Raw genomic sequence first — 107,414 nt, forward strand, 5'->3', positions numbered from 1 at the left:
GCAAGGAAAGCTGATCGCGGACCTCGCTCCGTATGCCCATACCAAGTCAACGAGTTCAAGATCGAAAAGCAACACCTTGTTTCTTTACGGCTCCAATGGGTGCGGCAGCGCTGCCAGGCCGTGCCTGGCAGGGCGGCGCCGATCGCCTCGACCAGGCCGCGGTGGGCGTCGGAGACGACCAGCTGCACCCCGGACAGCCCGCGCGCCACGAGGCCGCGCAGGAAGGCCAGCCAGCCGGCGCCGTCCTCGGCGCTGGTGACGTCCAGGCCGAGCACCTCGCGCTGGCCGTTGGCGTTGACACCGGTGGCGAGCAAGGCGTGCACGTTGATCGTGCGGCCGCCCTCGCGCACCTTTTGTGTCAGCGCGTCGATCCAAACGAAGGTGTACGGGCCGGCATCGAGCGCGCGGGTGCGGAAGGCTTCGACCTGCTCATCCAGCGCCTTGGCCATCTGGGACACCTGGCTTTTGGAGATGTGTTTGATGCCGAGCTGCTCGACCAGCTTGTCCACGCGCCGGGTGGAGACGCCGAGCAGGTAGCTGGTGGCGACCACACTGATCAGCGCCTGCTCGGCCCGGCGGCGTCGCTCCAGCAGCCAGTCCGGGTAGTAGGAGCCCTGCCGGAGCTTGGGAATGGCGAGGTCGATCGTCCCGGCGCGGGTGTCCCACTCCCGGCTGCGGTAGCCGTTGCGGGAGTTGGTCCGCTCGTCGCTGCGCTGGCCGTAGGCGGCCCCGCACAGGCTGTCGGCCTCGGCCGACATCAACGCTTCGGCCATGGTCTTCACCATGGATCGCAACATGTCAGGGTCATCGGTCTCGATCTGCTTCGCCAGCCACTGCGCGGGCGTCACACTGGGGTCTGCGGCCATCGTCTGGTTCCCTTCGATCTTGATCTAGCTACTCGAAGGATCACTCGATGGCCGTCTTCATTGCACGACGCCACGCCTGTGACCAGGCCGAACTCGTACACCACTCCCGTGGACGCAACCTGGGTGACTGCTGAAAGCCGCACACCTAAGGCCTCAGAGATCTCGATGGGACTGTGCACATCGCTCATGATCCGCAATGTTGCGCTGTGTTCGACTCTCACGGCGCACAGGCTAGGGCTCTGTGCTCAGGTCACGCCAGGTCGAAGGCTGGTCGTCGGGCCATTAGCGGGCCATTAAGAGGGGTGACGAGGGGACAATCACGGTCACTCAGGATCAACTTGCCGCCCAGCTCAGTGTCCCAGTGGGCCGTGATCGATGCAGTTCCCAAGCTGACAGCGCGGGTTCGATTCCTGTCACCCGCTCTCAGTATGAGAGCCCAGGTGAACCGGTGATCCGGTACCTGGGCTTCGTTGCTTCCTCGGGCTGTTGGTCTCTGCGCGCCATTACGCGGTTGGAGTCAGCGGGGTCCAGGGCATGGCTCAAACCTTGATGACAGTGAGGCGTGCACCGCACAGTGCGGCGAGGTCCTCGGGATCGGAAGTGAGAATCGTGACGGGGCCTGGGGCTGCGAGAGCGGTGGCGCCGAGCATGGCATCGATGGCGTGCTTATGCCCGTGCAGACCGGTGTTGGACAAGAGCATGGCGGCGTGGCGGGCGATTGCTTCGGTGACCGGTTCGATGACGAGGCGGGACAGCGTCCATTCCAGGGCTGGCCGGTTGACGCGGGGGTGGACCACCTCGACAAGAGTGGCGGCAGAGGTGATGACGCGGAGGTCGTCAGCACGGGCGAGAGTGAGCCATGCGGTGATCGTACGGTCGCGCTGGACGGCCTTGGCCAGTCCCTCGCTGTCGAGGACAAGGGTGCCGCCAGGAGCGGCGGGAGAACGGGTCACGCAGCCGCCCCACCATCGGCCTGTCCTCGTCGGGTCTGGTGGAGTTGGTCACGCAGTGCCTGGACCTCATCGTCGGTGATGGGGCCGTGCTCGGCCTCGGCGACCTGGATGAGTTCGTTGAGGTTGTCGCGCTCGATCTGGCGAGCGACGGCGGCGGCGACGTAGGCGGACAGGCCGGAAGGGCCACTCCGAGATCGGGCGGCCTCGGCGATGTCACGCGGCATGGTGATCGAATACTTGCCAGTAGGCTCGCTCATACCCTCTATCCTACCTCCCATCCTCCCGTAGTCGCTGAGGGAGTTGTGTATCGGCGAGAGCTGATCGGTTTCTTGCGTCCTTTGGTAGCGCCGCCAGCCGTGCCCGTCGCGTGCCCGTTCGGACAGCGATCAACGGAGAGTCGCGGGAACTCACGGTCACCCGACCGCCATTGGCCCAGGTGAGCGCTTCCCCTGGTCAGATGCTTTGATCTTGGAAGACTTCCCAAGCTGACAGCGCGGGTTCGATTCCCGTCACCCGCTCCATTCATACTGTGGCAGGAAGGCACCGGCGACCAACACGATTCCAAGCCAGCCCGCAAGTAGGGCGCTCATCAGCCTCGTATATATCCTCACCGGTGTAGTTCACCACCGACCACCCGGCGCGCGTGTTGCACGAGTAACACCAGGCGGCAGGCTGATCAACGGGCCATTAGAGGGCCATCAAGAGGGGTGACGAGGGGCCAACCACGGTCACTCAGGACCAGCCTTTTGGCCAGCTCAGTGCCCCAGCGAGCCGTGATCGATGCGGTTTCCAGGCTGACGGCGCGGGTTCGTTCCTGTCACCCGCTCTCACAGTGAAGGCCCAGGTGGGTCGGTGGACTCGGTACCTGGGCTTTGGTCTTCGATCGTTCGCGGGCATGAAACCGGCCACCGGCCCCTGGACCAGCCCGATTGCGGCTTAATGCAGGTGCATGAGCGTATCCGTTGTGGTTAGCCTTGGCGTACATGACTGAGCAGACGACAGACGAGACGGCCCCCGACCAGCTTGCCTCACATCGGAGCAGGCTGACGTTCCACGGGCCGTTGGGCGAGGAGCGGGCCGCGGGGTTCGTCGCGCGTCTGGCTGCGACGGAACCGAAGAGCGTGCTGGACATCGGCTGCGGCTGGGGCGAGTTGAGTCTCCGGCTGCTCGCCGCCGCGCCTGGCGCTACGGGCATCGGCATCGACCTGCTCGATCGCGATCTGGAACGTGGCCGGGCCCTCGCGGTCCGTCGCGGTCTGGCGGATCGGATGGAGTACCTGAAGGAGTCGGCCACCGGCACGCAGCGCGGTCCCGCCGACGTGGTGCTGTGCGTGGGCTCCGGGCAGGCGCTCAGCGACGCCCCGGCACCCGACCAGTACGGTGAGGCGCTGAAGGAGCTGCGCAGGCTGGTCAACCCCGGCGGCCGCGTGCTGTACGGCGAGGGGTTCTGGGAACGCCGGCCGCAGCCGGATGAGCTGGCCAGGATGTGGCCAGGCGCCAAGCCCGACGACCACCTTCCGCTGGACGGCATGGTCGAGGCGGCGGTGCAGGCCGGGTTCCGGGTGGAGTGGCTGGAAGTCGCCTCCCAGGAGGAGTGGGACCAGTTCGAGGCGGGCTATCTTGCCGATGTCGAGGTATGGCTGGCCGCCAACGCCGACCATCCCAAGGCCGCGAAGTTGCGCGCCGACGCCGACCGGCAGCGCGTCTCGTACCTGACCGGCTATCGCGGAATTCTCGGGCTTGTCTATCTGACGCTGGTCCCGGTGGAATGACGGGGACTCCCTGCCGGTTGTGTCATCCCACGATGCCGGCGACGGGCCGTGATCCAGTTATCTGTCCGCATTCTGCACGCCCAGAACCCTTCGTGACGGCAGAGTGATCAGCTTCCGCTCGCCGCTCCAGACCACCGCGCAGCTACAGCCTGACGATCGCAACTGCCCGGCCTCACATGCGCCTCCATCCGTGACGTAACACGGTTCTGCCTATTCACCGGACAGGATCAGCGCCTCGGATGCGGGCGTGCAGGTGCATGTCGTGTCTGCCGTCATCGTGGACCGCGGCGCTCCGCTTGGTGCCTTCCAAGAGATAGCCGCACCTCGTGGCGACTTTGCAGGAGGCTGCGTTGCGCGTCGAGTGGTCCAACTCCAGGCGCTGGAAGCCGATCTCGGCAAGGGCCCAATCGGTGAGCGCTGTCAGGGCGCGAGCGGCGACGCCGGCGCCGCGAGCGGCAGGGAGCACCCAATAGGCGACCTCGGCGGTGCCGTCGTCGAAATCCAGGCCGCGTAGTGCGATCCGGCCGAGCACCTCGCCGCCGTCGCGGGTGATCGCCCAGTGGCCGCCCTTCTCTCGTTTCCAGTCCTGGTGATAGGTGTCGAACCACTCCAGGATCTGGGCCTCGTTCGAGGGACGACGCGTGTGCCAGCGCCTGATTTCGTCGTCCTGGTACGCGGCCAGGAACGCCGGTGTGTCGGCCCGTTCCCAAGGACGGAGCAACAGGACTCCGGGGGCGGTTAGCACGGGTTGGCGGGAGCCAGCTAGGGAGCCGGAGAGAATGACGGGCGGTGTCGACAGGTCGCGAGTCACGCGCAATGATCGCGCAAGAGTGGCCACTCGATCAACGATGGCGAATGCGCCGCCTACCGTCACCCTTGGCCGGCGGAGCGAGCAGAGCGCGGGTTCGATCCCGCCACCCGCTCCATACGCAAAAGCCCAGGTCATCCGGGATACTCGGGTGACCTGGGCTGCGGCGTCGATCGGTCGTCAAATCTGCTTGAGGAACCCGCTGTCGACGGCGAAATCCGCGCCGGTCGTGCTGGCTGAGCGAGGTGAGGCGAGCAAGGCGACCACGTCGGCGATCTCCTGGGGCTCGGCCAGACGGCCCGTCGTCAGCTTCATCATCTCGGGTGCCACCTTGTTGATGACGCTGTCGCGGTCGGTTCCCGCTTGGGCGGCGATGATGTCGGCCGCGCCACCGCTTTTCGTCCACCAGGCCGTACGCACCGGGCCCGGGGAGACGGTGTTCACCCGGATGCCCTGGGGCGCGAATTCCTCCGACAGCGCCTTGGTCAGGTTGTTGAGGCCCGCCTTGGCGGCGTTGTAATCGACGTTCATGGGCGCGGGCGAGTGGGCGTTGGCCGAGGAAATGTTGACGATCGACCCTTCGCCGCGGGCGAGCATCGGCGTGATGGCCGCCCGAACGGTGCGTACGACCGAAAACAGGTTGAACTCGAACATCGCCCGCCAGTCCTCATCAGTGGCGGCCAGGAACCCGAAGCGCGGCAGAGTCACGCCGGGCGGTGGGCCGCCGGCGTTGTTCACCAGGATGTCCAGCCCACCGAACTCCGTCACGGCCTTTTCGACGATCTGGGCGGGGGCCTCAGGGTCCATCAGGTCGGTCGGAACATGCAGCAGGTCGCCACTGAGCGCCTCCAACTCGGGGGTGCTCGTCCGCGAAGCGGCCACGACACGAACCCCTTCGTCGAGGAGGGTACGGGTGACGGCCAGGCCGATGCCCTTGGAAGCACCGGTGATAACTGCAACCCGGCCGGAAAGCTGGAGATCCATGTCTTATTCCCTCGTCCTGATTTCCACTCGAAAGACGGATGACGTTTTCGCTGAGTACGTTACGAGCGATTTCGTGATGAGGGCTGGCGTGAATCAGACTAGCAATTTCAGCTGATATCGGACGTCGCATTCCACGCGACCTCGAATAGCGGCAGAGGGGCCAGTGCACGTGATCGACACCTCGGGCAACTCATCGCCGAGGCGCGTCGGGCTACGGTGTTCGATCGGAACATCGCCGAGTAGCTCTCGTATGGAGCAAGGTGCGGCCGTGATGCGCAGCAGCAGGGGCTCTGGCCCTGCGCCCGTCCGCCGGTCCGGGCGTGTGGCCCGAGGGGCCGCCCCCGGCCGTCGGCAGGACACCGGCCGGGCGCCGCACGCTCGCCCTTCGTCAGCGCACACACCGGGGTTGATGCAGATGCAGTTTCCCGGTCGCCACTGCTGGGCTGATGTCGTACATGGCCGACCGGACAGCTTGCGCGCCGGAGTGTTCAGCGGGTGTCGGCCTTCGAGCTTCGAGGGCGTCAGCTCCGAACGGATTTCCAGGACTCCACTGTCGCTTCGGCGATGGCTTTGATGCGATCCCCGTACGCGGAATGCCCGTCGAACACGAAGCTGTCGTCCTTGACCGGCAGGCCGCTGAACGAAGCCGAGAAGCCGGGAGGTTCGCCCTTCGGGAGCGGTGCGTATGCCGTCAACGGTGCCGTGTCGTAGCTCGGCCGTGCCCGGTGGTTGTTGCGTGACACCCGATGGGCCGCCAGGCGGAGCAGCGCGTCAAGGCCCTGATCCACGTAGAACTGCAACTGGCGATACTGGTCGTCGAGGTATTTCTCGTGGGCTCTGGAAGGATGCTGCAGGAGATATGTCACGACCACGCACGCGTGCCACCTGAACATCTGCGGATCCGACTGCTCCTCGGCCAGAATCCCGTGGTAATAGTCCACGCACATGCCCAGTGGGCCGGCCGTCGCACCGCAGTCGCACCTGTCCGTCATGGAGATATCTGCCATGCCCGCAACATAGGTGGCCGGACCCGACCTTGGCGACGTCTTATCGGCGCCGGCTGATGCCCTACCCGGTTGTGGTCCTGCGGCCATGAGGTCTCTGCATCGAGCGAGGGTCAGCCGTGCTCGACCTTCGTGGGGCGACAGGGCGACAGGGCGACAGGGCGACAGGGCGGCAAACGCAGAGACGCCCTCCCAATCGCGATCTCATTCGCCCCAGGCCACTCCACGCACGAAGAACGGAGTATTGGATTGCTGATGGGCACCACGGCTCCCTAGTTCGGCTCCTTCGCTTCCGAGGGAGGCGCTTCAGTCCCCGGATGATCGCGACGTGTCGCGCGGCGCGCCGCCGTACTCCCTGCCATCCAGACACCAGGCCCCATCTTCCTCGCCGTAAGGCTGCAGGACCCCTGATCGCCCGCTCCGAGCTTCACCCCATCGCATGGAATCGGGTGTAGTACGCGGTCGGCTACGTTGCGTGAGCTTTTATCGGATAGGCGGATGCTGTTCGGACATGGTGGAATGCGATCTACAAGAACGGCGGGGGTGACTGCCCACGCTGTTCCGATCTGGCTGACAGCATGATGAGGTCCGCTTGGTGTCGCAGCTGTTGGGCTACGCTCTCCGCCACAGCAGGGCGACGCCGCTCCTGCTGCTCGCCGTAATCGTGCATGTCGCAGCCGGTCTGGGGCTCACCCTGCTCATCGGTGAATTGGTCGGCGCGGCTGCCACGGTTGGAGACGGGCCGTCCGGACACTTCCTCGTTCTGTGCGGGGCACTCATCGCCGTCTTCGCCCTTGAGCGGGCTCTGCCGCTGGTCACAGAGCTCACCACCCGGCGGATCGTCTATGACCTGGAACCCCTCACGCACGAACGCATCGTCGATGCCCTTCTCCGTCCCGTACTGATCACTCATCTCGAAACAGCCGCATTTCGCGACACCGTCGAACGTGCGCGCGGGGTGGGGAGTTTCGGGGTCCGAACGGGGATCGAGGCGCTTGGGCCGTTGTTGGCCGCGCGGCTCACCGCGGGTGGGGCGACGGTTCTTGTCGGTTTCGTCTTCTCCTGGTGGGCCGCCCTCGCCGTCCTCACCGCCACGTGGCTGGCGGAGTGGCATTCGGCCAGGTTGCTGATCGCCGAATCCGATCAGTGGGCCGACCAGACAGAGGAACAACGACGTGCCGCCTACATCCTCGAAGCCGGAATGGACCAGGCCGCCAAGGAGATACGGATATTCGGTCTCGCCGGCTGGTTCTCCGGTAAGTATCACGACGTCTGGAGCACCTCCCTGCTCCCGCTGCTGCGCGAGCGGCGGCGCACTGCGCTGCTCACGTTCGGCGTTCACGGGCTGCATCTGCTGTGTCTCTTGGGAACCGTGGCGGTGATCGGCATCACGACGGCGGAGGGCGGTCTGACCGTGGCGGAGGTCACCATCGCCATTACGGCTCTCCTGCAGCTGAGCGGTTCGACCAATGCTCATCACGCATCGCGACTGATCAGGGGAGTAGAGGCTTATAAGGCCATGCAGGCTCTCCGGACGGAGGCCGGTCCCACTGCCGCTGACATCCCCGTCGGTGACGAGTTGCCCGCCGTCGAGTTTCATGACGTGTGGTTCCGGTATCCGGGCGCGGAAGAGGATGCGCTGAAGGGGCTGGACCTGCGAATCAGGCCCGGTGAACGACTTGCGCTGGTCGGCGTGAACGGGGCCGGCAAGTCGACACTGGTCAAGCTCATAGCGGGAATCCTGCGGCCCACCGCTGGAAAGGTCATCGTCAATGGCGTGGATCTGGCGGCCATGAGCGACGTAGAGCTCGCCGGTTGGCAGCGGAGGCTGGCTCCCATTCCCCAGGATTTCCTCCGCCTGCCCGGTACGGCGATCGACAACGTGATTCTCGCCTCGCCGCACGATGAGCAGCTCGTCGCCGAGACGGCTGCGCAAAGCGGCGCTGACCGGACCGTCGCCCGCCTTTCTCACGGGTGGAACACGACGTTGCACAAGTCCTTCGACGAGGGCGTCGACCTGTCGGGCGGGGAATGGCAGCGGATGGCACTGGCACGCGCTCTTTACGCCCTGCGATCAGGGGCGTCCTTCCTGATCCTGGACGAGCCGGCCGCTGCCCTGGACGTGCGGGCGGAGGCGGATCTGGTGGAGCGCTATCTCCAGCTGACGTCCTCGGCGACGTCCCTTGTCATCTCGCATCGTTTCTCGGTGGTACGGCCGGCGGATCGCATCTGCGTTCTCCAGGACGGCAGCATCATCGAGGCCGGCACGCACGAGGACCTCATGGCCTTGGGCGGCCGATACAGCGTCATGTTCAACCAGCAGGCGGACCGCTATGGGCAGGGGGCCGCGGATGCGTGAAGTGCTCGGCTCCGTGTCGGCGCTGATCCGGCTCACCCTGCGCGCTGTGCCGTTGCTGGCGACGATCGAGTTCGTGTCGGTCATCGGCATGGCCGTCGCGGCTCCGCTGCCGGCGTACGGGCTCGGCCTCACCGCCGGCGGTCTGACCACCGGCGGCGATTGGCGGACTGGACTGATCTGGCTGGGCGGTGGCCTCGCCGGCACCCTCGTCGCCCGCATCGCCTCCAGCGCGGTCCAGGCCACCATGGAAGACCGGCTCGAAGGGCACCTCGACCGCGAACTCCTCGATCTCACCAGCGGCATTCCCGGCATCGCCCACCATGAACGGCCCGACATCGCCGATCGGCTGGCCCACATCCGCGAGGAGTCCAGGGAGTTGAAGTACGGCGCCACGGTGCTGGGCTCCTCCTTCGCCGTTCTCGCCGGATCAGCGACGATCACGGTGTTGTTGGTGACGATCCATCCGGTCCTGATCGCCTTGGTGATCGTGGCCGGCGTGCGGATCTGGACAGCCGGCCGTACCGGCCGGGACCTGCAACGGATCCAACGCGCGACCGTCGCACCCCATCGCAAGATCCGGTTACTGACCGACCTGGCGGCATCCCCCCGGCATGGTCTGGAGATCCGTGCCTACGGGTTGCGCGCCCGGCTCCTGGACGAGTTCGAGCGCCTGCACCGAGACCGGGATGTCCCCCGATGGGCGGCTTTCCGCCGTGCCATCTGGCGAGACCTCGTGATGACGATGCTCTTCACCATCGGCTATGGCTGCGCCATCGCCTTCGTCCTGTGGCAGACGCGCATGGGTGCCCTGCACGCGGGCGACGTGGCCATGGTGGTGCTGCTGATCCCGCAACTCGACCGGACCGCCTCCGGGCTTGCGACGTCGACGCGCCAGATGGCGCGCATGCTGGACACCGTCGCCGGCTTGCGATGACTGCGTCGTTACGCCGAGGAGCACTCATGGTCGTCGGGACGGACGCCGGCACCTACCCGTCTGCGTGACGGCATCAGGCTCCGCAGCGTGAGTTTCGGCTATCCAGGATCGTCCGGACAGGCTGTCAGCGACCTGAACCTGTTCCTGCCGGCGGGAAGCACGGTTGCGATCATCGGCGACAACGGCGCCGGGAAATCGACCCTCGCCAAACTGCTTCTGCGTCTGTACGACCCCACCCACGGCGTCGTCGAGATCGACGGAATCGATCTGCACGAGCTCGACCCGCGATCCTGGCATGAGCGAACTTCGGCGGGCTTTCAGGACTTCGTGAAGTACGAGTTCACGGCCCAGGAGACCATCGGGATCGGTGATCTCGCCCGGATGAACGACCCCGAATCCCTCCGGGCAGCGGCACGCCGAGGAGGCGCCACCGACGTTCTGGCGGAACTCCCGGCAGGTTCGGCCACGCAGCTCGGACGCCGTTTCGCCGGCGGCGTCGATCTGTCGGGCGGCCAGTGGCAACGGCTCGCCCTCGCACGCGCGTTCATGCGGCCGCGGCCCCTCCTCCTCGTACTGGACGAGCCGACGGCTGCTCTGGACCCGGAGGCGGAGCACGCTCTCTTCGAACGCTTCGCCGCCGCCTCATCGCGCACGACCCGCCACAACGGCGGGATCACCGTCCTGGTTTCCCATCGCTTCTCCACCGTGCGAATGGCTGATCTGATCGTGGTGATGGAAGCCGGTCGCGTCATCGAAGTCGGCACCCACGACGAACTCCTCGCTTCTGGCGGCCTGTACCGCGAACTTTTCAATTTGCAGGCCAGGGCATACATGTAAGGGAATCTCCGTGATGCTCGAAAACAGGACGCCAGCGTCAGGATGCAGGTTCGGGCTCAGGGGCAGAGGTGGTCGCTCATTGACCAGGCTGGGAGGTGGCGTGATCGACAGGCCACGGATGGTGTTGGCGGCGACGGTGCTCGGTGCGCCTGATGCTCGCGCGTTGGCGGCCTTTTATCAGCGGTTGCTCGGCTGGGACGTACGAGAAGAGGAATCTGATTGGGTGGTTCTTCGTGCGCCTGATGAAAGGGCGGGGTTGTCGTTCCAGACCGAGGCGGCTCATGTGCGGCCGACGTGGCCGGCCGGGCCCGGGGATCAGCAGATGATGATGCACCTGGACATCGAGGTGGACGATCTGGAGACCGCAGGAGCCCATGCCGTCGAGGCGGGGGCGACGCTTGCGGGCTACCAGCCCCAGGACGATGTGCGGGTCTATCTCGATCCCGCGGGGCATCCGTTCTGCTTGTTCACGCGGTAGAACGGGCGCAGCCGATCACCTCAAGGACGGGGTGCTGGGCAGCCGTGTCGGCGGTATCTGCCGGGGGCCATGGCGTACTGGCGTTTGAAGGCGTTGGCGAAGGCGAACTCCGAGCCGTAGCCGATCGCGCCGGCGATCTCGCTCAGCGCGGCGTCGGAGTCGCGCAGCATGCGCGCGGCCGTGCCCAGCCGCCACCAGGTCAGGTACGCCAGCGGTGGCTGCCCGACGTATTGGGTGAATCGGCGGGAGAACGCCGCGCGGGACAGCCCCGCGCGGCGGCCGAGCGACTCGACCGTCCACGGGTGGGCGGGGTCGCGGTGGATGGCGTCGAGCGCGGCGCTGATGGCCGGGTCGGCCAGCGCGGCGGTCCAGCCGCCGGCCTCGCAGTGCTCCATCGAGACGTCGAACCAGGCGCGCAGGATGTACAGCAGGAGCATGTCGAGCAGCGCCGACACCACAAGGTCGGCGCCCGGTCGCGGGCCGCCGATCTCTTTCCCGAGCAGCTCGACGGCGGCGCGCAGCTCGGTGTCGTGCCCCAGCTCGGCAGGCAGGTGGATCATCGCGGGCAGCTCTCTGAGCAGCGGATGCGCCTGGCTGGAGTCGAGCCGGTAGCCGCCGCAGAGCGTCACGGTGACGGGCCTGGCGCCCTCCAGGGAGGCCGAGGCGAACAGTTCGGCGGGGGTGTCGGGGTCGCAGTACGGCTCCGCGATGGGACTGGTGGGGGAGTCGGCGAGCGCGTAGCCGTGTCCGTGCGGGAAGAACAGCACGTCGCCCGTTCCGACCGCGATCGGCTCACCTTCCGGCGGGATCGCCCAGCACGAGCCCTGCAGCACCACGTGGAAACCCGCCGAGCCGGGTGCGGAAGGAAACCGCTGCCCCCAGCGCGCCGGCCACTCGACCCGCGCCGAGCGCGGCACGCCCGCGCGCATGGAGGCGACCACGTCGCTGAGCACATCCATGCAACGGAGTCTAAGGGGGAAGACGATCGCGTATGAATCGCGCACGAACAAGCATTGGGCGGCTCTCCTAACGCTTCTATGGTGGACGCCATGAGGAAAGTCCTGGTCAGCGGGGCGACCGGCACCATCGGCCGCTCGCTGGTGAAGCAAGTCGAGGACGCGGGCGCCGACGTCCGTACGATCACGAGGGAGCTGACCGACCCGGTCGCGCTGGAGGCGGCTCTCGACGGTGTCGACGCGATGTTCTTACTGTGGCCGTTCGCCACGGCCGAGGGCGCCCGCGAGCTGCTGGAGCTGGTCGGGGCGCGGCGGGTGGTCTATCTGTCCTCCGCCGCCGCGCGTCCGTCCGAGATCGGGATCGAGCGGCTGATCGCCGAGAACGCCCGGGAATGGACGGTCTTGCGGCCGCACGCGTTCGCGGCCAACACCCTGCGGTGGGCCGAGCAGGTCCGCGCGGGCGTCGTGCGGCAGCCGTACGGCGATGCGACCTTCTCCCCCATCCACGAGCGGGACGTCGCAGCCGTCGCCGTGCGTGCGCTGCTCGGCGAAGGGCACCACGGAGCGGTCTACACGCTGACCGGACCCCGGCCGATGACCCAGCGGGAACAGGCACGGGCGATCGGCGCGGCGATCGGCCGGCCGGTCCGCTGGGAGGAGGAGCCCCCGGAGGAGGCCAGGACGCGGCTGGTCGGGCTGGGGTGGCCCGAGCAGGCCGTGGACGAAATGCTGCGCGCTCTGGCCGAGCCAGGCCCGGCCACCGGGACCGTGGAGGAGGTCACCGGAGCGCCCGCGAGCACGTTCGAGACGTGGGCGAGCGAGCACGCCGCCGACTTCCTCGGCAGCATGCGGGCCGCCCGCATCCACGAGTACGGCGACGCGTCGGTGATCTCGCTGGACGAGGTGCCGGTGCCGAAGCCAGGGCCGGGCGAGGTGCTCATCAGGGTGGCCGCGACGTCGTTCAACCCGTCGGAGGTCGGGCTGCGGATGGGGCTGCTGCGGGAGGTGTTCGGCGGCACGCTGCCGCATACGCTCGGCTGGGACGTCGCGGGCACCGTGGTCACCGGGGCGGGTGACTTCGCTCCCGGCGATCGGGTGATCGGGCTCATCGACGGGGCGGCGGCCGGTTACGCGGTCGCGAAGGCGAGCCTGCTGACCAGGGCGCCGGAACGGATCCCGCTGGCGGACGCGGCCGCCGTGCCGGTGGCCGGGCTCACCGCCTGGCAGGCGGTCTTCGAGCACGCCCGCATCGGCCGTGGCAGCCGGGTGCTGATCAACGGGGCCGGCGGGGGCGTGGGGATGTTCGCCGTTCAGCTGGCCAAGCATGCGGGCGCGTACGTGGTGGCGACCGCGAGCCCGCGCAGCGCGGCGGCCGTACGGGGGCTGGGCGCCGACGAGATCGTGGACTACACCGCCGCTCCCTTGCCGGGCGGCAACGACGTGCTGATCAACCTGGTTCCCGACGTCCCCGCGTCGGTGACGCGGTTGGCCAGGGCATTCGTCTCCATCACTCAGCCGATCGCGCATCCGCACGCCGTCCAGTTCGTCGCCCGCAACGACGTGGGTCAGCTGTCGGAGCTCGTGGCGCTGATCGACTCGGGCGCTGTTCGCGTCGAAGCGGACGTTCGCCCGCTGGAAGCCCTGGCTGACCTGCACCGGGACGCCGAGCGCGGCCGGGTGCGCGGGAAGGTCGTCGTGACGATCGATGCTTGATCAGGACCGGCGGACGCCCTCACCCAGGCGGAGTTCTTCCGAACCTCGGCCTCCGGTGAGAACGGGATCTAGGAGAGGTAGGCCCAGCATGCCGAACGCGATATCGCCCAGATTTCCGGGGGTGTTCAAGGACTTCCGGCGCGCTCCAGGAATGTGCGTGTGGCCTTTGAGCTTCTCGACGGTGGTCGCCTTCCTCAACGGCTGTGACTTCGCGTTAGGGGGCCGCACGCTCGACGGCTTCCGCGAATGGCTTGTCGGTCGTATCGGGCGCGAGAGCGGTTACGCATGGCCAGAACTCGTCCTGTGGTTCATCGAGCCTGTCGGTTTCAAGCCGTACAGCGAGGTTCCTGCCGAGTTGGAGCCGGTCGCCATCGAGACGCTCTTCCGCCTGCTCGAGGAGTTCATCGATTCTCAGCCTGGCTCGTCCTGACCTGTCCGCTCGTTCCCATCCGGTCGGGAGGAATGCAGGCGTCCGAAGTAGCCCAAGCCTACGAAAGTGACGCTGAGGAAAACGGCGATGCCGAGGCAGAGGAGCAAGGCATCGAGTGCCAGGGCGTGTTCGGCGCCGAGCGCGTCACCGATCAGCGAGAAGAAGACCATCAGCGCGCCGGTGGAAGAGCCTGCGATCACGCCGAGGCGTACAGGATGAGCTGCGGCGAACCGGGCGATCCCTTTCGTTGGGCGTTCCACGGCTCATTCGGGCTGGCGTCGCGGTCGGGGACTACGCCGAGGGCCGGCGTCGCGCGGAGGCGGTGCCCATTGCTTCTCGTGTCGGATGGCGAGTCGGACCGCCCAGTAGATGAGGAAGAACAATGCCACTGCAGGAATGATCCACAGCACTATCAGAAACAGACCTTCGAACATTCCCATGCCCATAGCCGTCGCCATCCGATCGCCGACATAAGGAAGATAAGGATGCCCGATCCGGTGATCAGCGTCCACCTATGGTCTGGGCGCGAGAAAGGATCGTTTCTGCGGGCCTTCCGAGTACGCGTTCCAGGTCGGGGGTCTGGCGTTCCAGGGCGCCCGTGCGCACCTGGGCGGAGATCCAGCTCATGGGGCCGGAGTCGGGCGCCTCGCGGTAGGTGACGTTCAGGGCCTCGGCGACCTCGGGATAGCTCCACAGGGGCCCGGTGAAGTCGTACGCGTGGCCGTCGTGCCCCTCGCCCGTCAGTACGTTCGCCGCCGCCTCGGCCAGGTCCGACCTGAAGGCCGTGTTCAGGCCGCGGCCTGCGGTGTTGCTGGTGATCTCGCCATTGGAGACCCGCGGGACGAACGCGTCGCTGTAGAAGGGATGACGCAGCAGCGTGTACGGCAGGCCGCTGTCGAGGATGGCCTGTTCGGTGGCGTGATAGGCCTCGGTCAGGCCGGTGGCTACGGTGTCGGCCCCCAGGAAGCTGGTGAAGACGATCGCGCCGACGCCGGCCTCCTTGGCGGCGGTCACGGCATTCAGGTGCTGCCTGATCCTGCGGGCGGTGTCCAGCTCGGGGGAGGAGATCAGAAGGAGACGGTCGGCTCCCTGGAAGGCCTCGCGCAGGCTCGCGGGGTCGTCGTAGTCGCCGCGCCGCACGGGGACGCCTTCAGGAGCTCGCCCGGGATCGCGCACCACGGCCACCACCTCGGCCCGGGCGCGTACTGCCTGGATGACGAGACGGCCGAGCGCACCGGAAGCGGCTGAAATCGCGATCACAGAAGTGCTCCTCCTCAGGACGATCGCACCAGTGAACTCCCGCCCGGTGACGCTGCGCCACTCATTTGTCGGTGGCATGGTGCAACATCGGCACCCTGGACCAGGGCGAGGACAGGAGATCAGGGTGCCCCCCACCGACCCGCGGACAGCCGGCCACGCCTTTCTCAAGGGCATGTACGAGGACGGCTATTACCCCGACCACGTCGTCGACAAGGGCAGACAGATCCTGCTGCGGCTGTGCGAGCGCATCGAGGACGAGCGGCCGGCGGACCTGGCGGCGCTGTACGTCCTCACCCACGCGGCGACGGAGGAGTTCAACGAACTGGAGGCCGAGTTCGACGCCGCCGGCAGCGAGATCGAGACCGTGGCCCGCGAAGTGATCGCCGAGGACTTCTGGTTCGTGGCGTCGGCCTACGGGTTCGCGGACGCGGACGCGGAGGAGCTGATCGCGACCCGCGAGTGGTGACGTATCAGCCGGGGGTCTTCGGGATGATCCGCGCTATGTGAACGCGGGCTCATGAATCTCGTTGGGAGTCAAGCCAGTATCGGAAGGATGAGCTCGTTGATTTGAGCACGGTGGGGGCGCGTGGCGGTTCGGGCCAGACCTGCAGGAAATAGTGGTCGCCTACCTCCATCGCGACTTCTTCGTCCATGCCTCTCATGTGGTAGCGCACACGATATGTGTGAGGGCCGGCGGGTAAGGGAGGAAGAGGATGCGTGTTCGCGCCTCCCCATTCCAGCAGGGAAAGCCGACCGGTCGGGGACTCATAGCTGATCTCGACGATGTCTTCGTATCCGTCGAATTCGGTGCCCGGATCTCGGTCGGCGACGGCCACCGTGAAGTCCACCGGGCCCCACTGCGGTCCCACAGCGAGTAAGGCAATGCCTTTCTCCACGCGGATGACTCCCACAGGGGGATTCGGCGTGTCCTCGAAAGAGCCGGCGACGTATCCCTCGTCCGCGAGATAGACCTGGCTGTAATCCACCTCCACGACCAGCTGCTTGACGTGGATGACAGGGATCTCGTCCGTGGTCATGGGCTGGAAGCATAGACTCCGCCCCCGACGATCACCGTGGACGGCCTAATCGAGTGGCAGTACGGCGGGGTCCGCGCCCAGGGCCGCCCGGACTCGTTGCCGCGTACGGGGTGAGGGGCCCACGAGGACGGGGTGCTTCGCGGCGCGGAGGAGGGGCAGGTCAACGGCGCTGTCGCTGTACGCGTACTCGATCGGCGGGACGACACCCGCTTGTTCCAGACGGCGGACCTTGTCGGCGCCGAGGCAGCCTTCCGCGACCCGGTGCGCGCGCCGGGAGTGTTCGAGGCGGGCGGCGATCACCTCGACCCCGGCCAGGCCGAGTGCCCTGCACACGGCGCCGGCCAGCGGGTCTGCGCAGCCCGTGACGATGATGACGCGGTCGCCGGCGCGCTGGTGGGAGCGGAGGCGGTCGAGGGTGATGGCGATGCGGCGCGGCTCGGCGGCGTGCGCGAGCGCGAACTCCTCCGCCAGCGCTTCGAAACGATGAGGCGGTACGCCGATCGTGGCCAGCCAGAGGAACCCGGCCACTGCTCGGCGGCGCGTCCGCGAGATCAGGAACAGCGGGACCAGGATGATCGCCGACAGCAAGGAGATGACCGCGCGGATCGGCCGGCGCAGGAGGAGAAGCCGGAGGAAGCGGGCGAAGGAGTCCCCTCGTACGAGGGTGCCGTCGAGGTCGAAGACGGCCACCCGCTGGTACGGATCAGGCATCGCCGGCACCTCCGACGGCGGGCAGGTCGAAGGCCCGGAGAAGGACCTCCAGGACGGCATCGGGGGTCGCGGCGCCGGTCGCCGTGGGCAGGGCGTTCCAGATCCACAGCTGGGCGAAGCCGTGCAGCGCGCTCCACAGGGCGCCCGCCAACCGGCGGCTGTCCGTACGGTGCTGCCAGCCGGTGGCCTGGTGGGCTCGTACCAGCTCCACCAGAGTGTCGAAGACCTCCAGACTGACGCGCGCCAGCTCCGGTTCCCGCGGGTCGACCAGGTCGTGGCGGAACATCAGCGCGAACATCCCGGGCTCGTCGAAGGCGAACGCCACGTAGGTACGGCAGGCGGCCTGCAGCCGTTGCCCGCTGTCGTACGCGGGAGGCAGCCCGGCGAGGACGCCCCGGCCTCTTGCGGCGAGATCGCGGAACCCTTGAGCGGCGACGGCCGACAGCAGGGCTTCCCTTCCGGCGAAGTGGCGGAGCGGAGCGCCATGTGAGACCCCGGCGCTGCGGGCGATCGCGCGCAGGGTGACGTTCTCGGGGCCGCTCTCGGTGACCATGGCGGTCGCGCACGACACCAGACGGTCTTTCAGGCCCGCTTCTGCTTTCATGTAGACAGTGTCTACAGCCGAATGGCCGTCGGTGTCCATGTGATTTGCTCAGTGGTGGGCATGACGGATGGCGGCCGAGACGTCGGCCGGCGGTCCGCGGCCGGCGACCATGGCTCTCCCTCGTACCAGTCCTCTTCAGCACATGGGTGGCGAGTCCCAATGGAGATGTAGATGTCAGTGCCCACGGTCGCGACCTCGTTCAGCCAGGCAAGCCGCTCGTCAGGCTTTGGCGTGCGTACTGCTGATCGGGCTCTCCGAAGTCCATGCCGTTCTCATCAAGAGCGTTGTAGATGGTCACTCGGCCCTGCGGAAAAACGAATCCGACAGCCACCGTCCCGTACGCCAGGTCTTCCCCCATCCACGTCAGCAGCTCCACGGCCTGCAGGCTCTGCCCCTGCAGCCGCGCCAATTCAGCCGGTACGCCTTCTCGCCAGGCCAGCCGAAATCCCTGGCCGGCCCAATCCAGCGGCTGAGCCGGGTCGACCACGTTCCACGTAAGGGAGATGTCATGGAACTTGTGGTGGACGATCTCGACCTGCTCTCCCTCGAAATCCAGAAGGATCAGGCCATCGGAGAACCAGCTGTCCTCGTCGAGATCCCACACCAGGAGAGCGCGCGTCAGCTTCCGGCCTTCCAGCATGGCCAGTCTCGCGCCATGCGCGGCGGCCACGGCCGGGCCGCCGCTCAGCCATGTGGGGCGGTATCCACTGATGACGAAGTCGAACATCTGGCGATTATGCATCGTCAGGCTTGATGCCTCCCCGCGGCAGCACAGCTCCGGCAGGCGCCGCAGTGGGGCGATAGCATCGCGTTTGTGGGGGATTGGGCGCTTCGGCCTGCTGTGATGGGCGATGTTGCGGCTGTGGCTGAGTTGCGGGCCTTGGTGCTCAGGGAGGACCTTGAGCGGCTCGGGCGGTACGACGAGTGTCGGGTGCGGCAGCGGCTGCGGGATGGGTTCGTGCCGGCGCACACGTGGGTGATCGAGGTGGGTGGTGACTTCGCCGGGTGTGTGGCGCTGCGGGTGGCGGACGATTGCTACTGGCTGGAGCACTTCTATCTGGCGCCGGAGTTGCAGGGCAGGGGCATCGGCACTGCTGTGCTGCGCAGGCTGCTGGAGCGGTGTGATCGGGAAGGGGCCGTGGTCCGGCTGAACGTGCTGCAGGGCAGTTCGGCGCGGCGGTTGTACGACCGGCACGGGTTCACGCGAGAGGCCGAGGATGAGGTGGACGTCTTCATGGTGCGCCACCCCGACCTCATGGAGCGCCAACCCGACCTCATGGAGCGTCACCCCAACTGAGACAGGTCAAAGGAGGAAGGCTCGGGCGTGGTCGGCCACGAGCGGGGCTGTCTTTCCTTCCGGGCCGAAGTGGTTGAGGCCGGGCAGGATTTCGAGGGTGGCGTCGCTCAGGGTGTCGCGAAGGGCGGCGTACTCGGACCGGCCGGGGGTGCGGCTGCCGCATAAGAGCAGGACCGCGGCCTTCACGGCCGCGAAGCCGGCGAGCTTGCCCTGCTGGGCGGCGATCTGCTCGTGTTCGGCCACGTTGGCCGCCAGGAGGGGACGCATCCGCTGCCAGCTCGGCCCGCGGAAGCCGATGCGCAGCGCGAAGCGCAGATACCAGTACGGCAGCTTCGCCATCAAGGCCGGCGCGCCCGCCGACCCGCGGATGAAGTGCACGAACGCGCCGTAAGGATCGTCCGCGGCCAGCCGTTCCCGGTAAGGGGACATCCAGGCGGTCGGGACGGGGGCGACGGGCACTCCGGGCTCGTACGCCACGATGCGCTCGAAAACCGGAGATGTCCGGGCGGTCTCCAGGATGACGAGGCCGCCGTAGCTGTGGCCGAACGCCAGCCGGGCGCCGGTCTCCGCCTGGACGGCGAGCAGGTCGTCCACTTCACGTGCCAAGGCGTACCCGGGTCCTAAAGGGCCGCTGGCGCCGCGGCCTCGCCGCTCCACCAGGTGCACGGTGAAGGAGCGGGACAGGTCGGTGGCCAGCGGCAGGTAGTCATCCGAGGCGCGCAGGCTGCCGCCGAGCACGATGAGGCCGGGGCCGGCGCCGGACGTCCGGTAGCAGATCGGGGTGCCATCGGCGGAGGAGACGGTGCTCTGGCTCATAGGGTTCGCTCCTGTTCTGCGCGGTCGAGGGTGGCGAGCAGTTGCGCGGTGTGCCGGGCGTACTCGGCGTACGGCACCCCGCTGTGGGCGACGAGGGCGGTCATCCGTTCCTCGAAGCCCTGCTGGACCGACGCCACGAGCTGCCGTCCCTTGTCCGTGAGGCTCAGGTGGCGGCGGTGGCCGCCGCCCGGGTCGGGCCGGACGTCGAGCAGCCCGTCGGCGGCGAGGACGGACGTCATGCGGCTCACCGACGGCTCGGTCACCCCGAGGGCGTCGGCCAGGGCACGTTGCGTCGAGGCGCCGAGCTCCCCCACGAGGGTCAGGGCCAGGAAGCGGTTGTAGGAGATGTCGTGCTCGGCCCGCAGGAGCCGGTCGGCCGCGCGGTCCAGGCGGGCGGTGAGGACGTGCAGGGTGAAGCTGAGATTCCTGTTCACAACTTAACATGCTAACTTAGAAAAGCAAGCATTCGCCTCTGCCGAGGGAGTCGCCGTGCGCATCGCCATTCCGTTGTTCGATCGGTTCACGGCGCTCGACGCCGTCGGCCCGTACGAGGTGCTGAAGTTCCTGCCGGACGCCGAGATCGTCTTCGTGGCCGAGCAGGCCGGGCCCGTCCGCGACGTCCCCAAGTGGCTGGCCCTCACCGCCGACGCCGCCTTCGACGACATCGACGCCTGCGACGTGCTGCTGGTCCCGGGAGGGCCAGGGGCCAGGGCGCTGCTGGACGATCGCCCGCTGCTCGACTGGATCCGGCGGATGCACGAGACGAGCGCATGGACGACGTCGGTGTGCACCGGGTCCCTGCTGCTGGGTGCGGCGGGGCTGCTCAAGGGGCTGTCGGCGACCACGCACTGGGGCGCCGTGGACGTGCTGGAGTCGTTCGGCGCGACCTACACGCCGGAGCGGGTGGTCTTCCAGAGCGAGGTCGTGACCGCGGCGGGGGTGTCGTCGGGCATCGACATGGCGCTCGCGCTCGTGGCGCGGCTCAAGGACCGGACGACGGCGGAGGCGATCCAGCTCGCCATCGAGTACGACCCCCAGCCGCCCTTCGACGCCGGCTCACCCGCCAAGGCCCCTCAGGCCGCCAAAGACCTGCTCAAGAGGAAGTTCGCCTAGAGCGGCCGGCACCGGGACGCCGTTGGCGGTCAGCGCCCTGCGCAGGAGGGCGGCGTCGCAGCCGTGGGCCGCCAGGTGGCCGAGGATGGGCTCGTACCGGTCGGGGCGGTCGCGGGCGAGCTCGGTCGCCAGCCGCAGCTCAAGGCGCACCACGGGCACCCGATGGGCGCCGCAGGTGACCTGGACGCAGTGCTGCCAGGGGCCGCGGCCGATGCACTCCATGCCGTCGGAGTCGGTCTCCCGCTCGACCGTGCTGATCTCCACGACCACCCCGTTCACCTCGTGCCGGGTGAAGTATTGGGCGGTCTCGGGGAGCCAGGCGGCGGGATAGAGGCAGGGGAAGGGGGAGAGGGCGGCGGCGAAGGTGTCGACGTCGGCGCGCCGGGCCACCAGGACGTCGATGTCGCCGGCGGGCAAGTGCACGCCTTGGAGGAGGGCGGCGCTCGTGCCGCCGACGCGGTAGGGCGGGACGGTGGGCAGTGCGGTGAGGATCGTCTCCATGGTGGAGGTCACGTCCGTGAGTCGCATGGCGGGCACGCTACCGAGGCACACCCCCTCACCGTCAGCGGGAAAATGGGGGGATGCGCGCGTGGATGGTGCTCATCGGGCCGGCCGCTGCCGGGAAGAGCACGCTGGGAGAGGCGGTGGCCGCCGCCACCGGGCGGTGGTTCGTGGACGTCGACGCGCTCGGCGCCGGCTACTACGCCGAGGTGGGCTGGAGCATGGACCGGCTGCGCGAGCGCATCCGCGCCGTGGGCAGGGTCGCGGCCGAGCGAGGGGGAGTCGCCCGCCGAGAGCGCCGGCCGGCTGCTGGACGAGGTGATCAGGCCGTCACCTTGTCCAGGAACGCCTCCAGGTTGACCCGCACGCGGGCGATCTTGTCCTCCACGGTCAGCGACTCGTCCATGAGCGCGCCGTCGCCGGGCGCCTTCTTCCTGCCCCTGGTGTAGAGGGAGCAGGCGAGGTCGGCGCAGACGTACTGGCCGACGGTGTTGCCCTGGCGGCCGGCCTCGCCGGTGCGGCGGGCGGTCATCAGCGCGACGCCGCCGTTGGTGTGCGTGGTGAGGCAGAGCGAGCACATGCTGCGGGAGGTGAACGCGCGCGCCGCGCCGGACGTCACGCGCAGCGCGACGCCGGTGAGCGCGCCGCCGTGGTCGGCGACGAGGTACGCCCGCTCGGGGGCGCCCGGGTCGCGCCAGCCGAGGAAGTCGAGGTCGTCCCACGGGAAGTCCGCGAGATCCTTGGGGGTGCTGAGCCGCTTGGCCTCACCCTTGGAGCAGTTGATGAAAGATGTACGGATGTCGTGATCTGTGATGGGACGCATGGGCGGCGACGCTAGTCCTTCTTAAAGGTCGTAAGCAAGTGATTAAATAGCGTAGCAAGCGGAGGAAAGGCAGCGCATGGCACGTGCGGGAGTGACCGCGGAACGCCTCACCCAGGCGGCGGCGGAGCTGGCCGACGAGATCGGCTTCCAGAACGTCACCGTCTCGGCGCTCGCGCGCGCGTTCGGGGTCAAGCCGGCGGCCCTGTACTCACACGTCAAGGACCTCCAGGACCTTCGGATCAGGGTGGCCAAGCTGGCCCTGGCCGAGCTCGCCGAGCGCGCCGCCACCGCACTCGCCGGGCGGTCGGGCAAGGACGCGCTGGTGGCGTTCGCCAACGCGTACCGGGGCTACGCGAAGGAACATCCGGGCCGGTACGCCGCCGCGCAGCTGGAGATGGACTACGAGACCGCCGCCGACAGCGCGGCCCCGCGCCACTCCGCGATGACGCGGGCGATCCTGCGCGGCTACGACCTGCCGGATCCCGCCCAGACCGACGCCGTACGCATGCTGGGCGCCACCTTCCACGGATACGTGAGCCTGGAGATGGCCGGCGGGTTCCGGCACACCCCGCGCTCGGTCGAGGAGTCCTGGAACCGCACCCTGGACGCGCTCGACGCCGTCCTGCGCAACTGGCCTTCAGACGGAGGGTAGCTCGCCGACGGCGGCGACCAGGTGGGCGCCGCCGTACGTGCAGCGCCAGGCGACGGTATCGTCCAGGTGCGCGACCCACAGGCCGCGGTCGTGTTCGGGACAGACGGGCCAGGCCCGCCAGATCATCTCCATGATGACCTCCTGGGCGGCGTCGGCGACGGCGGCGAGCGCCCAGACCGGGTCGCTGCCGGTCGAGGGGGCCATGCCGTTGCCCTGGTAGGCGCCGCGGAACTCCACGCGCGCGTACCCGTGCGGGTCCCAGTCGGGGACGTCGAGCCGCAGCGTGCCGGTGACGCCGGTGGCGCGGGCGTCGCGCTCCACGACGGCGAGCGCCTCTTCCAGGGTGCGCCACCAGCCGGGTTCGACCGCGAACGGCGGCTCGAACGACGTCTCCCGCAGGACCGCCCGCGCCACCCGGGACAGGTCGGCAGGGTCGGACTCCAGGAACTCCCTGGTCGCGGGGGTGCTGACGCCGTGGTCGTCCAGCACGATCACCAGGTCGAGCAGCGTGTCATGGTCGAGGTCGCCGCCGCGCAGCTGCTCGTAGACGCGGCTGCTCGCCTCCGTGATCGTGTCGCCGGTCACCTGGGGTTGCGGAGCCGGTCCACCGTACGGAGGATGTGCTGCTCGGCCGGCTCCTTGGTGACGCCGAGGCCGGCGAGCACGCCCACCACCGGGGCGTCGTGGAGGGACAGGACGCCGAGCAGGAGGTGCTCGGTGCCGATCCAGTCGTGGCCGAGGCGCAGCGACTCGCGGGCGGCGAGTTCGAGCGCCTTCCTGCTCTGGGCCGCGAAAGGCAGGAACTGCTCCTCGCTCCCCGGGCCAGTGCCGAGCGCCGCCGCCAGCGCGTTGCGCACCGTCTCGACGGGCGCGCCGAGCGCGGCCATCGTGACGGCGCCCAGGGCGTCGGGCTGGTGCAGCTGGCCCAGCACCAGGTGGGCCGGCTCGATCTGCGCGTGCTTGGACGCGCGGGCCTCTTCCTGGGACTTGACCACGACGATGCGGGCGCGATCGGTGTAGCGGGTGAACGTCTGCAGGTCGTCGATCATGGGCTCAGCGCTGCTGCCTTCCTTGAGGGCGAACCGCTTCTGGGCGGCCGATCAGGTGACGCCCATGCTATGCCCGATCTCCGTCCACGATGCTCCGGAACGCTGACGCCCGGCGGAAGGATCACCTCGATCGGACGTCTGAGCCGAGCGCAGGCCGTCCAGCAGTAGGGTGATGACGCCGTCGGCCTCGGCACGCCAGCCGGGGCGGTCGTGGGCGGCGCCGATGCCGTGCAGCGCCATCATCACGGTGCCGGGGCCCACGTCGTCGCGGATGGCGCCCGCGTTCGCGGCGGCGGCGATCAGGCCCGTGACGGCCTCCTCCAGCGTGCGGCTGCCCTCGGCCACCGGCTCCGAGCCGCTCGTCATGAGTGTCGCCAGCGTGCGGGCGAGGCCCTGGTGGGCGTGCATGTGGTCGACCATGCCGCGCAGGAAGGCCGCCAGCGCCTCCGCGGCGGGGAGTGCCGACTGCAGATGGCGGGCGCGCTCGCACAGCGCGGCGATCTCCTCGTGGTAGACCGCCTCGGCCAGCGCCTCCCTGGTGGGGAAGTGGCGGTAGAGCGTGCCGACGCCCACTCCGGCGAGCTGGGCGAAGTCGTCGAAGCGCAGATCGAAGAAGTCTCCCGCGTCGAAGACCTCGCGGGCCTTGGCGATCAGGGCCGCGCGGTTGCGCTGGGCGTCGGCGCGCAGCGGCCTCCCGGCGGTCATACGGCACCTCGTGCCCGTTCAGTGCCGGCGCGCAGCGGCTTTCCGGCGATCATGTGACATCCCGTGTTGACAAAGCGGAATCCGTCTCCATATGTTCCAGAAGTGGAGATTATCTCCACTTCATCATAGCGAGGTGTGGCATCAGGATCCTCATGTTCGGCCGGGGCGTGATCGCCGGCATCTACGGCTGGGCTCTGCGGCAGGCGGGGCATGACATCGAGTTCTACGTACGGCCGGGGCGCGCCGCGACGTACGGGGAGACGATCGACCTCGACCTGACGGACACGCGGCGACGGGTGGGGCGGCGGCGCGTCGCCGGGACGTACCCGGCGCGCTACCGCGAGACACTCCCAGAAGACCACGACTTCGAGCTGATCGTGCTGAGCGTGCCGCATCACCGTCTCCCGGAGGCGGCCGCCTTCCTCGCGCCGCGCCTCGGCGAGGCCACCGTGCTGGTCTTCGGCAATCTCTGGGCCGAGCCGCTCGCCGCCATGGGCGACCTGCCGCCCGCCCGGGTCGCGTGGGGTTTCCCGCAGGCAGGGGGCGGGTTCGGCGATGACGGGGTGCTTCGGGGGACGCTGCTGTCGTCGGTCGTCTTCGGCACCCTCGGCCGGCCCCCGACCGTACGCGAGCGGGCCGCACGCCAGGCGTTCCGCACGGCCGGCTTCCGCGTCAAGGAGCGGCCCGACTTCCGCGGCTGGTTGTGGCTGCACTTCGTGGCCAATGCCGGGCTCCACTCACAGGGCGTGCGGCTGGGCTCGCTGGCCGACCTGGTGGGGAAGGCGGGCGACCTGCGCGAGGCGATGCGGGTCACGCGCGAGCTGCTCCCGCTCGTCGAGGCGCGCGGCGTCGATCTGCGCCGGCACCGGGCCACCGTGCGGTCGTTCCGTGCGCCCACCTGGCTGACGGGGCCCGCGCTCGCGTGGCTGACCGCTCATTTTCCTCTGGTACGCGGCAACTTCGCGGCCCACTCCGACCCCGAGGCCGAGGAGCCGCGGGAGATCTGCCGGGACACGCTGGCGGAGGCCCGCCGGCTGAACGTCCCCACGCCCCGCCTGGAGGCGGCCGAGCCGTACTTCACGCCAGGTCGAGCACACCGACCGTCTCGCCCTCGCTGACCTCGCCGGTCGTACGGAACCCCAGCTTGCGATAGAAGCCCTCGGGGCCGTCGTCGCCGGGATGCCAGGTGACGTACAGCCGCGTGCTGCCCCGGCGCCGCAGTTCGGCGGCCACCGACGCGACCGCGAACCGGCCGACGCCGCGGCCCTGCGCGTCCGCCGCCACGTTCAGCCGCCACAGGCCGGAACGGAAGTCGACGCCTTTGCCGTTCCAGTCGATGTCGATGAAGGCCATGAAGAAGCCCACCGCTTCGTCGCCGTCGAGGATGAGGCGAGGCCAGGCGTTCGCGGGGTATACGTACGCCTCGGCCAGCGACTTCATCACCGGGCCCACCAGCCGTTCCTGGTCAGGACGGACCCGCACGGCGCACGCGGTGCCGAAGTTGGCCGGGGTGACGGGGACGTGCCGCAGGGGTGTGGGGGCGCTCATGCGGCTCAGCCTACGGAGGGGTGCGCGGGGGGCGTGACAGGGTGGAGGCATGGGAGCTGACGAGCTGGCGCACGTACGGTGGATCGCGGGTGGGACGGGGGCCGGCAAGAGCACGGTGACCCGGATTCTGGCCGAGCGGTACGAGTTGCCCGTCTACGACGGTGATCGTGCCGAGGCGCGGTACGCCGGGCGGTGTACGCCGGAGCGGCAGCCGTACATGTGCGCTCTGCTGCGGACACCCAAGGAGGAGCGGTTCGCCGGGCGCGCGCCGGAAGAGGTGTTCCGCGCGATGCCGAGCCTGCACGGCGAGACGTTCGGGTTCGTGGTCGAGGAGCTGCTGGCGTCGCCCGCCGATCGGCCGGTGCTGGTGGACGACTTCCGGCCGCTGCCCCGCGAGCTCGCGCCGCTGCTGGAGCGCCCTGAGCAGGCGGTGTTCCTGCTGCCCGAGCCGGGGTTCCGGCGCAGGAACCTGGCGGCCCGTTACGCCGACCCCGCCGCGGCCCGCGCCACCTACGGCGACGTGGATCCGGCCGCGGCGCTGGCCGTGCGGGTGGCGCGGGACGAGCTGTGGGACGCCGAGGTGCGCCGCCAGGCCCGCGAGACCGGCCTGCCCGTCGTGGACGTGGACGGCTCGCGGACCCCGGACGACCTGGCCGCGGACCTCGCCGCCGCCTTCGGCCTCAGCTCACTTTCAGCAGCCAGGGCCGGCCGTCCTACTTCTTCGTCAGGTGGCGGTTGAGGAGGTCGAAGAAGGCGTCGCCGCGGACGATCTCGAAGGGGTCGCCCAGCAGCTCACCCAGCTCGGCGATGTCGGACGGCGTCCAGTTCCACGCGTTCACGGCCCCGGCGATGAACAGCGGGGTGGAGCCGTCCCAGCCCTCGATGTGCCTGAGCAGCCCGTCGCGGTATTCCTGCGCCTTGCCCTGCGGGTAGAGGTTGCCGATGATCGGCAGCCCGCCCACGTGGGTCTGCAGGTCGCCGGTCTCCCACGACTGGATGATGCCGCGGATCGGGGTGTTCCTGCGGTAGGAGGCGGCGATCCGCTCGTCGAAGGCGACCCAGCCGTCGTCGTCGGCGTTGCGGTGGTTGTAGGCGTAGACGAGGTCCATGCCGGTGCGCCGCAGGAACCGCCCGGTGAGCTTGGTGTAGGCGGCCAGGTCGGCCTCTGGCCACGAGCCCGGGTAGGTGTAACCGGCGCCGGACGGCCCGGCGATGAGCAGGTCGTTCTCGGTGGCGGTGCGCTGGTAGTGGGCGAGCAGCGCGGGCCCGATGTCGGCGAGCAGCGGGCTGACCGTCCAGTTGGTGGGGACGCGGCCGCGCGCGGGGTCGTCCCAGAGCTGCCGCATGCGCCGCTGGCAGTACTGGATGTTGTCGCCCTCGCCGACGGTGAGCGTGAGGTAGACGCGGTTGCGGAGGGTGGCGCGGGGACGCGGGCGTACGCGGTCGGAGACCTTGGCGGCGACGCCGGCGTGCACGGTGCCGTTCATGTAGTAGTCGGCGGGCACGACCTCCACGGCGTGCTGGGAGGCGCGGTCCACGCCGCCCCACTCACCGGCCACGTCGTTGGAGAACCAGCCGGCGTACGGGGTCGTCGGCTTGACCTTGCTCAAGATCTCGTCGAGCAGCTTGCCGGTCTCGCCGGACGGCGGCAGCCAGAAGACCATGGCCCGGCTGGCCACGGTGTAGTCGCGGAAGTAGGGGAACGGCTCGACCCGGGTGGGCGCGGTGGTGGTGGCGGTGACCAGGTACTGGTTCCACAGGTCCACCTCGACGAGCAGCTCGCGGGTGCCGGCCGGCGGGGTGAAGCGGTAGATGAAGTAGCCGCCGCCGTCGGCGAAGCGGTTGGACTCGGCGCCGACGGCCGAGTTGACGCCGTCGAAGAGGTACGGCGCCTCGGCGTCGGTGCCGGGCGTGAAGGCGGCGATCTGGTTGCCGTCGGCCTTGACGACCAAGGAGCCGACGGAGGCGCCCCAGCCGTCGTCGCCGAGTGAGTCCTGGAAGCGCAGGAAGACGCCTTCCTCGCCGGACAGCTCCTGGCTGAGGTCGAAGGTGCGCACCTCGCGGTTGGAGGTGTCCCTGATGCGCTCGGTCTCCCTGGCGACCTCGCGCCACTGGACGTTCTCGACGGACACGGTCCTGGTCGGCGGCAGGCCGCTGAGCAGGGTGTGGGTGCAGCGGGGCCAGAGGGTGTCGAGCTGCCAGCGGTAGGTGGCGAGCACGTCGTCGGGGTCGAAGCGGCCGCGCAGGTCCGTGATGACCTTGAGCCGGTGCTCCTGGGCCTGCTCGGCGGTGGCGGCGACGGCGTTCTCCAGGCCGGCCAGGGTGGTGGCGACGTTCACCGAGTCGGGGACGCCGGGGTCATGCAGGATCGCGCCGCGCACCTCGCCGCGGTAGCGGGCGACGAGGTCGAGCGGGCGGTCGTGGCGGGTGACGGCGGCGCCGGTGCTGGACAGCCAGCGCTCGTCGTAGCCCTCCTCGTTGTAGTTGAAGTACAGCCGGGGGCGGCGGCGGTTGACGACTCCCTGAAGGGTGGTCAGGAGGAGCTGGTCGTTGCCGTGCAGGGTGGCGATGTCGGCGTAGTCGAGCCGGGTGGGGCGGCCGAAGCCGGGCAATAAGGGGGCGGAGGCGGAGGCAGCCGCGCGGGCGGCGGGCAGGCTCAGGCCGAGCGCGCCGGCCGCGAGGACCGTGCCGTTCGCCAGGAGGAATTCACGTCGGGAGACCATGGCGTTCACTGCTCCTCGTCGGGGGGAGACCAGGAATGACAGCGTTGTCATCGCTTCGCTAGCGAACGTACCTATGTGACCGTTTGTTGTCCATGGTGTAAATGAGGCGAAATTTCCGGATAAGCCGTGCCGATCGCTCACGTGATCGTTTCGTGAGCCGCTGAAGCGTTTCAACAGAGCAACCGCAGGGTAAGGCCGACGTTGATTTGAGCTGCCTGTTCACCAGGAGCCACGGATGTCCCGTGTCACGCTCACCCCCGCCGCCCGTGACGCCCTGCGCGGCGACGAAGTGGTCTTCTTCGACTGGCACGTCACCGGTCTGTGCTGCGCGGACGCGGGCGAGTTCTCGGTCAGGCCGCTGCGGCGCAGCAGGTTGCCGCGCCGGGCGCGCGAGCTCGGCCCGACCGGTCTCGTGTACGCCCACCCGACGGCCTGGGTGCACCTCGCCGAGCTGCCCGTCACCATCGACTGCCGCCCGCTGTGGCGCTGGCGGCGCTTCACCACCGACCTGCTGCCGGACGCCGGGCTGCGCTGCTGCCTGGGACGTCCCGCACACAACCCGGCTCACGACTGATCCTGTCCGTCGCCAGACACATGGGAGGTAACCGGTGAAGCTGCGTTCCATCATCATCTGGACGGCGGTGGCCCTCGTCGGGGCCGTCGGCTGGGCGGTGCTCGCCCTGTCCAGAGGCGAGAACGTCAACGCGGTCTGGCTGCTGTGCGCCGCGCTCGGCTCGTACGCGATCGCCTACCGCTTCTACGCCCGCTTCATCGTCCGCAAGGTGCTGCGGGCCGACGACCGCAGGGCAACCCCCGCCGAGCGGCTCGACAACGGCATCGACTACCACCCGACCGACCGGCGCATCCTGTTCGGCCACCACTTCGCCGCCATCGCGGGGGCGGGGCCGCTGGTCGGTCCCGTGCTGGCCGCGCAGATGGGTTACCTGCCCGGCACGATCTGGATCATCGCGGGGGTGATCTTCGCCGGGGCCGTGCAGGACATGGTGGTGCTGTTCTTCTCCATGCGGCGCAACGGCAGGAGCCTCGGGCAGATGGCCCGCGAGGAGATCGGCCCGGTGGGCGGCGCGGCGGCGCTGATCGCGGTCTTCGCCATCATGATCATCCTGCTCGCGGTGCTGGCGCTGGTCGTGGTGAACGCGCTCGCCCAGTCGCCGTGGGGCGTCTTCTCCATCGCGATGACCATCCCGATCGCCCTGTTCATGGGCTTCTACCTGCGGGTGATCAGGCCGGGCCGGGTCGTCGAGACGACGGTCATCGGGGTCGTGCTGCTGATCCTCGCCATCATGGCGGGCGGCTGGGTCCAGGACTCGAGCTGGGCGCCGTTCTTCACGCTCAGCCCGTCGGCGCTGGCGCTGTGGCTCATCGCGTACGGATTCGTCGCCGCCGTCCTGCCCGTCTGGATGCTGCTCGCGCCGCGCGACTACCTGTCGACGTTCATGAAGATCGGCACGATCGTGCTGATCGCGGTCGGCATCGCGGTCACCATGCCGCCGCTGCGGACCACCGCGTTCACCGACTTCGCCTTCAACGGTGAGGGGCCGGTCTTCGCCGGGTCGTTGTTCCCGTTCGTGTTCATCATCATCGCCTGCGGCGCGCTGTCCGGCTTCCACGCGCTGATCTCGTCCGGCACGACGCCGAAGATGATCCAGAAGGAGACGCAGGTCAGGATGATCGGCTACGGCTCCATGCTCATGGAGTCGTTCGTGGCGGTCATGGCGATCACCGCGGCCTGTGTGCTGAGCCCCGGCCTCTACTTCGCGATGAACTCACCGGCCGGCGTCGTCGGCGCGACCGTGCAGAGCGCCGCCGAGGCCGTCACGAACATGGGCTTCGTCATCACTCCCGAGCAGTTGCAGGCCGCGGCGGCGGCCGTGCAGGAGGAGACGCTGATAGCGCGGACGGGCGGCGCGCCCACCCTGGCCGTGGGCATCTCGCAGATCTTCTCCGGCTTCCTCGGCGGCGCGGGGCTCCAGGCTTTCTGGTACCACTTCGCGATCATGTTCGAGGCGCTGTTCATCCTCACCACCGTGGACGCGGGCACGCGGGTGGGCCGGTTCATGCTCCAGGACACGATCGGCAACCTGTGGAAGCCGATCTCCCGGGTGAGCTGGTGGCCCGGGCTCGTCGCGACCAGCGCCGTCGTGGTGGCGGCCTGGGGCTACTTCCTCTACCAGGGCGTCAACGACCCGCTCGGCGGCATCAACCAGCTCTTCCCGCTGTTCGGCATCGCGAACCAGCTGCTCGCCGCCGTCGCGCTCACCGTGGCCACCACGCTGCTGATCAAGAGCGGCCGGCTCAAGTGGGCGTGGGTGACGGGCGTCCCGCTGGCCTGGGACGTCGCCGTCACGCTCACCGCGAGCTGGCAGAAGGTGTTCTCCGCCGACCCGAAGCTCGGCTTCTTCGCCCAGCGCGACCGCTACCAGGCCGCGCTCGACCAGGGCGAGCTGCTCGCGCCCGCCAGGACGGAGGACGCGATGCGGCAGATCGTCATCAACTCGACCGTGGACGGCGTGCTGGCCGCGCTCTTCGCCGTGCTGATCATCGTGGTCCTCATCGACGCCGCCCGCATCTGGATCAAGGCGATCCGGCTGCGCGAGCCGCTGCCCGACACGGAGGCGCCGTTCCAGGAGTCGACGATCGTGGCGCCGTCGGGGCTCATCGCCACCCGCGAGGAGAAGGAGCTGATGGCGAAGTCGCCGTGACGGTCAGGGGGCGAGCCAGGCGGCCGTGGGCCAGCCCTCGCGCCGCCACGCGCTGTCCCAGAACATCCACTCGTACGCCGCCGCCCGCCCGTACGCCTGCGCCATCGCCTCACGGGTGTCAGGGAGGGAGGCGGCGGCGAGCCGGTCGGTGATGGCCTTGGCCCGCTCGACGGAGGCGGCGAACCCGGGGTCGGAGTAGGTGGAGATCCACTTCGCGTACGGGTGCGCGGGGTCGTCGCCGGCCTTGGCGAGCAGCGCGGTGCCGACGTCCTGGTAGATCCAGAAGCACGGCAGCACCGCCGCCGCGATCACCGGGTAGGGCGCCGACAGGGCCGTGGCCTGCAGGAACGACGAGTACGCCAGGCACGTCGGCGAGGTCACGATGCCCTTGACGGCCGCGCCCAGCTCCTCGATGTAGCCGGAGTGCAGCTCGCGCTCGGCGACCAGCGCGGTGTGCGCGCTCATGGCCCAGAACGCCGCCTCGTCGGAGTCGTCGGCGCGGACCGAGGCGGCCGCCAGCGCCTTCGAGAACGCCTCGAGGTAGCGGGCGTCCTGCACCATGTAGAAGGCGAACGTCTCACGGTCGAGCGAGCCGTCGCCGAGTGCCGTCACGAAGGGGTGCTCGTGGATGGCGCGCATCAGCTCGGACGTGCGCTGCCAGATGTCATCGCAGAACATCGCGTCTCTTTCGCGAAGAAGGGGGCGGGGTTACCAGGCGTTGTGGAAGTGGTGGACGGGGCCGTGGCCGTGGCCGACCCCCAGCGAGTCGGCGGCGCGCAACGCCTGCGTCAGGTAGTCCTTCGCGGCGCGCACCGCACTCGGCCAGTCGTCGTGGCGGGGCCGCAGCGCCGCGATCGCCGAGGACAGCGTGCAGCCCGTGCCATGGGTGTTGCGTGTCGGCACCCGCGGCGCGGCCAGCTCGATCGTGCCCTCGGGGGTGGCCAGCACATCGACGCAGGTGTCGCCGTCGAGGTGGCCGCCCTTGAGCAGCACCTGCCGGGCGCCGAGCGCGCGCAGCCTGGCCGCCTGCGCGTGCATCTCGGGCAGCCCGCTCGCCTGCGGCTCGCCGAGCAGGTCGGCCGCCTCGGGCAGATTGGGGGTGATGAGGTCGGCGCGCGGCAGCAGCGTGCGGCGCAGCTCGCTCACCGCGTCGGCGGGCAGCAGCCGGTCGCCGCTCTTGGCGACCATGACGGGGTCGAGCACGACATGAGGCGGCCGGTACGTGTCGAGCGCCGCCGCCACCGCCTTGATCAGGTCGGCGTCGCCCAGCATGCCGATCTTCACGGCGTCGGCGGGCACGTCGGTGAGCAGGGTGTCGAGCTGCTGGGCCACGAACGCGGCCGGCACCTCGTGGATGCCGGTCACGCCCGTCGTGGTCTGCGCCACGAGCGCGGTGACGACCGTCATGCCGTACGCGCCGAGCGCGGAGAAGGTCTTGAGGTCGCCCTGGATGCCGGCCCCGCCACTCGGGTCGGTGCCCGCGATGGTCAGGACCTTGGGTACGGCGTTCGCTGCCATGACGTCCCTTCGCTAGTGCGAACTAGATCAGGTTCGACGGGTGTGATCTCAGCCCGGCTTTCCGGGCACCCCGCGTCAACGGCTCACTCTAACAGGCCGGGTTGTTGACCACACGTTCGAGTGTGGGCATCGTAGGGCGGGTGGCCGCTGACGAGACGCGCGACGGGGTCTCCCTGACCAACCTCGACCAGCCCCTCTTCGACGGCGCCGACGCCACGAAACGGGACCTGGTCGACTACCTCGACGCGGTCGCGGGCCGGATGGTGCCCGTGCTGCGCGACCGGCCGCTCTCGGTCATCCGGGTACGCCCAGGGCAGGAGCCGTTCATGCAGAAGAACCTGCCCAAATACGCTCCCGACTGGGTGCGGTCGGTGACCGTGTGGGCGGACTCCTCGCGGCGGCAGGTCACGTACGCGCTGTGCGACGACCGCAGGACGCTGCTCTGGTTCGCCAACCAGCGGGCCGTCGAATACCACCCGGCGCTCTACGCCGGTGAGCACCCCACGCACATGGTGCTCGACCTCGACCCGCCCGAGCATGACTCCTTCGCGCCGGCCGTCCGGGGCGCGCACCTCGTCAGGCAGGCGCTCGCCGACTGCGGGCTGGCCGGGGCCGTCAAGACCAGCGGGGCCAAGGGGGTGCACGTGTTCGTGCCCGTCGTGCCGGGCACCGCGATGGACGACCTGGCCGCCGCCACCCGGGCGCTGGCCGCCCGCGCCGAGCGGCTGGACCCTTCGCTGGCCACCACCGCGTTCATCAGGGAGGACCGCGAGGGCAAGGTGTTCCTCGACTCCACGCGGGCGGGCGGCGCGACGGTGGCGGCCGCCTACAGCCCGCGGATCCGGCCCGGCGTGCCCGTCTCGTTCCCCGTGGCGTGGGACGAGCTCGACGGCGTCCGGCCTGGCGAGTTCACCATCCGCACCGCTGTCGAGCGGCTGGGTGAGGGCGACCCGTGGGCCGAGCACATGCCGGCGCCGCAGGCGCTGCCCGCCGACCTCGTCGAGGAGGGGCACACGATCCCGGTGGCGCGCGTGCAGGCGATGCACGAGGGCAAGCGCCGCGCCCGCGCCCGCCGCGCCGATTAGCCGCCCGCCGCGCCGGGCCGCCCGCCCGCGGCTGGCGGCGCGGCCGGCATCCCGGCCGGCATCCCGGCCGGCGGCAGTCTTCACCGGCGCGGAGGGCGCTCGACGGCTCGCTTGGCCTTCGACGTGCGCGGCATCCCGCCACGCACCGCCACGCACTGCCCCGTAGCCCGCCCCGTAGCCCGCTTCGCCGGGGCGAGAGCAGTCTCGCCCCGGTCGCGGTCAGCGGGTGATGGTGACGTCGTCCACGCCGGCCTCCACGAGGGAGGCGCCTGAGGCGTCGGCGGCGTCGATGAGGATGCGGACGGTCTGGCCCGCGTAGGCGTTCAGGCTCGCCGTCGCGGTGGTCCAGGCGCCGTTGCGGTTGGTGGCGGCGCCGGGCTGGTCGAGCACGGTCGTCGTGGTGCTGCCGACGACGCGGACGCGCAGGTAGTCGGCGCTGGAGGAGTTCGAGCCGTGCGCCAGGTAGTACGACAAGGACAGGTTCAGGGGGCCTGCCGAGGGGAGCGTGATCGGCGGTGACTGGATCGAGGTGACGCCGCCGTCGATGTTGTGGTCGCCCGCCGACGAGCCCGCCAGGCGGCCGGTCACGAGGTCGTTCGTGCCGCTGACCGTGGTGCCGAGCTGCTTGGCGCCGCTTGAGGTGGTGGTCTGCGGGTCGCCGCGCTCCCAGAGCCCGGTGGCGGCGGTGTCGGTGCCGTTCGGGTTCGCCGTCCAGCCCGTGGCCGTCTCGAACGTGTCCTGCCAGACCACGACCGGCGGTACGGCGGTGGCGACGGTCCACACGGCGTAGGCGATGGCGTCGGCGTTCCTGTTCAGCGCGGTGTCGTTGATGTTGGCCGTGGTGTCGCAGGAGCGGTGGTAGCAGACGTCGAACGCCTGCCCCGCGGTGCCGCCCCACAGCGCGGCCTGGGCGCTGGTCTTGATGCCTTCGGCCCCGGTGAACGTGCCACCGGCCGGGATGCCCGCCGCGATGAACGGCCCGTAGTCGGAGCGGCCGTCGAAGTCGGTGCCGCGGGTTTGCACGCCGATGGAGGTGAAGTAGTCCTGGAGGGTGCGCTCCAGGGCCGCGGACCCGGCGGGGCCCGGCCCGGCGCCCGTCCCGTCCGAGTTGTCGCCGTCGTAGACGAAATAGCCGGCGTTGGGGGAGCCGACCATGTCGAAGTTCAGGTACCCCTTGATCCGCGCGCGTTCTGCGGCCGGCAGGTTGTTCACGTAGAACCGCGACCCGCGCAACCCCAGCTCCTCCGCGCCCCACCAGGCGAAGCGCAGGTGCTTGCCCGGCTGCAGCGACTGGCGGGAGACTTCGAGCGCGGTCTCCAGGACGGCCGCGCTGCCCGAGCCGTTGTCGTTGATGCCGGGCCCCGCGGTGACGCTGTCGAGGTGCGCGCCCACCATGAGCACGTCGTCCGGGTCGCCGCCCGGCCAGTCGGCGATGACGTTGTAGCCGGTCGCGCCGTTGTAGGTGAACGACTGCAGGGTGGTGGTGTAGCCGGCCGCGTCGAGCTGCGACCTGACGTAATTGGCCGAGGCGAGGTAGCCGGGCCTGCCATGCGCCCGGTTGCCGCCGTTGGCGGTGGCGATGGACTGGAGCTGCGACAGGTGGGCCTTGACGTTGGTGAGGGAGATGTCCGGCGGCGCGGCGGCCCGCGCCGGCCCGGCCGGCATCACCGTGATGAGGGACAGTGCCGCGATCGCCGCGATGAGGGGTGATCTCGTTTTCCAGGTCGTACGCCTAGATAAGAGCAAGGCGGCGCCTCCATCCGAGGTCGAGGGTGGAAGATCCCGAGATGGTGCTGAATGGACGGTAACGCCGCGAAGGTGGTTCGCCTAGCTGTTCGTACGAGTGGTGATGCCGGGTTTGAGCGCCGCCACCGCCATCTCGGGATCCTGGGCGAAGAACCGCACCGAGGTCACCTCGGCGCGGCGGCCCAGCGGGCGGACCACGGTGACCGGCTCGGCCAGCTCGACCGTCACGTTCGTCTGCGAGGAGACCGCCACGGTCAGCCGCCCGCCCTCGACCGTGATCATGCCGCCCTGGTGGTACGCCCGCCCGGTCCGTACGCCCGCCACCAGCTCACGGGGCACCCGCAGATCGAGGTAGACGCCGTACCTGACGCGCAGCTCATCGGCGGTGACGACGTGCGGCCTGGTCGCGCAGCCGGCGGCCAGCATGAGGACGTACAGCAGGCCGTACAGGTCGGCGATCAGCACCCCGTACCGCAGCCAGGCGGGCACGCCGAGCGCGGCCAGCAGCAGGTCCACGACCACGGTCTCGACTGCCATCGCGAAGCTCATCAGCCCCAGCATGAACGCCTGCTCCTTGCCGTACGCGAGCGCCGTCGCCCCGTCCGGCACCCCGTGCCGCCGCCGCACGATCCACGCCGCGATGGCGGCCAGGCCCTTGACCTCGAACCCCACGATCCGCAGCACCGCTCTGACCATGTGCTTCCTTCCTCCGGCGGTTTCCCCGCTCATGGGACACGTTGACGTCGCGTCAAGGTCAAGCCCCGCCAGACCCGCTCGGCATGGGTTGAACCCGCCATAAGGGGTGGGCGTACAACCTGTCGGACCTGCGGCACCCGCCGATGACCTGCCGGAACGCGATCACCGGCGGTGCCGCCCACGCTGACCGGCCACCACGGGGACGGCGATGGAATTTCAGGGATGGAGCGACGGCCTGGCTCTTCGGCCGCGCGATTACCTCGGCTTGGGCGAGCCTCTGACCGCCGTCCTCAGGACGGCGGGCCCGCTCACGGGCGAGCGGCTCTACCTGTTCGCCCTCGGCACCGCCACCACGATGGCGCGCCTGCACCTGGGCGGCATCGCGGGGCTGCGGCTCAGCCCGGCGAACGTGCTGATCTCACCCCAGGGGCAGGCGTTCTTCGCGCCGGGGCCCAGGGACAGCCTGTTCCCCGGGCACGACGTCGGCGACTGGGCGGACGTCGTGGTGTTCGCGGCCACGGGGCGGCTGCCGGACGACGGCGCCGACCTCGACCGGCTGCCGCCCGCCTTGCGCGCGGTGATCGACGAGTGCCGCCGCCCGGATCCGGGTGCCCGCCCGGCGGCGGTGGACCTGGTCCGCATCCTGCTCGGGCATCCAGGGCCGCATTCTGGGCCGCATTCTGGGCCGCATTCTGGGCGGCATCCTGGGCGGTGTCGTGGCGGCTCGGTGCACGAGCTGCTGCTGGCGGCCGAGCGGCGGACGATGCCGTACGAGCGGGTCCGGCATACTGAGCCCCCGCCGCCTGAGCCGTTGTGGCGGCGGCCCGCCTATCTCGCGGGGCTGGCGGTCGGCGTGCTCGCCGTGGCGGTGGCGGCCGGCGTGGTGATCCTGCTGTCCGGCGGCGAGCGGCGTGCCGCCACGGACGACCTGCTCGACGCGATGGGGGCGCGCACGGCCACGTTCCGGCACGTGAGCGGGGAGACCGTGGCCGAGGGGCGGCTGAGCTTCGACGGAGCGGCGTCCACGGCGTACGCGATGAAGCTGACCTGCGCGAACGCCCCCGCGTCCGTCACGGTCTCGCTGGTCGGGAGCAGGGGCGTGGCGGGCGGCGCGGCGTTCGACGCGGCCAGGCCGCCGAACGAGCCGTGCGCCCAGCAGCAGGCGCCCGGCGTGCGGGAGCTGAGCTCGCCGTACACGATCAAGGCACTGCTGGACGCGGCGGGAACCGCCGTGACCAGCAGAACCGCCGAGGGCGGCGGGCGCGTGCTCACCGGCTCGGCGCTCGCGCACCGGGTGCGGGGCGAGGAGGACGCCGCGTCGTTCGCGGGCGTCGGCGCCGAGGGCCCGGTGCGGTTCACCGTGCAGGTGGACGACGCGGGGCTGCCGGTACGCCTGCGGCTGCGCATGGAGAGCAGGACCGCCGGCGCCCGCGTCGCCGAGACCGTCTACCGCGACTGGCGCGCCTACGAGGACATCAAGGAGGGGCCGCATGGCTGAGGAGTTCAGCGCGAACCGCCAGAAGGACGCGAGCGTCGCCCGCGGCCTCAAGGCCATCCGCGCCGCCCTCGACGGCGGGCCCGCCCAGGCGCAGCCGACCGGCTCCCCGAAGGCGGACGCGGCTCTCCGGTGCTTCGTCGCCGAGTCGTCCGACAACCACGAACGCATGGACCAACTGCTCGAACGCGCGGCCGGCCTGCTCGACGCCCTGGTGGCGGGCAGGGACGAGCTGGACGGCGCGCTCGCGCTGGCCGATCGGCCCGCGCCGCAGGCCCCTGCCGGGGTGGTCGTGGAGCAGGCCCATGGCTGACCTGCCGTACGGCTTCACCGTCCGCGTCCCCGGCTCCTGATACGCCTTCGACGTCCGGCGCGCGGGACGTACCGGCGAACTGGCCCGGCTGGTGGACGCCAGGGCCGCGGCTGGCAGCTGGAACCCATCACCTGAGCTTCCCGCAGGTGGAGAACAGCGCCACGCGCCTCAACAAGGAGAAGGACATCGAGAGCCGCCTGACCCAGCTCAAGGCGACGATCGATCAGCTCGTGACCAGCGACCTCGTCACCGGGCGTGCCTCGGGCAGATTCCAGCAGGACCACGATCAGTGGAACGACGGCGCCCGCCAGATCATGCGGGGCCTGGAGGGCATGAGCCAGTTCCTCAAGACCGTCATCGCCAAGCACCGCGAACTCGACGCGTCACTGAGCGGCGGCGCATAGCCCGGCACCGCTTTCGGCATCGGCCAAGTGGCCGGGCGGCGGCCACGAGGCCGCTCGGCTGCGTTCCCGCCATGGCTGGACCGCGTGTCCCGGTTCGGCGCAGTGATTCGAAGGGGTTTCACCCAACCGCCACCATAAGATAGCGATCTTGCCACTGTTTGCCGTGATGAATTTCCCGTATCAGGAAAAGTAGGACTATCGGTAGTGGGACGGGCCAGCCATTTCCGGATTCGGGCGGTGTCACATGAGCATTTTTGGTCGGACACTTGAGTGTCCCTTCTGCGTCCTCGCGCTCGATGGGCGCTCGCCGGTATGGAGCCATTTGTTTCCTGCTGAAACCGGTAATGAGGTCATCTTCGAGAACGGCTCCTTTCTGGTCGTTCTCGATACCGCGCCGCTCGTGGAAGGACATCTGCTCATCATTCCGGATCGTCACATAACTGCGCTCGCGAGCCTGCCGGAAACCGAACGTGACGAGCTATATGCAGCGAAGCGGGAGGCCGAATTGAGGATGCGCGAGGCGTACGGACAGTTCACGTACTTCGAGCATGGGGCGGAAAGTCGCGGGCGGCATGCCGGTGCGTGCATCGATCACGCCCATCTGCATCTGGTGCCCGGCGACATCGACCTGCTGCCGCACGTCGCTCGCGATTATCCGGACATTCAGGGTTTCACGGGTTATGGGGATGCCCTTGATGGCTTGGCCGGCCGCGCTTATGTGATGTTCGGCCGGGAGCCCGGTCCGGTCCATGGAGCACACGCCCCCGTCTGTGCCACGCAATACCTCCGACGTCTCGTCGCACGGGAGACCGAGCACGAAGCCGTGTGGAACTGGCGAGACGCCGTTCGCTGGGCCGACACTCTGGCGGTGCGGGAGCGGCTACTCAGCGCGAGGGCCAAGCTCCTCGGTCAGCCTTCCTCGCGATGAGCGAGGCACTGGATGATGCTGGAGTGCTCGCTGTAGATGAGCTCATCGCGCCTACTCAGGTCGTTGATCGTGAATCGCGGGCCGGCGGACAGAACCTGTCGCGTATACCACTCACTGAAGAAATGCCTGACCTGCCCACCGCTTCGATAGAGCTGTGGACCCAGTTTTTCACCTTGGCCGTACAACGGATCATCGACCGACCTGCAGCTGAAAAGGATCAGGCCGCCAGGGCGCAGCACGCGATGTATCTCTCGGAAGACGTCGCGAGTGACACTGTCCGAAAAGTAGTGCAACGAGAGCCGTGCGTAGACGGCGTCGAAAGCACCTTCGGGGAAGGCCAGAGGTGTGCGCAGGTCCTGGGCGAGAAAGCGCACTCCGGACGTCCGCCACGCGTGCACATTCTCGCGGATGGCGAACTCCGAGAAGTCTGACGCTGTGACCGTGTGCCCGAGACTCTGCAGGTGTACGGCGTCTCTTCCACTGCCGCACCCCAGTTCGAGTATTCGTCGGCCAGGACTCAGCTGAGCGGCAAGAAGGTGGGCGAGCGGTGCCGGCGTAGAGCGCTCTTCGCTGTGCCAGTATTTTCGATGGTGCTCATTCCACAGGTGCCTCTGATCGACTTCGGCGGCCAAGGAGGATGACGCCCCGTTTGATGCGCCATTGGGGTTGGTGTCCTGGATGTCGGCCGCTGAGCCCCTGGTCAGCTGAGTCATAGCTGACCTTACCAAGACATGGTATGCGCAAGCGAGATACGCCGAGAATCTAAAGTCGCTTTACATGCGCTGATCTGCTGCTACACTTCAAAATGAAACACATTGTCCCAGGTTCCACTAGTATGGCCTTTAGCCATAAAGGCTCAGGACGTTGCATGTCCAGCGACCCCACGGCGACGTGGAGCCCAGTTGAACTGGAGTGGGTCCTCCGCGTGCCAGGCCGGCAGAACTTGGCACCTCAAGCCGATATCCGGGCCAACGGCGTCCCACATACTGCGTGTCCGTTTTGTCGTAACGCGGACGGAGCGCGGACTGAGGGTGGCGTTTGGCTGGTGCCGAGCAAGCATCCGATGATTGGCACGGCAGGGTCAGGCTCTCCCGAGCAAGAGCAGCGGCACTGGGTGATTGTCTACGGGGACTCTCATTCCCGGAGGCTGGCCGACCTGCCGCCCACAGTCACGCGAGAGTTCCTTGAGGCGATCTCGCAGGCGACCTCCTGCCTTCTCGAGCATCCCTCGGTGCAGGCCGTGTTCGCCTTCGAATCGGTGGGGGACCACTTCGGGCCGACGGTGGCGCATCCACACGGGCAACTCATCGGGTTGCCCTTCGTTCCGAGGCGTTTGACTCTGACGCAACCCGCCGCATCGTGTGCCGTTTGTGATTGCGTCTCCAGGCAAGAGCTCACAGTGGCGGCCACCGAACTCGCCTTCGTCCAGGTGCCTCCGTGGTCGAGGCTGCCGTTCGAGATGATCATAGCTCCGGTGGCCCATCGGCCGGACCTCGCGTCACTGAGCGCGGAGGAGCTCGCGGCCCTGGCCGGCTGCGTGCACACCGGCCTGCGATTATGCCGGTCGACCTATGGAGACCAGATGCCTCCCTACCTGCTCAACGTGATGCAGGCGCCGAAGGGAGACGGGTCCCACCACCTGCGCGTCGAGCTTGTCCCGCTGCACAAGGACGAGAGGACTCTCAAACGGCCAGGTGGCATGGAGTTGGGGCTGGGGATCTATCTCAACCCGCTGCTTCCCGAGGTGGCCGCCGACATCCTCCGTGGGGTCCTCGCGCAAGCGAGGAGGAACCCGTCATGAAGCGAGTTCAGATTGTCGGAACCCAGCGTTCGGGGTCCAACTTGCTCCGCCTGGTGCTGGGCTCTCTCCCGGGTGTCTTCGCGCCTCCGTCAGCGCACAAGTTACGGGACCTGCAAGGGCTGATGCCTCGGTACGGTTCGCCGTTGAACAGCAAGCTCCTGGTCGACGACATGGCCAGGCTGGTTGAGTTGAACGCTCTCGTGTGGCCGCATCTCGCGGACCGAAGTCGTATCGTCCTGGCGGAATTACAGGGATCGACGCTTGCGCATGCTGTGTTGGCATTCTATGACGCCCATGCCCGATCTCTGCACAAGGACATCTGGGTGAGCAAATGCTTGGAGAATGCGCACTTCTTTGATCAGATAGTCGCCACGGATCTACCGATGATCTGGGTGCATCTCGTACGGGATCCACGGGACGTGGCTCACTCGTTCGCCAAGGCGCCCATCGGCCCAAAAGATCCACGGGTGATCGCTTTACGGTGGTTACGTGACCAGAAAGCAGCCATCGCGGCACGCAGTGCAATCCGTGAGGACCGCTGGTTCACCGTGCGATATGAAGATCTCGTAGCCGACCCCAAGACTGCGCTGAGTCCGTTGTGCGGCAGTTTGGGGTTGCGGTGGTCGGCTGTTGCACTCGAATTCCATCGCAGGGAAGAAGCGCACAACGCTGCATCGCTCTCCGAGCTGTGGAACAATCTCAACCGACCGATCAGGCGCGACCGTGTTTCCGCATATAAGAGGTCGTCTGATATCGAGCTGTTGATGGCCGTCGAAGGCATCGATTACGAGATCATGTCCATGTTCGGCTATCTCCCCGAGCGTGTCACTGCGCCGACGGTCATCAGCGCTCACGAGGAAAACGACGCGCTCATTCGTGATCGCGAGATGCGTGCCGCGATGGCGGCGTCCCGTGATCCGGAGGCAGAGGCAGTGCACCTCAGAAGACTCCAGTTCCTGGAAGGTCTGAAAACCATGAGTTCGCAAGCGGTGCCGGGAGGATCGGATGTGCGTGCAGTTCGCGCAGAAAGCAGTGATCGAGTGGCAGGGAAGACTGCTCCTGATCAAAAAGAGCAGTGATGACCCTCATCAACCTGGGCGATGGGAGTTGCCAGGGGGACGGATGAAGACCAGCGATCAGTCCCCCGATGAGGCGCTCGTCCGCGAGATACGCGAGGAAGTAGGGCTGGAAGTGCGCCCCGGGCGCCCTCTGGCTCTCTGGTCATGGCAACTCGACGGGGAGCGGACCCCGACCGTCGTCGCCGTCGCACGGCTGTGCACAGCCAGCGACGACCGCGTGGACATGAGCGGGAACGACGAGCAGGACTTCATCGAGAAGTACGGCTGGTTCGAGCGAGAAGAGGTCCTCGGCCTCAATCTCATTCCCAGTGCCAGGGACGCCATCGAAACCGTCCTGGCGAGCCTGTGAAGACCCGTACCACTGAATGAGGCTTACAAGCGCGTGGACCAGGGATGATGTAGGTGCTGACGCGTCAGATCCTCAGGGCTGCTCAGTCGGAGATGAAGCGGCGCATCGAGTTGCGTTTACGACAGGAGGCCGGCCGGCTGCCGGACCGTGCCCTGGCATCGGGTCAGTATCTCGATCACCCTGACTACGATCAGCGCGGCCTCTACGGGACCGCGGCCACTATTCACATGCTGGCTCGTCGTGCCACCGCGGACCCCGTCACGCAGGAGCAGGTGGCCAAGTTGATCTATTACGTGGCCAACCGCAGTCAGGTGGAACGAGCCACTGTGAGCCCAGCCGTGTACCGCGATCTGGTCGGACGGCGTATCCGCTTGCAGAAGACCGATGTGTTCCGGATGGCTGACATCGGTTACGCGCTCTCGTATGTGAGCCCGGTGGTGGCCCTGCGGTTCGAGGCGTTGGATCTGGTGCGAGCGGCTCTCGACGGCGCGCGGGCCGACCCGGCAGGCTACGCGGTGGGCGACGAAGGAGGAGAGCCGGATCCGCTGGCCACAGCGCACGCGGTGCGCTGCATGGCGGCGAACAACCTGCCCATCAGACCTGAGGACTGGCGTTATCTTCGCGAATACCTGAAGAACGGGGACAACCCCTTCATCCGCTGTTTCGTTCTTCTGGTGCTCACGACTTACGATCTCGACGCGGATCGGAAGCAGTTGCAGGGCGCCTGGAAGGAGATATTCTCCGCGCTCGCCCCTGCCTTCAGCGGGCACTCGGAGGCGAACCACGAGTACACCCGGTACAGAGAACAGGACTATGTCCGGGTTCCCTGGCAGATCTACCTGGTCCAGTCGTGCGCCAAGCTGTTTCCCCTGACCAGGTTCAATGGATTCGTGATCCAGCGGAAGATGCTCGAGCTGGCTGAAGCGGTCTCATCTCCGGCCGGGTTCAAGTACGAGGCGTCGGGGAGGCATCTCTCCACTCGCACCTATGCGTGCATCTGGCAGGCGATCGACGAGATTCTGGACTTCAACTTCAGGCAACCCCTGCCACACGTCGTCGTCCGCACGGTGTCCGCGCTGTCCCGCGTGCTGTCGAGCCGGCTCATCGCGGTGCTCACGTACTTCCTGCTCGTGGCCATCGCGGTTGGATCGCTGGTCGAGTGGCTGAACAGCCCGAACCACTCCGTCGGTGAGCTCGCGCCCAATCTGCTGGCTGAAGTCCTGCTCGTTCTCGCCGCGAGATTCGAGTTCCAGGTGAGGCGGGCGAAGTACCACCGGCCGATGCCGCATCGATGATCAGGGTCACGGCATCGGTGTCCTGCCGCAATCGTGAGCAGGCTCTGCCGGGATCAGTTGGAGTTGCCGTGGCTGGGGTGGAGCACGCCCGGGGTCTCGGCCTTGGTCAGGCGGCGGATGGTGATCGTGGTGGGGGCCTTCCGCTCCTGCTGATTCTGCGGGGCAGGGGGGTTGCTCATGGCACTCCTTACCGGGCAAGTCAGGAAAACAGTGGGGTGACGGTATGATTCCCTTCGCATCCCCCTTAATAACAGAAATTACACCCGCTGCGCGTGGGATATCGCGCAAAAACATGCGCATCCGGGTCGAGCAATGACAGGCCGTGGAAATAGCCCGGCGGGGTGACCGACAGCCCGGTCAGCAGTTGCACCACGTCGTACGCCACGAGCTGGCCCGACAGCCCGGCCGACATGCCGGTGACGCCGGGCCAGGCGTAACCGTCGCCGGGCTGCGGCGGGATGCCGGCCCGTACGCACGCGAAACACGGCCCGCCGGGCCCGAAGACGCCCACGCTGACCAGCGGCCCGTTGTAGCCGCCCGTCACCCACGGGATGCCCGCCCGCGCGCAGGCCCGGTTGGCCCACGTCCTGATGCCGTCCGGCTCGCCGGGCCGGTCGGCGCAGAGGGCCAGCACGTCGAAGCCGTCGATCAGGCGGGCCAGTGCGTCGGGGCCGTCCACTGTGAGCGGTTCGCCGGTGACCGAGATGTCGGAGTTGACCCGGCGCAGCCGCTCCACCGCCGCCTCCACCTTCGGGCGGCCGACGTCCGGTTCGGTGTAGAGGACCTGCCGGTTGAGGTTCGACAGCTCGACGACGTCGGGGTCCACCAGGTGCAGCCGGCCCACGCCCGAGGCGGCCAGCGACCAGGCGGCGTGGGTGCCCGTACCGCCGAGGCCGATCAGCAGCACGCGCGCGGACTTGAGCCTGACCTGCGGCTCCCAGCCGTGGTCGCGCGGAGTGAGGTCCACCCAGCGGAAGTAGTCGCGGCTGCGGCTGTAGCGCTCCTTCTCCCGTTCGCCCAGCTCGTCGCAGGGGCCCGGCGCGGTCTCCTCCACGTGGCCCGAGGCCAGCAGCGCGGCCACCAGCTCGTCGGCCTCCTCCTGGGTGAGCATGGCGAAGCCGGCGAGCAGCTCGGCGGCGATCTCGGCGGGCGCGCGGGTGCCGTCCATGAGCGTCAGGGCCGACCAGGCGTGGCCGTCGGCGTCGTGGATCTCCGTGGCCAGGCCGAACATCGCCCCGCCGAGCCGGATGGTCCCGTCGCCGAGCCGCTGCGGGGCGTGCTCGGGCTTGACGCGGGGAAAGCGCATGCCCCCGATCGTGGTCAGCGGCCGGCTACAGGGTCAAGGTCGCGAACTGCACGAGGTCGAGGCGGCGGGCCTGCACCCGGTTCGTGGAGGTGAGCAGCAGCCGTACGCCGGAGCGCAGCGGCGCACGAGCGGGCTCTCGGCCACGGGGGCTCGGGGTCGAGCTTGTCGCTGCCGACGTGGCAGGGCTGGCCTTTGACGGGGAGGGGCAGGGCCCGCAGCAGCGAGCCGATGGGGGTCTCGGGCTCCGCCGTCACCTCGACGTCGGGGCGGTGCCTGCCGCCGGATCGCGGATCGTCAACCGAATGATCATAATCCCCTTTCCAGGGGACTGAAGCAGGATTTACCGGAATAATCTAGTTATGCGGTGAGGTTCGCGAAGTACCCCACCCGCGCGACGCGCCGTCGCTAGAGTGATATTTCCCAATATCAGCGTACCGAGTGCGGTATTTCATGATATCCGCAGCGCGAGGAGCCCGCCCGTGGTGAATCACCGCGTAACGGACGAGGCCATGGTCCGAGCCCTCTATCGCGAATACGGCGCCCCCCTGCTGGCCTTCGCCATCAGACTGACGGGCGGCGATCGCCGCTGGGCCGAGGACGTCGTCCAGGAGACGCTCGTACGAGCCTGGCGCAACCTCCACGACCTGCGCACGGAATCCGGCTCGCTGATGCCCTGGCTCGCGACCGTCGCGCGGCGCGTCGTCATCGACGACCGGCGCCGCAACAGCGCCCGCCCCCTCGACACCGTCGAAGACCTTTCCGACCGTGCCCAGCCCGTGGCCGCCGAGGACGAACAGCTGCTGCGCGAGATCGTCGTGACCGACGCGATGATGTCGCTCTCCCCGGCGCACCGGCAGGTGCTCACCGAGACGTTCCTCCTGGATCGCACACTCCAGGAGGCGGCGGAGACGATCGGCGTGCCCGTCGGCACGGTGAAGTCCCGCGTGTACTACGCCATGCGCGCCTTACGGGTCGCGCTGGAGGAAAGGGGGGTGACGCTGCCGTGACCAAGGTGCGTCACGATGACAGGGGGGTGGCGCCATGACCGAGGTACATCACGAGGATGTGGCCGCGTACGCGCTGGGCCTGCTCGACGGGGATGAGCGGGCGGCCTTCGAGCGCCATCTGCACGGGTGCGGGACGTGTTCCGCCGAGGTGGGATCGTTCGCCGCCATGGGGGAGCTGATCAAGGGGGTGCATCCGGACGACCTGCTGCCGCAGCCGCCGGATCCGCAGGTCGAATCGCTCCTCGTCCGCCGCGCCGCCACCGAGCGGCGCCGCCGCGGCCTGCACCGCGCGTTCATGACCGCGGCGGCCTGCGTGCTCGTCGCGGCCGGCGTCTATCTCGGCGTCAGCGCCACGACCGCAGGTCCCAATCCCGACAGCATCCACAGCCCGGCCCGCGCCCTGCTCATGACCGGCCGCACCTACTCGGTGACGGACCCGGCCACCGGCGTGACCGGGCTCGTCGGCGTGGAGGACAAGGGCTGGGGCACGCACGTCGCGCTGGAGCTCAAGGGCGTCAAGGGCCCGCTGCAGTGCCGGCTCATGGCGGTCGGCGACGACGGCCGCTCCGAGGTGGTGGCGAGCTGGGGCGTGCCGGACAAGGGGTACGGCGTGCCGGGCTCACCCGACCCGCTCCTCCTGCACGGCGGCACCAGCCTCCCGCAGGACGAGCTCAACCACTTCACCATCCAGACCTTCGACGGCAGAACCCTCGCCACGGTGGCGGTCTGAGAGGCGGGCGGGTCAGGGGGCTTGGAGCTGTTTGCGCAGCTCCTCGACCTGCTTCGGCTCGGCGATGCCGTCCCATGGGCGGAGGGCCCTCAAGCCCTTCCTGCGGTGGTCGGCGGCCCGGTCCGGGCGGAGCCTGCTCAGGTGCAGGTGGGCGAGCGCGGTGCTGATGCCGGCGGCGGGCAGGCGGGAGGTGGCCTGGTCGAGCAGGCCCGCCACCGTGTCCGCCCCTGTGCTCGCCCCTGTGCTCGCCACCGTGCCCGGCTCGTGCGCCGGGTCCGCCAGCAGGATCCCGGCCCGGTGCACGAGGCAGCGCCCGCGGCCGAACTCGTCGGCGGTCTCGGCGTAGAGGCGTTCGGCCTCGTCCAGGTGCAGGCCGGCGTCGTGGCTCTGACCCAGGTAGTGGTGGGCGAGCGCGAGCAGCTCGCGCGCGTGCGCCTCCGTCGCCTGGTCGCCGGCCTTCCGCGCCAGGTCGAGCGCCTCGAACAGCACCACCCGGGCGTTGGTGTGCAGGCCGCGGGCCTTGCCGGCGGCGCCCTCGTGGTCGTGCGCCTGGGCCTTGCGCATGAGCAGCGCGGCCACGTTCGCCAGCCTGATGGCCTGCCCGGCCACGTGCCCGCCGGTCAGCGCCTGCCCGTACCTGACCAGCGCGGACTCCACGGCCTCGTACTCGTCGCCGGCCGACAGCAGGATGGCCGCGTGCGCCAGGTGCAGGTCGGCGGGCCATGACTCGACCCTGACGCGCACCGCCGCCGCCCGGTCGAAGTGCCTGCGCGCCTCGCGGGGGTCGCCCGTGGTGAGCAGGATCGCGCACTGCCGCAGCTCGGCCGTGACCTGCACCTGCTCGTCCCCGAGCGATTCGGCGGCCCGCGCCAGCTCGGCCGCCGCGCGCAGCCGATCCTCGTGCCGCTGTTCGAGGCGGAACCAGGTCTCCAGCGCGTCGCCGATCTCGGCCAGCGCCCGGCCGGTACGCGGCGCGGGCTCCTCGCGGGCGAGCACCTGCAGCAGCACCCGGTCCTCCATGGCGAACCAGGTTCTCGCCTCCTCGGCGGGCAGCCGCCCGGCGTATCCGGTGGCTTGCTCGGCGAAGTGCTCGACCAGCCGCCGCCAGGCCGCGACCTCCCTCGGTGGGCGCGCGGCCGTGCCGGTGCCGGGGTCCGCCGCGCCGCTGCCGCGGAAGGTCCCCGACACCCGGACCCGCGTCATCCGTACGTTCTCCACCAGCCCCAGCCCGGCCAGCTCCGCGATCGCGTCGGCCGCGGACGGGACGCCGAGCAGCGCGGCGGCCGCCTGGTGGTCGACCTCGGCGATCGGCAGCCCGGCCAGCAGCACGAACAATCGCTTGGCGGTCGGCCGGAGCTGCCTGACGCTGCGTTCGAGCACGAAGTCGAGGGTGTCGGGGATGGACAGGCTGCGCAGGTCGTCCACCAGCGACTGGAGGGAGACGCCGGGGTTGCCGGCCAGCCAGCGGCCGACCCTGACCAGTTCGAGCGGGCTGCCCAGGCAGGCGTCGGCGAGCAGCTCCAGCGCCTTCGGCTCCCGGGTGACCCGGTCGTCGCCGATGTGCCGGGCGAGCAGCGTCCGCCGGGCGTCGGGGGCGAGCGGGCCGAGCTGGATGAGCTCGATGTGCTGCGGCGGCTGGTCGGCGAGCGTGCCCGCGATCACGATGTGCGCGCCGGGCACCCGGGTCGGCAGCCACTCGACCTGGCTCCACGAGCTGACGTTGTCCAGCAGCAGCACCTGGCCGGTGCCGTTGAGCGCCTCGATGACCTCCTCGGTGGCGTCCCCGGGCTCCTGGATGCCGCCGGGCGGGCGGTTGAGCGTGCGCAGCACCCTCTGGGCCACGCTCAGCGGTGTCTCGGGGCGGTCCCGGTCGGCGCCGCGCAGGTCGGCGTAGCGCTGCTTGCGCGCCTCGCCCGCCAGCTCCCACACCGCGTGGACGGCGACCGTGGACGTGCCCATGCCGATGGCGCCGTGCACGACGACGACGCCGCGTTCGAGCGCCTCCGCCTTGATCCGCCGCAGCTCGGCCTCGCGGCCGATCAGTTCGTCGATCCGGTCGGGGAACGGCATCGTGGCCGGCAGCGGCCGCGGCGGGCGGGCGCGGTGACGCCGGATCCGGTACGTGACCAGCCCGGCCACCACCGGCACCACCACCACGAACACCGCGAGCAGCCCGACCACCGCCCAGATCGGCAGCAGCTCGACGAGCTTCTTGGCCAGCTCCTCCTGGAGGATGAGGATCGCGCCGCCCACCGTCAGCGCCCCGCCGACCCCCAGCTCCGCCCAATGCGCCGCGGCCAGCCGGTAGAGCCGCGACAGCCGGAAGCCGAGCCGCTCCCTGCGCGAGATGTCCGTCACCGGCGCACCCCCCGCGTCAGGCCCCGGTACAGCAGGCGCGCGGTCACGGCCAGCACCAGCACGGGCACCGCCGTCGCGAGCACCGCCTGGGCCGCGAGCGGGCTCGCCGCGCTCATGAAGTGGCGGGCCTGCTCCAGCAGGATCAGCGGCAGGTGGTCGCCGGACGGCCAGTTGAGCAGCAGCCCGACGATCGCATCGTTCCAGACCAGGACGAACGTCAGCACTCCTGCCAGCACCACCGAGGGCCGGGCCTCGCGGACGAAGTGGACCAGCTCCCACCGGTCGCGCGCGAGCATGGGCGCGGGCACCCGGACGAACGCGTTGTGCAGCACCAGCACCGCCAGTGGCAGCACCAGCGCCGCGTGCACGATGGTCAGCGCGGGTGCCGTGCCGAGCGGGCTCAGCGTCTGCTGCAGCGGCACCGCGAACGCCTGCGGCGGCAGCACCGCCAGGGCCACCGAGACCAGCATGACCGGCCGCCAGGTGCGGCGCGGCAGCAGATGCTCGTGGGCCAGCACGTACGCGGCCGGCACCGCGGCCAGCAGCACCACGCACACCACGGTGACCGCCCGCAGGAACGTGGTGCCGAGCGCCCCGGTGAACGCGCTGTCGGACAGCGCCTCCGCGTACGAGCCGAGCGTCCACGGCTCGCCGTTCCACCACCCGCTTCGCGCGGCGGCGACCGGGTCGCGCAGCGAGGTGATGAGCAGTGCCGCGAACGGCAGCAGCCACAGCACCGACACCGCGCCGCCGAGCGGCCAGAGCCGCCGGCCACTCGTGGCGGGCGGCTGCGCGGACGGCGTGGAGCCGGCCCAGGTCACCCGGCCGCGCAGGCCGAGCAGGGCGGGCGCGGCCAGCCCCGCCACGAGCAGGGACATCAGGACGGCCAGCGCGGCGGCCCTGGCGTACCCCAGGTCGTCGTTGTGCCGCCACCAGTACAGCCCGCCGCCCTCGACCAGCGCCTGCATCGACCCCGGCACCCCCATGAGCACCAGGTCGAACACGCGGGCCGCCGCCACCAGCGCGAACAGGTACGCCAGCGCGGCCGGCCCGGCCAGCGCGGGCAGCACCACGGACCACAGCCGGCGCCCGCGGCCCGCGCCGAACGCCCTGGCCACGCGCAGCAGGTGCGCGGGCAGCCTGGCGAGTGCCTCGTGGAAGACGAGGAAGGCGACGCCCGCGTACTGCCAGACGAAGGCCAGGCCGAGCACCAGCCAGATCCAGCCGGGGCCGAGGAAGGCGGTGTCGTGGCCGAGCACGGCGGCGGCCATGCCGCGCTCGCTGCTGGTGTCGAACAGCAGCCGGAAGATCGCCCCCGTCGTCAGCGGCGACACCACGGCGGGCAGCACCAGGATGACCCGCATGACCAGGCCGAGCGCGGGGCCCGCGGTCCTGACCAGCCAGGCCAGGCCGAGCCCCACCGCGCACACCACGACGACCAGGACCCACCAGATGAGCGTGTTGCCGATCGCCTGCCACGCCTGCGGGTCGGTCAGCACCTCGGACCACGCGCCGGGCCGCGAGAAGCTGATCAGCACGGTCCCGAGCAGCGGCGCCAGGATCACGCCCGCCGACAGCACCACCGCGAGCAGCAGATAGAGCGCCGCCCGCCACCGGCTGATCCCGCGCGCACTGACCGGCCCCCCGGCATCGTGATGCGGCGCCACCTCGAACAAGAACGCGTCACGCCCGCTCATGGCCCGCTCACCCCGGACAGAAGGACGTGAGGTCCGCTCGTTCGCCCGCTCATCGGCCGCTGCCCTTCGCGAGGCTGGTGACGATCTTCTCCCGGGCGGCCTGGGCGGCGCCGGCGGGGGCGGTGGTGCCGGCGGCGACGTCGCCGAACAGCTCCGTGAGGACGCGCCACAGGCCGCGGCCGTCGCCGCCCTCCAGACGGCCGATCAGGCGGTCGGACAGGTCGTAGCGGCGGCCCTCGCGCCCGCGCAGCGCCAGCGCGGGCTCGCGCAGCAGCGGGTGAGACGGCTCGCGGTCGAGGGTGAGGAAGCCGCCCTCGTCGACCCACTCGGTCAGCGCGTCGTGCTCGTCGCTCCCGCGCGGCCTGGTCAGCCACTCCACGAAGTCGAGCGCGTCCTGCCCGCCGCCCCGCATCGCCACCGCCACGTCGCCGCCGGCCACCAGGGGCGGGGGCCCGCCCGCGTGGCCGGGGAAGGAGAAGTGGCGGGCGACGTCCTTGCCGGCGTAGCGCTCGATGACGGGCAGCGCGAAGTCGGGCGCGGCCACCACGTCGGCGCCGCGGTAGCGGAAGACGTCGAGTATCGAGTCGTGGAACTGCAGGGTCAGCGCCCGCCTGCCCTGGTCGGGGGTGAACGCCTCGCGCCAGATGAGCGCCAGCACCGTGAGCGCCTCGGCCACCTCGTTCCTGGCCCACCACTCCGGGTCACCGCGCGTGGCCGCGGTGAAGAGGCCGTCGTAGACCTCGGGCGCGTAGGCGAGCAGCACGTTCTCGAACCAGTCGCTGAGCACCCACCCGTCGGCCGCGCCGATGGCCACCGTGCCGGGGCGGGGCATCCATGAGGTCAGGTTCGGGGGCGCGTGCCGCTCGCCCTTGCGGTGCCAGACGAGCGACTTGTTGGCGAGCTTGAACCAGGCGCCGAGCTCGGGCCCGCCCTCGTACGGCGTCACGAGCCCCCGCCAGAACGCGTCCTGCACGTGCCCGCCCACCCTGGGCTGGATGCGCGGGCTCACCAGCGGGTCGAACAGCAGCCCGAGCCTGGGGATGACGGCCACGTCGGGGATGACGTTCTCGGCGGGGCCGCGCAGCAGCGCGCTGATGTTGTCGCCCGCCGAGTAGACGCTGACCGGCCGCCGGGAGCCGGCCGTGTACGCGTCCACCACCCGCAGGAAGCGCTGTAACTCCGCGCCGCTCCACACCACCGCGACCCGCAGCGGCGGCTGACCCGCGCAGGCCGTGGCGGCCAGTGCGGGCACCCCCAGCAGGAACGCCCTACGGCTGATCGGCATCGGTGATCTCCCAGACGCGCGCGGAGGAGGCGAGGCTGGTCACCCTGGTGCCGTCGTCGGTGACGATGAGCACGGCCAGCTTGCTGTGCAGCGCCCGGCTCACCGCCGCGTGGCACGGCTCGCAGCCCGTACGGTCCTCGACCACCACCATCTTCGGCGGCATCGGCCGGCACATGACCCGCGCGAGCGCGACGGTCAGCCGCTCGTCGTGGGCCAGCTCGTGCGGTTTGGCGCGCATGAAGCCCTGGATGTCCATCCACCCCGACATGTACGCGACCTGCCCGTGCGACACCAGGGCCAGGTCCTTGCGGGCGGCCAGTTCGAGGTTGCGTTTGACGGTCAGGTGCGGCAGCAGCCCGCCGCCCGCGGGCACCAGCCCGATCGCGCGGTCCGCGGTGGACAGCGCGGTGACGTCGCGGCCGTCCAGGCGGAGCCGGCCTTCGTGCGGCGCCTCCAGGCCGAGCAGGACGTCGGCGAACGCCTCGCCCGCCGCCGGGTCGCCGGCCACCACGACCGCGGCCTGCTCGGCGTCGAGGGTGAGCGGGCCGGGTGACAGTCGCTGCCGGACGCCGTGCGTGAGCCAGGTGAGACCGTCGATCTCCAGCAAGGGCACGTGTGCAACCATCCGTCACGTCGGGATGCCGTCCGCCACCTGACGTTCGCACAAACGACGATCTACTTCAACGTGGCCGGGCGACTCCCGCGCGTGTTCACGAAGTGGGTGACGAACCAGCCGCGGGCATGCTCGGCCACGGCGTCCAGCGCGCCCGGCTCCTCGAACAGGTGCGTGGCCCCCGGCACCACCGTGATCCTGGTCTCGGCGCGCAGCCGCCGCGCGGCCTCCTCGTTCAGCTCCATCACCACCGGGTCCCTGCCGCCCACGATGAGCAGGGTGGGGGCGCGTACCGCGGCGAGCCGGTCGCCGGCCAGGTCGGGCCGCCCGCCGCGCGAGACGATCGCGGCGACCGGGTTGTCCGGCTCGGCCGCCGCCCACAGCGCCGCCGCCGCTCCCGTGCTCGCGCCGAAGTAGCCGACCGGCAGCCCGGCCGCGCCGGGATGCTCGCGCACCTGCGCCGTACGCTCCAGCAGCCGCCCGGCCAGCAGCTCGATGTCGAACACGTTCGCCCGGTCGGCCTCCTCCTCCGGCGTCAGCAGGTCGAACAGCAGCGTGCCGAGACCCGCCTCGTTGAGCGCGCCGGCCACGTACCGGTTGCGCGGGCTGAACCGGCTGCTGCCGCTGCCGTGCACGAACACCACCACGCCCAGCGCGCCGTCAGGAACGACCAGATCTCCCGGCATGTCCACCCACTCCCCTCACCGCAGGCTGCCGCTACCCGGTCACGCCCGGCTCTATCCGCCCCTGAGCTGGGCAGTGGCCTGGGAAGGGGGACGGGGACATGAAGACGGAACCGGGGCGCAGGTTCGAGCCGGCCGGTGACCCGCTCGAACGCATCTTCGCGGGCGGGGCGTCGGCGCTCACGCTCGTCCGCACCATGGGGATCGGCCGCTGGCTGCGCATGGAACGCGAGGCGCTGGCCCAGACGGTCAAGGTGACGGCGGCGTGCGCGCTGGCCTGGTGGCTGGCCGCGTACGTGCTCAAGGTCGACCTGCCCGTGCTCGCGCCCATCGGGGTGCTGCTGACCGTGTCGGCGACCGCGTACAGCACGGTCGTGCGCGGCGCCCAGCAGATCCTGGCGGTGATCGTGGGCGTGGCGGCGGCCACCGCGTTCATCTGGCTCATCGGCCCGAACCTGGGCACGCTCGCCGTCCTCGTCGTGGCCGGGCTGGTGCTGACCAGGCTGCTCAACCTGCCGGCCCAGAACGTGCAGATTCCCATCACCGCGCTGCTCGTGTTCGCGCTCGGCAGCACGTACGGCTTCGCCCGCCTCGCCGACGTGCTGCTCGGCGCCGCCATCGGCATCGCGGCGAACCTGCTCGTGCTGCCGCCCCGCTTCGTCGACCACGCGGGCAAGGAGCTGTGCGGCCTGTCGGGGGAGCTGTCGAACCTGGCCGAGGACATGGCCGAGGGGCTGCGCGGCGAGTGGGACCACGAGCAGGCCGCCGAGTGGCTGGACCGGGCGCGTACGCTGTCGCAGCGCCTTGAGGACACCGAGGAGGCCGCCGAGCAGGCCGCCGAGTCCGTACGCCTGTCGCTGCGCCGCCGCCGCTACGACCGCCGCCTGCGCCAGGTCGCCGAGGCGGCCACCTGCCTCGACCATGCCTGCCACCAGCTCAGGGGCGTCGCCAGGGGATTGGTGGACCTGGTCGCGGGGGTGCGCGGGCTGCCCGGCGAGCGTGGCGCCGACCTGCCGGAACCGCTCGCCGACGAGCTGTCGGCGCTGTCGCGCATCTTCCGCCACTTCGGCATGCTCCAGGTGAGCCCGGGCAGCCGCGAGGACATGGAGGACCTGCGCGCCGCACTCGACGACGGCGAGCGCCAGCACCGGCGCATGGCGGGCACCATCCACCGCACGAGCCACCCCGAGCTGCGCTTCCTCCAGGGCGCGCTGCTGGACGACTGCGCCAGGATCCGCCACGAGTTCGACCCCGACGACGGCCCACACCGCGCCGCCTTCCCGACACCCGACCGCCCGGCGCATCCCGCCGCGACCACCTCAGACTGACCGCCCGGCGCATCCCGCCGCGACCACCTCTGACTGGCCGCCCGGCGCATCCCGGGGCGACCACCTCCGACTGGCCCGCCGAAACCGGCCGCGCGGCCCCCGGCTGATTCCCGCGATCACCCCGCCGACCTCGGAAGAGGTTTGGCATACTGCTCGGATGTCCGATTTCTCCGAGTTCCGCGAGCGAGGGCGGGCGGCCCTGCTGGCCGGCGAGGCCACCCACGACGTGCCCATGGTGGAGGGCGGCGCCCGCTGGGGCGCGGCGGTGGTGCTGCGGCCGGCCGGGGAGGTCGCCGGGCGGCTGACGGACCTGGCGGCCACCGTGCACGCCCCCGGTCACTGGGTGCACGGCGGCCCGGCCCTGCACGTCACGCTCAGGTCGCTGGAGCCGTACCGGAGCGTGATCCCCGAGGACGACCCGCTGCGCCGCGCGTACGCCGCGGCGCTGGCCGAGGCCGCGGACGGCCTGCCGCCCGCCTGGGTCTACCTGGCGGGCGTCGCCCCGCACCAAGGCGGCGTCCTGGTGGGGGCGCATCCCATGGACGAGACGCTGGAGACGCTGCGCAAGCGCTTCGCCAGGGGCCTGGAGTCGAGGGGCGTGCGCGACCTGGAGTACGGCAGGGTCCGCGACCGCTGGTACGTCAGCCTGGTCCACTTCGCCGCGCCCCTGACGAACGCCGAGGAGATCGTGGCCTGGTGCGACGCCCACGCGGACACCGACTTCGGCCTGGCCGAGCTGCCGGTGGCGGAGCTCGTCCAGTTCGTCCACACCGGCGCGGCGATCAGGGTGGACGAACTGGACCGCGTCCCGCTCAGCTCATCACCAGCGCGGTGAGGAACTGCAGCAGGTGCCAGGCCACGTACGCGCTGAGCGAGCAGAACGCCCACTCCTTGCCCAGCCCGATCCGCGCGACCCAGCGCAGCTCCTCGGCCGGCTCGCGGCGCACCCGCAGGCTCCTGCTGACGAAGAACGCCGAGACGAGCCACGCGGCCCCCGACACCAGGACGAGCGCGGCCGAGAGCGCGAGCAGCACCGGCGACGGGTTCCCGCCCTGCACGTCGGAGAGCTGGCGGGCCCAGGCCGCGAGCAGCCCGCCGAGCACGGCGAGCGTGATCCGCCGGTCCTTGCGCGCCTGTCGCTTGAGCCATTGAAGGTCTTGCCGCAGATGGTTCTTGAGCATCCGGATCACCTCCGCTTGTGAATCGGCCGGTGAGTCCAGGAAACGAGAAGCAGCGCGAAAGATCTGCGACCTCAGAACCGAGATTTCACGACTTTTATCGGTGTTTCACGCGAAAACCCGGAGTTCCTCCGCGGCCCGCCGCGCCTCCACCAGATCGCCCACCTCTTCGAGCGTCCGCACGGCCTCCCGCAGATGCGTGACCGCCGCCTCCTGCCGCCCCAGCCGGGCCGAGACGAGGCCGAGCGCCCGCGAGGCGCAGCCGAGGTCGCGCCGCGTCCCGCACTCCTGGTGCACGTCCCTGGCCTGCCGGGCGTACGGCAGCGCCTCCTCGGCCCTGTCGAGGTCGAGCAGGATCATGGCGAGCGTGGTCAGCGCCGCCGCCCAGCGGTCGCGCGTACCGCTCTCGTGCTGCAGCTCGACCGTCTCCCTCGCCGGCTCCAGCGCCGCCGCGGGCCGCCCTGCCGCGTGCAGCGCCTGCGCCACCGACAGCAGCGCGCTCGCCCGGTTGTCGCGCAGCTCCTCCCTGATCGCCAGCGCCGCCTTGGCGGCGCGCAGTGCGGGCCGGTGCTGCCCCAGCGACAGGTACGTGTACGCGAGCGTCTCCTGCACGTCCGCCTCGGCCCGCCTGATGCCCTTGCCCTGCACGATGTCCAGGGCCTCCAGCGCGTACGTGAACGCCACCTGCGGCCTGCCCTGCCGCCGCCGCACCCGCGCCAGCCGGTTGAGCATGCGCGCCTCGACCGGCTCGTCGTTGATCACCCGGCTGATGGCGAGGGCCTGGTTGAGATAGTCGTCGGCGCGCCGGTAGTCGGCCAGCCGCCAGTAGACGAGCCCGATGTCGCCGAGCGTCTCCGCCCTGCCCTGCTCGTGGTGCAGCTCCACCTGGACGGCCAGGGCCTGCTCGTAGCAGGACAGCGCCTCGTCGTAGCGGGAGCCGTTGCGGGCGATGCGGCCGAGCGCGCACAGGGCCCGGCCGCAGCCGTACTGGTCGCCGGTCGCCGTGTAGCCCGCGAGTGCCCGTTCCGCGTCGCGTCGCGCGTCGTGCGGCAGCCGCAGCAGGTCGTAGATCTCGGCCAGGCAGAGCAGCGTCTCCGCCTCGGCGTGCTCGTCGCCCAGCTCGTGGCAGATCGACAGCGCCTCCAGGCCCTCCGACAGCGCGGCGTTCGGCTCGCCCAGGTTGCGCTGCACGGTCGCCAGGATGATCAGGCTCTGGGCGGTGCCGCGCCGGTCGCCGAGCTGCTCGCGTACGTCGAGTGCCTGGCCGGCGTACCGCAAGGCCGGCTCGTGGCGCTCCTGCGACAGGTGCAGCCGGGAGAGCGTGTGCAGGCAGCTCGCCACGCCTGCCTGGTCGCCGATCTCCTCGTACAGGGCGAGCGCCTCGGTGGCGTGGCGCAGCGCCTGCTCGCTGTTGCCGGCGATGCCGTGCACCTCGGCCAGGTCGTTGAGCGCCCGCGCCTGGCCCTCGCGGTCGCCCAGCGAGACGTGGTCGGCCAGCGCCTCCCCGATGAACCTGGCCGCCAGCGTGGACGGCCCGATGTCGCGGTGGATCGAGCCCAGGTTGCCGCGCATGAGCGCGATGGCCCTGCGGTTGCTCACCTGCATGGCCGAGGCCAGCCCGCCCTGCTGCACCTCCAGGTCGTTCTCGTAGTAGCGCAGCCGCCTGAACGGCTCGAACACCGCCGCCGCCAGCCGCCACGCCATGCCGTGCGCGCCGCTCTCCCCGGCCATCCGCACGGCCGAGACCAGCGAGCGCCGCTCCGCCTCGAACCACTCGCCGGGCGTCGCCGGGTCGGCGGCCACCGCCAGGTAGTGGTCGAGCAGCCGCGCCCTGGCCTCGCGCACGCCGGCCTCCGCGTGCCTGCCCAGCTCCCTGGCCAGCCGCTTGACCAGGTCGTGCACCCGGTAACGCGACCCCGGCAGCGGCTCGACCAGGTACGCCCTGTGCAGCCCCGCCAGCGCGGCCACCGCGTCCTCGACCGGCGCGCCGAGCGCCGCCGCCAGCACCTCGGGCGTGAAGTCCCGTCCTGGCAGCAGCCCCACGTGACGGAACGCCCGCCGCTGCGCCGGGCTCAGCGACTCGTACGCGAGGTCGAGCGCCGACCTGAACGCCTCCTCCGGGTCGCCCACCAGCAGCCGATCGGGCTTGCGCAGCTCGCCCACCCGCCCCTGCACGCTGAGCCCGGGGTCCTCGGCGAGCTTGGCGGCCGAGATCCGCAGCGCGAACGGATGGTACGAGCACACCCGCGCCAGCTCGGCCAGCGCGTCCCTGTCGGCCGCCCTGGGCGAGTCCTTGCCCAGCACCGCGATGAGCAGCGCCACCGCGTTGCCCGGGTCGAGCACGCCCAGGTCCATGAGGTCGGCGTGCCCGGTGGCGCGCAGCGGGCCCATCCGCGTCCTGCTGGTCACCAGCGCCACGCAGTCCTTGCCGCCGGGCAGCAGGGCGCGTACCTGGGTGGCGTCCGCGGCGTTGTCGAGGACGAGCAGCAGCCGCCGCCCGGCGATCCTGCTGCGGTAGAGCAGCATCAGCTCGGCCTCGTCCGAGGCCGGCATGTGCTCGCCGACGCCGAGCGAGCGCAGGATCTGCCCGAGCGCCTCCGCCACCGTCATCGGCGGCTGGCTGGGCGACTGCCCGCGCAGGTCGATGACGATCTGCCCGTCGGGGAACCGGTCGGCGTGCTGGTGCGCCCAGCGGGTGACCAGCGCGGTCTTGCCGACGCCGGGCAGGCCCTGCACGACCATGGTGTTGGTGCGCCGCGGCCGGTCGAGCCAGTCGGTCAGCAGGTCGAGGCTCTGCTGCCGGCCGGTGAAGTCGGAGACGTCGGCGGGCAGCTGGCGCGGCTTGGGCATCTCGCGTACGGGCACCGCGCTGTTCGGAGCGGGCCCGCCCGGCCGGGTCAGGAACGGCGTCACCCGTCCCTTCCAGGGTGCCGACAGGTGCTCCCAGCTCCCCGCGGCGGCTCGCAGCGCGACCGGGTCGGCGATGCGCAGCCGCCGGTAGCCCGGCCTGACCAGCCAGCCCCGCTGTGTCCACTGGGTGAGCTGGCGCTGGACCACGTCGGGCGAGCTGCCCACGAGGTCGGCCAGCGTCTCCATGGACAGCGGCGGCGCCGACTCAGAGGCCAGCCCGTAGCGCTCGTCGAGATGCAGCAGCCAGACGGCCAGCCGGGCCGCGACCGGCGCGCGGGCCAGCGCCTCGTGCCTGCGGGCGGCGAGGTTGCGCGCGAACAGCTCCTGCACCAGCGCGGTCGCCACGGCCGGCGCCGCCGCGGCCTGCTCGCGCAGCCGCCGCAGGTCGATGGGCCAGGCGCGGACCTCGGTGAGCGCGTCGACCTTGACGCGGTCGGCGGGGCTCCAGAAGGCCAGCTCGCCGACGATGTCGCCGTCGCCCCGCAGGTCGTGGACGGCCTCGCGGTCGCCGGCCGGGGTGTACTCGCGGGCGTAGCCGTAGTCGATCAGATAAACGCTGTGGGCCGGCCGCAACGGCGAGCACATCGTCTCGTTACGGTGGAACACGTGCGGGCGGGCGCCCTCGTCGACCAGCGCTTCGAACAGACCCACCGTGCACACCACCCCCGGGTGGGACGGCGGTGTCCCTGACATGACAGGCATCAACGGCCTGTGCGACGACCTGTCACATCAGTTGACGACAGCGGGCTGCCGCTGTCAATCGGGGATCAGACGCTCGCGGTGTCGGCCTTGTCGGTGTCGGCGCGGTCGGGGACGAAGCGGTAGCCGACGTTGCGGACCGTTCCGATCAGCGACTCGTACTCGGTGCCGAGCTTGGCGCGCAGCCGCCGGACGTGCACGTCGACCGTCCTGGTGCCGCCGAAGTAGTCGTAGCCCCAGACCTCCTGCAGCAGCTGGGCCCTGGTGAAGACCCTGCCGGGGTGCTGGGCGAGGTATTTGAGCAGCTCGAACTCCTTGAACGTGAGGTCGAGCACGCGCCCGCGCAGCCGCGCGGTGTAGGTCGCCTCGTCGATCGACAGGTCACCGCTGCGGATCTCGTCGGGCACCTCCTCGGCCGCCGCCTGCGAGATGCGGCCGGTGGCCATGCGCAGCCGCGCCTCCACCTCGGCCGGGCCCGCGCTGTCGAGCAGGACGTCGTCGACGCCCCACTCGGCGGTCATGGCGGCGAGCCCGCCCTCGGTGACGATGACGAGGAGCGGGCAGTCGATGCCGGTGGTCCTGATGAGCCGGCACAGGCTCTTGGCCTGCACGAGCTCCTTGCGCGCGTCGACGAGGACCGCGTCGGCGGGCGGGGTGTCGATGAGCGCGGACGCCTCCGCGGGCGAGACCCGGACCGAGTGGAGCAGCAACCCCAGCGCAGGCAGCACCTCGGAGGACGGCTCGAGGGCGTTGGTCAGCAGCAGCAGGTTGCTCATTACGGCCTCCTCAAACACGCAAGGACCCGGGGGCTACGTCGCCCGAGTCCATGTGAGTGAGGATATCCCACGAGTTAGTCGCGTCCATTGCGCGTCCAGCAGGTGAACAGCGCGTCTCCTGAAACAAGCTCGTTAAGGAGAACGCACAATAGAGCTGAAACGATTGTGAGGCAGGCATGGCCACAGGAAAAATACGTTATTGGGCGGCGGCGAAGGATGCCGCCGGAGTCGCGGAAGAGTCGTTCGACGCGGTCACTCTTGGTGAACTCATGACCAAAATCACACGAGATCGTGACGAACTGGCCAGGGTGGTCCTGCGCTGCTCGTTCCTGGTGGACGGCTCACCTGTGGGAAAGCGCGCGCACGATCAGGTCGTGCTCGCCGACGGCTCGGTCGTCGAGGTGCTGCCGCCCTTCGCCGGCGGCTGATCCGCTGGTGAGCAACCGCTTTCCGGGGGAATGAGTCATGCCGGATCGATAGGCTCTTGACCCCCGCCCAAGACAGGGAGCCCCATGCGCAAGCTGATCGTTTCGCTGATCGTGCTCGTCATTCTCCTTGTCGCCGCCGACCGGGTCGCCGTCGCGGGCGTCGAGCGCGATCTCGCCAATCGCATCGCCGCCTCCGCCGACCTGTCCGGCACCCCGACCGTCACCATTACGGGCATCCCCTTTCTGACCCAGGCCATCTCCGGCCACTACCCGGAGGTGCGGTTCGACCTCGGCACGTTCACCTACGGCGGCGTGCCCGTGCGCAACCTGCACGGCGCCGCCCACGACGTGACCGCGCCGCTCGACGGCATCCTGCAGAACCGCCCCGACGTCAGGGCCCGCCGCGTCACCGTCACCGGCACGCTCAGCAGGGCCACCATCGACAAATACGCGCCCCAGGGAGTCAAGATCGGCGGCAACGGCGACAGGCTCACCGCGTCGGGCGAGGTGACGGTGGGCGCCCAGAAGGTGAAGTTCGACGCCGAGATGCGGGTCGAGCTCATCGACGGCGGCATCAGGGTCCAGGCAGAGAAGATCGAGGGCGTGCCCGACCAGGTCGCCAGGCTGGTCTCCTACACCATCCCGTTCAAGGGCGAGCTGCCCTTCGACGTGAAGGTGACCGGGGTCAGGAGCGTGCCGGGCGGGCTGGAGTTCTCGGCAGAAGCGTCTGACGTGCCGATCCGTGGATGAGCGTGAACCGACGCGTCGCCGCGTACGTGATGAGGACGTGACAGCAGCGGACACCGCCGACGAGGAACTCGTGAGGACCCTCTTCGACGAGCACGCTGGGCCACTCTACGGTTACGTGCTTCGCATGACCGGCGACTCGGGCCGGGCCGAGGACGTCGTCCAGGAGACCCTGTTGCGGGCCTGGCGGCATCCCGAGGCCATGTCCGGACGGCCGATCCGCGCGTGGTTGTTCACAGTGGCCCGTAATCTCGTCGTGGACCAGCATCGCGCCAGGAAGGCCAGGCCGCCGGAGACCGGCGACGAGGCGCTGGCGGTCCTGCCGGCCGACGACGAGCTCGAGCGCGCGGTCGAGTCGTGGGCGGTGGCCGAGGCGCTCGCCGCGCTGCGGCCCGAGCACCGCGACGTGCTGCTGGAGGTCTACTACCGGGGGCGATCGGTGAAGGAGGCGTCGGCGACGCTGGGCATACCGCCGGGAACGGTCAAGTCCCGTACGTACTACGCGTTGCGCGCCCTGAAGCTGGCGCTCGAAGAACGGGGGCTGGCGCCGTGATGACGTGTGAGGAGGTCCGGATCGCGCTCGGCGCGCACGCCCTGGGCGCACTCGACCCGGAAGAAGCACTGGAGATCAACCACCACCTGGCCACCTGCGAGGCGTGCGGCGCCGAGCTGGAGGAGCTGGCCGGCCTCACGTCGTTCCTCGGGAAGGTGTCCGAGCGCGACGTCGAGGTGGTGACCAGCCCGCCGCGGCAGGTGCTCGACCGGCTGCTCAACGACCGCGCCAGACGGTCGCGACGCGGCCGGATCCTGACCGCGGTCGCGGCGTGCGCGGCGGTGCTGGTGGTGGGCGGCACGGTCTGGACGTCCATCCAGGTCACGTCGAGCCACGAGGCGACGACCGCCCAGGCGCCCGCGGCCGCGCGGTCCCAGGAGTCGGGCCCGCGGGTCCTGGCCGACCAGGGCGCGTCGGAGGAGAGCGCCGGCGACCGTCCCATGGTCGAGCCCCGCCGCTCCGACCAGCCCGACCAGTCTGACCAGTCCGACCAGTCCGACGCCGCCAAGCAGGCCCCCACCGAGCAGCCGTACGGCGCGGCCGCCACGCCGAGCCCCAGCCGAGCTCTGAAGACCCCGGCCCCGTCCGATGCGGAACCCCGCGCTTCTCCCGCGCCCCGCAAGGCTCAGGAAGGACGCGAGTTCACCGGCGAGAACCGCGCGGACGGTTACCGCGCCACAGTCCAGGCCCTCCCCGCCGAAACCGGCACCGAACTGGGCGTCCGCGTCACGGGCATCCCCGTCGGCACCACGTGCGGCCTGGTCGTGGTCGCCGCCGACGGCCGCCGCGAAACTACGCAGACCTGGCAGATCGCCCCCGACACCTACCGCGAAAGAACGGTCTTCTCCCGCCGCACCTCACTGGCGCTGTCGGAGATCACCCACTTCGAAGTGGTGGACGACTCAGGCAACTCCCTGCTCAAAATCCCCGCCGGCAAGTGACCCGCGGCCCCGGCCCGCCCGCGTTTCTCGCTCAGCCGCGCGGGCCTCGCGGCTGAGCGTGCCTTCCGGCGGGGCTCGCCGCGCCGACACCCCTTCCCCCACCTCAGCCACCGACGGTGGGAAGGAAACGCGGGGGTGGGAGGTTGCACCGGGGGATGACCGGAGGGCGTCGGCGGCGGCGCTCGGCTTGTTGATCGGGGTGAGTCACCTGCGTCGGGACGATCGCGCACACGAGGCCGCCCCCGAGCGTCTTTCCGCGGAGGAACTCGGGGAAGGGCTGGGGGAGCGGGCGACGCTCGTGCAGTTCTCGACGGCGTTCTGTCAGCCGTGCCGGGCGACCCGCAGGATTCTGGCCGATGTGAGCGCGCTGGTTCCGGGGGTGCGGCACGTCGAGGTCGACGCCGAGTCGCGGCTGGAGCTCGTCCGCAGGCTGGGGATCACCGGCACGCCGACCGTGCTGGTGCTCGATCCGGCGGGGACGGTGGTGAAGAGGGCTTCTGGGCTGCCCAGAAAGACCGAGGTGCTGGCGGCGCTGGCGCTGGCCGTACCGGAAGTGTGACCGGAAGTGTGACCGAATGTGTGAGAGGCGATGCGTCTCACATGTCGTCTCACCAACCGGACGAGATGTGACAGATGACGAGACGCCGAGTACTGTCATGTTCATGAACCCATCGACAGAGCTGCTGACGAAGCGGCGCGCGGTTGATTTCTGCCGCGTCGCCACCGCGCTCTGTCGCGCTGCCTGAGGACGATCTCGCGCGGATTCGCCATCCGCCTCAAATCGACCCTTCAGGAGCATCCTGCGATGCGTGCCGATCCCAGAATGCTGCGCTTCGGCGCGGCCGTCATCACCCAGATCCTCGCCTCCGCCCTGATCTCCGAGAGCCTCCGGCTGCTCGCCGTCAGGGCGCTGAGTCGCGCACTGGGTGCGTTCCGTCGCTCACCGCAAACGATGCTCCGCCCGGCGCCCGGCGCCGGGAAGGACCCCGGACTCGTCCGGCCGGTCCTCGCGGTCGTGGGGCCGGCCGGATTCGCCGCCGTAATCACGCCGCAGGCCCTTTCGGCCTCGGCCGCGGCCACCCTCGCCGCCTTCCTCATCGCAGCCTGCGGATTCTGCCTTGGCTGCGCGATGTACCTGCTCATTCGCCGACTACTGCCCGCCGCCAACATGGAGGTATCCCAATGAGCCGCTCCGCCGCCCTGGTGGACGCCGACTGGGTCGAGGCCAACCTCGACACGCCCGGAGTCGTCCTCGTCGAGGTCGACGAGGACGTCAGCGCCTACGACAAGGGCCACATCCGTGGCGCCGTGAAGGTCGACTGGCGTCAGGACCTGCAGGACCCGGTGCGACGCGACTTCGTCGACAAGACCGGTTTCGAGGCCCTGCTGTCCGACCGTGGCATTTCCAACGACGACACCGTCGTGCTCTACGGCGGCAACAACAACTGGTTCGCCGCCTACGCCTACTGGTACTTCAAGCTCTACGGCCACGCGAACGTCAAGCTGCTCGACGGCGGCCGCAAGAAGTGGGAGCTCGACTCCCGCGAGCTGGTGCGCGACGTGCCCCAGCGGCCCAAGACGCAGTACGTCGCCAAGGACCAGGACACCGCGATCCGCGCCTTCCGCGACGACGTGGTGTCGGCGATCGGCAAGCTCAACCTGGTCGACGTGCGCTCGCCCGACGAGTTCACCGGCAAGCTGCTGGCCCCCGCCCACCTGCCGCAGGAGCAGGCGCAGCGCGGCGGCCACGTGCCGACGGCCCGCAACATCCCGTGGTCCAAGGCGGCCAACGACGACGGCACCTTCAAGTCCGACGACGACCTGCGCGCCCTCTACCAGGAGGCCGGGGTCGACTTCGGCAAGGACACCATCGCCTACTGCCGCATCGGCGAGCGGTCGGCGCACACCTGGTTCGTGCTCCACGAGATCCTGGAGCAGTCCAACGTGAAGAACTACGACGGTTCGTGGACCGAATACGGCTCGCTCGTGGGCGTGCCGATCGAGCTGGGGGAGGCCCGCTGATGAGTGCACAAGGGTGCGGGGCGCCGGAGCAGACCGTGGCGCTGCCCGCCGGCATCGATCTGTCCAACCAGGCCGTCATCCAGGGCGTCGTGACCGGCGCCGGCACCGCCTACGCGCGGCTGCTCGACCACTCGGGTGAGTTCACCGGCGAGGTCGTGGTCTCCGACGACGGTGTCTTCCGTTTCTTCGCCGCCCCTGGCGACTGGACCGTCCGCATCATCGCGGGCGGCGGCGTCACCCGTGACGTCCAGGTCCAGGCCAAGCTGGGTGAGGTCGCCCAGCTCGCGGTGGCCGTCTGACCCATGACGAAGGGCCCGCGTCCGGCTGACGGACGCGGGCCCTTCGCGTGTCTCACGCTGGTGGGGTGGGGTAACGCATGAGGAGCGTGGCGCGTACGACGTCGGGACCGTGCGCGCGGTAGCCGTGCGGCACGTCGGACCGCCACGAGATGTGGTCGCCCGGGCCGGCCGTGAGCGGCGCGTCGACGGGGCCGGCGCTCAGGGTGCCGGTGAAGACCGTGACGTGCTCGCTCACCCCCTCGTGATGGGCGGGTGAGGTCTGGGTGAGGCCGGGCGGGACGCGTACGCGGTAGAGCTCGTACGTGACCCGGTCGTCCTCGAAGACCTCGAGCAGCTCGGCCTCGATGGCCGTGCCCCGCATGACCTGCGGCTCCGGCGGCGCGTCGAGGATGGCCCCGATGGGCACGCCCAGCTGCGCGGTGATCGCCCACAGGGTTTCGAGCGTGGGGTTGCGGGTGCCGGTCTCCACGCCCGACAGCGTGGCCTTGCCGATGCCCGCCCGCTTGGCCAGCTCGGAGAGCGAGACGCCGCGCGCCTGTCGCAGCCGCCGCAATCGATCGCCCACCACGCGGGGATCGGTGTCGATCGCGGGTTGCGGTTTCATACCGCAATGGTGCCGCACGGGAGGCGGGTCGTGACCCCGTTCGCCGAGGGGAAACCTTTGTCACCGCCGGGGTAAGGCGCCGCTCACCTGGCTCTTGATCGCGCAGCGTCTTCAAGGGTTGCGGCTGCGTCACATGGGACAGAACGCTACGATTCCACAGATGTCCGGTTCGACAGGTGTGACGGCGCCGCCGCAACCAGGGCCCCCGCCGGCTCAGCAGATGCCGTCGCCGTACTCACTGCCCCTGCACGCCCTCCGCCTGGCGGGCAAGTGCGCCGCGCCGCTGATCCTCTGGTACGCCGCGGGCCAGCTCGTCCGCTTCGTGCTGCTCTACGCCGCATCCGAGGTCGCGTACGGGGACTACCGGCAGGTCCGCCTCGTCGCCGTCATGACCCTGCTGACGCTCATCGTGCTCGCCGCGATGACCGTCACCGCCGGCATGCTGCACAGCCTGCGCGGCGCGCTGTGGGAGGTGCGCGCACGAGCCGGGGACGGCGTCAGGGAGGAGAAGTTCTTCCGCACCCTCGACCGGATCGCGCCCGCGTTCGCGGTGCTCTATCTGGCCTGGGGCTTCCAGAAGGAGGACGCCAGGGACGTCTTCCAGATGGACATCTTCCACCACCTCTACGACCAGCAGGACGCGTCCTTCTTCGGTGAGCAGAGCGACGTCGGCCGCGGCCTGGTCGACCTGGACTGGCGGGTCTCGCTCGGCGCCATGGCCGTCACCTTCGGGCTCAAGTGGCTGTTCTCCAAGTTCGTCGAGCAGAACAAGGGCAGGTTCTTCGGCTTCCTCGCCGCCTTCTCCGAGTTCGCCTTCGTCTTCTACGGCCTGAACGCCACCGTCGCCTTCAGCGACGCCCGCTCGGAGTGGGTGCAGCACCGCAAGGCCATCGCCGGCACCGAGGAACTGCTCACCCAGGCCAAGGAGAACGTGCCGCTCTGGGACACCGTCACGAGCTGGTGGGGCGAGGTGTGGCCGCTGTTCCTCGACGGCGTGGCCGTGCCGCTCGCCTGGCTCACCGTGGCCATGCTGGTCTTCGGCGCGTTCTCCGACGAGGCCCGCACCCTGCTCAGGGGCACCCGCCTGGAGCGCGGCATCGACCGGCTGGAGAGCAGCCACGACATCACGCAGAAGTCGTTCGACCAGCTCACCGGCGGGTTCAGGGACCGCTGGGTGCCGCTCGCCAACTCGCTGCGGATGATCTTCAACGGCGGGATGCCGCTGTTCGGCATGATGTGCCTGTGCTACGCCGCCCTCGAGATCGGCGGCCAGTACGCGCAGCGCGGCGTCATGATGCTCATCGGCGTCCGGGACGAGTGGGTCGGCGTCTACCAGGCGGTGCCCGTGTCGTTCGTCCGGGACATGGTGGTGACCGTGCTCACCATGGCGCTGCTGGCGGCCACGTACGATCTCGCGGCCACCCGCGCCCGCCTGGCCGGCCGCCCGCTCGAGGACGGGTGACCGGCCGGCTCAGCGGCGCCTGAACCGCAGCACCTCCACGTCCGGCACCAGCTTCTCCGCGCCCTCGCGGGTGAACAGCTCATCGGTCGGGGTGTCGGAACGGTAGTTGCTGGGCCGGAACGACAGCTCCACCTCGTTCGCCACCGGCGTCGGCACGATCGCCAGCCCCTGGATCCTGTACTCCCTGCCCACCACGAGCCGGTCCGTCGGCCGGTCGCCCACCGCCTCGATGGGCGCCGTCCAGATCCGTCCCGCGCGGTCCTGCACCTGGACGTCGGTGGGCTCCGCCACCATCGTGGCGCTGCCCTTGTCGACGACCTTCCTGGAGATGTCCACCTTGAGCCAGGTCACCTCGGGGCCGTGCGCGCTGCCCGGGGGCGCGTCGGTGCGGGACAGGGCGGCCTTCCACTCGACGCCGTTCACCTTGCCCGCCTGGCCCGCCGCGACGACGATCTCCTTCGTCTCCTTCTCGGTGGTCTTCTCGTAGAAGACGTGGCCGTCGTAGGTCTGTGCGGCGGTCGTCAGCAGGCACGCCAGCACGGCCGCCGCGGCCACCAGCGCCGTACGCCGCTTCGACCTGCCCCCGCCTTGGGCCCCGGTGCTTTCCGCGGGCCCCTGCCCGCTCGCTTCGGGGCCGGGGAACGGCTCGGCGCCTGGGGCCGGGGCGCCCTGCGCGAAGGACTGCCCCTCTCCGGCCGCGAGACCCGGCGCTCCCGCCGCGATGGGCGGGGCAATGGGTGGGGCGATGGGCGGTTGAGCCGGGGCGCCCGGCCGGTACTGCGGCGGCGGCCCGGCCGTCCTGACGGCGGGAATGGGTTGCGTCGCACCGCTGACCGGCTCGCGAGGAGCGGGCGGCCACACCTGCTGATCACTGGTGGCCCGCCGCCCCCGCACATCACCGACCTGCGGCCCGCCCCCCGGCCCGAACCGCCGCCCCCGCCCGGACCCTTGACCGGCCCCCCGCCGGTCACCGGGCCCCTGGCCGGGCCCCCGCTGGTCGCCGGGCCCTTGACCGGGCCCCCGCTGGTCGCCGGGCCCTTGACCGGGACTCCACTGGTCACCGGACCCCTGATCAGGGCCACGCTGGTCGCCGGGCCCTTGGCCGAAGCCGCGCCCGTCGCTCTGTCCGAACGCCGCCTCAGGGCCTTGCTCGCCGTAAGCGGGCCCACCGGAGTGCCTGCCGCCGCGCTGCCCGCCCCCGCCATCACCCGGCACCGCCGGCGCGCTGCCGGGCCCGAACACGGGATCACCCGCCGGCGCCTGGGCATGCCTGGGCGCTCCGGCCGGAGTGCCGCCCCAGCCCTGCTCAGGGGCGTAGGCGGGGGTGTCGGCCCGGCCCTGGTGAGGGGCGTGGGGAGGGGTGTCGGTCGGTGGGCCGGCCCAGGCTTGCTGAGGGGCGTCGGGGTGTGCGGCGCTCCAGGCTTGGTCTGAGCCGTAGGAGGGGCCGCTTGGCTGCGGGGCACGGGGGGCTGGCGCGGGCGCTTGTGCGGGGTCGTAGGCGCCTCTGGGAGCCCAGCCGGCGGGTTCGGCCGGGTGGCCGTGGGGCGCAGAGGGGTCAGGGGCGGCGTGGCGGCGGCGGGGCTGAGGGGCGGGCGCGTTCCCGGGGGTCCAGTCGTGTTCGGACGGGGACCAGTCATAGGCGGACGGGGCGCCCTGACCGGACGCGCGGCCGGGGAGCCCGCCCCGCATGCCGGGCCCCGGCGGAAGGCCCTTGCCAGGGGCCTGCTCGTGGGCCGACCGCGGCGGGACGTCGGACCCGGGCCCGACGGCGGGTTCTGCGGCGTGTCTTGCGGTGGGCCCGACGGTGGGCCCGGGGGTGCGCCCGACGGTGGGGCCGACGGTGGGGCCTTTGTCGGGGGTTGCGGTGGGTTCTGTGTCGGGGTCGGGCTTGGGGTCTCTGCGGGGCGAGAACCAGTCGTTCGTGCTCATCCTGAGCTCACTTCTCAACGATCGAGTAGACGTCCTGCGGCGAGTCGGCGAGCTTGCGCGCCGCCGCCTCGTCCAGGCCGAGATCGATCTCGACCTCAGGCCGGTACGGCTCCTGGGCCCCCGCCTGCGGCGGCAGCTTGAACACCACGCGCGCCCCCGGCAGCGCACCGGCGGGGACTTCGAAGAAGAACGGCCCGCTGACCCAGATGTCCGGCTGCACCCACACGTTGGCCAGCGTCTTCTGGCTGTCCACCCGGTCGGTGGCGGCGAACCGCACGCCGTCGGGGGTGAGCAGGTCGGGCTGCCCCAGGTGGTACGGCTTCATGCTGGACCTGGCCGACGCCCGGACGATGAGGAAGACGTTCCCCGTCTCGATGGTCTCGGTGTCGGAGAGCTGGATCTTCCTGGCGGTGGTGAACGAGTCGAGCCGTACGGAGAACCGCTGGGCGTCCACGACCTCGCCCTTGCCGCCCGTGTAGCTGAGCGGGTCGCTGACGGTGCCTCCGAGCGCCTTGGTCTGCAGCCCGACGGCGGCGAGCAGCATCACGAGCCCGGCGGCCACGCCAGCGATCCCGGAGCCGCGGCCACGACGCCGGCCGCCCCGCCTGGACTGGGGGCCGGGGACGGCCTCCGAGCGTTGGTCCGTGAGGGTCATGCCGTGCCGCCCTTCTTCACCGGCAGGGTCACGCGGGCCTTGACGACGGGCCGCAGGGACCGCTCGCCGGCCTCCTCGGTGACCATGGTCCACTCGAGCCGGGCGTTGTTGAAGCTCTCGCGCTCCTCGAAGGAGGCCACGTCGAGGGTGACCTTGTCGGGCACCTGCACGCCGTCCTGCAGCCGGTACCTGACGACGACCTCGCTGGTCACGCCGGGGTGCAGCTGCCGGGTCTCGCCGCCCTTGCTGAGCGCGAACACGGCCGGTCCCCACTCCTCCTTGATCGTCGGCGTGATCTTCACGAGCGACCCGGCGAAGGTCGTGGACGTGAACGCCTGCTCGGGCTTGGCGGGCGGCGTGCCCACGGGGAGGGTCTCGTCGCCCTTGTTGGTGACGTCGAAGACGAGCTCGAGGAAGCGCTTGTCCTCGTCCCACGTGTTCTGGGCCCGCTCGACCCTGAAGCGTGACTCGACGAACTTGGTGTCGTACAGGCCCTGGTCGAGCACGGCGCCCGGGCTCAGCGGCTCGACCTCCTCGGGAGCCTCGCCGAGGCCGCCCAGCAGGGCGGTGATGCCGATGACGGTCAGAGCCGTCAGGGCGATGGCGGGCACCACTACCGGGCGTCTGGGCTTGTCAGTGCGGTCGCCGGAGGGTTCCGTCATGGGTAAGGATGGTAATAGCTCCCGTTCGTCTCATCTGCCGCAATGCTCCCATCGGACTGGTCAAATTGCCGAGAACCCTGCCGCTACGGTGGTTCTAGCTCATACGCTGTCACGGAGCGGGAATGGGCTGAGCCCTACACCTAATGACATATCGGCGGCCGGAGGGTCACGTGGCGGACGTGCATCCCGAGCATGCCCAGCTCCAGGCGGACCGCATCTACCTGGGCTGGCAGTACATCCTGCTCCATCCCGATCCGGGGCCGCCGCCCAAACGCCCCTCGCCGGGCGAGGAGGCCGCCGCGCAGGAGCCGCCCGACCCCGCCGCGTCCGAGCTGCTGCGCCGCGAGCGGCAGCTGGAGGACATGCTCAACCGGCCGGTACGCCACGTCCGCCTGTTCATGCTCGTCCTCACCGTGCTCATCCTGGGCGCCGCGCTGTCCGGCTACCTCGCCTGGCCCTTCGCCCTGCTCGGGCTGGTCGCGGCCGGCGGCGTGGCGGGCATCTGCAGCTACGCGCTGCTGCAGGGCGACCGCGCGGTCAGGTACCGGGTCCTCGAACAGCAGGCCAAGGACGAACGGCGACGTCAGGAACGTGACAAGGAGCTGTTCCGCGCGCAGGAGGAGCACGCCCAGCGCTACCGCGAGTGGCAGGAGTCGAAGGAGCGCCACGACAGGCAGCTGACCTGGTACGCCGTCTCGGTGCCCGACGAGATCGACCGCATCGACGTGGCGGGCGGCACCTTACCCGGCTGGTCGGCGCTGGTGACGCTGATCGGCGCGACCAGGCTCTACAGCGGCGGCCACCTCACGGTGCTCGACCTGTCGGAGGGCGCGATCGCCAAGGACCTGATCGAGCTGGCCCGCAAGGGCGGCGACGACCCGCTGGTGTGGGTGCTGCCGGTCGACCTGCCGCGGCTCGACCTCGGAGCCACGCTCAAGCCTGAGGCGTTCGCCGACGTCCTGGCCCATGTGGTGAGCGTCAGCGAGGAGCACCGCACCACCCGCGACCTGAGCTTCGACAACGCGATCCTGGAGCGGGTGCTTGAGGTGCTCGGCGAGAACGCCACGATCAGCCAGGTCACCGCCGCGCTGCGGGCCCTGGCGCAGGTGGGCGACCCGCGCGACGACCTGAGGTACGGGCTGATCACCGCCACCCAGCTCGAACGCATCGGCACGCTGTTCGGGCGCGGGGTGAGCGACCGGGTGGTGATCGAGCGGGCCTGGGCGCTGGAGTCGCAGCTGCGCAAGCTGGAGTCGCTCGGCACGCAGGCCGTGCGCCTGCCGCCGGCCCGGCTGCGGGTGGTGAGCATGGACCGGCAGGCGGGCGTGTTCGGCAACCGGGTGCTCGGCACGTACGTCGCGACGGCCCTGACCCACATCCTGCGCCAGTCGCCCGCCTCCGACCGTCCCTGGTACCACACGATCATCGTGGCGGGCGCCGACAAGCTCAGGGGCGACGTGCTCGACCGGCTCATGGACGCCTGCGAGACCTCGCGTACGGGACTCGTCCTCACCTACCGCTCGCTCACCCCCACGGTCAGGGAGCGGCTCGGCAGGGGCCACGCGGCGGTGGCGTTCATGCGGCTCGGCAACGCCGAGGACGCCCGGGTGGCCAGCGAGCACGTGGGCACCGAGCACCGGCTCGAGCTGGCCCAGCTCACCGAGACGATCAGCGACTCGCTGCCGGGGCTCGACGGCGGCTACACCTCCACGATCGCCCAGGTGGACGACGAGCACGAGGACCGCGACGAGCACGCGCCCGACCTCGCGGGCGACATCACCGAGTCCACCGAGTGGGGGCGCACCGCCGACAAGATCTCCGAGAAGGAGCGGGTGCTGCAGCGCTCGCGCGAGTTCCTCGTCGAGCCGCACCAGCTCCAGCAACTCCCCACCACGTCCGTGATCGTCACGGACGCCACCGCCGAGGGGCGCCGGGTCCGCCTGGCCGACGCGAACCCGGCCATCCTCACCTTCCCCAAGACCACGCTCGGCGAGCTGGAGGAGGTCCGCGAGGCGGTGCTGGCACTCGACCCCAGGGCCGGCGACGGCGACGGAGAGCCGCCACCGAACCTCGGGCCACCACCGCCACGCCTGGACTGGCGCAAGGACAGGCAATGACATGGTCAATGTCAAGGTGACGAGCTGACGGTTGGCGGAATTTAACTACGAACCGTCTGTGGGGGATTGAAATGCAGCCGAGCGTCGCGTTGAGCGGGCCCTGGTATCGAATTCAGTCGATCGCAGCACCCTCGCGAAGCTCGTCGGCGGAATGGGATTTCGTCACCGTGCTTCCCGCGGTGTTGTCGGCGGCGCAGCGTGACCGGCCTTTCGTGATCGGGTGGTTGTCGCGTGGATCGGGGGCGCCGCTAGAGCTGATCACGAACGCGGGGCCGCTGTCGCCGCCGCGCCAGCCGCGCAGGTCCACCGACCTGCCCGACCATCCGAGCGGGCCGCAGCCGCTGCTGTTCCCAGGGGGAGCGCGCGGGATGCGGCTGGACGAGGAGTACCTGGCCGACCTGGCCGACCTGGTGTGGACGCCGTGTCCTGGACGCCAGGCGCCGCCGCTGGGCAGCAGGGGGCGCGAGTTCGACCCCGACGAGCTCAGGCGGCCCACGTTGTTCGAGTCGACGCTGGTCACGCTCATGTCCCGGCCGTTCGCCTGGCTGGTGGTCGCCGAGCCGACCGACCTGCTGGACGCCGAGGTGGCGCACCTGCGCACCCAGCTCAACGTGCTGCGCCAGTACGGCGACGCCTCCGAGCGCTCCCGCTTCGACGCGGAGCGGGCCGAGCGGCGCATGCAGGAGCTGGACGCCTTCCGCGAGGCGGGCCTGTGGAACGTGCGCGTGCTGGCCGGGGGCGCCACCGCCGAGGAGCTGCGGCAGATCGCTCCCGTGCTCGTGGGGTCGGTCGAGATGAGCCATCATCCGTACCGGCTGCGCAGCTCGCACGGGGCCGCGTACGCGCTGCCCGAGGCGCTCGCCATCACCATGCAGGACCCGGCCGACGGCGCCGCGGCCCCCTTCGCCGCGACGGCGGGCGCGCTGGCCGCGCTGGCCGGGCTGCCCCGGCGTGAGGTGCCCGGCGTGCGGGTGCTGGAGTCGGGCTTCTTCGACGTGACGTCCGAGTCGGACGGCGGCGTGGACGGCGGCGAGCTGCTGCTGGGCGAGATCCTCGACGGGCAGGACAGGGGCGTCGGCTCGTTCCGTGTGCCGCTCGCCACGCTCAACCGGCACGCGTTCGTCACCGGCGCGACCGGCTCGGGCAAGTCGCAGACCGTACGCCACCTGCTGGAGCAGCTCAGCCGCGCCCGCATCCCCTGGCTCGCGATCGAGCCCGCCAAGTCCGAGTACGCCGCCATGGCGGGCCGCGTCCCCGACCCGGTCACCGTGATCAACCCGTCGGCCCCCGACGGCGTGCCGTTCAGCGTCAACCCGCTCGAACCCGAGCCCGGCTACCCCGTCCAGGCCCACATCGACATGGTCAGGGCGCTGTTCATGGCCGCGTTCGACGCCGAGGAGCCGTTCCCGCAGATCATGTCGCTGGCCCTGCAGCGCGTCTACGAGGCCACCGGCTGGGACGTCGTCACCGGCGGCGCCGTGCCGGGCTCCGACGTCCCGCCCAGCATCCCCACCCTCGAACAGCTTCAGCAGCACGCCATGGACGTCATCAAGGAGATCGGCTACGGCCGCGAGGTGCAGGCCGACGTCGAGGGCTTCATCTCGCTGCGGCTGCGCTCCCTGCGCGTCGGCTCCGCAGGGCGTTTCTTCGAGGGCGGCCACCCCGCCGACATCGGCGGCCTGCTCGAACGCGACGTCGTGCTCGCCATCGAGGACGTCGCCAACGACGAGGACAAGGCGTTCCTCATGGGCACGCTGATCATCCGCATCGTCGAGCACCTGCGCATGCGCGCCCGGCGCGAGCGCTCGACCGGGCTGCGGCACGTCATCGTCATCGAGGAGGCGCACCGGCTGCTGCGCGACCGCGGCCACGGCCGGGCCTCCACCCACGCCGTCGAGCTGCTGGCCGGGATGCTCGCCGAGATCAGGGCGTACGGCGAGGGCATCGTGGTGGCCGAGCAGATCCCCACCAAGCTCGTCACCGACGTGGTCAAGAACACCGCGCTGAAGGTCGTGCACCGGCTGCCCGCCGAGGACGACAGGCGGCTCGTCGGCGCGGCCATGAACCTCAGCGACGAGCAGTCGCGCCACGTCGTCTCCCTGCAGCCCGGCTCGGCGGCGGTGTTCGCCGACGGCATGGACCGGCCGCTGCGCGTGCGGGTGCCGCTCGGCGAGTCGCGGGAGAAGGTGCTGCCCGGGCCGCCGCCGCCCATCAGGGGGCGCAGGTCGGCCGCGTGCGGGGCGCAGTGCCGTACCGGGCAGGCGTGCACGCTGGTCGAGCTGCGCGAGGCCGACGTGCTCGCCGGGGCACAGGAGTGGGCCTGGCTGCGCATCTGGTGCGACACGGTCGTGCTGGCCTTCGTCAGCAACCGGCCGCTGCCCGGCGTGCCGCGCGCGCTGTCGGCCGCCTGGGGCGAGCTGCCCGCCCGGCGCAGGGAGTGCCTGCTCGCCACCCTCATCGAGCGCTGCGTGCAGCGGCGCGCCTGGTCGCTGCGCACGTGGTTCGACCCTTCGCTGCTCACCGAGAAGGCCGCGGAGGCCGCCGGCCGGCTGCTCGGCGGGCTCGACAGCGGCGGCGAGCGGCCGGGCGCGTCGTGGGTCATCCCGCAGGTGCGCTGGCTGCACGAGGTGGAGCGGCTCTTCCCGTACGGCCACCCCGCCCCGAACCTGCGCAGCCCCGCGCCGCCCATGGAGTACGCCCTGTTCCGCCCGTCCGCGGGCACCGGCGACCTCGGCCACACCGAGCTGCTCGGCCACCGGGCCAAGGCGCTGCGCCACCACCCGCTGTCCATGGAGGTGGACCACAACAGGGAGCTGGCCTGGCGGGTGATCCTCGGCGACGACGAGCACGAGAGCGTCCAGCGCGACATCCTGACCGTGGCCATCGGGGTCGAGGCGGCGGCCAGGATCCGGCACGTCGGGCAGACCATGGGGGCGGGCTGGCTGGAGGGCGTGCTGTCGTGGCCGCGCCGGTTCGTGCTGCCGTTCGAGCAGGGCGGCGCCCCTGAGATCACCTTCGCAGAGCCGACGGGCCCTCCGGTGAACGCCACCCCTGCCTACAGCACCCCCTCCCCGTGACACGTTTGTGGCACAGCGGAGATCGGGTGGGGTGAACCTTCGCTTGGGCGGTCAAACCGGGCGGGGTTTTCGCGCGCCCCTCCGAACCAGGCGGTAACCCGGACTAGGATCCATGCACATGACCCAGCTTCCTCTGCGGGCCCAGCTCGCCAGCGCCCTGGGACGCAGTGCCGCCACGCTGTCCAGGATGACAGGGCGCGGTGACGGATCGGTGATCGGCGGGCGGGTCGGTCTGCTCCTTGAGCCCGACCTCCTCCGCAAGCTGGCCCGTGACCGCAAGCTGGCTCTGGTCAGTGCGACCAACGGCAAGACCACCACGACCCGGCTGATCACCTCGGCCCTGCTGGAGCTCGGCGAGGTCGCCACCAACGCGTTCGGCGCCAACATGCCGGCCGGCCACGTCTCGGCGCTCTCCCAGCACAAGCGCGCCCCCTACGGCGTGCTGGAGGTCGACGAGAAATACCTGCCCGAGGTCCTCGACACGACGGGCGCGGGCGTCGTCTGCCTGATGAACCTCAGCCGCGACCAGATGGACCGCGCGGCCGAGATCTGGCTGCTGGCCCAGAAGTGGCGCAGGGCGCTGTCCGGCAAGCCCACCCACGTCATCGCCAACTGCGACGACCCGCTCGTCACCTGGGGCGCCTCCACGGCCGCGAAGGTCACCTGGGTGGCCGGCGGCCAGCGCTGGAAAGAGGACTCGTGGTGCTGCCCCGAGTGCGGCGGCCCGCTCGACCGCAAGGACGCCGACTGGGCGTGCCGCGAGTGCACGTTCCACCGTCCTGAGCCGCAGTGGGTGGTCGACGACGATGCGGCGATCGACCCGCGCGGCCAGCGGTGGCTGCTCGACATCCAGCTTCCCGGCCAGGCCAACCGCTCCAACGCGGTGATGGCGCTGGCCGTGGCCGAGGCGTTCGGACTGCCGGTCGAGCAGGCGCTGCCCCGGCTGCGCGAGGTCACCTCCGTCGCGGGCCGCTACACCACGGTCGAGCGCGACGGCCGGCACGCCAGGCTGCTGCTGGCGAAGAACCCGGCGGGCTGGCTCGAGGCGTTCGACGTCGCCGACCCGCAGCTGCCGATCATCCTGTCGGTCAACGCGCAGGGCCCCGACGGCCGCGACACCTCGTGGCTGTGGGACGTCGACTACCGCATCCTGCGCGGGCGCCCGGTGTTCGTCACCGGCCAGCGCCGGCTCGACCTGGCGTTGCGGCTCGACGTGGCGGAGGTGCCGTTCACGCTGTGCGAGTCGTTCAACGAGGCCCTGGCGATGCAGCCGCCCGGCCGGGTCGACGTGATCGCCAACTACACCGCCTTCCAGCAGATCCGATCGGAGTTCGGCCGTGCCGTCTGACAGCGCCCTTCGCATCGTCTGGATCTATCCCGACCTGCTGAGCACCTACGGCGACCAGGGCAACGTGCTGGTCCTGGAGCAGCGGGCGCAGCGGCGGGGCATCGAGACGGAGACGATCCACGTACGCTCGGCCGACCCGGTGCCCGAGACCGGCGACATCTACCTCATCGGCGGCGGCGAGGACCGCCCGCAGATCCTGGCCGCAGGGCGCCTGCGTAAAGACGGCGGCCTGCACCGCGCCGTCGCGCGGGGGGCGTCGCTGCTCGCGGTGTGCGCCGGCTACCAGATCATGGGCAGCACGTTCGGCGGCGAGGAGGGCCAGCCGGTCGACGGCATCGGCCTGCTCGACATCTCCAGCGCGCGCGGTCCCGCGCGTGCGGTGGGCGAGCTGGTGGCCGAGGTGGACGCCGCGCTCAACATCCCCACGCTGACCGGCTTCGAGAACCACATGGGCGTCACCCGCCTGGGCCCCGGCGTCAAGCCGCTGTCGAAGACGATCGTCGGCACCGGCAACGGCGACGGCTTCGAGGGCTGCTACGCCGGCCACGTCGTCGGCACCTACCTCCACGGCCCCGCCCTGGCCCGCAACCCCGGCCTGGCCGACCTGCTGCTGTCGTGGCGTGTGGGCGACCTCGCCCCCCTCGACGACACCCGCTACGAGGCCCTCCGCCAAGAACGCCTCACCACGGTCCTCCAGCAGCAACACTGACCCAGCAGGACACCCCCAGCCCCGCCCGCGCCCCCGCCGCTTGCAGCTCCGCCGTCCGCGGCTGCGCCGTCCGCGGCCCCGCGACCTGCGGCTCCGCCGTCTGCGGCTCTGCCGTCTGCGGCTCTGCCGTCTGCGGCTCCGCCGTCCGCGGCGCGCCGCTGAAGGGTTGTGCTCGCACTCTCTCGCATCCCTCCCTTCCCCTTACCCCTTCCGGCCCGGCTCCCGCCTGCGGGAGCCGGGCCGTTGGTTGTTCCCCGGTTGACAGGCAGCCGTATGGCTGCCTATTTTGGCGATAGGCAGCCGGACGGCTGCATGTCAGGATGGCGAAACGATGGACGACGTGTTCAGGGCGCTGGCCGACCCCAGCCGCCGCCGCCTGCTCGACAGCCTCAACGCCCGCGACGGGCAGACGCTGCGCGAGCTGTGCGCGGGGCTCGACATGGCCAGGCAGTCGGTCAGCAAGCACCTCGCCGTGCTGGAGGAGGCCAACCTGGTCACCACCGTGCGGCGCGGGCGGGAGAAGCTGCACTTCCTCAACGCCGTACCGATCAACGCCATCGCCGAACGCTGGATCAACCGGTACGACCGCCACCGGGCAGGCGCCCTGGCGGACCTCAAGACGGCCTTGGAGGAACGTCCCATGGATCAGGACGTCGTCTACACGACCTACATCCGCACCACCCCGGAGCGCCTCTGGCAGGCGCTCACCGACCCCGCGTGGACCCGGCGCTACTGGGGGGTCGAGCTGGAGTCCGACTGGCGGGAGGGGTCGGCGGTCACCTGGACGTACAAGGGCGTCAGGATGGCCGACCCCGAGCAGGTCGTGGTGGCCTCGGAGCCGCACCGGCGGCTGGCGTACACGTGGCACTCGATCACGCCCGAGTTCGCCGAGCTCGTCGGCCTCAGCCCGGAAGGGCGGGAGGAGATGGCCAAGGAGGCGCGCTCGACGGTGTCGTTCGAGATCGAGCAGGCCGGCGAGCTGGTCAGGCTGACCGTCGTGCACGGCGGGTTCGAGCCGGGCAGCTCGATCAGGGAAGGCGTCGGCCAGGGCTGGCCGGAGATCGTCTCCAGCCTCAAGACCCTGCTGGAGACCGGCGAGCCCCTGCCGTCAAGCGATCAGTAGCCGACTCAGTAGACCAGCGCCTGCACGCCCTCGGCGGTGACCTCCTCGACGAACGCCGGCGCGCCCGCGATGCGGATGCCGTCGATGAGGTCGTCGACGGTGATGTTCCTGCGGGCGGCGCACTGCGTGCAGAGCGTCACCCGCCCGGCCGCGAGCAGGGCGTCGAGCAGGTCGGTGAGCGGCGCGGCGTGCGGCAGGCTGAACTCCTTGGCCCGGCCGGGCAGCGCGAACCACGACGACTCCCCGGTCAGCCACAGGGAGACGGGTACGCCGCTCGCGAGCGCGGCGGCCGCGACCGTGAACGCCTGGTTGCAGCGCTCGGGGGCGTCGGCCCCCGCGGTCACCTTGATCACCAGTGATCGTGCCATGTCCGCCACCCTAACGCCCCGCAGCTCCACCGCCACCGGTCGCCGCCACTAGTCTTGGACACCATGGAAGAACCTGAGCTGCACCCCGGCCTGGAGCCGATCGCGTTCCTGCTGGGGCGGTGGGAAGGCGCCGGCGTGGGCGGCTACCCGACGATCGAGAGCTTCAACTTCGGCCAGGAGATCGAGTTCGGCCACAACGGCAAGCCGTTCCTGACCTACGTGAGCCGCACCTGGCTGCTCGACGACGCGGGCAACCGCGTCAGGCCGCTCGCCACGGAGTCCGGCTACTGGCGTTCGCTGCCCGAGCGGCAGATCGAGGTCGTGCTCTCCCACCCGACGGGCATCGTCGAGATCTACATCGGCGAGGTCGTCTTCCACAAGATCGAGCTGCGCACCGACGTCGTCGCCCGCACCGCCTCGGCGAAGGAGTACACCGCGGGCCACCGCCTCTACGGCCTGGTCAACGGCAACCTCATGTGGGCCTACGAGATGGCCGCCGTGGGCCACCCGCTCACCGACCACATGTCGGCAGAGCTGAAGAAGGTCGCCTGATGAGCACGCCGTTCACCCCTGACGTGGTCGAGGCGATCAAGCGGCACATGAACGACGACCACGCCGAGGACGGCCTGCTCATCGTGCGCGCGCTGGGCGGCAGGCCCGACGCGGGCACCGCGGTCACGAGCGACGTCGACGCCGAGGCGATCACGTTCACGATCGACGGCGGCGAGCGGGTGCGGGTGCCGTGGGGCGAGACGCTGACCGAGCGCGCCCAGGCGCGCAAGGCCGTCGTGCGGCTCTACCGCGAGGCGTGCGAGAAGCTGGGAGTGCCCGCCCGCGGGGAGCACTGAGGCTCCGGCCGAGGGCGGGCATGAAAAAGGGCCCCGGACAACACTCCGCCGCGCTCTGCGGGCGGGCCGGATGGACCAATGGCCGGGATCAGACGTCCCGCCCTCCGGCTGTCAGGGGCCCCGGTGGTTGCCTCGTATTCGCTGACGTCACGAGACAACAGTCCGCGAGGTCAGCGGACAACCACCTCGCTAGCCCGACTATGACTAACCATTATTCGGACCACCTCCTTTCCGCGTACCAACGAAGCTATGCGGTCTGCCGCGAAACGGGCAAGTGAATATCGTCGCGGCATAGACTCGGTGCATGACGGAGACGCAGTGGCACGAAGAACTCCGCGCCAAGGGCTACCGGGTCACCCCGCAGCGTCAGCTCGTCCTCGAGGCCATCAAGGAGCTTGAGCACGCCACGCCGGAGGAGATCTGCGTCAAGGTGCGCGAGACGGCGCGCGGTGTGAACATCTCGACCGTCTACCGCACGCTGGAGCTGCTGGAGGAGCTGGGCCTGGTCACCCACACCCACCTCGGCCACGGCGCCCCCACCTACCACCTGGCCGCCGAGGCCGACCACGTGCACCTGGTGTGCAGGGGCTGTGACCAGGTGTTCGAGGTGCGTCCCGAGCTGGCCGAGGGCCTGGTGAAGGGGCTCGACCAGGAGATGGGCTTCGTGGCCGACGTCCATCATCTGACCGTGTTCGGCCGCTGCCGCGACTGCCGCTGACCCGGCGAAAAAGCGACCGGCCGGGCGGATAGCCTGGAAGGCATGCGTAGCCCTCTGCTCGATCTCCCCGGCGCAGTCGCCGCCGACGCGCCGGACTCCGACGTAGCCGCCCACTACGGCGACCTGTTCGCCGAGCAGCGCGCGCTGGCGAAGGGAGAGGCGGTCGTCGACCGCAGCAACCGCGAGGTCGTCCGCATCTCCGGCGCCGACCGGCTGAAATGGCTCAACGATCTGACCTCGCAAAAGCTCGACACGCTGCGTCCAGGTGAGTGGACGCAGACGCTCGACCTCGACCTGCAGGGCCGCGTGCAGCACCACCTGACGCTGGTCGACGACGGCGAGACCATGCTCGCCCACGTCGAGCCCGGCACCGGGCAGAGCCTGGTCGACTACCTCGACCGCATGCGGTTCATGCTGCGGGTCGAGGTGTCGCGGGCCGACGACCTCGCGGTGCTCTCCACGGCGTCCGAGGACTTCCTGGTGCCGCGGTCCGAGCTGGCCGAGCATCTCGGGCGGCCGCTGGCGGGGCTGTGGGCGTACGAGGCGCTGCGCATCGAGGCGCACCGGCCGCGGCTCGGGTTCGAGACCGACCACAAGACGATCCCCCACGAGGTGGGCTGGATCGGCGCGGCCGTGCACCTCAGCAAGGGCTGCTACCGCGGCCAGGAGACGGTGGCGCGGGTGCACAACCTCGGCCACCCGCCGCGCCGCCTGGTCTTCCTCCACCTCGACGGCAGCGTCGACACGCTGCCCCCGCACGGCGCCCCGGTGATCTTCGAGAGCCAGGAGGTCGGCGTGGTGGGCTCGGCGGCCCGCCACCACGAGCTGGGCCCGATCGCGCTCGCGGTGGTCAAGCGCACGGTGCCGATCGACGCGCCGCTGCTGGCCGGCGGGGTGGCGGCGGCCCAGGAGGTCGTCGTGCCGCCGGACGCGGGGCGTAACGTCAGCATCGACCCGTCGCTGCGCCGCCGCATCCGCTAAAACTCGAGGACGACCGTGATGGGGCCGTCGTTGACCAGGGACACCTGCATGTCGGCCCCGAACACCCCCGTCTCCACGTGCGCGCCGAGCGCCCGCAGCTCCTCGACCACGGCGTCCACCAGCGGCTCGGCCACCGGGCCTGGGGCCGCGGCCTGCCAGGTGGGGCGGCGGCCCTTGCGGGCGTCGCCGTACAACGTGAACTGGCTGATCACCAGCAGCGGCGCCGACACGTCGGAGCAGGACTTCTCGCCGTGCAGGAGCCGCAGCCCCCACAGCTTGGCGGCGAGCTTGGCGGCCTCGGCGCGCGTGTCGGTGTGCGTGACCCCCACGAGGACCAGCAGGCCGGGCTCCGCGATGGCCCCGACCGTGCGCCCCTCGACCTCGACCGAGGCCGACCTGACTCTCTGTACGACTGCTCGCATGGGATCCCATTCTGGACCAGGTCAAACCCCTCCATACACTCGTGTCGAAAGGGGTTAAGAACATGTCGATGGTTGTGGAAGTCGTCCGGTCCGGGTTCGTGGAGTCCACTCACCTGGCCCGCATGCTGACCGTGGACGCCGCGGGGCGCCCGGTCGAGACCAGGGGAGCGGTGCACGTGCCGGCCTCGCCACGGTCGTCGATGAAGCCGCTCCAGGCGCTCGGGATGCTCCGGGCCGGCCTGGACCTGGAGGACGAGCTGCTGGCGCTGGCCTGCGCCTCCCACTCGGGCGAGCCGTTCCACGTGGAGGGCGTCAGGAAGATCCTGGCGGGTGCCGGGCTGGACGAGTCGGCCCTGCTGTGCCCTGAGGACTACCCGTTCGACCGCGCGGTGACCGAGCGCGGGCGGGTCTACATGAACTGCTCGGGCAAGCACGCCGCCATGCTGGCCACCTGCGCGCTCAACGACTGGCCGCTGACGACGTACCTGGAGCCGGCGCATCCGTTGCAGCGCGCGATCAGGGAGACGGTGGAGGAGCTGACCGGCGAGCGGGTCGCCGCCTCCGGCGTGGACGGGTGCGGTGCGCCGCTGTTCTTCGTCTCGATGCTCGGGGTGACGAAGGCGTTCCGCGCGTTCCCGATGTCGTCGCCCGACTCCTGCGAGCGCAAGATCTTCGACGCCATGCGCAGCTACCCGGAGTGGACGTCGGGCACCGACCGGCCCGAGGCGAAGCTGATGCGCGCGCTGCCCGGCCTGATGCTGAAGGCCGGGGCCGAGGCGTTCGACGCGTTCGCCTTCGAGGACGGCAGGGCCGGCACGGTCAAGATCGAGGACGGCTCGCCGCGTGCCCGCGTCGCGGTCACCGTGGCGGCGCTGCGCTCGCTCGGCCTGGACGCGCCCGAGCTGGCCGAGCTGGGCGCCCCCGCCGTGCTTGGCGGCGGCCGCCCGGTCGGCGAGCTGCGGGTGCGCTAGAGGCTGCGGAACTGGCGGGTGGCGGAGATGGCCCCCGAGGTCGTCGTGGTGAACGTGCGCATCGACCCGGCGAACTTGGACAGGTCCCACTCCGCCGGCCCGTGGTACCAGTAGAGGTTGTCGGCCCGCTGCCCGTTGCCGGTGACGGAGGCCACCACCCGCGACCAGTGCTCGACCCCGTCGAAGATCACGGCGTACGGCAGGTAGCGGGAGAACAGCTCCACCCGGTGCTGCTCGGGCACGTCGCCCAGTTCGCCGGAGAACAGATATTGGCGAAAGCGCATCGTCTGGGCGAGCGCGGCCGAGCCCTTGGCGGTCTTCGCGGGCATGTACTGCCCGCCGGCCGCCAGCGCGCCGCCCGCGATGACGACGGCCAGGCCGAGCAGCCCGTACGTGGTGAACCAGGCCAGCGCGACGGTGGCCAGCAGGCCCACCCCGATGAGCACCACGCCGAGCGTCGTCCAGCGAGTGCGCTCGGTGTCGGGCCTGCGGGCGAACCAGCCCTGCTTGACCACGTCGGCGTAGAGCGCGTCGCGCACCTCGCCGAGGTGGCTGGCGAAGGAGCCGGTCAGCTGCGACAGCAGCACGTGGTCGCGGCCCTCGAAGACGGCGTCGTACAGCGCCCGCTCGTAGGGCAGGAGCGCGTCCACGGGCGCGCTGGGCAGCTTGACGAGCATCCAGTCGGGCGCGTCGTACGTCTGCCGCGGCTGCTCGTCGATGCGCAGATAGCCGCGGACGGCCAGGTCGACGATGGTCGCGGTGACGTCGACGACGTCGGCCTGCTCGTCCACCAGCGTGCCGATCTGGCCGGGCCGGACGCCGTCGGGCGGGGTGAAGTGGCCGTTCTGCACCGCCGCCATGGGGCCGCCCTCGTGGCCCGCGGCCCTGGCGTCGCGCCCGCGCGTCCAGTAGAGCAGCCCGATGCCGCCGAGCAGCAGCACCAGCAGGCCGGTCAGGGCGCCGCCGGTGATGGCGTCGAGGGTGAAGGCGGCCGACAGGGAGAAGCGCCGGTCGAGGATGGGCTCGGCGCCCGTGACGCCCTCGGGGTAGCCGACGACGACGGTCAGCGTCTCGCCTGACGCGAGGTCGTCCTGCTCGAATTCGGCCTCGGTAGCCTCGTGGTTCATCGAGGCCGAGGTGCAGCCGACGGCGGAGGTCAGCTCACCGGCGAAGCACGACAGGCTCTGGATCTGGCCCGGGCCTTTGACGTGCACGGTCGCCTTGGTGACGGGCTGGTTCCAGCCGCCGACCGCGAACCAGCGCAGCTCGTCGACGTCGCCCGAGGGGGTCACCGCGCCCTTGACGTCGTACTCGACGGTCTGGCCCGTCACGGTGAGCTCGTCGCCCGACAGGGTGCCGCCCTTGACGTTGGCGATCTGGTAGAGGCGGTCGCTGGCGTCGTCGTAGCGGGTCCGGGTGAGGAACGTCCGCTTGAGCTCTCCCGACGCCCCGCCGATCTTCTCGACGACGTGCAGGGTGCCGTCCTTGCCGAGGGTCATCGTCACCTCGTCCGTGATCCCGGCCTGCGCCGCTGCGGCCGGGGCTGCGGCTGAGGCTGCGGTCAGCGTCAGAGCGGTGGCCGCGAGGGCGGTCAACGTGAGTCTGAAACCCGTCATGGCGGGACATCGTAGCGGTTTGTACCGTCAGTCCAGCGTGATGGCGTTGGCCGCCCGCTGCACGCTCTCCGGGGAGGCGGGCCCGCCAGGGTTCTCCACGGCGAGCGCCTGGTTGGCCGCGACGAAGGGCCGCAGGCGCCGCTCGTAGCGCTCTCCGGCGCCCAGCGGGTCCGCGATCAGCTCCTCGGCCAGCACGTACGCCCCCACCATCGCCAGACTCGTGCCCTGGCCCGACATCGGCGAGGCGCAGTAGGCGGCGTCGCCGACCAGCGCCACCCGCCGGGTGCTCCAGCGGTCCATCCTGACCTGGGCGATGGCGTCGAAGTAGAAGTCGCCGGCCTTCCACATGGCTTCGAGGAGCCTGGGCGCCTCCCACACGTGGGCGCAGCGCTCCTGCACCAGCCGCTTCTGGCCCTCGACGTCGCGGTGGTCGTACGGGAAGGGCTCGGCGGCGAAGCCCAGGTTGACCAGCATCCGCGCCGGGTCGCGGTCGCTGAACACCACGCCCCCCGCCTCGCCCTCGGTGAACCAGGTCTGCCAGTGGTCGAGGCCGAGGAAGTTGTCGGCGGTGAAGATGGAGATGTACTGGCCGAGGTGGTGCACGTACCGCGACTCGGGGCCGAAGGCCAGCGCGCGCACCTTCGAGTGCAGGCCGTCGGCGCCGATGACGACGTCGTAGCGGTCGTGGCCGCCGCTCTCGTACGTCACCTCGCCGTCCTCGGTCAGGGTGGCGATCGAGTCGCCGTGGACGCGGCGGGCCGGGCTCGCGGCGGTGAGCACGGCGATCAGGTCGCCGCGCATGATCTCGACGTCGGGGCTGTCGAAGCGGCCGCCGCTGACCGTCTGCTCGGTGTCGCGCATCAGCTCGGTGCCGTGGCTGTCGACCATGGACATGCCGCGCATGGTCGTGCGCAGGCCCCTGATCTCGTCCAGCACCCCCATCCGCTCGGCGACGGTGAGTGCCGCGCCCCTGACGTCGATGGCCTGCCCGCCCTCGCGCGGGGCCGGTGCCCGCTCGACCACGGTCACCTCCGCCCCCGCGCGCCCGAGGAAGTGGGCCAGCACGGCACCGCCCACCCCCGCACCGGAAACCAGGACTCTCATGGTGTCGCTCCTCGCAGTTGACGTTGTACGCAGACGTGAATGTATGCAGTACATACAGCTGGTAGCAAGCTATAGTAGGAAGGATCTGTACTAGTACAGGAGGGAAATCGATGGCCGACGCGGTCCCGCCCCACGCCCGCATCGCCGCCGACATCAAGCGGCGCATCGCGGACGGCAGGCTCCGCCCGGGCGAGCGCGTGCCCTCGACCAGGCAGCTCGCCAGAGACTGGAACGTCGCCCTGGCCACCGCCGCCAAGGCGCTCACGCTGCTGGCCAGAGAGGGCGTCGTGGTCGCCGAGCCCAGGGTGGGCACCGTCGTGGCCGAGAGCCGCACCCCCAAGCTCAGGCCGGCGTCGCACGAGCACGACCTGACCCGCGAGCGCATCGTGCGCGCGGCCGTCGAGATCGCCGACGAGGACGGGCTGGAGGAGCTGACCATGCGGGGCCTCGCCACCCGCCTGGGCGTCGCCACCATGTCCCTCTACCGCCACGTGGGCGGCAAGGACGACCTGGTCATGCTCATGGTGGGCGCGGTGATCGGCGACTTCCCGCTGCCGCAGGAGGCGCCCGAAGGCTGGCGGGCGGCGATGGAGATCGCCGCCAGGACGCAGTGGGCCGTCTACCGCGCCCACCCCTGGGTGGCCGGCACGACCTCACTGACCAGGCCGATGCCCTCACCGGCGCTGCTGGAGCACGCCGAGTGGGCGATGCGCGCGCTCGCCGGCACGAGCCTCGACCCGGTGACCAAGATGCACGTGCACACCCTGCTCTTCAGCTACGTGCAGGGCATGGCGGCCAACCTGGAGCTCGAACGGCGGGCCCGCGCCCACACCGGCATGACCGCCGACGAGTGGATGGACGCGCAATATCCGGCGCTGCTGGGTCTCACCGCGTCGGGCCGCCATCCCGCCTTCACGCGGCTCATCGAGGAGCTGGGCGACGACTTCGACCTCGACCTCGACCTGCTCTTCGAGTTCGGCCTGACGCCGCTGCTCGACGGCCTGGAGAAGGTGATCGGCTAGTCGGCGACGCGGATGCGCAGGCGGCGGAAGCCGCGCCCCTTGCTCTCGACCTTGGCCACCTCGATGCGGCCGATCTGCTTGGTGGAGGCCACGTGGGTGCCGCCATCGGCCTGGGTGTCGAGGCCGACGATGTCGACGATGCGGACGTCCTGCACGCTCTCGGGCACGAGGTTGGTGGCCGTGCGCACGATGTCGGGGATGGCGAACGCCTCGGTCCTGGGCAGCACCCGCACGTCGATGCGCCGGTCGGCGGCGATCTCGGCGTTGCAGGCGTGCTCCACGGCCTCCTTGAAGCCGGGCGGCACCTCGGGCAGGTTGAAGTCCATGCGGGCGCTCAGCGGGTCCATATTGCCGCCGGTGACCAGGCAGCCGTAGTCCCTGAACACCACGCCGCACAGCACGTGCAGGCCGGAGTGCGTACGCATGAGCGCCGAGCGCCGCTCGTCGGCCACCGCGCCCCTGACGACCGTGCCGGCCGGCGGGATCGGATCGTCCTCCGCCGGAATCAGGTAGAGATCGTCGCCTTTGCGCACCCCGACGATGCGGGTTTCGACGCCTTGCCAGATCAGAACGCCGTGATCCGCCGGCTGGCCGCCCCCACCTGGATAGAATGCCGACCTGCTCAGCACGATGCCCTCGGGTGTGGCGTCCAGGACGACGGCCTCGAAGTCACGCAGACTCTGGTCGGACAACTCCAGTCGTTGCGTGCGTCCGTGGAGATCAGTGCTCATATCGGCAGCCTAGTGCCCTGGGGTGGTCATGCGGAGCCTGACGCGAAGCGCCGCGGTCCTCGTGCTGCTGGCCCTGCCGGCCTGCGGCGACGTCGCCGACCCGCCGCTCGGGGCGCGGCTGCCCGCGCCCGTGCTGATGTTCGTGGGCGACAGCTTCGCCGTGGGGTCAGGGCCGGTGCCGCGCTGGGAGAGCTACGCCTCCCAGACCGCCAGGCTCATGGGCTGGCAGCCGATCATCGCGGGCGCGAGCGGCACCGGCTTCTGCAACGCCGGGCGGGCGGGCCGCACGTTCCGGCGCTCGTACGAGCTTGAGCTGGCCTGGCGGCCGGCCCCCGACCTGCTCGTCATCTCCGGCGGCCACAACGACCGCCGCTGGAGCCCCGACGACGTACGCCGCGCCGCCACCGCCCTGCTCGCCCAGGTGCGCACCCACTGGCCCGAGACCAGGACGGTCATGGTGGGCCCCATCTGGCTGGAGGACCCGCCGCGCCGCGCGTACGGCGTGCGCGACGCCCTCGCCCAGGCCGCCGCGGCCGGGAAGGTGCCCTTCCTCGACCCCATGCTCAGGACGTGGCCGCGCGAGGCGGTGCTGCCCGACGGCATCCACCCGACGCGCGCCGGCCACGAACGGCTGGCCGCCTGGCTGGCCGGCGAGCTCAAGGCTCATCAGAGGGCTTACCAGGGGCCGTAGGGGCCGCTGTTGCCCCGGCCGCCCATGCCCTTGACGGCCGGCTTCACGTCGACGATGTAGACGGTGGCCGCGATGACCGCTGCGATCGAGAAGATGCCGAGCCCGATGCCGAGGAACCCGCTGCCGCCGACCATCATGAACCCCTGGAAGTAGCTCAGCGCGCCGGCGGCGGAGAACAGCGTGGCCAGGGCGAGGATCAGCAGCCACAGGTTCTTCTGCAGCTTGCCCGCCGCGACGAAGGCGTTGGCCGGCACCCGCAGCGCGTGCACCAGCGCGTAGACCGCCATGCCGAGGATGGCCACGGCGAGCACCAGGAAGAGGAGGTTGAAGACCCCGTAGATCATGTTCATGTAGTCGTCTCCGCCCAACGCCGCGAACCAAACGGCTTCAGCCTAATAGGCGCCCCCGACCCGCGGGCACCCCGGAAAGGAAAGGCCCGCCTCCGCGCTGGGAGACGGGCCGCGGGCATGGGTCAGGCCTTGGCGGCCTTGCCCGTGCCGGACACGCGGGTCGCGCGCGGCTTCTTGGCCGGCTCTACCGGCTCGGCGACGGGCGGCTCGGCGGCCACCGACACCTCCTCCAGCTCAAGGGCGGCCTCGCCGGTGGTCTTGCTGACGACGCGGCGGCCACGGGTGGCGAACTCGTCGTAGACCTCGGTGGCCTTGTGGGTGAGCGTGTCGGCGTACGTGCGGGCCTTCTCGGGCAGCTCCCTGGCGATGCCCTCGGCCTTGTCGGCGTACTCGCGGGCCTTGACCGGCAGGTCCTTGGCCAGGTCGTAGCGGCGGGACTGGAGCTTCTGCAGCTGCTCGGGCAGCTCGCGCAGCTTCTCCACGGCGAAGTCGCCGACGCCGGCCACGGCGTAGAACGGCTTGGACTCGGTGAGCTTCTTGACCTCGGTGGCGAGCGTCATGGGTTAACCTTCCTTGGTTTCCTGGGTGACGTTGCCGTTGCGTGAGGTCGCCGCATAGGGCTCAAGAGCGGCGAGAAACTCCTCGGGCAGCGGCTCGTCGTCCGAATCGGCGTCGCGCCGGGGGTGGGCATTCTGGGAGGTCTGCTCGTCCTCGGCGGGATGCTCCTTGCGGAACGACTCATAGATGTCGATCAGCACCTGGCGCTGACGTTCGCTGAGATGCGAGTCGGCTCTGATCGCGGTGAGCACGTCGCTCGGCGGCTCACGGTCCTCGATGAGGCCCGCCTGCACATAGAGCGCCTGCGAGGAGATGCGCAGACCTTTGGCGATCTGGTTGAGAATCTCCGCGCTCGGCTTGCGCAGGCCGCGCTCGATCTGGCTCAGGTAGGGGTTGGACACCCCTGCCGCCGCGGCGAGCTGGCGCAGCGAGATCTTCGCCTGCTGCCGCTGATCGCGGATGTATTCACCGATCGAGCCGACTTTGGGTAGTGCCATGCCTCATAGTCTGCCTCGCCCTGCTTGCAATTGCAAACAGAGTGGTTAACAGCTGCAAGCGCTAGAGCTGGAAGAACCAGAGCAGCGGAGCGCTCGTGACCAACGTCACAGACAGGGCGATGTAGCTGGAACGGACCGTCATGGTCAGCTCTGGCAGCGGCTTGACCAGGCGATCGACCCTGGCCATGACGTTGTGGACGTGGACGCCGAGCATGCCGTGGGGCGTCGGCATCGCCCCTGACGCGCCGAAGCGCAGCAGCGCCGTCGCCAGCCGGCGTGGCGAGCAGTAGCGGCGGGCGCGGTCGTCGGCGGCCATCTCGATCAGCAGCTCGACCTGGGCCTGCGCGTCGGCCACCACCTTCGACCAGGGCAGCGCCCTGCGCAGCGCGGCGAACGGCAGCAGCACGAGGTCGTGGCGCTCGCGTACGTGGGCCGCCTCGTGAGCGAGCACGGCGGCCAGTTCGTCCTCCGACAGCAGCTTGAGCGCGCCCTCGCTGACCACGACCTGCGAGCGCAGCCCCGGCACGCAGTAGGCGGCGGCGCTGGGATGGTCGAGCACCCGCACGCCCGGCACGCCCGGGTCGTCGTGGGAGATCAACGCGAGCAGCACGCGGTGCCTGCGGCGGGCCCGCAGCGCCTGCACACCCGCGGTGAGCAGCACCGCGACCAGGACCGCGAGCGCGGTGAGCCCGGCGATCAGCGCCAGCACGTGGAGCGGGTCCCACGCCTGCGCGGGCGTCTCCCCGCGCGCGAACGCGAGAAGCCCGGGGATCACGCCGGTGCCATAGGGCTGGACGGCGAAGGCGAGCATGGCGCCCGTGGTGGCGAGGCCCCAGGACACGCCGAGTGACTGCCAGACGATGATGGCCAGCCTGGGGGCGCGGGAGGTCCACCGGGCCGTGGTGAAACGCCAGGAGCCGACCGCGCACGCCAACGCGAGCGCTGCCAGGACCGCTGCCGTGATCACTCGTCCTCCAGCTCCGTAAGGGCTCTGCGCAGGATCTCCGCCTCCGTGCCCGACACGGCCTGGGCGAAGCGGGTCAGGGCGGCCGATCGGTCGCCCGTCAGGTCCAACGCCTCCAGCATAAGCTCGGCGATGTATGCGTCGCGGCTTTCGGCCGGCTGATATCTCCACGCGCGGCCGTCACGGGTGCGCTCGAGAAAGCCCTTGCGGGTGAGGCGGTCGAGAACGGTCATGACCGTCGTGGGTGCGAGATCGCGGTCGGCGATGAGTTTGCCGACCTCGCGGGCGGTCAGCGCCGTGCTCTCCGCCCAGAGGATGTCCATGATGCTGCGCTCAAGCTCGCCAAGACCCTTCACGTCTTTCAGAGTAGCTCTACAACGTGTCGAGCTGGCATCCGGGGCTGAGGACTCCCTAACGTTGCTACGGTGTCACCTTCCGTAACCGACAAAGGAGTACGCCGAGCGTGGATCTGGAAGACGAGCGGCGGCTCGACCAGCTGATCCGGCGGCTGGAGACGTGGGCGGTCTTCGCCCGCGAGCCGGGCGTCACCGCCTCCGTCCAGGCCGCCCTCCAGCGGCACTGCCGGATCGACCACGCCGCCATCCTCATGTTCCCCAGCGGGCTCGACGACCTGCGCGCCTCCCTGCGGATGCGTGGCTTCGAGATCCTGCGCACCTGCCCCAGCACGGTCGTGCGCGGGCGGCTGGCCGAGCGCTACGACCTCGACCTGCCCGTCCTCATCGCCTACGCCGTGCGCGCCACCGGCGGCCCCGCCCTGGAGGTGTTCGTGCCCGAGCACGGCCCCGGCATCGGGCGGGTCGCGGTCCGCGAGCGCGAGCGCAACGAGGAGACGCACCTCGCGCTCGAAGTCATCAGGCCCGACGAGATCGTGGTGCGCGGCCTCGGCAGGCTGCTCACCTCGGTGCTCGGGTTCGCCCCCGACGGCGGCGGGTTCAACCCGTACGAGGACGAGAGCAGGGGAGGCCGCACGGTGCTGTACTTCGGCCGGCCGGTCGCCTGGCCCCGGCGCGTCGAGCTGGCCTGCGCCGGCCACTATCCCCACGTCCTGCGCTCCCACCTCGACCGCACGCCCGCGCTCGTGGCCGATGGCTGACGACGGCGCGCACCGCGAGGTGCTGTCGAAGCTGACCGGCGCCTGGCTCACCCAGGCGGTGGCCGCCATGGCCGAGCTGGGGCTCGCCGACCGGCTCGACGAGCGCCCGCTGACCTGCGGCGAGCTGGCCCGCGCGTGCGGCGTGCACGCGGGCGCGCTGTTCCGGCTGCTGCGCCTGCTGGAGAGCCACGACCTGGTCGAGCAGGGCACGGGCGGCGCGTACGCGCTCACGCCCACCGGCGCGCTGCTGTCCAGCCGCCACCCCGACTCGCTGGCCGACCTCGCCCTGTTCTACGCGGGCCCGTTCTACGCCTCGTGGGGCGCGCTGCCGTACGCGGTCAGGACCGGCAGGCAGGGCTTCGAGCACGTCTACGGCAAGCCGTTCTTCGACTACACCGCCGAGCACCCGGAGATGGGCGCCGGCTTCGACCGGGCCATGGCCTGCGGGTCGTCGTTCTTCACCCAGCTTCCGAAGGTCTACGACTTCACCCGGCACCGCCACGTCGTCGACGTCGGCGGCGGGCGCGGCGCGCTGCTCGCGGTCGTGCTGGCGCAGGCCGAGGAGGTGCGCGGCACGCTGTTCGACGGCCCAGGAGCCGTCGAGCGGGGCCGCGCGGCGCTCACCGAGGCGGGCCTGGCCGATCGGTGCGACTTCGCGGCCGGCGACTTCTTCGAGCAGGTGCCGTCCGGCGGCGACGTCTACCTGCTCTCGCGGATCCTGCACGACTGGGACGACGAGCCCTGCGCGCGGCTGCTGGCCAACTGCCGGGCCGCGATGCCCGCGGGCGGGCGGCTGCTCGTCCTGGAGCGGCTCGTCCCCGAGCGGCCGCACGACGCGCCGGGCGCGCTCGCCATCGCGTGGGACGTGCACATGCTGGTCAACAACGGCGCGGGCCGTGAGCGCACCTACCTCGAGTACGAGCGGCTGCTGGCCGGCGCCGGGTTCACGCTGGAGGACGTACGCGGGCTGCCCCTCGACGTCGACGTGCTCGTCGCCCGCGCCTGACCTGGCAGGCTGGGCGCCATGGAAGTGACGCTCGTCCAAGGCGACATCACCGAGCAGCGGGTCGACGCGATCGTCAACGCCGCCAACTCCTCCCTCATGGGCGGCGGCGGCGTGGACGGCGCCATCCACCGGCATGGCGGCCCCGAGATCCTCCAGGAGTGCAGGAAGCTCAGGGCCGGCCACTACGGCAAGGGCCTGCCGACCGGCATGGCCGTGGCGACCACGGCCGGGCGGCTGCCCGCGCGCTGGGTCATCCACACCGTCGGGCCCGTCCACTCACGCTCCGACGACCGCTCCGAGCTGCTCGCCTCCTGCCACGTCGAGTCGCTGCGGGTGGCCGACGAGCTTGGCGCCGCCACGGTGGCCTTCCCCGCGATCTCGACCGGCATCTACGGCTGGCCGGTCGACGACGCCGCCCGCATCGCGCTCGACGCCGTGCGCGGGGCCCGGACGTCGGTGCGCGAGGTGCGGTTCGTGCTGTTCGACGCGGTCGCGTACGCGGCCTTCGAGACCCTGCTCTAGGGCGCCCACGGGGGCGCGACCGCCCACGAGTGCGTGTTGCGCGACTCGAAGGATTGACTCGCTCCCCGGGCTGAAGCCCGAGCATTCTGCCCCCGCCAGACAGGTGGCGTCCAGCTTGAGCCCGTCGGCGCTCGCCCGCGAACCGACCGATGCTCGCATGGCCCATGAGCGTGGGTTGCGGTTCCTATGAGCGTGGATCGACCGCTTTCGAGCGCTCTAGCGGGGATCGACCGCCGACCACGGCAGCGTCAGCTCGCCGAGCCGCCACCGGGCGACGCTCCCGAGCGGCGGGTGCGCCGGCACGGGCCAGGTGCGCGACAGCTCCCCGATGGCCGCCAGCCACCGCTGCCGCCGCCCGTGCGCGCCGTAGGGCGCGCTGACCGCCCATGCCCGGTCGAAGTCGCTCAGAAAGGCGTGGATCCGCTCACCCGGCACGTTCCGGTGGATGAGCGTCTTGGGCAGCCGGTCGGCGAGGTCGGACGGCCGCTCGAAGGCGTCGAACCGGGCGGAGAAGGTGATGGTCTCCGGCCCCTCGGCCGACAGCCCCACCCAGACCGCCCGCCGCCCGTTCTCCGACGAGGTGCCCTCCACCAGCACGCCGCCGGGCGCGAGGCCCGCCCGCAGCACCTCCCAGTAGTGCCACGCCTCGTCCTCGCCGTACTGGCGCAGCACGTTGAAGGCGCGGACGAGGGCCGGCGGGCGCGGCACCGGCAGCTCGAAGCCGCCCAGCCGGAAGCTCAGCCCCTCCCGCTCGTACGGCCTGGCCAGCGCCACCCGCGCGGGATCGATCTCCAGCCCCACCACCTCGACCCCCGGCGCGACCTTGCGCAACCGGGTGAACAGCTCAAGCGTCGTGGCGTGCGAGGCGCCGTAGCCGAGATCCACCACCAGGGGCCGCTCGGCGGCGCGCAGCAGCCGGCCGTGCACGGCGGCGATCCAGCGGTCGCCGCGCCGCAGCCGGTTGTGGCCCGTCGTGCCCCTGGTGATGGTCCCGACCGGTTTAGCCACCGACGCGGTGCACCTTGTGCTGCGCCGCCTGGGCGCGCGGCCTGATGACCAGGCGGTCGATGTTGACGTGGGCCGGGCGGGTGACGCACCAGGCGATGGCGTCGGCGACGTCGTCGGAGGTCAGCGGGCCGGGCACACCCTGGTAGACGCGGGCCGCGGCCGACTCGTCGCCCCTGAACCTGGTGACCGCGAAGCCCTCGGTCTTGACCATGCCGGGCGCGATCTCGACGATCCGCACCGGCTGCCCGACCAGCTCCAGGCGCAGGGTCTCGGCCATCGAGCGCTGGGCGTGCTTGGCCGCGACATAGCCGCCGCCGCCCTCGTACGCGACGTGTCCCGCCGTCGAGGTGAGCATGACCAGCACGCCGTCGCCCGACGCGACGAGTTTGGGGATCAGCGCCTGGGACATGCGAAGGGAGCCGAGCACGTTCACGTCGTACATGCGCTGCCAGTCGTCCACCCGGCCCTCGGCCACCGGCTCCATGCCGTGCGCGCCGCCCGCGTTGTTGACCAGCACGTCGCACCGCTCCAGGCCGGCCACCAGCGCGTCAACAGAGTCCTGTGAGGTCACATCGAGCGTCACCGGCCTGATGGAGGGCACCTCGGCGGCCAGCTTGTCCAGCCGGTGGCGGCGTCGCGCGCCCGCCACCACGTCATAACCTTCGGCGGCGAGCCGCCGCGCGGTCGCCTCGCCGATCCCGCTGCTCGCACCCGTCACCACAGCCGTTTTCCGCATGGTCCCCATCCTGCCAGGAGCCCTGGGGACGACTTTGTACCCCCACAAATGACCAGTTGTCGGGAATGTCAGAAATGTTGGGACAGTTGTACTCGGTCTGGAGGTGGTGTCGAGTGAGGCGACGACGGGTCAACCGGGTCGCGACCATCAGCATGCACACGTCGCCGCTGGACCAGCCCGGCACGGGCGACGCCGGTGGCATGAACGTGTACATCGTCGAATGCGCCAAGCGACTGGCCCGGCTCGGGGTGGAGGTGGAGATCTTCACCCGCGCCACCGCCCGCGACCTGCCGCCCGTGGCGGAACTCGCTCCCGGCGTCCTCGTCAGGCACCTCACGGCCGGCCCGTACGAGGAGATGGACCGCGCAGAGCTGCCCGGCCAGCTCTGCGCCTTCCTGTCCGAGGTGCTGCGCACCGAGGCCATGTACGACCCGGGCCGCTACGACGTCATCCACTCCCACTACTGGCTGTCCGGCCAGGTCGGCTGGCTGGCCAAGGAACGCTGGGGCGTCCCGCTCGTCCACACCATGCACACCATGGCCAAGGTCAAGAACCTCCTGCTCGCCCGCGGCGACAAGCCGGAGCCCGCCGCCCGCGTGATCGGCGAGCAGCAGGTCGTGGACGTCGCCGACCGCCTGGTCGCCAACACCGCCGACGAGGCAGGCGAGCTGATCGACCTGTACGGCGCCGACCCCGCCCGCGTCGCCGTCGTGAACCCCGGCGTCAACCTCAACGTCTTCACCCCCGCCTCCCAGGGCGTCGCCAGGCACCGGCTCGGCCTGCCGCAGGACGCCCACGTGCTGCTGTTCGTCGGCCGCATCCAGCCACTCAAGGCCCCCGACGTGCTGCTGCGCGCCGCCTCCAGGATGCTCATCGACGAGCCCGCACTGCGCGAGCGCCTGGTGATCGCCTGCGTCGGCGGCCCGTCGGGCAACGGCCTGGCCAGGCCCTCGTTCCTCACCGAACTCGCCACCGAGCTGGGCATCGCCGACGTCGTCCGGCTCGTGCCGCCGGCGCCCCAGGAGGAGCTGGCCGACTGGTACCGGGCCGCCACGGTCACCGTCGTGCCGTCGTACAGCGAGTCGTTCGGCCTGGTCGCCCTTGAGTCGCAGGCGTGCGGCACCCCGGTGGCCGCCGCGGCCGTCGGCGGGCTGCGCACGGCCGTCCGCGACGGCGTCTCCGGCCTGCTCGTGGACGGCCACGACCCCGCCGACTGGGCCATCGCGCTGCGCCGCCTGCTGTCCGCGCCGCGCAGGCGCGAGCGGCTGTCGGCCGGCGCGCGCGAGCACGCCGCCGCCTTCGGCTGGCAGGCCACCGCCGCCCGCCTCATGGAGGTCTACGCCGGCGCCATCGCCCATCTGCACCAGGTGCCGGTCGCGCTGCCGGGGAACTGACCGTACTTTGTTCTGCCGCCTCATAAGGTGAAGGGCATGCGCGAAGTCGTCGAAGCAGCACTCAAAGCCGCGGACGTCACCTACGACGAGCCCCGCCCAGGAGCCTTCCTGGCCAGGCTCCCCGGCCAGCACAAGCTCGCCACCATGACCTGGCTCATCGTCGGCGAGCGGGTGCTGCACGTCGAGGCGTTCTTCTGCCGGCAGCCCGACGAGAACCACGCCGAGTTCTACCGCTGGCTGCTCGGCAAGAACGGCTCCATGTACGGCGTGCACTTCTCCCTCGACCCCGTCGGCGACGTCTACCTCGTCGGCAGGGTCCCGCTGGCCGCCGTCACCGAGGACGAGGTGGACCGGCTGCTCGGGTGCGTGCTGACGTACTCGGACGACTGGTTCGACCGGGCACTCGAGCTCGGCTTCGCCTCCTCGATCAGGCGCGAGTGGGAGTGGCGGGCCAAGCGCGGCGAGTCCCTGGCCAACCTCCAGGCGTTCGCCCGCTTCGCCGACCCCGACCGGTAGAACCATAGGATTGCCGCATGGCGACTTTGGTGCTGCTTAGGCATGGCGAGAGTGACTGGAACGCGAAGGGCCTGTTCACCGGCTGGGTGGACGTCAGCCTGTCCGCCAAGGGCGAGGACGAGGCCCGCCGCGGCGGCAAGCTACTCCAGGAGGCCGGGCTGCGCCCGGACGTCGTCCACACCAGCCTTCTGACCAGGGCCATCCAGACGGCCCAGCTCGCGCTGGCGGAGGCCGACCTGCTCTGGCTGCCGGTCAAGCGCAGCTGGCGGCTCAACGAGCGCCACTACGGCGCCCTCCAGGGCAAGAACAAGGCCCAGACCCGCGAGGAGTTCGGCGACGAGCAGTTCATGCTGTGGCGCCGCTCCTACGACGTGCCCCCGCCCCCCATCGCGGACGACGACGAATACTCCCAGGCCGGCGACCCCCGCTACGCCCTGCTGCCGCCGGAGCTCATGCCCCGCACGGAGTGCCTGAAGGACGTCGTGGGCCGCATGCTGCCCTACTGGTACGACGAGATCGTCCCCGACCTCGCGGCCGGCCGCACGGTGCTGGTCGCCGCCCACGGCAACTCGCTGCGCGCGCTGGTCAAGCACCTCGACGGCATCGGCGACGACGATATCGCCGGGCTCAACATCCCGACCGGCATCCCGCTGCTCTACGAGCTCGACGCCGACTACCGCCCGACCGTGCGCGGCGGCCGCTACCTCGACCCCGACGCCGCGAAGGCCGCCATCGAGGCCGTCGCCAACCAGGGCCGCTGACATCAGGGGGTGCGAGAGCACCCCCCTTTTTTTCCGTCGTACGCGTCAGCCGGTCCGCGACCCGGTGACCAGGTAGACGACGGCCTGCGCCACCCGCACCGCGTGGTCGGCGTACCGCTCGTAATAGCGCCCCACCAGCGTGATGTCGATCGCCGGCTCCACCCCGTGCGCCCAGTCCTTGGCCAGGATCTTCGAGAACAGGCGGCGGTGCAGCCGGTCCATCGCGTCGTCGTCCTGCTCGAGCTCCAGGGCCGAGTCCACGTCGCGCGACGCCACGCAGCTGCCGGCCTTCGTGACGAGGTTCTCGGCGATCTGCCCCATTTCCAGAAATGTCGGGCGCAGCCCCGGCGGAATGGCCGAGTCGGGGTGCCGCAGCCGCGCCACCTTGGCCACGTGGACGGCGAGGTCGCCCATGCGTTCGAGGTCGGTGCCCATGCGCAGCGCCGTGATGACCATGCGAAGGTCCACCGCGACCGGCTGCTGCCTGGCCATCAGCTCGAAGATCGACGCCTCGAGGTCCGCGAAGGTGGCGTTCACCTCCTGGTCGCGGGAGATCACGCTCTCGGCGAGCTGCAGGTCGGCGTCAAGGAGGGCCGTGGTGGCACGGGAGATGGCCGACCTGGTCAGCCGGGTCATCTCCACCAGCTTGTCGGTCAGCGAATCGAGTTCTTCGTGGTACGCGTCGCGCATGCCGTCACCGTACGGCGGGGCCGATGAACGAACTCCGACCGCCAGATGAACTTTCCGGGAAAGAGGCGTTCATCCCCTGATGAGGGGGTCTGTCCCTGCGGAAACGCCACCTACCATCGGAGGCATGAGTGAGATGGCCATGAGCTTCGCGGCCCTGGCCGGGTTCGTGGTGGGCGCGCTGGCGGTCCTCTTCTACCGCAACCAGATCGAGGCCCCCAGCCGCACCACCACCGACGGCGTCGAGACCGGCGCGGCGCTGCCCCAGGGCGTCGCGTCCGTGCTGGCCGTGCTGCCCTCGTCCGCCGTCGTCCTCGACGCGCACGACCGGGTGCTGCGGGCCAGCTCGGCCGCACGCGCGTTCGGGCTGGTCAAGGGCGACCGGCTGATGGCCGCCGAGCTGCTCGCCCTGGCCCGCCAAGTGCGCCGCGACGGCGAGATCCGCGAGAGCGAGATCGACGTGGCGGGACACAAGTTCGGCCAGGAGACCACCAACTTCGCCGTACGCGTGGCGCCGCTCGGCTCCTACGGCCAGGTGCTCGTGCTCGCCGAGGACCAGACCGAGCGGCGCAGGGTCGAGGCCGTGCGCCGCGACTTCGTCGCCAACGTCAGCCACGAGCTGAAGACCCCGGTCGGCGCGCTCAGCCTGCTGGCCGAGACCATCCAGGACGCCGCCGACGACCCCGAGGCGGTCAGCCGCTTCGCCGGGCGCATGCAGCACGAGGCCGCCCGGCTCAACTACCTCATCCAGGACCTGATCACGCTCAGCCGGATCCAGGGCGCCGAGCCCATCCCCACGCCGGGCCAGGTCTCCATCGACGAGGCCGTCAACGACGCCATCGACCACTGCAACACCAGAGCCGTCGCCAAGGACATCACGCTGGTCTCCGGCGGCACCGAGGGCCTGCGCATCTGGGGCGACGCCGAGCTGCTCGCCACCGCCCTGCGCAACCTCATCGACAACGCCATCGTCTACAGCCCCGAGCACACCCGGGTCGTGGTCAGCGTGCGCCCGGCCGGCGACTCCGTCGAGATCAGCGTCAGCGACCAGGGCATCGGCATCCCCGAGGAGGCGCTGGAGCGCATCTTCGAGCGGTTCTTCCGCGTCGACGCCGCCCGCTCCCGCGTCACCGGCGGCACCGGGCTCGGCCTGGCCATCGTCAAACACGTCGCCGCGGCCCACGCCGGCGAGGTGTCCGTCTGGAGCAAGGAAGGGTCCGGCTCCACCTTCACCCTGCGCCTGCCCGCCTTCGGCGGCACGGCGCTGGCAGTACCACCCTCGATCCCCATGGAGGCAGCCTCGTGACCGCACGAAGCGAAACCACCGTCGGACGCGCCGGCCGCGTCATGAGGCCCGCAGGAGCACGCGCATGACCCGCGTCCTCGTCGTGGAGGACGAGGAGTCGTTCTCCGACGCCCTGTCCTACATGCTGCGCAAGGAGGGCTTCGAGGTGTCGGTCGCGGCGACCGGCCCCGAGGCGCTCGACACCTTCGACCGCAACGGCGCCGACCTGGTGCTGCTCGACCTGATGCTGCCCGGCCTGCCCGGCACCGAGGTCTGCCGTTCACTGCGGCAGCGCTCGAAGGTCCCGGTCATCATGCTGACCGCCAAGGACAGCGAGATCGACAAGGTCGTCGGCCTTGAGCTGGGCGCCGACGACTACGTCACCAAGCCGTTCTCCTCGCGCGAGCTGGTCGCCCGCATCCGCGCCGTGCTGCGCCGCCAGGGCGACCTCACCGAGGAGCTGGAGAGCGCCGTGCTGGCCGTCGGGCCCGTGCGCATGGACGTCGACCGCCACATCGTCGCCGTCCGCGGCGAGCCCGTGCAGCTGCCGCTGAAGGAGTTCGAGCTGCTGGAGGTGCTGCTGCGCAACGCCGGCCGGGTGCTCACCAGGGGCCAGCTCATCGACCGCGTATGGGGCGCCGACTACGTGGGCGACACCAAGACGCTCGACGTGCACGTCAAGCGGCTGCGGGCGAAGATCGAGTCCGACCCGTCCAACCCGCGCTGCATCCTCACCGTGCGCGGGCTCGGCTACAAGTTCGACGCCGTGGAGGAATGACAGACCCCGGTACCGATCGTGCGGGTACCGGGGTCTTCTCATGCCCTCCGGAGGCTCTAGTGCGCCTCCTCCTCAGCCTCTCCCGTCGGCGACGGCGTGGGCGTCGGGGTGGCCGCGGGGGTCGCGCCCGGAGCCGGGGGGTACGACGCGTATTCGCGGCTGCGCGTGACCACAGGGACGTTCATGGACACGACGCCGGCGTTGGCGAACTGGAGGTCCAGCTTGATGCTCTCGCCGCCCCTGAGGCTCTTGGGGATCGCCTCGAGGATCAGCTGAGGGGCCGGCTTGCCGGTGTTGACGAGCTGGTTGCTCGGAAGCTGAATGGGGGCGGTGATCTTGACCGTGCCCATCTCGCCGGCGTTGACGGCCTGGAGGGTGTCGGGGGTGCCCGAGGTGTTGAGGATGTTCAGGTAGATCGGGGCGGAGCCGCGCCAGGCGAGCTGGGCTCCCGAGTCGGGGCCGAGGATGAACGCCTGAGGGATGTGAATGCCGCTCTTAGCGCCGTACTGACCGTTCTCGATCAACACCTGGGCCTCGTTCGGCGCGTACGGCATGTTGGTGGTGGCGTCGAATCCTGCCCCGCAGCCCGCGAGCACGGGGGCTGCCAAGAACGCGGCGGCTACGACAATCCAGCGACGGCTGGTCACGGGCGGGTTCTCCTTGGTTCTGCGCAGGTGTCGCGCGTGCGTGATGTGCAGCGCCCACCATATCCACCCCAATGCAAGGTCATATCCGCACCCCCGCAGGTCATTCGCTATGTCCAGAAATGCGATTCATAGAGTTGAGCGGTTGTCAACCCCCAATATGCGGCTTTGACCTGCAGTTATGAGGATTTCACTGTTCCGGGAGGCTGTGGATGCGTGGTACCCTGGAGTACAGCGGAAGGGGTACTTGTCACATGACTTTCCAGGTCGGCGACACTGTCGTCTACCCCCACCATGGGGCTGCTCGGATCGAAGCAATCACGACGCGATCCATCAAGGGTGAGGAAAAGACCTACCTGGTGCTCAAGGTCGACAAGGGCGACCTTACCGTCCAGGTGCCAGCTGAAAACGCAGAACTCGTCGGTGTGCGCGACGTTGTCGGTCAGGAAGGCCTTGAGCGGGTTTTCGACGTCCTTCGCATGCCGCACACGGAAGAGCCGACCAACTGGTCTCGTCGCTACAAGGCCAACCTCGAGAAGCTCGCGTCCGGCGATGTGAACAAGGTTGCCGAGGTGGTTCGGGACCTGTGGCGGAGAGACCGCGAGCGTGGCCTGTCCGCCGGCGAGAAGCGCATGCTCGCCAAGGCGCGCCAGATCCTGGTCAGTGAGCTTGCCCTGGCCGAGAAGACCAATGAGGACAAGGCAGAGGCCCTTCTCGACGAGGTTCTCAACTCCTGAACACGAATCTTCCACGGGTGGGCGTCGGTGTCGACGTCCACCCGTTCGCATCACCGGGCTCAGGACGCGAGCTCAACCTCGCCGGTCTGCACTGGCCGGGTGAGCTCGGCGTCGAGGGCCACTCCGACGGCGACGTCGCCGCCCACGCGGCCTGCGACGCGCTGCTGTCCGCGGCCGGTCTCGGCGACCTCGGCAAACTGTTCGGCACCGCCGACCCGCGGTGGGCGGGCGCCTCTGGCACGGTGCTCCTCGAAGAGACCGCTCGCCAGGTGCGGGCGGCCGGCTTCGAGATCGGCAACGTGGCCGTCCAGGTGATCGGTAACCGGCCGAAGCTCGCGCCCCGGCGGCTGGAGGCCGAGAAGGCGCTCAGCGCCGCTCTGGGGGCGCCTGTGAGCGTCTCCGCCACCACGACCGACGGCCTGGGGCTGACGGGGCGTGGCGAGGGTGTGGCGGCCGTGGCGACCGCTCTGGTGATCGCGCTCTGATCGGGCTTCGCGATCGTCGGTTCCCGCGGTCGCGACGCTCTTGTCGCGGCCGTCAGGCCCTTTCACAGCCGTGAGGGTTTTTCGCGGTCGTGAGGCTCTTTTCACGGTCGTGACGGTCTTTCGCGGTCGTGACGATCTTTCGCGGTCGCGTGGCTCTTCCGTGGCCGCGTGGCTCATTTGCGGCCGTGAGGCCGTTCGCGTGAACCGATCCCGTGTCCGGCGCGTCCTCTTTGTGGGATACGTGAGGGTGTCCCGGCGGGTCGTCGCCAGCCCGCCGAAAATGCGGAGGCGGCGGTTCGTCACTGGCGCGGTACGGACCGCCGTCTTCCCTCATGGGTAATTCGCCAGTTCAGGGGGTATGTGTCCCGCCAAGACATGTGAACGTCTTCGGGGGGAGCTCCACATGATCGGCGCGATCGTTAGCGCAGTAGTCATCGGCGCCATCGTCGGTGCGCTGGCCAGACTCCTGGTGCCGGGCAGGCAGAACATGTCCATCGGCCTGACCCTCATCGTCGGCATCGTGGCCGCCCTGATCGGCACCCTGATCGCCCAGGCGTTCGGCTGGGCCGACACCAGAGGCATCGACTGGATCGAACACATCCTGCAACTCGTCCTGGCCGTGGCCGGTGTGCTCCTCGTGACCCGGATGGGCATGGGACGCCGCGGCCGAGGCGGCCGAACAACTACCTGACCTGCACTTTTGCAAAGCGGGCGCATAATTGCCGTAGATCGGGTAGCGACCATCCCGTGAGGGTGAACCGCTCAGCCTCACGGGGAGGTTTCATGTCATGACCATCGAATCCATCCTTGGCGCCATCGTGATCGGCGCCGTGATCGGCGCAATCGGTCGTCTGCTGCTTCCCGGCAGGCAGGCCATCGGGTGGATCCTCACCATCGTCGTCGGCATCGTCGCCGCCCTCCTGGGCACGCTGCTCGCGCAGGTGCTCGGCGTGGAGACCACGCCGGGCATCGACTGGATCGAGCTGGTGATGCAGGTGGTGCTCGCGGTCGTCGGTGTGGGCCTGGTGGCTGGACTACGCCGCGGTAGCGGCAGAAGCGTCTGATCCACGCCGTACGCAACTGGCGGGATAGAAGGGCCCGTCCGGGAACGTGTTCCCGGACGGGCCCTCTTTCGTGCTTCTTCGTCAGTCCTCGGGCGGGCGGGGGGTGCTGCGGAGGCGTTCGGCCGGGGCCGGGGAGTCGTCGACGATCACCCGGTGCGGGGCGGTGTCCTCCATCCCCTCACGCGTCTCCTCACGCAGCTCCTCACGCGTCTCCTTGCCGCGCCGCTCCTGCTCGTCGGCCAGCTCGGGGCCGTGGCGCGGGTCGGGGGCGTCGTCGTCGAAGACGGGGTGGGGCTGGGTGTCGGCGTCCTTGTCGGTGGACTCGGGCGAGGGACGCGGGTGGACGAGCACGTCGGCCGGCTTGACCCGGTCGCCCCAGCGGACGGGGCGGGTCAGCGGTTCCTCATCGGGCTCGCTCGCCGCCTCTTCCCGCACGTCTTCCTGTACGTCGTTCCGCGGCTCTTCCCGCGGCTCTTCGCGCGGCTCTTCCTGGGCCTTTTCTTCGGTCTTTTCCTGAGCTGTGGCCTCGGGCTCTGGCCGGGTCCGTAGGGGGCGGGTCACGGGCTCGGGCTCGGGTGCGGGGCGGCTCAGGGGCTTGTCGGCCGGCTGGGGCTCCGGCTCTTCCTCGTTCTGGACCGGCCACTCGGTCACGCGGCCCGACACTGGAGGCGTCTCGGGGGCGGCGGTGGGGCCCACGACCGGCGTGGGCTCGGACAGGGGCTCAGGCAGGGGCGCGGGCGTCTCCGCCGCGAGCGGGGGCGGCTCATCGGCCCGCGACCCCTGGAACGGCACCAGGTCCTGCTCCTCGGCCTCCCGGTACGCCGGCGCGCGATGCGCCTGCACGTGCTTGATCAGGAGTAACCACAGCCACAGCGCCAGGGCCAGCATCACCCAGGGCGCGAGCGCCACGCCGATGGCCGTCTGCCTGACGTCGAAGGTGACGCGCACCGCCGTGGCCACGTTCGCCGCAGCGGCCGCCGCGATCAGCAGGACCAGCACGAACGCCGCCTGCACGCGTACGAGCATCTTGGCCGAGCGCAGCAGCAGGACGCCGACCAGCGCGACCACCAGCAGCGCGTCGAACGCCGCCGGGTAGAGGAAGGCGAGGTCCTGCCTGGCCTCGCCGGTGACGGCCAGCGCGCGCAGGTCGTCGAAGGAGAGCGCGCACGCGGCCCCGGTCAGGGCGGCGACGGCGAGCCCGGCCAGGGCGAGGCCCAGGCGGCGGAGCAAAGAGGGGGGAGTCACGTCCATGGCGTCTTCGAGACTACAGAAGAATGGGGATCACGACCGATCAAGGGAGGCCGCATGACCAAGTTGTCGGAAGATGTCCGCAAACTTTTGGACGCGCCGAATTATGCGACGGTGACCAGTCTCAACGCCGACGGCGGGCCGCAGTCGTCCGTGGTGTGGGTGCGTACGGACGGCGACGACGTGCTCTTCTCCACCGTGAAAGGCCGCGTCAAGCCGCGCAACTTCGAGCGCGATCCGCGCGCGAGCCTGCTGGTCATCGATCCCGACAACCCCTACAGGTACGTCGAGGTGCGCGGCCGGGTCACGATGACGCCCGACCCGGAGGGCGCGCTGATCCAGGAGCTGTCGCAGAAGTACCAAGGACGCCCATGGGAGGACAAGCCGGGCACCGAACGGCTCATCGTCCGCATCTCGCCCGACAGGGTGCACCTGCGGGGCTGATTTATCGGCCTGACGACGCCGCCGAGGCGTTAGCCTTTCTTTCGTGAGCCTGCACATCTACGACACCAGCACGCGCGCCATCCGTGAATTCGTTCCGGTCGAAGCCGGCCGGGCGTCGATTTACCTGTGTGGGGCCACCGTGCAGGCTCCTCCGCATATCGGGCACATCCGCTCGGGCGTCAATTTCGACGTGCTCAGGCGCTGGATGGCGCGTTCCGGCTACGAGGTGACGTTCTGCCGCAACGTCACCGACATCGACGACAAGATCATCAGGGTGTCCGCCGAGGAGAGCGTGCCCTGGTTCGTCGTGGCCGAGCGCAACCAGCGGGCCTTCGCCTGGGCCTACGACACGCTCGGATGCCTGCCGCCGACCGTCGAGCCGCGCGCCACCGGCCACGTGCCGGAGATGATCACGCTGATGGAGCGGCTCATCGAGCGCGGCCACGCCTACGCCTCCGGCGGCGACGTCTACTTCGACGTACGCTCCTACGAGGAGCGCTACGGCTCGCTGTCCAACCAGAAGCTCGACAACATGCGGCCCGCGGCCGACACCGACGACGAGTCGTGCAAGCGCGACCCGCGCGACTTCGCGCTGTGGAAGGGCGCCAAGCCCGGCGAGCCCACCTGGCCCACCCCGTGGGGCCCCGGCCGGCCCGGCTGGCACCTCGAGTGCTCCGCGATGGCGACGAAATACCTCGGCCCGACGTTCGACATCCACGGCGGCGGCATCGACCTGATCTTCCCGCACCACGAGAACGAGATCGCCCAGTCCCAGGCCGCCGGCGACGGGTTCGCCCACTACTGGATGCACAACGGCATGCTGAAGATCGGCGCCGAGAAGATGAGCAAGTCGCTCGGCAACTCGCTGCTGATCCCCGACATGGTGCAGAAGGTGCGTCCCGTCGAGCTGCGCTACTACCTCGCGGCGCCCCACTACCGCTCCTCGATCGACTACTCCGAGGAGGCGCTGCTCGAGGCGGCGGCGGCGTACCAGCGGATCGAGGGGTTCGTGACGCGGGCCGCCGAGGTGATCCACGACGTCGACGCCCACGCGCCGCTGCCGCAGGCGTTCGCCGACGCGCTCGACGACGACCTCGGCACGCCGCAGGCGCTCGCCGTCGTGCACGAGGTGGTGCGCGAGGGCAACGTGGCGCTGGCCCGCGGCGACAAGGAGGCCGTGGCGCGGCTGCTCGCCGAGACCCAGAACATGCTCGACGTGCTCGGCCTCGACCCGCGCTCGCCGCAGTGGCGCGGCACGGGCTCCGATCTGTCGCCCGTCGTCGACGCGCTCGTCGCGGTGGCGCTCGAGCAGCGCAAGGCGGCGCGCGAGCGTAAGGACTACGCGGCCGCCGACGCGATCAGGGACCAGCTCGCGGCGGCCGGCATCACCGTCGAGGACACCCCGCACGGGCCCCGGTGGGAGCTGAGCCGCTGATCAGGCCGCGGTCTCGTCCAAGGCTGTCGCGATCCACGTGAACAGCGCGGGATCCTGCTCGTACGTGGGGAGCGGGGTCCCGTTGATCCGGCCCACCA

121 protein-coding genes and 1 riboswitch (1 of these 122 running past the window's edge) are annotated in these 107,414 nt (G+C 70.4%); of the genes, 64 read left to right on the forward strand and 57 right to left on the reverse strand.

Annotation, left to right across the window (positions count from 1 at the left end; all coding sequences use genetic code 11):
- The 3 genes from AB0K28_RS33545 to AB0K28_RS33555 all read right to left on the reverse strand — a co-directional run.
- A partial coding sequence (locus AB0K28_RS33545; RefSeq protein ID WP_364377860.1) for an IS256 family transposase occupies positions 1-866 on the reverse strand: 866 nt, incomplete at its 3' end.
- A 539-nt stretch (positions 867-1,405) separates the two neighbouring features.
- Entirely contained in the window at positions 1,406-1,819 is a 414-nt protein-coding gene (locus AB0K28_RS33550) for a PIN domain-containing protein (protein ID WP_364377862.1), read from the reverse strand.
- Entirely contained in the window at positions 1,816-2,076 is a 261-nt protein-coding gene (locus AB0K28_RS33555; RefSeq protein ID WP_326631480.1) for a CopG family transcriptional regulator, read from the reverse strand. Before AB0K28_RS33555 ends, AB0K28_RS33550 begins: the two co-directional genes overlap by 4 nt.
- A 726-nt stretch (positions 2,077-2,802) precedes the next feature.
- On the opposite strand from AB0K28_RS33555, the gene AB0K28_RS33560 reads away from it, so the two are divergent.
- Positions 2,803-3,591, forward strand: a complete 789-nt coding sequence (locus AB0K28_RS33560) for a class I SAM-dependent methyltransferase (RefSeq protein WP_364377865.1) — start codon at positions 2,803-2,805, stop codon at positions 3,589-3,591.
- Between the two features lie 214 nt (positions 3,592-3,805).
- Here the strand turns inward: AB0K28_RS33560 and AB0K28_RS33565 are convergent, their stop codons facing one another.
- The 3 genes from AB0K28_RS33565 to AB0K28_RS33575 all read right to left on the reverse strand — a co-directional run bounded on the left by AB0K28_RS33565 (position 3,806) and on the right by AB0K28_RS33575 (position 6,390).
- Positions 3,806-4,312, reverse strand: coding sequence for a GNAT family N-acetyltransferase (locus AB0K28_RS33565; protein WP_364377867.1), 507 nt, complete (start codon positions 4,310-4,312; stop codon positions 3,806-3,808).
- Between the two features lie 267 nt (positions 4,313-4,579).
- Positions 4,580-5,383 (reverse strand): SDR family NAD(P)-dependent oxidoreductase, encoded by an 804-nt coding sequence (locus tag AB0K28_RS33570; protein ID WP_364377869.1) that lies wholly within the window; start codon positions 5,381-5,383, stop codon positions 4,580-4,582.
- 521 nt (positions 5,384-5,904) lie between these two features.
- Positions 5,905-6,390 (reverse strand): DUF5946 family protein, encoded by a 486-nt coding sequence (locus AB0K28_RS33575; protein WP_345395074.1) that lies wholly within the window; start codon positions 6,388-6,390, stop codon positions 5,905-5,907.
- Positions 6,391-6,982: 592 nt separating this feature from the next.
- Here AB0K28_RS33575 and AB0K28_RS33580 point away from each other — a divergent pair.
- The 4 genes from AB0K28_RS33580 to AB0K28_RS33595 all read left to right on the forward strand — a co-directional run bounded on the left by AB0K28_RS33580 (position 6,983) and on the right by AB0K28_RS33595 (position 10,995).
- Entirely contained in the window at positions 6,983-8,746 is a 1,764-nt protein-coding gene (locus tag AB0K28_RS33580; protein WP_364378248.1) for an ABC transporter ATP-binding protein, read from the forward strand.
- Entirely contained in the window at positions 8,739-9,680 is a 942-nt protein-coding gene (locus AB0K28_RS33585) for a hypothetical protein (protein ID WP_364377872.1), read from the forward strand. Before AB0K28_RS33580 ends, AB0K28_RS33585 begins: the two co-directional genes overlap by 8 nt.
- 87 nt (positions 9,681-9,767) lie before the next feature.
- The gene (locus tag AB0K28_RS33590) at positions 9,768-10,517 is read left to right on the forward strand and encodes an ATP-binding cassette domain-containing protein (protein ID WP_364377874.1); all 750 of its coding nucleotides are present in this window, start codon (positions 9,768-9,770) and stop codon (positions 10,515-10,517) included.
- 100 nt (positions 10,518-10,617) lie between these two features.
- Complete coding sequence (locus tag AB0K28_RS33595; protein ID WP_364377876.1) at positions 10,618-10,995, forward strand: VOC family protein; 378 nt, start codon at positions 10,618-10,620, stop codon at positions 10,993-10,995.
- Between the two features lie 20 nt (positions 10,996-11,015).
- Here AB0K28_RS33595 and AB0K28_RS33600 read toward each other — a convergent pair whose 3' ends face one another.
- Positions 11,016-11,954, reverse strand: coding sequence for an AraC family transcriptional regulator (locus AB0K28_RS33600; RefSeq protein ID WP_364377878.1), 939 nt, complete (start codon positions 11,952-11,954; stop codon positions 11,016-11,018).
- A gap of 90 nt (positions 11,955-12,044) precedes the next feature.
- On the opposite strand from AB0K28_RS33600, the gene AB0K28_RS33605 reads away from it, so the two are divergent.
- Positions 12,045-13,664 carry a zinc-binding dehydrogenase gene (locus AB0K28_RS33605; protein WP_364377880.1) on the forward strand — a complete coding sequence of 540 codons (1,620 nt, stop codon included), beginning with the start codon at positions 12,045-12,047 and terminating at the stop codon, positions 13,662-13,664.
- A 121-nt stretch (positions 13,665-13,785) separates the two neighbouring features.
- Positions 13,786-14,094: a hypothetical protein gene (locus AB0K28_RS33610; protein ID WP_364377882.1), complete on the forward strand. Its 309-nt coding sequence runs from the start codon at positions 13,786-13,788 to the stop codon at positions 14,092-14,094.
- Here the strand turns inward: AB0K28_RS33610 and AB0K28_RS33615 are convergent.
- Both AB0K28_RS33615 and AB0K28_RS33620 read right to left on the reverse strand, forming a co-directional pair.
- Entirely contained in the window at positions 14,076-14,354 is a 279-nt protein-coding gene (locus AB0K28_RS33615) for a hypothetical protein (RefSeq protein WP_364377884.1), read from the reverse strand. The genes AB0K28_RS33610 and AB0K28_RS33615 overlap by 19 nt on opposite strands.
- 241 nt (positions 14,355-14,595) lie before the next feature.
- Positions 14,596-15,354 (reverse strand): NAD(P)H-binding protein, encoded by a 759-nt coding sequence (locus AB0K28_RS33620; RefSeq protein ID WP_364377886.1) that lies wholly within the window; start codon positions 15,352-15,354, stop codon positions 14,596-14,598.
- 124 nt (positions 15,355-15,478) lie between these two features.
- Here AB0K28_RS33620 and AB0K28_RS33625 point away from each other — a divergent pair, with 124 nt between their 5' ends.
- Entirely contained in the window at positions 15,479-15,820 is a 342-nt protein-coding gene (locus tag AB0K28_RS33625) for a DUF5713 family protein (RefSeq protein WP_364377888.1), read from the forward strand.
- 49 nt (positions 15,821-15,869) lie between these two features.
- Here AB0K28_RS33625 and AB0K28_RS33630 read toward each other — a convergent pair whose 3' ends face one another.
- The 4 genes from AB0K28_RS33630 to AB0K28_RS33645 all read right to left on the reverse strand — a co-directional run bounded on the left by AB0K28_RS33630 (position 15,870) and on the right by AB0K28_RS33645 (position 18,433).
- A complete protein-coding gene (locus tag AB0K28_RS33630) occupies positions 15,870-16,391 on the reverse strand; it encodes a hypothetical protein (protein WP_364377890.1) in 522 nt (173 codons plus the stop codon).
- Between the two features lie 45 nt (positions 16,392-16,436).
- A complete protein-coding gene (locus AB0K28_RS33635; RefSeq protein ID WP_364377892.1) occupies positions 16,437-17,102 on the reverse strand; it encodes an HAD-IB family phosphatase in 666 nt (221 codons plus the stop codon).
- Positions 17,095-17,706 (reverse strand): TetR/AcrR family transcriptional regulator, encoded by a 612-nt coding sequence (locus AB0K28_RS33640; protein ID WP_345395107.1) that lies wholly within the window; start codon positions 17,704-17,706, stop codon positions 17,095-17,097. The genes AB0K28_RS33635 and AB0K28_RS33640 overlap by 8 nt, the downstream gene beginning before the upstream one ends.
- A gap of 199 nt (positions 17,707-17,905) precedes the next feature.
- Positions 17,906-18,433, reverse strand: a complete 528-nt coding sequence (locus AB0K28_RS33645; protein ID WP_364377894.1) for a hypothetical protein — start codon at positions 18,431-18,433, stop codon at positions 17,906-17,908.
- 135 nt (positions 18,434-18,568) lie between these two features.
- Between AB0K28_RS33645 and AB0K28_RS33650 the strand changes: the two genes are divergently transcribed.
- Positions 18,569-19,003 (forward strand): GNAT family N-acetyltransferase, encoded by a 435-nt coding sequence (locus AB0K28_RS33650; RefSeq protein WP_345395113.1) that lies wholly within the window; start codon positions 18,569-18,571, stop codon positions 19,001-19,003.
- A gap of 6 nt (positions 19,004-19,009) precedes the next feature.
- On the opposite strand, the gene AB0K28_RS33655 is transcribed toward AB0K28_RS33650, so the two are convergent.
- On the reverse strand, positions 19,010-19,819 hold the full coding sequence (locus AB0K28_RS33655; protein ID WP_364377897.1) for an alpha/beta hydrolase: 810 nt from the start codon (positions 19,817-19,819) through the stop codon (positions 19,010-19,012).
- A complete protein-coding gene (locus AB0K28_RS33660) occupies positions 19,816-20,253 on the reverse strand; it encodes a MarR family transcriptional regulator (RefSeq protein WP_364377899.1) in 438 nt (145 codons plus the stop codon). The genes AB0K28_RS33655 and AB0K28_RS33660 overlap by 4 nt, the downstream gene beginning before the upstream one ends.
- Positions 20,254-20,308: 55 nt before the next feature.
- On the opposite strand from AB0K28_RS33660, the gene AB0K28_RS33665 reads away from it, so the two are divergent.
- Positions 20,309-20,932: a DJ-1/PfpI family protein gene (locus tag AB0K28_RS33665; RefSeq protein WP_364377901.1), complete on the forward strand. Its 624-nt coding sequence runs from the start codon at positions 20,309-20,311 to the stop codon at positions 20,930-20,932.
- Here AB0K28_RS33665 and AB0K28_RS33670 read toward each other — a convergent pair.
- Together AB0K28_RS33670 and AB0K28_RS33675 are read right to left on the reverse strand one after the other, a co-directional pair.
- Complete coding sequence (locus tag AB0K28_RS33670) at positions 20,876-21,460, reverse strand: hypothetical protein (protein ID WP_364377903.1); 585 nt, start codon at positions 21,458-21,460, stop codon at positions 20,876-20,878. The genes AB0K28_RS33665 and AB0K28_RS33670 overlap by 57 nt on opposite strands.
- A 295-nt stretch (positions 21,461-21,755) precedes the next feature.
- Positions 21,756-22,256, reverse strand: a complete 501-nt coding sequence (locus AB0K28_RS33675) for an FBP domain-containing protein (protein ID WP_364377905.1) — start codon at positions 22,254-22,256, stop codon at positions 21,756-21,758.
- A gap of 76 nt (positions 22,257-22,332) precedes the next feature.
- Here AB0K28_RS33675 and AB0K28_RS33680 point away from each other — a divergent pair, with 76 nt between their 5' ends.
- Complete coding sequence (locus AB0K28_RS33680) at positions 22,333-22,908, forward strand: WHG domain-containing protein (protein ID WP_345395130.1); 576 nt, start codon at positions 22,333-22,335, stop codon at positions 22,906-22,908.
- Here the strand turns inward: AB0K28_RS33680 and AB0K28_RS33685 are convergent.
- The 3 genes from AB0K28_RS33685 to AB0K28_RS33695 are packed head-to-tail and all read right to left on the reverse strand — an operon-like array spanning position 22,894 to position 24,662.
- Positions 22,894-23,493 (reverse strand): hypothetical protein, encoded by a 600-nt coding sequence (locus tag AB0K28_RS33685; protein ID WP_364377908.1) that lies wholly within the window; start codon positions 23,491-23,493, stop codon positions 22,894-22,896. The genes AB0K28_RS33680 and AB0K28_RS33685 overlap by 15 nt on opposite strands.
- Entirely contained in the window at positions 23,490-23,957 is a 468-nt protein-coding gene (locus AB0K28_RS33690) for a Clp protease N-terminal domain-containing protein (protein ID WP_364377910.1), read from the reverse strand. Before AB0K28_RS33690 ends, AB0K28_RS33685 begins: the two co-directional genes overlap by 4 nt.
- Before the next feature lie 51 nt (positions 23,958-24,008).
- Positions 24,009-24,662: a TetR/AcrR family transcriptional regulator gene (locus AB0K28_RS33695; protein WP_364377912.1), complete on the reverse strand. Its 654-nt coding sequence runs from the start codon at positions 24,660-24,662 to the stop codon at positions 24,009-24,011.
- A gap of 152 nt (positions 24,663-24,814) precedes the next feature.
- On the opposite strand from AB0K28_RS33695, the gene AB0K28_RS33700 reads away from it, so the two are divergent.
- A complete protein-coding gene (locus AB0K28_RS33700; RefSeq protein WP_364377914.1) occupies positions 24,815-25,780 on the forward strand; it encodes a 2-dehydropantoate 2-reductase N-terminal domain-containing protein in 966 nt (321 codons plus the stop codon).
- On the opposite strand, the gene AB0K28_RS33705 is transcribed toward AB0K28_RS33700, so the two are convergent.
- On the reverse strand, positions 25,740-26,210 hold the full coding sequence (locus tag AB0K28_RS33705) for a GNAT family N-acetyltransferase (RefSeq protein WP_364377916.1): 471 nt from the start codon (positions 26,208-26,210) through the stop codon (positions 25,740-25,742). The genes AB0K28_RS33700 and AB0K28_RS33705 overlap by 41 nt on opposite strands.
- A 49-nt stretch (positions 26,211-26,259) precedes the next feature.
- Between AB0K28_RS33705 and AB0K28_RS33710 the strand changes: the two genes are divergently transcribed.
- Positions 26,260-26,949 carry a hypothetical protein gene (locus tag AB0K28_RS33710; protein ID WP_364377918.1) on the forward strand — a complete coding sequence of 230 codons (690 nt, stop codon included), beginning with the start codon at positions 26,260-26,262 and terminating at the stop codon, positions 26,947-26,949.
- Here the strand turns inward: AB0K28_RS33710 and AB0K28_RS33715 are convergent.
- Positions 26,924-28,933 carry a GxGYxYP domain-containing protein gene (locus tag AB0K28_RS33715; RefSeq protein WP_364377920.1) on the reverse strand — a complete coding sequence of 670 codons (2,010 nt, stop codon included), beginning with the start codon at positions 28,931-28,933 and terminating at the stop codon, positions 26,924-26,926. The two genes, AB0K28_RS33710 and AB0K28_RS33715, sit on opposite strands and share 26 nt — an antisense overlap.
- Positions 28,934-29,168: 235 nt before the next feature.
- Here AB0K28_RS33715 and AB0K28_RS33720 point away from each other — a divergent pair, with 235 nt between their 5' ends.
- Positions 29,169-29,507 carry a hypothetical protein gene (locus AB0K28_RS33720; protein WP_345395152.1) on the forward strand — a complete coding sequence of 113 codons (339 nt, stop codon included), beginning with the start codon at positions 29,169-29,171 and terminating at the stop codon, positions 29,505-29,507.
- Positions 29,508-29,541: 34 nt separating this feature from the next.
- Complete coding sequence (locus AB0K28_RS33725; RefSeq protein WP_364377922.1) at positions 29,542-31,656, forward strand: carbon starvation CstA family protein; 2,115 nt, start codon at positions 29,542-29,544, stop codon at positions 31,654-31,656.
- A gap of 3 nt (positions 31,657-31,659) precedes the next feature.
- Here AB0K28_RS33725 and AB0K28_RS33730 read toward each other — a convergent pair whose 3' ends face one another.
- Both AB0K28_RS33730 and thiD read right to left on the reverse strand, forming a co-directional pair.
- Entirely contained in the window at positions 31,660-32,334 is a 675-nt protein-coding gene (locus AB0K28_RS33730; protein WP_345395155.1) for a TenA family protein, read from the reverse strand.
- Positions 32,335-32,364: 30 nt separating this feature from the next.
- Positions 32,365-33,174 carry a bifunctional hydroxymethylpyrimidine kinase/phosphomethylpyrimidine kinase gene (gene thiD / locus AB0K28_RS33735; protein WP_345395158.1) on the reverse strand — a complete coding sequence of 270 codons (810 nt, stop codon included), beginning with the start codon at positions 33,172-33,174 and terminating at the stop codon, positions 32,365-32,367.
- A riboswitch (TPP riboswitch) is annotated at positions 33,162-33,257 on the reverse strand. Its footprint overlaps the gene before it by 13 nt.
- 57 nt (positions 33,258-33,314) lie before the next feature.
- On the opposite strand from thiD, the gene AB0K28_RS33740 reads away from it, so the two are divergent.
- Positions 33,315-34,259: an ATP-dependent DNA ligase gene (locus AB0K28_RS33740; RefSeq protein WP_364377925.1), complete on the forward strand. Its 945-nt coding sequence runs from the start codon at positions 33,315-33,317 to the stop codon at positions 34,257-34,259.
- Positions 34,260-34,478: 219 nt separating this feature from the next.
- On the opposite strand, the gene AB0K28_RS33745 is transcribed toward AB0K28_RS33740, so the two are convergent.
- Positions 34,479-36,005 carry a M28 family peptidase gene (locus AB0K28_RS33745; RefSeq protein ID WP_364377927.1) on the reverse strand — a complete coding sequence of 509 codons (1,527 nt, stop codon included), beginning with the start codon at positions 36,003-36,005 and terminating at the stop codon, positions 34,479-34,481.
- Between the two features lie 81 nt (positions 36,006-36,086).
- The gene (locus tag AB0K28_RS33750; RefSeq protein ID WP_364377928.1) at positions 36,087-36,701 is read right to left on the reverse strand and encodes a hypothetical protein; all 615 of its coding nucleotides are present in this window, start codon (positions 36,699-36,701) and stop codon (positions 36,087-36,089) included.
- A gap of 265 nt (positions 36,702-36,966) precedes the next feature.
- Between AB0K28_RS33750 and AB0K28_RS33755 the strand changes: the two genes are divergently transcribed.
- The 4 genes from AB0K28_RS33755 (at position 36,967) to AB0K28_RS33770 (ending at position 39,841) form a co-directional block, all read left to right on the forward strand.
- Positions 36,967-38,199 (forward strand): hypothetical protein, encoded by a 1,233-nt coding sequence (locus AB0K28_RS33755; protein WP_364377930.1) that lies wholly within the window; start codon positions 36,967-36,969, stop codon positions 38,197-38,199.
- Positions 38,192-38,509 carry a hypothetical protein gene (locus AB0K28_RS33760; protein WP_364377932.1) on the forward strand — a complete coding sequence of 106 codons (318 nt, stop codon included), beginning with the start codon at positions 38,192-38,194 and terminating at the stop codon, positions 38,507-38,509. The genes AB0K28_RS33755 and AB0K28_RS33760 overlap by 8 nt, the downstream gene beginning before the upstream one ends.
- A gap of 146 nt (positions 38,510-38,655) precedes the next feature.
- Positions 38,656-38,913: a WXG100 family type VII secretion target gene (locus tag AB0K28_RS33765; protein WP_364377934.1), complete on the forward strand. Its 258-nt coding sequence runs from the start codon at positions 38,656-38,658 to the stop codon at positions 38,911-38,913.
- Positions 38,914-39,157: 244 nt separating this feature from the next.
- Entirely contained in the window at positions 39,158-39,841 is a 684-nt protein-coding gene (locus tag AB0K28_RS33770) for an HIT family protein (protein ID WP_364377936.1), read from the forward strand.
- Here the strand turns inward: AB0K28_RS33770 and AB0K28_RS33775 are convergent.
- Positions 39,823-40,554, reverse strand: coding sequence for a class I SAM-dependent methyltransferase (locus AB0K28_RS33775; protein WP_364377938.1), 732 nt, complete (start codon positions 40,552-40,554; stop codon positions 39,823-39,825). The two genes, AB0K28_RS33770 and AB0K28_RS33775, sit on opposite strands and share 19 nt — an antisense overlap.
- Positions 40,555-40,886: 332 nt before the next feature.
- Here AB0K28_RS33775 and AB0K28_RS33780 point away from each other — a divergent pair, with 332 nt between their 5' ends.
- The 4 genes from AB0K28_RS33780 to AB0K28_RS33795 are packed head-to-tail and all read left to right on the forward strand — an operon-like array spanning position 40,887 to position 44,365.
- Entirely contained in the window at positions 40,887-41,642 is a 756-nt protein-coding gene (locus AB0K28_RS33780; protein ID WP_364377940.1) for a hypothetical protein, read from the forward strand.
- The gene (locus tag AB0K28_RS33785) at positions 41,639-42,721 is read left to right on the forward strand and encodes a sulfotransferase (RefSeq protein ID WP_364377942.1); all 1,083 of its coding nucleotides are present in this window, start codon (positions 41,639-41,641) and stop codon (positions 42,719-42,721) included. The genes AB0K28_RS33780 and AB0K28_RS33785 overlap by 4 nt, the downstream gene beginning before the upstream one ends.
- Entirely contained in the window at positions 42,648-43,070 is a 423-nt protein-coding gene (locus AB0K28_RS33790) for an NUDIX domain-containing protein (RefSeq protein WP_364377944.1), read from the forward strand. The genes AB0K28_RS33785 and AB0K28_RS33790 overlap by 74 nt, the downstream gene beginning before the upstream one ends.
- A 53-nt stretch (positions 43,071-43,123) precedes the next feature.
- Complete coding sequence (locus tag AB0K28_RS33795; protein ID WP_364377946.1) at positions 43,124-44,365, forward strand: hypothetical protein; 1,242 nt, start codon at positions 43,124-43,126, stop codon at positions 44,363-44,365.
- 53 nt (positions 44,366-44,418) lie between these two features.
- Here AB0K28_RS33795 and AB0K28_RS33800 read toward each other — a convergent pair whose 3' ends face one another.
- Positions 44,419-44,544 carry a hypothetical protein gene (locus tag AB0K28_RS33800; RefSeq protein ID WP_355417068.1) on the reverse strand — a complete coding sequence of 42 codons (126 nt, stop codon included), beginning with the start codon at positions 44,542-44,544 and terminating at the stop codon, positions 44,419-44,421.
- Positions 44,545-44,609: 65 nt separating this feature from the next.
- Complete coding sequence (locus AB0K28_RS33805) at positions 44,610-45,671, reverse strand: ThiF family adenylyltransferase (RefSeq protein WP_364377949.1); 1,062 nt, start codon at positions 45,669-45,671, stop codon at positions 44,610-44,612.
- Between the two features lie 509 nt (positions 45,672-46,180).
- Between AB0K28_RS33805 and AB0K28_RS33810 the strand changes: the two genes are divergently transcribed.
- A complete protein-coding gene (locus tag AB0K28_RS33810) occupies positions 46,181-46,678 on the forward strand; it encodes a sigma-70 family RNA polymerase sigma factor (protein WP_355417230.1) in 498 nt (165 codons plus the stop codon).
- Between the two features lie 34 nt (positions 46,679-46,712).
- Complete coding sequence (locus AB0K28_RS33815; RefSeq protein WP_364377951.1) at positions 46,713-47,408, forward strand: zf-HC2 domain-containing protein; 696 nt, start codon at positions 46,713-46,715, stop codon at positions 47,406-47,408.
- Between the two features lie 12 nt (positions 47,409-47,420).
- On the opposite strand, the gene AB0K28_RS33820 is transcribed toward AB0K28_RS33815, so the two are convergent.
- The 5 genes from AB0K28_RS33820 to AB0K28_RS33840 all read right to left on the reverse strand — a co-directional run bounded on the left by AB0K28_RS33820 (position 47,421) and on the right by AB0K28_RS33840 (position 54,047).
- Entirely contained in the window at positions 47,421-49,766 is a 2,346-nt protein-coding gene (locus AB0K28_RS33820) for a hypothetical protein (protein WP_364377953.1), read from the reverse strand.
- The gene (locus tag AB0K28_RS33825; RefSeq protein WP_364377955.1) at positions 49,763-51,463 is read right to left on the reverse strand and encodes an ABC transporter permease subunit; all 1,701 of its coding nucleotides are present in this window, start codon (positions 51,461-51,463) and stop codon (positions 49,763-49,765) included. Before AB0K28_RS33825 ends, AB0K28_RS33820 begins: the two co-directional genes overlap by 4 nt.
- A gap of 49 nt (positions 51,464-51,512) precedes the next feature.
- Positions 51,513-52,748, reverse strand: a complete 1,236-nt coding sequence (locus AB0K28_RS33830) for a hypothetical protein (protein WP_364377957.1) — start codon at positions 52,746-52,748, stop codon at positions 51,513-51,515.
- Positions 52,732-53,361 (reverse strand): ATP-binding cassette domain-containing protein, encoded by a 630-nt coding sequence (locus AB0K28_RS33835; RefSeq protein WP_345395214.1) that lies wholly within the window; start codon positions 53,359-53,361, stop codon positions 52,732-52,734. Before AB0K28_RS33835 ends, AB0K28_RS33830 begins: the two co-directional genes overlap by 17 nt.
- Positions 53,362-53,423: 62 nt before the next feature.
- A complete protein-coding gene (locus AB0K28_RS33840) occupies positions 53,424-54,047 on the reverse strand; it encodes an alpha/beta hydrolase (protein ID WP_364377959.1) in 624 nt (207 codons plus the stop codon).
- Between the two features lie 98 nt (positions 54,048-54,145).
- Here AB0K28_RS33840 and AB0K28_RS33845 point away from each other — a divergent pair, with 98 nt between their 5' ends.
- On the forward strand, positions 54,146-55,372 hold the full coding sequence (locus AB0K28_RS33845; RefSeq protein ID WP_345395220.1) for an FUSC family protein: 1,227 nt from the start codon (positions 54,146-54,148) through the stop codon (positions 55,370-55,372).
- Positions 55,373-55,529: 157 nt separating this feature from the next.
- Positions 55,530-56,207, forward strand: coding sequence for a hypothetical protein (locus tag AB0K28_RS33850; RefSeq protein WP_364377962.1), 678 nt, complete (start codon positions 55,530-55,532; stop codon positions 56,205-56,207).
- Here the strand turns inward: AB0K28_RS33850 and AB0K28_RS33855 are convergent.
- The 3 genes from AB0K28_RS33855 to AB0K28_RS33865 all read right to left on the reverse strand — a co-directional run bounded on the left by AB0K28_RS33855 (position 56,185) and on the right by AB0K28_RS33865 (position 60,935).
- Entirely contained in the window at positions 56,185-56,553 is a 369-nt protein-coding gene (locus AB0K28_RS33855; RefSeq protein ID WP_355417097.1) for a hypothetical protein, read from the reverse strand. The two genes, AB0K28_RS33850 and AB0K28_RS33855, sit on opposite strands and share 23 nt — an antisense overlap.
- Before the next feature lie 105 nt (positions 56,554-56,658).
- The gene (locus AB0K28_RS33860) at positions 56,659-60,111 is read right to left on the reverse strand and encodes a tetratricopeptide repeat protein (protein WP_364377964.1); all 3,453 of its coding nucleotides are present in this window, start codon (positions 60,109-60,111) and stop codon (positions 56,659-56,661) included.
- Positions 60,112-60,227: 116 nt separating this feature from the next.
- Positions 60,228-60,935 (reverse strand): response regulator transcription factor, encoded by a 708-nt coding sequence (locus AB0K28_RS33865; RefSeq protein ID WP_345395235.1) that lies wholly within the window; start codon positions 60,933-60,935, stop codon positions 60,228-60,230.
- A 176-nt stretch (positions 60,936-61,111) separates the two neighbouring features.
- Between AB0K28_RS33865 and AB0K28_RS33870 the strand changes: the two genes are divergently transcribed.
- The 9 genes from AB0K28_RS33870 to AB0K28_RS33910 all read left to right on the forward strand — a co-directional run bounded on the left by AB0K28_RS33870 (position 61,112) and on the right by AB0K28_RS33910 (position 65,925).
- Entirely contained in the window at positions 61,112-61,363 is a 252-nt protein-coding gene (locus AB0K28_RS33870) for a MoaD/ThiS family protein (RefSeq protein ID WP_364377966.1), read from the forward strand.
- An 84-nt stretch (positions 61,364-61,447) separates the two neighbouring features.
- The gene (locus tag AB0K28_RS33875; protein ID WP_345395238.1) at positions 61,448-62,113 is read left to right on the forward strand and encodes a DUF2993 domain-containing protein; all 666 of its coding nucleotides are present in this window, start codon (positions 61,448-61,450) and stop codon (positions 62,111-62,113) included.
- A gap of 37 nt (positions 62,114-62,150) precedes the next feature.
- A complete protein-coding gene (locus AB0K28_RS33880) occupies positions 62,151-62,663 on the forward strand; it encodes a sigma-70 family RNA polymerase sigma factor (RefSeq protein WP_355417109.1) in 513 nt (170 codons plus the stop codon).
- Positions 62,663-63,604: a zf-HC2 domain-containing protein gene (locus AB0K28_RS33885; protein WP_364377968.1), complete on the forward strand. Its 942-nt coding sequence runs from the start codon at positions 62,663-62,665 to the stop codon at positions 63,602-63,604. The genes AB0K28_RS33880 and AB0K28_RS33885 overlap by 1 nt, the downstream gene beginning before the upstream one ends.
- Positions 63,605-63,812: 208 nt before the next feature.
- Complete coding sequence (locus AB0K28_RS33890) at positions 63,813-64,163, forward strand: thioredoxin family protein (protein WP_364378249.1); 351 nt, start codon at positions 63,813-63,815, stop codon at positions 64,161-64,163.
- A gap of 103 nt (positions 64,164-64,266) precedes the next feature.
- Positions 64,267-64,350 (forward strand): putative leader peptide, encoded by an 84-nt coding sequence (locus tag AB0K28_RS33895; RefSeq protein WP_350668905.1) that lies wholly within the window; start codon positions 64,267-64,269, stop codon positions 64,348-64,350.
- A gap of 59 nt (positions 64,351-64,409) precedes the next feature.
- Positions 64,410-64,790: a DUF4395 family protein gene (locus AB0K28_RS33900; RefSeq protein WP_364377970.1), complete on the forward strand. Its 381-nt coding sequence runs from the start codon at positions 64,410-64,412 to the stop codon at positions 64,788-64,790.
- Positions 64,787-65,626, forward strand: a complete 840-nt coding sequence (locus AB0K28_RS33905; protein WP_364377972.1) for a sulfurtransferase — start codon at positions 64,787-64,789, stop codon at positions 65,624-65,626. The genes AB0K28_RS33900 and AB0K28_RS33905 overlap by 4 nt, the downstream gene beginning before the upstream one ends.
- Positions 65,626-65,925: a DUF1416 domain-containing protein gene (locus tag AB0K28_RS33910; protein WP_355417121.1), complete on the forward strand. Its 300-nt coding sequence runs from the start codon at positions 65,626-65,628 to the stop codon at positions 65,923-65,925. The genes AB0K28_RS33905 and AB0K28_RS33910 overlap by 1 nt, the downstream gene beginning before the upstream one ends.
- A 52-nt stretch (positions 65,926-65,977) precedes the next feature.
- On the opposite strand, the gene AB0K28_RS33915 is transcribed toward AB0K28_RS33910, so the two are convergent.
- On the reverse strand, positions 65,978-66,529 hold the full coding sequence (locus AB0K28_RS33915; protein ID WP_345395247.1) for an XRE family transcriptional regulator: 552 nt from the start codon (positions 66,527-66,529) through the stop codon (positions 65,978-65,980).
- A gap of 160 nt (positions 66,530-66,689) precedes the next feature.
- Between AB0K28_RS33915 and AB0K28_RS33920 the strand changes: the two genes are divergently transcribed.
- Positions 66,690-67,991: a hypothetical protein gene (locus AB0K28_RS33920; protein ID WP_364377975.1), complete on the forward strand. Its 1,302-nt coding sequence runs from the start codon at positions 66,690-66,692 to the stop codon at positions 67,989-67,991.
- 9 nt (positions 67,992-68,000) lie between these two features.
- On the opposite strand, the gene AB0K28_RS33925 is transcribed toward AB0K28_RS33920, so the two are convergent.
- Genes AB0K28_RS33925 through AB0K28_RS33935 form a run of 3 tightly spaced genes read right to left on the reverse strand, consistent with a single transcriptional unit; the run spans position 68,001 to position 71,237 of the window.
- Entirely contained in the window at positions 68,001-69,920 is a 1,920-nt protein-coding gene (locus tag AB0K28_RS33925) for a hypothetical protein (RefSeq protein WP_364377977.1), read from the reverse strand.
- Positions 69,921-69,927: 7 nt separating this feature from the next.
- Positions 69,928-70,575 carry a hypothetical protein gene (locus tag AB0K28_RS33930; RefSeq protein WP_364377979.1) on the reverse strand — a complete coding sequence of 216 codons (648 nt, stop codon included), beginning with the start codon at positions 70,573-70,575 and terminating at the stop codon, positions 69,928-69,930.
- Entirely contained in the window at positions 70,572-71,237 is a 666-nt protein-coding gene (locus AB0K28_RS33935; protein ID WP_345395259.1) for a hypothetical protein, read from the reverse strand. Before AB0K28_RS33935 ends, AB0K28_RS33930 begins: the two co-directional genes overlap by 4 nt.
- A gap of 170 nt (positions 71,238-71,407) precedes the next feature.
- On the opposite strand from AB0K28_RS33935, the gene AB0K28_RS33940 reads away from it, so the two are divergent.
- From AB0K28_RS33940 to AB0K28_RS33960, 5 genes are all read left to right on the forward strand, one after another.
- Complete coding sequence (locus AB0K28_RS33940) at positions 71,408-73,354, forward strand: hypothetical protein (protein ID WP_364377981.1); 1,947 nt, start codon at positions 71,408-71,410, stop codon at positions 73,352-73,354.
- A 224-nt stretch (positions 73,355-73,578) separates the two neighbouring features.
- Positions 73,579-76,431 (forward strand): ATP-binding protein, encoded by a 2,853-nt coding sequence (locus tag AB0K28_RS33945; protein ID WP_364377983.1) that lies wholly within the window; start codon positions 73,579-73,581, stop codon positions 76,429-76,431.
- Positions 76,432-76,549: 118 nt separating this feature from the next.
- Positions 76,550-77,779: a MurT ligase domain-containing protein gene (locus AB0K28_RS33950; protein WP_345395268.1), complete on the forward strand. Its 1,230-nt coding sequence runs from the start codon at positions 76,550-76,552 to the stop codon at positions 77,777-77,779.
- Positions 77,769-78,488, forward strand: coding sequence for a glutamine amidotransferase (locus tag AB0K28_RS33955; protein WP_364377985.1), 720 nt, complete (start codon positions 77,769-77,771; stop codon positions 78,486-78,488). Before AB0K28_RS33950 ends, AB0K28_RS33955 begins: the two co-directional genes overlap by 11 nt.
- Before the next feature lie 331 nt (positions 78,489-78,819).
- On the forward strand, positions 78,820-79,611 hold the full coding sequence (locus tag AB0K28_RS33960; RefSeq protein WP_364377987.1) for a metalloregulator ArsR/SmtB family transcription factor: 792 nt from the start codon (positions 78,820-78,822) through the stop codon (positions 79,609-79,611).
- Positions 79,612-79,616: 5 nt separating this feature from the next.
- Here AB0K28_RS33960 and AB0K28_RS33965 read toward each other — a convergent pair whose 3' ends face one another.
- Complete coding sequence (locus tag AB0K28_RS33965) at positions 79,617-79,979, reverse strand: DsrE family protein (RefSeq protein ID WP_364377989.1); 363 nt, start codon at positions 79,977-79,979, stop codon at positions 79,617-79,619.
- A gap of 63 nt (positions 79,980-80,042) precedes the next feature.
- Here AB0K28_RS33965 and AB0K28_RS33970 point away from each other — a divergent pair, with 63 nt between their 5' ends.
- From AB0K28_RS33970 to AB0K28_RS33985, 4 genes are all read left to right on the forward strand, one after another.
- On the forward strand, positions 80,043-80,531 hold the full coding sequence (locus tag AB0K28_RS33970; protein ID WP_345395271.1) for an FABP family protein: 489 nt from the start codon (positions 80,043-80,045) through the stop codon (positions 80,529-80,531).
- A complete protein-coding gene (locus AB0K28_RS33975) occupies positions 80,531-80,827 on the forward strand; it encodes a DUF2470 domain-containing protein (protein WP_364377990.1) in 297 nt (98 codons plus the stop codon). The genes AB0K28_RS33970 and AB0K28_RS33975 overlap by 1 nt, the downstream gene beginning before the upstream one ends.
- Positions 80,828-81,131: 304 nt before the next feature.
- Positions 81,132-81,545 carry a Fur family transcriptional regulator gene (locus AB0K28_RS33980; protein ID WP_345395277.1) on the forward strand — a complete coding sequence of 138 codons (414 nt, stop codon included), beginning with the start codon at positions 81,132-81,134 and terminating at the stop codon, positions 81,543-81,545.
- A 42-nt stretch (positions 81,546-81,587) separates the two neighbouring features.
- Complete coding sequence (locus AB0K28_RS33985; protein ID WP_364377992.1) at positions 81,588-82,526, forward strand: glycine cleavage T C-terminal barrel domain-containing protein; 939 nt, start codon at positions 81,588-81,590, stop codon at positions 82,524-82,526.
- Here AB0K28_RS33985 and dtd read toward each other — a convergent pair.
- Positions 82,523-82,948 carry a D-aminoacyl-tRNA deacylase gene (gene dtd, locus AB0K28_RS33990; RefSeq protein ID WP_364377994.1) on the reverse strand — a complete coding sequence of 142 codons (426 nt, stop codon included), beginning with the start codon at positions 82,946-82,948 and terminating at the stop codon, positions 82,523-82,525. The genes AB0K28_RS33985 and dtd overlap by 4 nt on opposite strands.
- Before the next feature lie 62 nt (positions 82,949-83,010).
- On the opposite strand from dtd, the gene AB0K28_RS33995 reads away from it, so the two are divergent.
- Positions 83,011-83,919, forward strand: a complete 909-nt coding sequence (locus AB0K28_RS33995; protein ID WP_364377996.1) for an asparaginase — start codon at positions 83,011-83,013, stop codon at positions 83,917-83,919.
- Here AB0K28_RS33995 and AB0K28_RS34000 read toward each other — a convergent pair.
- Both AB0K28_RS34000 and AB0K28_RS34005 read right to left on the reverse strand, forming a co-directional pair.
- Positions 83,916-85,535: a DUF2207 domain-containing protein gene (locus AB0K28_RS34000; protein WP_364377998.1), complete on the reverse strand. Its 1,620-nt coding sequence runs from the start codon at positions 85,533-85,535 to the stop codon at positions 83,916-83,918. The two genes, AB0K28_RS33995 and AB0K28_RS34000, sit on opposite strands and share 4 nt — an antisense overlap.
- A gap of 27 nt (positions 85,536-85,562) precedes the next feature.
- Complete coding sequence (locus tag AB0K28_RS34005; protein ID WP_364378000.1) at positions 85,563-86,639, reverse strand: FAD-dependent monooxygenase; 1,077 nt, start codon at positions 86,637-86,639, stop codon at positions 85,563-85,565.
- Positions 86,640-86,749: 110 nt separating this feature from the next.
- Between AB0K28_RS34005 and AB0K28_RS34010 the strand changes: the two genes are divergently transcribed.
- Positions 86,750-87,661: a GntR family transcriptional regulator gene (locus AB0K28_RS34010; protein WP_364378002.1), complete on the forward strand. Its 912-nt coding sequence runs from the start codon at positions 86,750-86,752 to the stop codon at positions 87,659-87,661.
- Here the strand turns inward: AB0K28_RS34010 and AB0K28_RS34015 are convergent.
- The gene (locus tag AB0K28_RS34015; protein ID WP_364378004.1) at positions 87,658-88,392 is read right to left on the reverse strand and encodes an alanyl-tRNA editing protein; all 735 of its coding nucleotides are present in this window, start codon (positions 88,390-88,392) and stop codon (positions 87,658-87,660) included. The genes AB0K28_RS34010 and AB0K28_RS34015 overlap by 4 nt on opposite strands.
- 28 nt (positions 88,393-88,420) lie before the next feature.
- Between AB0K28_RS34015 and AB0K28_RS34020 the strand changes: the two genes are divergently transcribed.
- Entirely contained in the window at positions 88,421-89,083 is a 663-nt protein-coding gene (locus AB0K28_RS34020; protein WP_364378006.1) for an SGNH/GDSL hydrolase family protein, read from the forward strand.
- On the opposite strand, the gene AB0K28_RS34025 is transcribed toward AB0K28_RS34020, so the two are convergent.
- The 5 genes from AB0K28_RS34025 to AB0K28_RS34045 all read right to left on the reverse strand — a co-directional run bounded on the left by AB0K28_RS34025 (position 89,068) and on the right by AB0K28_RS34045 (position 91,808).
- Positions 89,068-89,433, reverse strand: a complete 366-nt coding sequence (locus tag AB0K28_RS34025; RefSeq protein ID WP_345395292.1) for a DUF2516 family protein — start codon at positions 89,431-89,433, stop codon at positions 89,068-89,070. The two genes, AB0K28_RS34020 and AB0K28_RS34025, sit on opposite strands and share 16 nt — an antisense overlap.
- Positions 89,434-89,555: 122 nt before the next feature.
- On the reverse strand, positions 89,556-89,993 hold the full coding sequence (locus AB0K28_RS34030) for a hypothetical protein (protein WP_364378009.1): 438 nt from the start codon (positions 89,991-89,993) through the stop codon (positions 89,556-89,558).
- Positions 89,994-89,996: 3 nt separating this feature from the next.
- A complete protein-coding gene (locus AB0K28_RS34035) occupies positions 89,997-90,488 on the reverse strand; it encodes a helix-turn-helix domain-containing protein (RefSeq protein ID WP_364378011.1) in 492 nt (163 codons plus the stop codon).
- Positions 90,489-90,549: 61 nt separating this feature from the next.
- Positions 90,550-91,455 carry a M56 family metallopeptidase gene (locus tag AB0K28_RS34040; RefSeq protein ID WP_364378013.1) on the reverse strand — a complete coding sequence of 302 codons (906 nt, stop codon included), beginning with the start codon at positions 91,453-91,455 and terminating at the stop codon, positions 90,550-90,552.
- Positions 91,452-91,808 carry a BlaI/MecI/CopY family transcriptional regulator gene (locus tag AB0K28_RS34045; RefSeq protein ID WP_345395304.1) on the reverse strand — a complete coding sequence of 119 codons (357 nt, stop codon included), beginning with the start codon at positions 91,806-91,808 and terminating at the stop codon, positions 91,452-91,454. The genes AB0K28_RS34040 and AB0K28_RS34045 overlap by 4 nt, the downstream gene beginning before the upstream one ends.
- 107 nt (positions 91,809-91,915) lie before the next feature.
- On the opposite strand from AB0K28_RS34045, the gene AB0K28_RS34050 reads away from it, so the two are divergent.
- The 3 genes from AB0K28_RS34050 to AB0K28_RS34060 are packed head-to-tail and all read left to right on the forward strand — an operon-like array spanning position 91,916 to position 94,094.
- A complete protein-coding gene (locus AB0K28_RS34050; RefSeq protein WP_364378016.1) occupies positions 91,916-92,566 on the forward strand; it encodes a hypothetical protein in 651 nt (216 codons plus the stop codon).
- Positions 92,559-93,572, forward strand: coding sequence for a methyltransferase (locus tag AB0K28_RS34055; protein WP_345395310.1), 1,014 nt, complete (start codon positions 92,559-92,561; stop codon positions 93,570-93,572). The genes AB0K28_RS34050 and AB0K28_RS34055 overlap by 8 nt, the downstream gene beginning before the upstream one ends.
- Positions 93,573-93,590: 18 nt before the next feature.
- Positions 93,591-94,094 (forward strand): O-acetyl-ADP-ribose deacetylase, encoded by a 504-nt coding sequence (locus tag AB0K28_RS34060; RefSeq protein WP_345395313.1) that lies wholly within the window; start codon positions 93,591-93,593, stop codon positions 94,092-94,094.
- Between the two features lie 216 nt (positions 94,095-94,310).
- On the opposite strand, the gene AB0K28_RS34065 is transcribed toward AB0K28_RS34060, so the two are convergent.
- Positions 94,311-95,102 (reverse strand): class I SAM-dependent methyltransferase, encoded by a 792-nt coding sequence (locus tag AB0K28_RS34065; protein WP_345395316.1) that lies wholly within the window; start codon positions 95,100-95,102, stop codon positions 94,311-94,313.
- A complete protein-coding gene (locus AB0K28_RS34070; protein WP_364378019.1) occupies positions 95,095-95,838 on the reverse strand; it encodes an SDR family NAD(P)-dependent oxidoreductase in 744 nt (247 codons plus the stop codon). Before AB0K28_RS34070 ends, AB0K28_RS34065 begins: the two co-directional genes overlap by 8 nt.
- Positions 95,839-95,951: 113 nt before the next feature.
- On the opposite strand from AB0K28_RS34070, the gene mshA reads away from it, so the two are divergent.
- Genes mshA through AB0K28_RS34085 form a run of 3 tightly spaced genes read left to right on the forward strand, consistent with a single transcriptional unit; the run spans position 95,952 to position 98,509 of the window.
- Positions 95,952-97,232: a D-inositol-3-phosphate glycosyltransferase gene (gene mshA / locus AB0K28_RS34075; RefSeq protein ID WP_364378021.1), complete on the forward strand. Its 1,281-nt coding sequence runs from the start codon at positions 95,952-95,954 to the stop codon at positions 97,230-97,232.
- Positions 97,233-97,268: 36 nt separating this feature from the next.
- Positions 97,269-97,748, forward strand: a complete 480-nt coding sequence (locus tag AB0K28_RS34080) for a YbjN domain-containing protein (protein WP_364378023.1) — start codon at positions 97,269-97,271, stop codon at positions 97,746-97,748.
- Between the two features lie 17 nt (positions 97,749-97,765).
- A complete protein-coding gene (locus AB0K28_RS34085) occupies positions 97,766-98,509 on the forward strand; it encodes a phosphoglyceromutase (protein WP_364378025.1) in 744 nt (247 codons plus the stop codon).
- Between the two features lie 45 nt (positions 98,510-98,554).
- Here the strand turns inward: AB0K28_RS34085 and phoU are convergent, their stop codons facing one another.
- A complete protein-coding gene (gene phoU / locus AB0K28_RS34090) occupies positions 98,555-99,199 on the reverse strand; it encodes a phosphate signaling complex protein PhoU (RefSeq protein ID WP_345395325.1) in 645 nt (214 codons plus the stop codon).
- A 133-nt stretch (positions 99,200-99,332) separates the two neighbouring features.
- On the opposite strand from phoU, the gene AB0K28_RS34095 reads away from it, so the two are divergent.
- Together AB0K28_RS34095 and AB0K28_RS34100 are read left to right on the forward strand one after the other, a co-directional pair.
- Positions 99,333-100,502, forward strand: a complete 1,170-nt coding sequence (locus tag AB0K28_RS34095) for an ATP-binding protein (RefSeq protein WP_364378251.1) — start codon at positions 99,333-99,335, stop codon at positions 100,500-100,502.
- 64 nt (positions 100,503-100,566) lie between these two features.
- A complete protein-coding gene (locus AB0K28_RS34100; protein ID WP_345395328.1) occupies positions 100,567-101,259 on the forward strand; it encodes a response regulator transcription factor in 693 nt (230 codons plus the stop codon).
- Between the two features lie 56 nt (positions 101,260-101,315).
- Here the strand turns inward: AB0K28_RS34100 and AB0K28_RS34105 are convergent, their stop codons facing one another.
- On the reverse strand, positions 101,316-101,906 hold the full coding sequence (locus AB0K28_RS34105) for a copper chaperone PCu(A)C (protein WP_364378028.1): 591 nt from the start codon (positions 101,904-101,906) through the stop codon (positions 101,316-101,318).
- A gap of 251 nt (positions 101,907-102,157) precedes the next feature.
- Between AB0K28_RS34105 and AB0K28_RS34110 the strand changes: the two genes are divergently transcribed.
- The 4 genes from AB0K28_RS34110 (at position 102,158) to AB0K28_RS34125 (ending at position 104,189) form a co-directional block, all read left to right on the forward strand.
- On the forward strand, positions 102,158-102,640 hold the full coding sequence (locus AB0K28_RS34110) for a CarD family transcriptional regulator (RefSeq protein WP_020544658.1): 483 nt from the start codon (positions 102,158-102,160) through the stop codon (positions 102,638-102,640).
- A gap of 17 nt (positions 102,641-102,657) precedes the next feature.
- Positions 102,658-103,125, forward strand: coding sequence for a 2-C-methyl-D-erythritol 2,4-cyclodiphosphate synthase (ispF, locus tag AB0K28_RS34115; RefSeq protein WP_345395331.1), 468 nt, complete (start codon positions 102,658-102,660; stop codon positions 103,123-103,125).
- 403 nt (positions 103,126-103,528) lie between these two features.
- The gene (locus AB0K28_RS34120; protein ID WP_364378030.1) at positions 103,529-103,816 is read left to right on the forward strand and encodes a GlsB/YeaQ/YmgE family stress response membrane protein; all 288 of its coding nucleotides are present in this window, start codon (positions 103,529-103,531) and stop codon (positions 103,814-103,816) included.
- Between the two features lie 97 nt (positions 103,817-103,913).
- A complete protein-coding gene (locus AB0K28_RS34125) occupies positions 103,914-104,189 on the forward strand; it encodes a GlsB/YeaQ/YmgE family stress response membrane protein (protein WP_345395337.1) in 276 nt (91 codons plus the stop codon).
- Between the two features lie 81 nt (positions 104,190-104,270).
- Here the strand turns inward: AB0K28_RS34125 and AB0K28_RS34130 are convergent, their stop codons facing one another.
- A complete protein-coding gene (locus AB0K28_RS34130) occupies positions 104,271-105,440 on the reverse strand; it encodes a DUF2637 domain-containing protein (RefSeq protein WP_364378033.1) in 1,170 nt (389 codons plus the stop codon).
- Positions 105,441-105,494: 54 nt separating this feature from the next.
- On the opposite strand from AB0K28_RS34130, the gene AB0K28_RS34135 reads away from it, so the two are divergent.
- Together AB0K28_RS34135 and cysS are read left to right on the forward strand one after the other, a co-directional pair.
- A complete protein-coding gene (locus tag AB0K28_RS34135) occupies positions 105,495-105,881 on the forward strand; it encodes a PPOX class F420-dependent oxidoreductase (RefSeq protein WP_345395346.1) in 387 nt (128 codons plus the stop codon).
- Between the two features lie 43 nt (positions 105,882-105,924).
- Positions 105,925-107,316 (forward strand): cysteine--tRNA ligase, encoded by a 1,392-nt coding sequence (gene cysS, locus AB0K28_RS34140; RefSeq protein ID WP_345395349.1) that lies wholly within the window; start codon positions 105,925-105,927, stop codon positions 107,314-107,316.
- On the opposite strand, the gene AB0K28_RS34145 is transcribed toward cysS, so the two are convergent.
- A protein-coding gene (locus AB0K28_RS34145) for a MerR family transcriptional regulator (RefSeq protein WP_364378035.1) crosses the window boundary here: on the reverse strand, positions 107,317-107,414 show its 3' end. 859 nt of this gene lie beyond the right edge of the window; the window shows 98 of its 957 coding nt (coding positions 860-957); its start codon lies beyond the right edge, outside the window; the stop codon is at positions 107,317-107,319.

Origin of the sequence: Nonomuraea sp. NPDC049504, from assembly GCF_040676845.1 — a bacterium.
Taxonomy (GTDB): domain Bacteria; phylum Actinomycetota; class Actinomycetes; order Streptosporangiales; family Streptosporangiaceae; genus Nonomuraea; species Nonomuraea salmonea.

Bases quoted from the DNA above. Each gene is read 5' to 3' on its own strand.
- dtd (WP_364377994.1), bottom strand. From the start codon at position 82,948: ATGCGAGCAGTCGTACAGAGAGTCAGGTCGGCCTCGGTCGAGGTCGAG.
- AB0K28_RS34005 (WP_364378000.1), bottom strand. From the start codon at position 86,639: ATGAGAGTCCTGGTTTCCGGTGCGGGGGTGGGCGGTGCCGTGCTGGCC.
- AB0K28_RS33770 (WP_364377936.1), top strand. From the start codon at position 39,158: ATGAGCATTTTTGGTCGGACACTTGAGTGTCCCTTCTGCGTCCTCGCG.
- AB0K28_RS34010 (WP_364378002.1), top strand. From the start codon at position 86,750: ATGGCCGACGCGGTCCCGCCCCACGCCCGCATCGCCGCCGACATCAAG.
- AB0K28_RS33905 (WP_364377972.1), top strand. From the start codon at position 64,787: ATGAGCCGCTCCGCCGCCCTGGTGGACGCCGACTGGGTCGAGGCCAAC.
- AB0K28_RS33840 (WP_364377959.1), bottom strand. From the start codon at position 54,047: ATGCCGGGAGATCTGGTCGTTCCTGACGGCGCGCTGGGCGTGGTGGTG.
- AB0K28_RS34015 (WP_364378004.1), bottom strand. From the start codon at position 88,392: ATGAGCACTGATCTCCACGGACGCACGCAACGACTGGAGTTGTCCGAC.
- AB0K28_RS34060 (WP_345395313.1), top strand. From the start codon at position 93,591: ATGGAAGTGACGCTCGTCCAAGGCGACATCACCGAGCAGCGGGTCGAC.
- AB0K28_RS34085 (WP_364378025.1), top strand. From the start codon at position 97,766: ATGGCGACTTTGGTGCTGCTTAGGCATGGCGAGAGTGACTGGAACGCG.
- AB0K28_RS34125 (WP_345395337.1), top strand. From the start codon at position 103,914: ATGACCATCGAATCCATCCTTGGCGCCATCGTGATCGGCGCCGTGATC.
- AB0K28_RS33715 (WP_364377920.1), bottom strand. From the start codon at position 28,933: ATGGTCTCCCGACGTGAATTCCTCCTGGCGAACGGCACGGTCCTCGCG.
- AB0K28_RS33555 (WP_326631480.1), bottom strand. From the start codon at position 2,076: ATGAGCGAGCCTACTGGCAAGTATTCGATCACCATGCCGCGTGACATC.
- AB0K28_RS33560 (WP_364377865.1), top strand. From the start codon at position 2,803: ATGACTGAGCAGACGACAGACGAGACGGCCCCCGACCAGCTTGCCTCA.
- AB0K28_RS33830 (WP_364377957.1), bottom strand. From the start codon at position 52,748: ATGCCGATCAGCCGTAGGGCGTTCCTGCTGGGGGTGCCCGCACTGGCC.
- AB0K28_RS33920 (WP_364377975.1), top strand. From the start codon at position 66,690: ATGTCCGGTTCGACAGGTGTGACGGCGCCGCCGCAACCAGGGCCCCCG.
- AB0K28_RS33870 (WP_364377966.1), top strand. From the start codon at position 61,112: ATGGCCACAGGAAAAATACGTTATTGGGCGGCGGCGAAGGATGCCGCC.
- AB0K28_RS33875 (WP_345395238.1), top strand. From the start codon at position 61,448: ATGCGCAAGCTGATCGTTTCGCTGATCGTGCTCGTCATTCTCCTTGTC.
- AB0K28_RS33720 (WP_345395152.1), top strand. From the start codon at position 29,169: ATGTCCCGTGTCACGCTCACCCCCGCCGCCCGTGACGCCCTGCGCGGC.
- AB0K28_RS33985 (WP_364377992.1), top strand. From the start codon at position 81,588: ATGCGTAGCCCTCTGCTCGATCTCCCCGGCGCAGTCGCCGCCGACGCG.
- AB0K28_RS33900 (WP_364377970.1), top strand. From the start codon at position 64,410: ATGCGTGCCGATCCCAGAATGCTGCGCTTCGGCGCGGCCGTCATCACC.
- AB0K28_RS33815 (WP_364377951.1), top strand. From the start codon at position 46,713: ATGACCGAGGTACATCACGAGGATGTGGCCGCGTACGCGCTGGGCCTG.
- AB0K28_RS33895 (WP_350668905.1), top strand. From the start codon at position 64,267: ATGAACCCATCGACAGAGCTGCTGACGAAGCGGCGCGCGGTTGATTTC.
- AB0K28_RS33915 (WP_345395247.1), bottom strand. From the start codon at position 66,529: ATGAAACCGCAACCCGCGATCGACACCGATCCCCGCGTGGTGGGCGAT.
- AB0K28_RS33965 (WP_364377989.1), bottom strand. From the start codon at position 79,979: ATGGCACGATCACTGGTGATCAAGGTGACCGCGGGGGCCGACGCCCCC.
- AB0K28_RS33930 (WP_364377979.1), bottom strand. From the start codon at position 70,575: ATGACCCTCACGGACCAACGCTCGGAGGCCGTCCCCGGCCCCCAGTCC.
- AB0K28_RS33690 (WP_364377910.1), bottom strand. From the start codon at position 23,957: ATGATCGACGACCTGCAGACGTTCACCCGCTACACCGATCGCGCCCGC.
- AB0K28_RS33600 (WP_364377878.1), bottom strand. From the start codon at position 11,954: ATGGATGTGCTCAGCGACGTGGTCGCCTCCATGCGCGCGGGCGTGCCG.
- AB0K28_RS33605 (WP_364377880.1), top strand. From the start codon at position 12,045: ATGAGGAAAGTCCTGGTCAGCGGGGCGACCGGCACCATCGGCCGCTCG.
- AB0K28_RS33730 (WP_345395155.1), bottom strand. From the start codon at position 32,334: ATGTTCTGCGATGACATCTGGCAGCGCACGTCCGAGCTGATGCGCGCC.
- AB0K28_RS33645 (WP_364377894.1), bottom strand. From the start codon at position 18,433: ATGTTCGACTTCGTCATCAGTGGATACCGCCCCACATGGCTGAGCGGC.
- AB0K28_RS34110 (WP_020544658.1), top strand. From the start codon at position 102,158: ATGACTTTCCAGGTCGGCGACACTGTCGTCTACCCCCACCATGGGGCT.
- AB0K28_RS33585 (WP_364377872.1), top strand. From the start codon at position 8,739: ATGCGTGAAGTGCTCGGCTCCGTGTCGGCGCTGATCCGGCTCACCCTG.
- AB0K28_RS34055 (WP_345395310.1), top strand. From the start codon at position 92,559: ATGGCTGACGACGGCGCGCACCGCGAGGTGCTGTCGAAGCTGACCGGC.
- AB0K28_RS34035 (WP_364378011.1), bottom strand. From the start codon at position 90,488: ATGGCACTACCCAAAGTCGGCTCGATCGGTGAATACATCCGCGATCAG.
- AB0K28_RS33960 (WP_364377987.1), top strand. From the start codon at position 78,820: ATGGACGACGTGTTCAGGGCGCTGGCCGACCCCAGCCGCCGCCGCCTG.
- AB0K28_RS33695 (WP_364377912.1), bottom strand. From the start codon at position 24,662: ATGACCGCCGGGAGGCCGCTGCGCGCCGACGCCCAGCGCAACCGCGCG.
- AB0K28_RS33805 (WP_364377949.1), bottom strand. From the start codon at position 45,671: ATGCGCTTTCCCCGCGTCAAGCCCGAGCACGCCCCGCAGCGGCTCGGC.
- AB0K28_RS33680 (WP_345395130.1), top strand. From the start codon at position 22,333: ATGGCACGTGCGGGAGTGACCGCGGAACGCCTCACCCAGGCGGCGGCG.
- AB0K28_RS33790 (WP_364377944.1), top strand. From the start codon at position 42,648: ATGTGCGTGCAGTTCGCGCAGAAAGCAGTGATCGAGTGGCAGGGAAGA.
- AB0K28_RS33810 (WP_355417230.1), top strand. From the start codon at position 46,181: ATGGTCCGAGCCCTCTATCGCGAATACGGCGCCCCCCTGCTGGCCTTC.
- AB0K28_RS33750 (WP_364377928.1), bottom strand. From the start codon at position 36,701: ATGGTCAGAGCGGTGCTGCGGATCGTGGGGTTCGAGGTCAAGGGCCTG.
- AB0K28_RS33675 (WP_364377905.1), bottom strand. From the start codon at position 22,256: ATGCGTCCCATCACAGATCACGACATCCGTACATCTTTCATCAACTGC.
- AB0K28_RS33700 (WP_364377914.1), top strand. From the start codon at position 24,815: ATGTTCGGCCGGGGCGTGATCGCCGGCATCTACGGCTGGGCTCTGCGG.
- AB0K28_RS33785 (WP_364377942.1), top strand. From the start codon at position 41,639: ATGAAGCGAGTTCAGATTGTCGGAACCCAGCGTTCGGGGTCCAACTTG.
- AB0K28_RS33850 (WP_364377962.1), top strand. From the start codon at position 55,530: ATGTCCGATTTCTCCGAGTTCCGCGAGCGAGGGCGGGCGGCCCTGCTG.
- AB0K28_RS34080 (WP_364378023.1), top strand. From the start codon at position 97,269: ATGCGCGAAGTCGTCGAAGCAGCACTCAAAGCCGCGGACGTCACCTAC.
- phoU (WP_345395325.1), bottom strand. From the start codon at position 99,199: ATGCGCGACGCGTACCACGAAGAACTCGATTCGCTGACCGACAAGCTG.
- AB0K28_RS33640 (WP_345395107.1), bottom strand. From the start codon at position 17,706: ATGAAAGCAGAAGCGGGCCTGAAAGACCGTCTGGTGTCGTGCGCGACC.
- AB0K28_RS33950 (WP_345395268.1), top strand. From the start codon at position 76,550: ATGACCCAGCTTCCTCTGCGGGCCCAGCTCGCCAGCGCCCTGGGACGC.
- AB0K28_RS33630 (WP_364377890.1), bottom strand. From the start codon at position 16,391: ATGACCACGGACGAGATCCCTGTCATCCACGTCAAGCAGCTGGTCGTG.
- AB0K28_RS33825 (WP_364377955.1), bottom strand. From the start codon at position 51,463: ATGAGCGGGCGTGACGCGTTCTTGTTCGAGGTGGCGCCGCATCACGAT.
- AB0K28_RS33845 (WP_345395220.1), top strand. From the start codon at position 54,146: ATGAAGACGGAACCGGGGCGCAGGTTCGAGCCGGCCGGTGACCCGCTC.
- AB0K28_RS33775 (WP_364377938.1), bottom strand. From the start codon at position 40,554: ATGACTCAGCTGACCAGGGGCTCAGCGGCCGACATCCAGGACACCAAC.
- AB0K28_RS33925 (WP_364377977.1), bottom strand. From the start codon at position 69,920: ATGAGCACGAACGACTGGTTCTCGCCCCGCAGAGACCCCAAGCCCGAC.
- AB0K28_RS33885 (WP_364377968.1), top strand. From the start codon at position 62,663: ATGACGTGTGAGGAGGTCCGGATCGCGCTCGGCGCGCACGCCCTGGGC.
- AB0K28_RS33910 (WP_355417121.1), top strand. From the start codon at position 65,626: ATGAGTGCACAAGGGTGCGGGGCGCCGGAGCAGACCGTGGCGCTGCCC.
- AB0K28_RS33570 (WP_364377869.1), bottom strand. From the start codon at position 5,383: ATGGATCTCCAGCTTTCCGGCCGGGTTGCAGTTATCACCGGTGCTTCC.
- AB0K28_RS34095 (WP_364378251.1), top strand. From the start codon at position 99,333: ATGGCCATGAGCTTCGCGGCCCTGGCCGGGTTCGTGGTGGGCGCGCTG.
- AB0K28_RS33865 (WP_345395235.1), bottom strand. From the start codon at position 60,935: ATGAGCAACCTGCTGCTGCTGACCAACGCCCTCGAGCCGTCCTCCGAG.
- AB0K28_RS34130 (WP_364378033.1), bottom strand. From the start codon at position 105,440: ATGGACGTGACTCCCCCCTCTTTGCTCCGCCGCCTGGGCCTCGCCCTG.
- AB0K28_RS33995 (WP_364377996.1), top strand. From the start codon at position 83,011: ATGTCGATGGTTGTGGAAGTCGTCCGGTCCGGGTTCGTGGAGTCCACT.
- AB0K28_RS33935 (WP_345395259.1), bottom strand. From the start codon at position 71,237: ATGACGGAACCCTCCGGCGACCGCACTGACAAGCCCAGACGCCCGGTA.
- thiD (WP_345395158.1), bottom strand. From the start codon at position 33,174: ATGGCAGCGAACGCCGTACCCAAGGTCCTGACCATCGCGGGCACCGAC.
- AB0K28_RS33635 (WP_364377892.1), bottom strand. From the start codon at position 17,102: ATGCCTGATCCGTACCAGCGGGTGGCCGTCTTCGACCTCGACGGCACC.
- AB0K28_RS33800 (WP_355417068.1), bottom strand. From the start codon at position 44,544: ATGAGCAACCCCCCTGCCCCGCAGAATCAGCAGGAGCGGAAGGCCCCC.
- AB0K28_RS33760 (WP_364377932.1), top strand. From the start codon at position 38,192: ATGGCTGAGGAGTTCAGCGCGAACCGCCAGAAGGACGCGAGCGTCGCC.
- AB0K28_RS33970 (WP_345395271.1), top strand. From the start codon at position 80,043: ATGGAAGAACCTGAGCTGCACCCCGGCCTGGAGCCGATCGCGTTCCTG.
- AB0K28_RS33575 (WP_345395074.1), bottom strand. From the start codon at position 6,390: ATGGCAGATATCTCCATGACGGACAGGTGCGACTGCGGTGCGACGGCC.
- AB0K28_RS34030 (WP_364378009.1), bottom strand. From the start codon at position 89,993: ATGACGCTCGCCACCGAGGTCAAGAAGCTCACCGAGTCCAAGCCGTTC.
- AB0K28_RS33670 (WP_364377903.1), bottom strand. From the start codon at position 21,460: ATGCGACTCACGGACGTGACCTCCACCATGGAGACGATCCTCACCGCA.
- AB0K28_RS33705 (WP_364377916.1), bottom strand. From the start codon at position 26,210: ATGAGCGCCCCCACACCCCTGCGGCACGTCCCCGTCACCCCGGCCAAC.
- AB0K28_RS34120 (WP_364378030.1), top strand. From the start codon at position 103,529: ATGATCGGCGCGATCGTTAGCGCAGTAGTCATCGGCGCCATCGTCGGT.
- AB0K28_RS33980 (WP_345395277.1), top strand. From the start codon at position 81,132: ATGACGGAGACGCAGTGGCACGAAGAACTCCGCGCCAAGGGCTACCGG.
- AB0K28_RS33710 (WP_364377918.1), top strand. From the start codon at position 26,260: ATGGGAGCTGACGAGCTGGCGCACGTACGGTGGATCGCGGGTGGGACG.
- AB0K28_RS34070 (WP_364378019.1), bottom strand. From the start codon at position 95,838: ATGCGGAAAACGGCTGTGGTGACGGGTGCGAGCAGCGGGATCGGCGAG.
- AB0K28_RS34025 (WP_345395292.1), bottom strand. From the start codon at position 89,433: ATGAACATGATCTACGGGGTCTTCAACCTCCTCTTCCTGGTGCTCGCC.
- AB0K28_RS33855 (WP_355417097.1), bottom strand. From the start codon at position 56,553: ATGCTCAAGAACCATCTGCGGCAAGACCTTCAATGGCTCAAGCGACAG.
- AB0K28_RS34000 (WP_364377998.1), bottom strand. From the start codon at position 85,535: ATGACGGGTTTCAGACTCACGTTGACCGCCCTCGCGGCCACCGCTCTG.
- AB0K28_RS34135 (WP_345395346.1), top strand. From the start codon at position 105,495: ATGACCAAGTTGTCGGAAGATGTCCGCAAACTTTTGGACGCGCCGAAT.
- AB0K28_RS34020 (WP_364378006.1), top strand. From the start codon at position 88,421: ATGCGGAGCCTGACGCGAAGCGCCGCGGTCCTCGTGCTGCTGGCCCTG.
- AB0K28_RS33655 (WP_364377897.1), bottom strand. From the start codon at position 19,819: ATGAGCCAGAGCACCGTCTCCTCCGCCGATGGCACCCCGATCTGCTAC.
- AB0K28_RS34100 (WP_345395328.1), top strand. From the start codon at position 100,567: ATGACCCGCGTCCTCGTCGTGGAGGACGAGGAGTCGTTCTCCGACGCC.
- AB0K28_RS33975 (WP_364377990.1), top strand. From the start codon at position 80,531: ATGAGCACGCCGTTCACCCCTGACGTGGTCGAGGCGATCAAGCGGCAC.